The 115343-nt window shown below is 41.2% G+C and carries 118 protein-coding genes, 1 tRNA gene, 4 pseudogenes, 1 CRISPR repeat array and 2 other annotated features (1 of these 126 running past the window's edge); of the genes and pseudogenes, 107 read left to right on the top strand and 16 right to left on the bottom strand.

Annotated features, from left to right (window positions below):
* Nucleotides 1–112 precede the first annotated feature (112 nt).
* From KX728_RS06145 to KX728_RS06130, 4 genes are all read left to right on the top strand, one after another.
* Entirely contained in the window at nt 113–853 is a 741-nt protein-coding gene (locus KX728_RS06145) for a DeoR/GlpR family DNA-binding transcription regulator (protein ID WP_000920660.1), read from the top strand.
* Nucleotides 850–1761, top strand: coding sequence for a 1-phosphofructokinase (pfkB, locus tag KX728_RS06140; protein ID WP_049520746.1), 912 nt, complete (start codon nt 850–852; stop codon nt 1759–1761). Before KX728_RS06145 ends, pfkB begins: the two co-directional genes overlap by 4 nt.
* Nucleotides 1758–3710, top strand: a complete 1953-nt coding sequence (locus KX728_RS06135) for a PTS fructose transporter subunit IIABC (RefSeq protein ID WP_215804526.1) — start codon at nt 1758–1760, stop codon at nt 3708–3710. Before pfkB ends, KX728_RS06135 begins: the two co-directional genes overlap by 4 nt.
* Before the next feature lie 86 nt (nt 3711–3796).
* A complete protein-coding gene (locus tag KX728_RS06130; RefSeq protein WP_215804527.1) occupies nt 3797–6103 on the top strand; it encodes a DNA translocase FtsK in 2307 nt (768 codons plus the stop codon).
* A 44-nt stretch (nt 6104–6147) separates the two neighbouring features.
* Here the strand turns inward: KX728_RS06130 and KX728_RS06125 are convergent, their stop codons facing one another.
* Nucleotides 6148–6573, bottom strand: a complete 426-nt coding sequence (locus KX728_RS06125) for a DUF6556 family protein (protein WP_215804528.1) — start codon at nt 6571–6573, stop codon at nt 6148–6150.
* 137 nt (nt 6574–6710) lie between these two features.
* Between KX728_RS06125 and KX728_RS06120 the strand changes: the two genes are divergently transcribed.
* The 9 genes from KX728_RS06120 to KX728_RS06080 all read left to right on the top strand — a co-directional run bounded on the left by KX728_RS06120 (nt 6711) and on the right by KX728_RS06080 (nt 15686).
* Nucleotides 6711–7853, top strand: coding sequence for a cysteine desulfurase family protein (locus KX728_RS06120; RefSeq protein ID WP_215804529.1), 1143 nt, complete (start codon nt 6711–6713; stop codon nt 7851–7853).
* An 8-nt stretch (nt 7854–7861) separates the two neighbouring features.
* Entirely contained in the window at nt 7862–9076 is a 1215-nt protein-coding gene (thiI, locus tag KX728_RS06115; protein WP_215804530.1) for a tRNA uracil 4-sulfurtransferase ThiI, read from the top strand.
* 136 nt (nt 9077–9212) lie between these two features.
* On the top strand, nt 9213–10037 hold the full coding sequence (locus KX728_RS06110; RefSeq protein ID WP_215804531.1) for an alpha/beta hydrolase: 825 nt from the start codon (nt 9213–9215) through the stop codon (nt 10035–10037).
* Between the two features lie 20 nt (nt 10038–10057).
* Nucleotides 10058–10798, top strand: a complete 741-nt coding sequence (locus tag KX728_RS06105; RefSeq protein WP_215804532.1) for an esterase family protein — start codon at nt 10058–10060, stop codon at nt 10796–10798.
* Nucleotides 10799–10810: 12 nt separating this feature from the next.
* The gene (locus tag KX728_RS06100) at nt 10811–11977 is read left to right on the top strand and encodes an ATP-grasp domain-containing protein (protein WP_215804533.1); all 1167 of its coding nucleotides are present in this window, start codon (nt 10811–10813) and stop codon (nt 11975–11977) included.
* Nucleotides 11978–12134: 157 nt separating this feature from the next.
* On the top strand, nt 12135–13004 hold the full coding sequence (gene gla / locus KX728_RS06095) for an aquaglyceroporin Gla (RefSeq protein WP_000348117.1): 870 nt from the start codon (nt 12135–12137) through the stop codon (nt 13002–13004).
* Nucleotides 13005–13114: 110 nt separating this feature from the next.
* The gene (locus KX728_RS06090) at nt 13115–13840 is read left to right on the top strand and encodes a CppA N-terminal domain-containing protein (RefSeq protein WP_001102077.1); all 726 of its coding nucleotides are present in this window, start codon (nt 13115–13117) and stop codon (nt 13838–13840) included.
* The gene (locus KX728_RS06085; RefSeq protein ID WP_000870774.1) at nt 13837–14772 is read left to right on the top strand and encodes a serine hydrolase domain-containing protein; all 936 of its coding nucleotides are present in this window, start codon (nt 13837–13839) and stop codon (nt 14770–14772) included. Before KX728_RS06090 ends, KX728_RS06085 begins: the two co-directional genes overlap by 4 nt.
* A gap of 8 nt (nt 14773–14780) precedes the next feature.
* Nucleotides 14781–15686: a DMT family transporter gene (locus KX728_RS06080; RefSeq protein ID WP_215804534.1), complete on the top strand. Its 906-nt coding sequence runs from the start codon at nt 14781–14783 to the stop codon at nt 15684–15686.
* Between the two features lie 44 nt (nt 15687–15730).
* Here the strand turns inward: KX728_RS06080 and KX728_RS06075 are convergent, their stop codons facing one another.
* Together KX728_RS06075 and rsmG are read right to left on the bottom strand one after the other, a co-directional pair.
* The gene (locus KX728_RS06075; RefSeq protein ID WP_000808282.1) at nt 15731–17014 is read right to left on the bottom strand and encodes a uracil-xanthine permease family protein; all 1284 of its coding nucleotides are present in this window, start codon (nt 17012–17014) and stop codon (nt 15731–15733) included.
* Nucleotides 17015–17333: 319 nt separating this feature from the next.
* Nucleotides 17334–18047: a 16S rRNA (guanine(527)-N(7))-methyltransferase RsmG gene (gene rsmG / locus KX728_RS06070; protein ID WP_215804535.1), complete on the bottom strand. Its 714-nt coding sequence runs from the start codon at nt 18045–18047 to the stop codon at nt 17334–17336.
* Between the two features lie 93 nt (nt 18048–18140).
* On the opposite strand from rsmG, the gene KX728_RS06065 reads away from it, so the two are divergent.
* From KX728_RS06065 to KX728_RS06055, 3 genes are all read left to right on the top strand, one after another.
* Entirely contained in the window at nt 18141–18701 is a 561-nt protein-coding gene (locus KX728_RS06065) for a LemA family protein (RefSeq protein WP_215804536.1), read from the top strand.
* A 1-nt stretch (nt 18702) separates the two neighbouring features.
* Nucleotides 18703–19602 (top strand): zinc metalloprotease HtpX, encoded by a 900-nt coding sequence (gene htpX / locus KX728_RS06060; RefSeq protein ID WP_000895750.1) that lies wholly within the window; start codon nt 18703–18705, stop codon nt 19600–19602.
* Between the two features lie 108 nt (nt 19603–19710).
* Nucleotides 19711–20310, top strand: a complete 600-nt coding sequence (locus tag KX728_RS06055) for a CPBP family intramembrane glutamic endopeptidase (RefSeq protein WP_257474502.1) — start codon at nt 19711–19713, stop codon at nt 20308–20310.
* Nucleotides 20311–20500: 190 nt separating this feature from the next.
* Here KX728_RS06055 and KX728_RS06050 read toward each other — a convergent pair whose 3' ends face one another.
* Both KX728_RS06050 and KX728_RS06045 read right to left on the bottom strand, forming a co-directional pair.
* Nucleotides 20501–22060, bottom strand: a complete 1560-nt coding sequence (locus KX728_RS06050) for an ATP-binding cassette domain-containing protein (protein WP_139658487.1) — start codon at nt 22058–22060, stop codon at nt 20501–20503.
* A gap of 330 nt (nt 22061–22390) precedes the next feature.
* Nucleotides 22391–22720, bottom strand: coding sequence for a helicase BlpT (locus KX728_RS06045; protein ID WP_139658489.1), 330 nt, complete (start codon nt 22718–22720; stop codon nt 22391–22393).
* A gap of 168 nt (nt 22721–22888) precedes the next feature.
* On the opposite strand from KX728_RS06045, the gene KX728_RS06040 reads away from it, so the two are divergent.
* The 7 genes from KX728_RS06040 to KX728_RS06010 all read left to right on the top strand — a co-directional run bounded on the left by KX728_RS06040 (nt 22889) and on the right by KX728_RS06010 (nt 31899).
* Complete coding sequence (locus KX728_RS06040; protein WP_139658490.1) at nt 22889–23431, top strand: YceD family protein; 543 nt, start codon at nt 22889–22891, stop codon at nt 23429–23431.
* Nucleotides 23432–24061 carry an endonuclease III gene (nth, locus tag KX728_RS06035; protein ID WP_215804538.1) on the top strand — a complete coding sequence of 210 codons (630 nt, stop codon included), beginning with the start codon at nt 23432–23434 and terminating at the stop codon, nt 24059–24061.
* A gap of 209 nt (nt 24062–24270) precedes the next feature.
* On the top strand, nt 24271–24792 hold the full coding sequence (gene pyrR / locus KX728_RS06030; RefSeq protein ID WP_000850018.1) for a bifunctional pyr operon transcriptional regulator/uracil phosphoribosyltransferase PyrR: 522 nt from the start codon (nt 24271–24273) through the stop codon (nt 24790–24792).
* An 18-nt stretch (nt 24793–24810) separates the two neighbouring features.
* Nucleotides 24811–25734 carry an aspartate carbamoyltransferase catalytic subunit gene (locus tag KX728_RS06025; RefSeq protein WP_001293854.1) on the top strand — a complete coding sequence of 308 codons (924 nt, stop codon included), beginning with the start codon at nt 24811–24813 and terminating at the stop codon, nt 25732–25734.
* A gap of 49 nt (nt 25735–25783) precedes the next feature.
* A complete protein-coding gene (locus KX728_RS06020; RefSeq protein WP_000166847.1) occupies nt 25784–26863 on the top strand; it encodes a carbamoyl phosphate synthase small subunit in 1080 nt (359 codons plus the stop codon).
* 311 nt (nt 26864–27174) lie between these two features.
* A complete protein-coding gene (gene carB / locus KX728_RS06015) occupies nt 27175–30351 on the top strand; it encodes a carbamoyl-phosphate synthase large subunit (protein ID WP_215804539.1) in 3177 nt (1058 codons plus the stop codon).
* A 213-nt stretch (nt 30352–30564) separates the two neighbouring features.
* Complete coding sequence (locus KX728_RS06010; RefSeq protein WP_215804540.1) at nt 30565–31899, top strand: Nramp family divalent metal transporter; 1335 nt, start codon at nt 30565–30567, stop codon at nt 31897–31899.
* A 115-nt stretch (nt 31900–32014) separates the two neighbouring features.
* Here the strand turns inward: KX728_RS06010 and KX728_RS06005 are convergent, their stop codons facing one another.
* The 3 genes from KX728_RS06005 to KX728_RS05995 all read right to left on the bottom strand — a co-directional run bounded on the left by KX728_RS06005 (nt 32015) and on the right by KX728_RS05995 (nt 34336).
* Nucleotides 32015–32257, bottom strand: a complete 243-nt coding sequence (locus tag KX728_RS06005; protein ID WP_000710762.1) for a type B 50S ribosomal protein L31 — start codon at nt 32255–32257, stop codon at nt 32015–32017.
* A 163-nt stretch (nt 32258–32420) separates the two neighbouring features.
* A complete protein-coding gene (locus KX728_RS06000; protein ID WP_215804541.1) occupies nt 32421–33284 on the bottom strand; it encodes a Bax inhibitor 1 family protein in 864 nt (287 codons plus the stop codon).
* A gap of 107 nt (nt 33285–33391) precedes the next feature.
* Nucleotides 33392–34336, bottom strand: coding sequence for a DHH family phosphoesterase (locus KX728_RS05995; RefSeq protein WP_215804543.1), 945 nt, complete (start codon nt 34334–34336; stop codon nt 33392–33394).
* A 103-nt stretch (nt 34337–34439) separates the two neighbouring features.
* Between KX728_RS05995 and KX728_RS05990 the strand changes: the two genes are divergently transcribed.
* From KX728_RS05990 to KX728_RS05930, 13 genes are all read left to right on the top strand, one after another.
* The gene (locus KX728_RS05990) at nt 34440–34883 is read left to right on the top strand and encodes a flavodoxin (RefSeq protein ID WP_001162125.1); all 444 of its coding nucleotides are present in this window, start codon (nt 34440–34442) and stop codon (nt 34881–34883) included.
* Between the two features lie 117 nt (nt 34884–35000).
* A complete protein-coding gene (locus KX728_RS05985) occupies nt 35001–35267 on the top strand; it encodes a chorismate mutase (RefSeq protein ID WP_215804544.1) in 267 nt (88 codons plus the stop codon).
* Nucleotides 35264–35638 (top strand): fluoride efflux transporter CrcB, encoded by a 375-nt coding sequence (crcB, locus tag KX728_RS05980; RefSeq protein ID WP_215804546.1) that lies wholly within the window; start codon nt 35264–35266, stop codon nt 35636–35638. Before KX728_RS05985 ends, crcB (KX728_RS05980) begins: the two co-directional genes overlap by 4 nt.
* Nucleotides 35632–35961 (top strand): fluoride efflux transporter CrcB, encoded by a 330-nt coding sequence (gene crcB, locus KX728_RS05975; protein WP_215804547.1) that lies wholly within the window; start codon nt 35632–35634, stop codon nt 35959–35961. Before crcB (KX728_RS05980) ends, crcB (KX728_RS05975) begins: the two co-directional genes overlap by 7 nt.
* Before the next feature lie 118 nt (nt 35962–36079).
* The gene (gene rplS, locus KX728_RS05970; RefSeq protein WP_001068669.1) at nt 36080–36427 is read left to right on the top strand and encodes a 50S ribosomal protein L19; all 348 of its coding nucleotides are present in this window, start codon (nt 36080–36082) and stop codon (nt 36425–36427) included.
* Nucleotides 36428–36469: 42 nt separating this feature from the next.
* A tRNA-Arg gene (locus KX728_RS05965) sits at nt 36470–36541 on the top strand.
* 219 nt (nt 36542–36760) lie between these two features.
* Nucleotides 36761–40129, top strand: coding sequence for a type II CRISPR RNA-guided endonuclease Cas9 (gene cas9, locus KX728_RS05960; RefSeq protein WP_215804548.1), 3369 nt, complete (start codon nt 36761–36763; stop codon nt 40127–40129).
* Between the two features lie 177 nt (nt 40130–40306).
* On the top strand, nt 40307–41215 hold the full coding sequence (gene cas1 / locus KX728_RS05955) for a type II CRISPR-associated endonuclease Cas1 (RefSeq protein ID WP_215804956.1): 909 nt from the start codon (nt 40307–40309) through the stop codon (nt 41213–41215).
* A 4-nt stretch (nt 41216–41219) separates the two neighbouring features.
* Nucleotides 41220–41543, top strand: coding sequence for a CRISPR-associated endonuclease Cas2 (gene cas2, locus KX728_RS05950; RefSeq protein WP_001268300.1), 324 nt, complete (start codon nt 41220–41222; stop codon nt 41541–41543).
* The gene (gene csn2-St, locus KX728_RS05945) at nt 41540–42583 is read left to right on the top strand and encodes a CRISPR-associated protein Csn2-St (RefSeq protein WP_219108611.1); all 1044 of its coding nucleotides are present in this window, start codon (nt 41540–41542) and stop codon (nt 42581–42583) included. Before cas2 ends, csn2-St begins: the two co-directional genes overlap by 4 nt.
* A 70-nt stretch (nt 42584–42653) precedes the next feature.
* Nucleotides 42654–43348: direct repeats of the CRISPR family, unit length 36 nt; unit sequence GTTTTTGTACTCTCAAGATTTAAGTAACTGTACAAC.
* A 123-nt stretch (nt 43349–43471) separates the two neighbouring features.
* Complete coding sequence (locus KX728_RS05940) at nt 43472–43798, top strand: hypothetical protein (protein WP_215804549.1); 327 nt, start codon at nt 43472–43474, stop codon at nt 43796–43798.
* Entirely contained in the window at nt 43799–44350 is a 552-nt protein-coding gene (locus KX728_RS05935; protein WP_223335599.1) for an Imm6 family immunity protein, read from the top strand.
* Nucleotides 44351–44382: 32 nt separating this feature from the next.
* Nucleotides 44383–44856, top strand: coding sequence for an Imm6 family immunity protein (locus tag KX728_RS05930; RefSeq protein ID WP_215804551.1), 474 nt, complete (start codon nt 44383–44385; stop codon nt 44854–44856).
* A 104-nt stretch (nt 44857–44960) separates the two neighbouring features.
* Here KX728_RS05930 and yidA read toward each other — a convergent pair whose 3' ends face one another.
* Together yidA and KX728_RS05920 are read right to left on the bottom strand one after the other, a co-directional pair.
* Entirely contained in the window at nt 44961–45767 is an 807-nt protein-coding gene (yidA, locus tag KX728_RS05925) for a sugar-phosphatase (protein WP_215804552.1), read from the bottom strand.
* Nucleotides 45768–45776: 9 nt separating this feature from the next.
* Complete coding sequence (locus tag KX728_RS05920) at nt 45777–47084, bottom strand: HD domain-containing protein (protein WP_084860082.1); 1308 nt, start codon at nt 47082–47084, stop codon at nt 45777–45779.
* 71 nt (nt 47085–47155) lie between these two features.
* Here KX728_RS05920 and KX728_RS05915 point away from each other — a divergent pair, with 71 nt between their 5' ends.
* Nucleotides 47156–47533 (top strand): YwiB family protein, encoded by a 378-nt coding sequence (locus tag KX728_RS05915; RefSeq protein WP_215804554.1) that lies wholly within the window; start codon nt 47156–47158, stop codon nt 47531–47533.
* 24 nt (nt 47534–47557) lie between these two features.
* Here KX728_RS05915 and KX728_RS05910 read toward each other — a convergent pair whose 3' ends face one another.
* Nucleotides 47558–48640, bottom strand: a complete 1083-nt coding sequence (locus tag KX728_RS05910; RefSeq protein WP_215804556.1) for a DEAD/DEAH box helicase — start codon at nt 48638–48640, stop codon at nt 47558–47560.
* Entirely contained in the window at nt 48637–49614 is a 978-nt protein-coding gene (locus KX728_RS05905) for a Gfo/Idh/MocA family protein (RefSeq protein WP_215804558.1), read from the bottom strand. The genes KX728_RS05910 and KX728_RS05905 overlap by 4 nt, the downstream gene beginning before the upstream one ends.
* 156 nt (nt 49615–49770) lie before the next feature.
* Between KX728_RS05905 and KX728_RS05900 the strand changes: the two genes are divergently transcribed.
* From KX728_RS05900 to rpmA, 4 genes are all read left to right on the top strand, one after another.
* Entirely contained in the window at nt 49771–50451 is a 681-nt protein-coding gene (locus KX728_RS05900) for a YoaK family protein (protein ID WP_215804559.1), read from the top strand.
* Between the two features lie 69 nt (nt 50452–50520).
* Nucleotides 50521–50608 (top strand) — a sequence feature (ribosomal protein L21 leader region).
* Nucleotides 50609–50642: 34 nt separating this feature from the next.
* The gene (gene rplU / locus KX728_RS05895) at nt 50643–50957 is read left to right on the top strand and encodes a 50S ribosomal protein L21 (RefSeq protein ID WP_000109141.1); all 315 of its coding nucleotides are present in this window, start codon (nt 50643–50645) and stop codon (nt 50955–50957) included.
* Between the two features lie 15 nt (nt 50958–50972).
* Nucleotides 50973–51317, top strand: a complete 345-nt coding sequence (locus tag KX728_RS05890; protein WP_000613705.1) for a ribosomal-processing cysteine protease Prp — start codon at nt 50973–50975, stop codon at nt 51315–51317.
* Between the two features lie 16 nt (nt 51318–51333).
* Nucleotides 51334–51627: a 50S ribosomal protein L27 gene (rpmA, locus tag KX728_RS05885; protein ID WP_000916509.1), complete on the top strand. Its 294-nt coding sequence runs from the start codon at nt 51334–51336 to the stop codon at nt 51625–51627.
* Nucleotides 51628–51792: 165 nt separating this feature from the next.
* Here rpmA and KX728_RS09365 read toward each other — a convergent pair.
* Nucleotides 51793–51867, bottom strand: a pseudogene (locus tag KX728_RS09365) (AraC family transcriptional regulator); the annotation flags it as partial.
* Between KX728_RS09365 and KX728_RS05880 the strand changes: the two are divergent.
* The 17 genes from KX728_RS05880 (at nt 51860) to KX728_RS05800 (ending at nt 65944) form a co-directional block, all read left to right on the top strand.
* Nucleotides 51860–52768, top strand: a complete 909-nt coding sequence (locus KX728_RS05880) for a LysR family transcriptional regulator (RefSeq protein WP_215804561.1) — start codon at nt 51860–51862, stop codon at nt 52766–52768. The pseudogene KX728_RS09365 and the gene KX728_RS05880 sit on opposite strands and share 8 nt — an antisense overlap.
* Entirely contained in the window at nt 52765–53232 is a 468-nt protein-coding gene (lspA, locus tag KX728_RS05875) for a signal peptidase II (RefSeq protein WP_049499966.1), read from the top strand. The genes KX728_RS05880 and lspA overlap by 4 nt, the downstream gene beginning before the upstream one ends.
* A complete protein-coding gene (locus tag KX728_RS05870) occupies nt 53216–54115 on the top strand; it encodes an RluA family pseudouridine synthase (protein WP_215804563.1) in 900 nt (299 codons plus the stop codon). Before lspA ends, KX728_RS05870 begins: the two co-directional genes overlap by 17 nt.
* Nucleotides 54116–54216: 101 nt before the next feature.
* Nucleotides 54217–55326, top strand: coding sequence for a glutamate 5-kinase (proB, locus tag KX728_RS05865; RefSeq protein ID WP_219108608.1), 1110 nt, complete (start codon nt 54217–54219; stop codon nt 55324–55326).
* A 9-nt stretch (nt 55327–55335) separates the two neighbouring features.
* Complete coding sequence (locus tag KX728_RS05860) at nt 55336–56598, top strand: glutamate-5-semialdehyde dehydrogenase (RefSeq protein ID WP_215804566.1); 1263 nt, start codon at nt 55336–55338, stop codon at nt 56596–56598.
* A gap of 3 nt (nt 56599–56601) precedes the next feature.
* Nucleotides 56602–57399: a pyrroline-5-carboxylate reductase gene (gene proC / locus KX728_RS05855; RefSeq protein WP_215804568.1), complete on the top strand. Its 798-nt coding sequence runs from the start codon at nt 56602–56604 to the stop codon at nt 57397–57399.
* 120 nt (nt 57400–57519) lie between these two features.
* The gene (gene tmk / locus KX728_RS05850; RefSeq protein ID WP_215804570.1) at nt 57520–58158 is read left to right on the top strand and encodes a dTMP kinase; all 639 of its coding nucleotides are present in this window, start codon (nt 57520–57522) and stop codon (nt 58156–58158) included.
* Nucleotides 58155–59045: a DNA polymerase III subunit delta' gene (locus KX728_RS05845; RefSeq protein WP_215804572.1), complete on the top strand. Its 891-nt coding sequence runs from the start codon at nt 58155–58157 to the stop codon at nt 59043–59045. The genes tmk and KX728_RS05845 overlap by 4 nt, the downstream gene beginning before the upstream one ends.
* 36 nt (nt 59046–59081) lie before the next feature.
* Nucleotides 59082–59399, top strand: a complete 318-nt coding sequence (gene yabA, locus KX728_RS05840; protein ID WP_215804573.1) for a DNA replication initiation control protein YabA — start codon at nt 59082–59084, stop codon at nt 59397–59399.
* A 2-nt stretch (nt 59400–59401) separates the two neighbouring features.
* A complete protein-coding gene (gene rsmI, locus KX728_RS05835) occupies nt 59402–60280 on the top strand; it encodes a 16S rRNA (cytidine(1402)-2'-O)-methyltransferase (RefSeq protein ID WP_215804574.1) in 879 nt (292 codons plus the stop codon).
* A gap of 133 nt (nt 60281–60413) precedes the next feature.
* A complete protein-coding gene (gene trmFO / locus KX728_RS05830; protein ID WP_215804958.1) occupies nt 60414–61748 on the top strand; it encodes a methylenetetrahydrofolate--tRNA-(uracil(54)-C(5))-methyltransferase (FADH(2)-oxidizing) TrmFO in 1335 nt (444 codons plus the stop codon).
* Between the two features lie 83 nt (nt 61749–61831).
* Complete coding sequence (pyrH, locus tag KX728_RS05825) at nt 61832–62569, top strand: UMP kinase (RefSeq protein ID WP_000002996.1); 738 nt, start codon at nt 61832–61834, stop codon at nt 62567–62569.
* A 7-nt stretch (nt 62570–62576) separates the two neighbouring features.
* Nucleotides 62577–63134: a ribosome recycling factor gene (gene frr / locus KX728_RS05820; protein ID WP_001262235.1), complete on the top strand. Its 558-nt coding sequence runs from the start codon at nt 62577–62579 to the stop codon at nt 63132–63134.
* 59 nt (nt 63135–63193) lie between these two features.
* The gene (gene cvfB / locus KX728_RS05815; RefSeq protein ID WP_215804575.1) at nt 63194–64048 is read left to right on the top strand and encodes a CvfB family protein; all 855 of its coding nucleotides are present in this window, start codon (nt 63194–63196) and stop codon (nt 64046–64048) included.
* A gap of 11 nt (nt 64049–64059) precedes the next feature.
* On the top strand, nt 64060–64638 hold the full coding sequence (locus KX728_RS05810; RefSeq protein WP_215804576.1) for a GrpB family protein: 579 nt from the start codon (nt 64060–64062) through the stop codon (nt 64636–64638).
* A gap of 23 nt (nt 64639–64661) precedes the next feature.
* Entirely contained in the window at nt 64662–64877 is a 216-nt protein-coding gene (locus KX728_RS05805; protein ID WP_001232084.1) for a YozE family protein, read from the top strand.
* A gap of 80 nt (nt 64878–64957) precedes the next feature.
* Nucleotides 64958–65944 carry a PhoH family protein gene (locus KX728_RS05800; RefSeq protein WP_084921953.1) on the top strand — a complete coding sequence of 329 codons (987 nt, stop codon included), beginning with the start codon at nt 64958–64960 and terminating at the stop codon, nt 65942–65944.
* 50 nt (nt 65945–65994) lie between these two features.
* Here KX728_RS05800 and ald read toward each other — a convergent pair whose 3' ends face one another.
* On the bottom strand, nt 65995–67107 hold the full coding sequence (gene ald, locus KX728_RS05795; RefSeq protein ID WP_084921952.1) for an alanine dehydrogenase: 1113 nt from the start codon (nt 67105–67107) through the stop codon (nt 65995–65997).
* 176 nt (nt 67108–67283) lie between these two features.
* On the opposite strand from ald, the gene KX728_RS05790 reads away from it, so the two are divergent.
* The 25 genes and pseudogenes from KX728_RS05790 to KX728_RS05675 all read left to right on the top strand — a co-directional run bounded on the left by KX728_RS05790 (nt 67284) and on the right by KX728_RS05675 (nt 93267).
* Nucleotides 67284–67853 (top strand): GNAT family N-acetyltransferase, encoded by a 570-nt coding sequence (locus KX728_RS05790; protein WP_049485310.1) that lies wholly within the window; start codon nt 67284–67286, stop codon nt 67851–67853.
* Nucleotides 67854–67919: 66 nt separating this feature from the next.
* A complete protein-coding gene (locus KX728_RS05785) occupies nt 67920–68570 on the top strand; it encodes a helix-hairpin-helix domain-containing protein (protein WP_042902392.1) in 651 nt (216 codons plus the stop codon).
* Entirely contained in the window at nt 68554–70794 is a 2241-nt protein-coding gene (locus KX728_RS05780) for a DNA internalization-related competence protein ComEC/Rec2 (RefSeq protein WP_215804577.1), read from the top strand. The genes KX728_RS05785 and KX728_RS05780 overlap by 17 nt, the downstream gene beginning before the upstream one ends.
* 157 nt (nt 70795–70951) lie before the next feature.
* Nucleotides 70952–71157 (top strand): annotated as a pseudogene (locus KX728_RS09360) (hypothetical protein).
* 32 nt (nt 71158–71189) lie between these two features.
* Nucleotides 71190–71783 (top strand): ATP-binding cassette domain-containing protein, encoded by a 594-nt coding sequence (locus KX728_RS05775; protein ID WP_042902390.1) that lies wholly within the window; start codon nt 71190–71192, stop codon nt 71781–71783.
* Nucleotides 71780–72964 carry a membrane protein gene (locus KX728_RS05770; RefSeq protein WP_042902389.1) on the top strand — a complete coding sequence of 395 codons (1185 nt, stop codon included), beginning with the start codon at nt 71780–71782 and terminating at the stop codon, nt 72962–72964. The genes KX728_RS05775 and KX728_RS05770 overlap by 4 nt, the downstream gene beginning before the upstream one ends.
* 157 nt (nt 72965–73121) lie before the next feature.
* Nucleotides 73122–73253, top strand: a sequence feature (ribosomal protein L20 leader region).
* Nucleotides 73254–73268: 15 nt separating this feature from the next.
* The gene (gene infC / locus KX728_RS05765; protein WP_000848184.1) at nt 73269–73799 is read left to right on the top strand and encodes a translation initiation factor IF-3; all 531 of its coding nucleotides are present in this window, start codon (nt 73269–73271) and stop codon (nt 73797–73799) included.
* A gap of 32 nt (nt 73800–73831) precedes the next feature.
* Nucleotides 73832–74032 carry a 50S ribosomal protein L35 gene (rpmI, locus tag KX728_RS05760; RefSeq protein ID WP_001125942.1) on the top strand — a complete coding sequence of 67 codons (201 nt, stop codon included), beginning with the start codon at nt 73832–73834 and terminating at the stop codon, nt 74030–74032.
* Nucleotides 74033–74083: 51 nt separating this feature from the next.
* Nucleotides 74084–74443, top strand: coding sequence for a 50S ribosomal protein L20 (rplT, locus tag KX728_RS05755; RefSeq protein WP_000124830.1), 360 nt, complete (start codon nt 74084–74086; stop codon nt 74441–74443).
* Between the two features lie 174 nt (nt 74444–74617).
* A complete protein-coding gene (locus tag KX728_RS05750) occupies nt 74618–76282 on the top strand; it encodes a molecular chaperone HscC (RefSeq protein ID WP_215804578.1) in 1665 nt (554 codons plus the stop codon).
* A gap of 13 nt (nt 76283–76295) precedes the next feature.
* Complete coding sequence (locus KX728_RS05745; protein ID WP_215804579.1) at nt 76296–79067, top strand: J domain-containing protein; 2772 nt, start codon at nt 76296–76298, stop codon at nt 79065–79067.
* Between the two features lie 97 nt (nt 79068–79164).
* Nucleotides 79165–79545 (top strand): lactoylglutathione lyase, encoded by a 381-nt coding sequence (gene gloA, locus KX728_RS05740; protein ID WP_042902591.1) that lies wholly within the window; start codon nt 79165–79167, stop codon nt 79543–79545.
* A 245-nt stretch (nt 79546–79790) separates the two neighbouring features.
* On the top strand, nt 79791–80591 hold the full coding sequence (locus KX728_RS05735) for a dihydroorotate dehydrogenase electron transfer subunit (protein WP_215804580.1): 801 nt from the start codon (nt 79791–79793) through the stop codon (nt 80589–80591).
* Nucleotides 80554–81540, top strand: coding sequence for a dihydroorotate dehydrogenase (locus KX728_RS05730; protein ID WP_215804959.1), 987 nt, complete (start codon nt 80554–80556; stop codon nt 81538–81540). Before KX728_RS05735 ends, KX728_RS05730 begins: the two co-directional genes overlap by 38 nt.
* A 110-nt stretch (nt 81541–81650) precedes the next feature.
* Complete coding sequence (locus tag KX728_RS05725; RefSeq protein WP_215804581.1) at nt 81651–83903, top strand: glucosaminidase domain-containing protein; 2253 nt, start codon at nt 81651–81653, stop codon at nt 83901–83903.
* Nucleotides 83904–84068: 165 nt separating this feature from the next.
* Nucleotides 84069–85103: pseudogene (locus KX728_RS09415) on the top strand (DNA/RNA non-specific endonuclease).
* Nucleotides 85104–85197: 94 nt separating this feature from the next.
* On the top strand, nt 85198–86124 hold the full coding sequence (locus KX728_RS05715; protein WP_001269449.1) for an aldo/keto reductase: 927 nt from the start codon (nt 85198–85200) through the stop codon (nt 86122–86124).
* A 96-nt stretch (nt 86125–86220) separates the two neighbouring features.
* Entirely contained in the window at nt 86221–86457 is a 237-nt protein-coding gene (locus KX728_RS05710) for a DUF2829 domain-containing protein (protein ID WP_033684947.1), read from the top strand.
* Entirely contained in the window at nt 86450–87148 is a 699-nt protein-coding gene (locus KX728_RS05705; protein ID WP_215804583.1) for a 3-oxoacyl-ACP reductase, read from the top strand. The genes KX728_RS05710 and KX728_RS05705 overlap by 8 nt, the downstream gene beginning before the upstream one ends.
* A gap of 10 nt (nt 87149–87158) precedes the next feature.
* On the top strand, nt 87159–87659 hold the full coding sequence (locus KX728_RS05700; RefSeq protein ID WP_215804584.1) for an NUDIX hydrolase: 501 nt from the start codon (nt 87159–87161) through the stop codon (nt 87657–87659).
* Entirely contained in the window at nt 87637–87996 is a 360-nt protein-coding gene (locus tag KX728_RS05695; protein WP_215804585.1) for a hypothetical protein, read from the top strand. Before KX728_RS05700 ends, KX728_RS05695 begins: the two co-directional genes overlap by 23 nt.
* Nucleotides 87997–88050: 54 nt before the next feature.
* A complete protein-coding gene (locus KX728_RS05690; protein ID WP_215804586.1) occupies nt 88051–88491 on the top strand; it encodes an ASCH domain-containing protein in 441 nt (146 codons plus the stop codon).
* Between the two features lie 121 nt (nt 88492–88612).
* Nucleotides 88613–91159: a M1 family metallopeptidase gene (locus KX728_RS05685; RefSeq protein ID WP_215804587.1), complete on the top strand. Its 2547-nt coding sequence runs from the start codon at nt 88613–88615 to the stop codon at nt 91157–91159.
* A 106-nt stretch (nt 91160–91265) separates the two neighbouring features.
* Complete coding sequence (gene ciaR, locus KX728_RS05680; RefSeq protein WP_000590630.1) at nt 91266–91940, top strand: two-component system response regulator CiaR; 675 nt, start codon at nt 91266–91268, stop codon at nt 91938–91940.
* Nucleotides 91930–93267, top strand: coding sequence for a sensor histidine kinase (locus tag KX728_RS05675; protein ID WP_215804588.1), 1338 nt, complete (start codon nt 91930–91932; stop codon nt 93265–93267). Before ciaR ends, KX728_RS05675 begins: the two co-directional genes overlap by 11 nt.
* Nucleotides 93268–93331: 64 nt before the next feature.
* On the opposite strand, the gene KX728_RS05670 is transcribed toward KX728_RS05675, so the two are convergent.
* Entirely contained in the window at nt 93332–93616 is a 285-nt protein-coding gene (locus tag KX728_RS05670; protein WP_061414515.1) for a DUF3270 domain-containing protein, read from the bottom strand.
* A 385-nt stretch (nt 93617–94001) separates the two neighbouring features.
* On the opposite strand from KX728_RS05670, the gene KX728_RS05665 reads away from it, so the two are divergent.
* The 8 genes and pseudogenes from KX728_RS05665 to deoD all read left to right on the top strand — a co-directional run bounded on the left by KX728_RS05665 (nt 94002) and on the right by deoD (nt 101260).
* The gene (locus KX728_RS05665; protein WP_215804589.1) at nt 94002–95057 is read left to right on the top strand and encodes an ABC transporter permease; all 1056 of its coding nucleotides are present in this window, start codon (nt 94002–94004) and stop codon (nt 95055–95057) included.
* Nucleotides 95058–95070: 13 nt separating this feature from the next.
* On the top strand, nt 95071–95751 hold the full coding sequence (locus KX728_RS05660; protein ID WP_215804590.1) for an ABC transporter ATP-binding protein: 681 nt from the start codon (nt 95071–95073) through the stop codon (nt 95749–95751).
* Nucleotides 95752–95875: 124 nt separating this feature from the next.
* Complete coding sequence (locus KX728_RS05655; protein ID WP_084851842.1) at nt 95876–96805, top strand: peptidase U32 family protein; 930 nt, start codon at nt 95876–95878, stop codon at nt 96803–96805.
* Between the two features lie 105 nt (nt 96806–96910).
* Entirely contained in the window at nt 96911–97594 is a 684-nt protein-coding gene (gene rpiA, locus KX728_RS05650) for a ribose-5-phosphate isomerase RpiA (protein WP_061852182.1), read from the top strand.
* A gap of 23 nt (nt 97595–97617) precedes the next feature.
* Nucleotides 97618–98829: a phosphopentomutase gene (locus KX728_RS05645; protein WP_042902369.1), complete on the top strand. Its 1212-nt coding sequence runs from the start codon at nt 97618–97620 to the stop codon at nt 98827–98829.
* Between the two features lies 1 nt (nt 98830).
* Nucleotides 98831–99386, top strand: a pseudogene (locus tag KX728_RS05640) (DUF1697 domain-containing protein); the annotation flags it as partial.
* Complete coding sequence (locus KX728_RS05635) at nt 99387–100196, top strand: purine-nucleoside phosphorylase (protein ID WP_042902367.1); 810 nt, start codon at nt 99387–99389, stop codon at nt 100194–100196.
* 353 nt (nt 100197–100549) lie between these two features.
* Nucleotides 100550–101260 (top strand): purine-nucleoside phosphorylase, encoded by a 711-nt coding sequence (deoD, locus tag KX728_RS05630; RefSeq protein WP_000022092.1) that lies wholly within the window; start codon nt 100550–100552, stop codon nt 101258–101260.
* A 32-nt stretch (nt 101261–101292) separates the two neighbouring features.
* On the opposite strand, the gene pavA is transcribed toward deoD, so the two are convergent.
* On the bottom strand, nt 101293–102948 hold the full coding sequence (gene pavA, locus KX728_RS05625; protein ID WP_215804591.1) for an Rqc2 family fibronectin-binding protein PavA: 1656 nt from the start codon (nt 102946–102948) through the stop codon (nt 101293–101295).
* 104 nt (nt 102949–103052) lie between these two features.
* On the opposite strand from pavA, the gene ybeY reads away from it, so the two are divergent.
* The 16 genes from ybeY to pepF all read left to right on the top strand — a co-directional run.
* Complete coding sequence (ybeY, locus tag KX728_RS05620; RefSeq protein WP_215804592.1) at nt 103053–103550, top strand: rRNA maturation RNase YbeY; 498 nt, start codon at nt 103053–103055, stop codon at nt 103548–103550.
* Nucleotides 103531–103926: a diacylglycerol kinase family protein gene (locus tag KX728_RS05615; protein ID WP_000378180.1), complete on the top strand. Its 396-nt coding sequence runs from the start codon at nt 103531–103533 to the stop codon at nt 103924–103926. Before ybeY ends, KX728_RS05615 begins: the two co-directional genes overlap by 20 nt.
* Nucleotides 103927–103942: 16 nt before the next feature.
* The gene (gene era, locus KX728_RS05610) at nt 103943–104842 is read left to right on the top strand and encodes a GTPase Era (RefSeq protein ID WP_215804593.1); all 900 of its coding nucleotides are present in this window, start codon (nt 103943–103945) and stop codon (nt 104840–104842) included.
* Nucleotides 104843–104890: 48 nt separating this feature from the next.
* Nucleotides 104891–105715: a DNA-formamidopyrimidine glycosylase gene (gene mutM / locus KX728_RS05605; protein WP_215804594.1), complete on the top strand. Its 825-nt coding sequence runs from the start codon at nt 104891–104893 to the stop codon at nt 105713–105715.
* Complete coding sequence (gene coaE / locus KX728_RS05600; RefSeq protein WP_215804595.1) at nt 105715–106320, top strand: dephospho-CoA kinase; 606 nt, start codon at nt 105715–105717, stop codon at nt 106318–106320. Before mutM ends, coaE begins: the two co-directional genes overlap by 1 nt.
* Nucleotides 106307–107506: a multidrug efflux MFS transporter PmrA gene (pmrA, locus tag KX728_RS05595; RefSeq protein ID WP_215804596.1), complete on the top strand. Its 1200-nt coding sequence runs from the start codon at nt 106307–106309 to the stop codon at nt 107504–107506. Before coaE ends, pmrA begins: the two co-directional genes overlap by 14 nt.
* A complete protein-coding gene (gene rpmG, locus KX728_RS05590; protein ID WP_007519517.1) occupies nt 107506–107655 on the top strand; it encodes a 50S ribosomal protein L33 in 150 nt (49 codons plus the stop codon). The genes pmrA and rpmG overlap by 1 nt, the downstream gene beginning before the upstream one ends.
* A gap of 39 nt (nt 107656–107694) precedes the next feature.
* Nucleotides 107695–107928, top strand: a complete 234-nt coding sequence (gene secG, locus KX728_RS05585; RefSeq protein WP_000282517.1) for a preprotein translocase subunit SecG — start codon at nt 107695–107697, stop codon at nt 107926–107928.
* 58 nt (nt 107929–107986) lie between these two features.
* A complete protein-coding gene (locus KX728_RS09350; protein WP_223335604.1) occupies nt 107987–108454 on the top strand; it encodes a hypothetical protein in 468 nt (155 codons plus the stop codon).
* Between the two features lie 135 nt (nt 108455–108589).
* Nucleotides 108590–109216 carry a hypothetical protein gene (locus KX728_RS09345; RefSeq protein ID WP_223335606.1) on the top strand — a complete coding sequence of 209 codons (627 nt, stop codon included), beginning with the start codon at nt 108590–108592 and terminating at the stop codon, nt 109214–109216.
* 35 nt (nt 109217–109251) lie between these two features.
* Nucleotides 109252–111606, top strand: a complete 2355-nt coding sequence (gene rnr / locus KX728_RS05575; RefSeq protein WP_215804597.1) for a ribonuclease R — start codon at nt 109252–109254, stop codon at nt 111604–111606.
* Nucleotides 111569–112036, top strand: a complete 468-nt coding sequence (smpB, locus tag KX728_RS05570) for an SsrA-binding protein SmpB (RefSeq protein WP_001051750.1) — start codon at nt 111569–111571, stop codon at nt 112034–112036. Before rnr ends, smpB begins: the two co-directional genes overlap by 38 nt.
* A gap of 14 nt (nt 112037–112050) precedes the next feature.
* Nucleotides 112051–112911 (top strand): SAM-dependent methyltransferase TehB, encoded by an 861-nt coding sequence (tehB, locus tag KX728_RS05565; protein WP_000413060.1) that lies wholly within the window; start codon nt 112051–112053, stop codon nt 112909–112911.
* Nucleotides 112912–113087: 176 nt separating this feature from the next.
* Entirely contained in the window at nt 113088–114236 is a 1149-nt protein-coding gene (locus KX728_RS05560) for a PDDEXK family nuclease (protein WP_215804598.1), read from the top strand.
* Between the two features lie 75 nt (nt 114237–114311).
* Nucleotides 114312–115268 carry a competence protein CoiA gene (locus KX728_RS05555; RefSeq protein WP_215804599.1) on the top strand — a complete coding sequence of 319 codons (957 nt, stop codon included), beginning with the start codon at nt 114312–114314 and terminating at the stop codon, nt 115266–115268.
* 18 nt (nt 115269–115286) lie between these two features.
* On the top strand, nt 115287–115343 hold the start of the coding sequence (gene pepF, locus KX728_RS05550) for an oligoendopeptidase F (protein ID WP_215804600.1). The gene runs 1746 nt beyond the window's last position; the window shows 57 of its 1803 coding nt (coding positions 1–57); the start codon lies at nt 115287–115289; its stop codon lies off the right edge, out of view.

Here is a 115343-nt window from a genome sequence, read left to right as displayed (position 1 = left end):
ATTTTGGAAATAAGAAAAATGATAGAATTTGAAAGAAAATGATAAAAAATGCTTGACTTCGCCAAAAATTGTGCTAGAATGAATAGTGTAAACGATAACAGGAGGTGATTTGGTGTTAAAAACCGAGCGGAAGCAACTGATTTTAGAGGAGTTAAATCAACATCATGTAGTTTCCTTAGAAAAATTGGTTAGTCTATTAGAAACATCAGAATCGACAGTACGAAGAGATTTGGACGAGTTGGAGGCGGAGAACAAGCTTCGCCGTGTGCATGGTGGAGCAGAATTGCCCCACTCCTTGCAGGAAGAAGAAACCATCCAAGAAAAATCTGTCAAAAACCTTCAAGAGAAGAAGCTACTGGCTCAGAAAGCAGCCTCTCTTATCAAGGAACAAGATGTTATCTTTATCGATGCTGGAACGACAACTGCTTTTTTAATCAAGGAATTGGTTAATAAGAATATTACAGTTGTGACCAACTCCATTCACCATGCGGTTCAGTTGGTTGAAAAACAGATTCCAACAGTCATGGTTGGAGGAAGTGTCAAGATGGCAACAGATGCATGTATCGGTGGTGTTGCTCTTAACCAAATCAATCAATTGCACTTTGACCGTGCCTTTATCGGGATGAATGGTGTGGACGATGGTTATTATACAACTCCTGATATGGAGGAGGGAGCCGTTAAGCGTGCTATTTTAGAGAATGCCAAACAGACTTATGTCTTGGTCGATTCGTCTAAGATTGGTCAAACTTGCTTTGCCAAGGTCGCACCACTTAAACGCGCTATTGTCATCACAAGTCAAGGGCATGAGCTCTTGCAGGCTATTAAGAAGAAAACGGAGGTAATAGAAGTATGATTTATACAGTCACACTTAATCCATCCATAGACTATATCGTGCGCTTGGACCAGGTTCAAGTTGGCAATGTCAATCGTATGGACAGTGATGATAAGTTTGCTGGTGGGAAAGGAATCAATGTTAGCCGTGTTTTGAAGCGCTTGGATATTCCTAATACTGCGACTGGATTTATTGGAGGATTTACTGGTAAATTTATCACAGATACTTTGGCAGAAGAGGAAATTGAGACACGTTTTGTTCAAGTAGCAGAAGATACTCGTATCAATGTTAAAATCAAAGCAGACCAAGAAACAGAAATCAACGGGACTGGTCCTAATGTTGAACCGGCTCAGCTAGAAGAATTGAAAGCTATCTTATCTAGTTTAACAGCAGAAGATACAGTGGTGTTTGCAGGTTCAAGTGCTAAGAATCTAGGTAATGTTATCTACAAAGATTTGATTGCCTTGACACGCCAGACTGGTGCGCAAGTGGTTTGTGACTTTGAAGGACAGACCTTGATTGATAGTTTGGACTACCAGCCACTTTTGGTTAAACCAAACAATCACGAGCTTGGAGCTATCTTTGGAGTGAAACTCGAAAGTTTAGATGAAATCGAGAACTATGCTCGTCAGTTACTGGCCAAAGGTGCTCAAAACGTTATCATCTCTATGGCTGGCGACGGTGCTCTTCTTGTCACATCTGAGGGATCTTACTTCGCCAAACCTATCAAGGGAACAGTCAAAAATTCAGTGGGAGCTGGCGACTCAATGGTTGCTGGATTTACCGGTGAATTTGTCAAATCAAAAGACGCAGTAGAAGCCTTCAAATGGGGAGTGGCTTGTGGAACAGCAACTACCTTCTCGGATGACTTGGCAACAGCGGAATTTATTAAAGAAACATATGAAAAAGTTGAGGTAGAAAAACGATGAAAATTCAAGACCTATTGAGAAAAGATGTCATGTTGCTGGATTTGCAGGCAACTGAAAAAACAGCTGTCATCGAAGAGATGATTAAAAGTTTGGTAGATCACGGTTACGTGACGGATTTTGAAACCTTTAAAGAAGGAATCTTAGCGCGTGAAGCTCTAACTTCCACTGGTTTGGGTGATGGAATCGCTATGCCTCACAGCAAGAACTCTGCAGTTAAAGAAGCTACGGTTCTCTTTGCTAAGTCAAACAAGGGTGTTGACTACGAAAGCTTAGATGGGCAACCAACAGATCTCTTCTTCATGATTGCAGCTCCAGAAGGTGCCAATGATACTCACTTGGCAGCCTTGGCAGAATTGTCTCAATACTTGATGAAAGACGGATTTGCTGACAAACTTCGTCAAGTAACATCTGCAGATCAAGTTATCGAACTCTTTAACCAAGCTTCAGAAAAAGCTGAGGAGCCTGTTCAAGTACCTGCTAATGACTCTGACGACTTTATCGTAGCTGTTACAGCTTGTACGACAGGTATTGCCCACACATACATGGCTCAAGAAGCCCTTCAAAAAGTGGCTGCTGAAATGGGTGTTGGGATTAAGGTTGAAACAAACGGAGCTAGCGGTGTTGGTAACCAACTAACTGTAGAGGACATCCGCAAGGCTAAAGCTGTTATCATCGCTGCTGACAAGGCTGTAGAGATGGATCGCTTTGATGGAAAACCTTTGGTTAACCGTCCAGTTGCAGACGGTATCCGTAAGACAGAAGAGCTGATCAACTTGGCTCTTTCAGGAGATGCTGAAGTTTATCGTGCTGCTAATGGAGCAAAAGCTGCAACAGCATCTAATGAAAAACAAAGTATCGGTGGAGCTTTCTACAAACACTTGATGAGTGGTGTATCTCAAATGTTACCATTCGTTATCGGTGGTGGTATCATGATTGCCCTCGCCTTCTTAATCGACGGAGCTTTTGGTGTGCCACAAGATAGTCTTGGCAACCTCGGATCCTACCATGAACTAGCTTCTATGTTCATGAAAATCGGTGGGGCTGCCTTTGGCTTGATGCTTCCAGTTTTTGCAGGATACGTAGCCTACTCTATCGCTGAAAAACCAGGTTTGGTAGCAGGTTTTGTGGCTGGTGCTATTGCCAAAGAAGGTTTTGCCTTTGGTAAAATCCCTTATGCTGCAGGAGGTGAAGCAACTTCAACCCTTGCAGGTGTCTCATCTGGTTTCCTAGGTGCCCTTGTTGGTGGATTTATCGCAGGTGCTTTGGTTCTTGCTATCAAGAAATACGTTAAAGTTCCTCGTTCACTTGAAGGTGCTAAATCTATCCTTATCCTACCGCTTTTCGGAACAATCTTGACAGGATTTGTTATGTTGGCTGTCAATATTCCAATGGCAGCAATCAACACTGCTATGAATAACTTCTTAGGCGGTCTTGGAGGAGGTTCAGCTGTCCTTCTCGGTATCGTTCTTGGTGGAATGATGGCTGTCGACATGGGTGGGCCTGTCAATAAAGCAGCCTATGTCTTTGGTACAGGTACGCTTGCAGCGACTGTTTCTTCAGGTGGTTCTGTAGCTATGGCAGCAGTTATGGCGGGAGGAATGGTACCTCCACTTGCTATCTTTGTCGCAACCCTTCTTTTCAAAGATAAATTTACCAAAGAAGAACGCAACTCTGGTTTGACAAACATCATCATGGGCTTGTCATTTATCACTGAGGGAGCGATCCCATTTGGTGCCGCTGACCCAGCTCGTGCGATCCCAAGCTTCATTCTTGGTTCAGCAGTAGCAGGTGGACTCGTTGGTCTTGCAGGAATCAAACTTATGGCGCCACACGGAGGAATCTTCGTCATCGCTCTTACTTCAAATGCCCTTCTTTACCTTGCCTTTGTATTGGTTGGCGCAATTGTAAGTGGTGTGGTTTATGGTTACCTACGCAAGCCACAAGCATAAAATGGATTAGAATAGAAAGATTGTTACCATTTGGTGCAATCTTTTTCTCTATTCGAAATGGTTGTGAAATATGGTATAATAGAAGAATGGCAAACAAGAATACTACAAAAACAAGACGGAGACCGTCTAAAGCAGAACTCGAAAGAAAACAGGCTATCCAGAGGATGTTGATTTCCTTAGGAATTGCCTTATTGTTGATTATTGCAGCCCTCAAACTCGGAGCGGCAGGTGTCACTCTTTACAATCTCATTCGACTGGTGGTTGGAAGTTTGGCCTATGTTGCTATAGGTGCCCTCCTCATCTATCTTTTTCTTTTTAAATGGATACGCAAGCAAGAGGGACTTCTGTCAGGATTTCTTTGTATCTTCGCTGGCTTGCTCTTGATTTTTGAGGCCTACTTGGTATGGAAATTTGGCTTGGAGCAGTCAGTCCTAAAAGGGACCCTGTCTCAAGTTATGACGGACCTGACTGGTATGCGGGTGACTAGCTTTGCTGGTGGAGGCCTGCTTGGTGTTGGACTCTATATCCCCATATCCTTTCTTTTCTCCAATATCGGATCGTACTTTATTGGACTTCTCTTGATTCTAGTTGGGGCACTCTTGGTTAGTCCCTGGTCTATTTATGATGTTGCAGCCTTTAGTGGAGCTCAGTTCAGATCCTTCATGGAAAAACAGGAACAGAGAAAACAAGAACGCTTCATCAAGAGAGAAGAAGAGAAGGCTCGTCAAGAAGCTGAAGAAGCAGCCAGAATTCAGAGAGAACAAGAAGAACAGGATGCATTACCGCTTCCTCCTGTAGATCCTGAAACGGGAGAAATCTTATCAGAGGTACCAGACTACGATTTCCCCCCAATTCCTGAGGAAGAGTGGATCGAACCGGAGATTATCCTCCCTCAAACTGATTTTGACGTTCCAGATGTGGAAGAAGATTTTGAGGATGAAGAGGTGCAGGTTGATTTTTCTGCCAAAGAAGCCCTTGAATACAAACTGCCAAGCTTGCAACTCTTTGCGCCAGATAAACCCAAAGATCAGTCCAAGGAAAAGAAGATTGTTCGAGAAAATATCAAAATCCTAGAAGAAACCTTTGCTAGCTTTGGTATCAAGGTGACGGTGGAACGGGCTGAAATTGGGCCATCAGTTACCAAGTATGAAGTCAAGCCAGCAGTTGGTGTACGGGTTAACCGTATTTCCAATCTGGCAGACGACTTAGCGCTAGCTCTGGCGGCTAAGGATGTTCGGATAGAGGCTCCAATCCCTGGTAAATCCTTAGTTGGAATTGAGGTTCCTAACTCTGAGATTGCGACTGTTTCCTTCCGTGAACTCTGGGAACAGTCTCAGACTAAACCAGAAAATCTCCTCGAAATTCCTCTAGGTAAGGCTGTCAATGGAACGGCTCGAACCTTTGATCTTTCCAAGATGCCCCACCTACTTGTTGCAGGTTCGACGGGATCAGGGAAGTCAGTCGCAGTTAACGGTATTATCGCTAGCATTCTCATGAAAGCAAGACCAGATCAGGTCAAGTTTATGATGGTGGATCCAAAGATGGTTGAGTTATCGGTTTACAATGACATTCCTCACCTCTTGATTCCAGTTGTGACAAATCCACGCAAGGCCAGCAAGGCTCTGCAAAAGGTTGTGGATGAGATGGAAAATCGTTACGAACTCTTTGCTAAGGTTGGAGTACGAAATATCGCTGGTTACAATGCCAAGGTAGAGGAATTTAATAGCCAATCTGAGTACAAACAAGTGCCACTTCCTTTGATTGTTGTCATTGTGGATGAGTTGGCAGACCTCATGATGGTGGCTAGCAAGGAAGTAGAAGATGCCATCATTCGTCTCGGACAGAAGGCGCGTGCCGCAGGGATTCACATGATTCTCGCAACGCAACGTCCATCGGTTGATGTCATCTCTGGTCTCATTAAAGCCAATGTCCCATCTCGTGTGGCTTTTGCAGTTTCATCAGGTACAGATTCACGAACCATCTTGGATGAAAATGGAGCAGAGAAACTACTCGGTCGAGGAGATATGCTCTTTAAACCAATTGATGAAAATCACCCAGTCCGTCTACAAGGATCCTTTATCTCAGATGATGATGTCGAACGCATCGTAAACTTCATCAAGGCTCAGGCGGATGCGGACTACGATGAGAGTTTTGACCCAGGAGATGTCCCTGAAAATGAAGGAGATTTCTCTGATGGTGAAGCTGGTGGCGATCCGCTTTTTGAAGAAGCTAAGGCTTTGGTTATTGAAACCCAGAAAGCTAGCGCTTCGATGATTCAGCGTCGTTTGTCTGTTGGATTTAACCGTGCAACCCGCCTGATGGAGGAACTCGAAATGGCAGGTGTCATCGGTCCAGCTGAGGGAACCAAACCACGAAAAGTATTGCAACAATAAAAAAATAACTTCTTTCCAAATTTGGAAAGAAGTTATTTTTTTGATTACTGGTTCGTTTTAGTTTCAGAACTCGTCGTATTTGACTGTGTTCCATTATCGCTTGTTTCTTTATTTGTAGCTGGTGTAGAAGAGTCCTGAGTTGTTGTCTTCTGTTCTTCTTTTTTCTCCTCTTTTTTATTGGATTGAGAAGTTTCTTCTTGCGTGGTATTTTCTTTAGTAGAAGTGTTGTCCCTGTTAGGAGTAGTATTTTCCTGAGGGGCTTCCTTTTGAATTTCCTTGACAACAGTTGTTTGGGTTGTCGTCGGTTCTTTTTTGTTGTTTTTGTTATTATCCATAGCGTTCATGATGGTAATAGTAGCGGTGATGAGGCCAAGGATACTACCGATGGTAGCAATCGTTTTTTGAAAGACAGTAAATCCCTTTTTGATGTGTTCTGTTTTTGGTTTTGAAGTTCTACGATAGTTAGACATGATACTCTCCTTTAATTATGATTTATTATACCTCATTTCTTTAAAAAAATCTTAAAAAAAGAGGAATCCCCCTTCCTTGTCGCAGGTCTCTTTTCGTGATACAATAGAAGAAGTGATTTTAGAAAGCGTGAGAAAACATGATCTACTTTGATAATTCGGCGACAACCAAGCCTTATCCTGAAGCACTTGAAACTTACATGCAGGTCGCTTCAAAAATTGTAGGAAATCCGTCTAGTCTCCATCGTTTGGGAGATCAGGCAACACGAATTTTAGATGCTTCCCGGCAGCAAATTGCAGATTTGATTGGCAAGAAAAGTGATGAAATCTTCTTTACCTCTGGTGGAACAGAAGGAGATAACTGGGTCATCAAGGGTGTGGCCTTTGAAAAAGCCCAGTTTGGCAAGCACATCATTGTGTCAGCTATTGAACATCCAGCAGTCAAGGAATCAGCCCTTTGGCTGAAAAGTCAAGGTTTTGAGATAGATTTTGCTCCAGTTGATGAGAAAGGATTTGTGGATGTTGAGGCTCTAGGAGCATTGATACGACCTGATACGATCCTCGTTTCCATCATGGCAGTTAACAATGAAATCGGCTCTATCCAGCCTATTGAGGCCATCTCAGAACTTTTGGCAGACAAGCCAACTATTTCCTTCCATGTTGATGCAGTTCAGGCACTCGCTAAGATTCCGACTGAAAAATATCTGACAGATCGAGTGGATTTTGCAACCTTTTCGAGTCATAAGTTTCATGGTGTCAGAGGTGTTGGCCTTGTCTATATCAAGTCTGGTAAGAAGATTACGCCTCTTTTAACAGGTGGTGGTCAAGAGGGAGACTATCGTTCGACAACTGAAAATGTGGCAGGTATTGCAGCGACAGCCAAAGCTCTCCGTTTATCTATGGAAAAATTAGCTATCTTTGCTAGTAAGACAGGGCAGATGAAGGCAGTCATTCGTCAAGCCCTTCTGGATTATCCAGATATTTTTGTCTTTTCAGATGAGGAAGACTTTGCCCCTCATATCCTGACTTTTGGGATTAAAGGTGTTCGTGGTGAAGTCATTGTTCACGCTTTTGAAGACTATGACATTTTCATTTCCACAACCTCTGCTTGTTCGTCCAAGGCAGGAAAACCTGCGGGGACCTTGATTGCCATGGGAGTGGACAAGGATAAGGCCCAGTCAGCTGTGCGTCTAAGCCTAGACTTGGAAAATGATATGAGTCAGGTCGAGCAGTTTTTGACCAAGCTAAAATTAATTTACAATCAAACTAGAAAAGTAAGATAGGAGCATTTATGCAGTATTCAGAAATTATGATTCGTTACGGAGAATTATCAACCAAACACAAAAATCGTATGCGTTTCATCAATAAACTTCGTAATAATATTTCGGACGTTTTGTCCATCTATCCCCAAGTTAAGGTAACCGCAGATCGCGACCGTGCCCACGCTTACCTCAATGGAGCTGATTATACAGCAGTTGCAGAATCGCTCAAACAAGTCTTTGGGATTCAAAACTTTTCTCCTGTGTATAAGATTGAAAAGTCAGTGGACGTTCTGAAGTCTGCTGTCCAAGAGATTATGAAGGAAATCTACAAGGAAGGGATGACCTTTAAAATCACTAGCAAGCGTAGCGACCACAACTTTGAACTCGATAGTCGTGAACTGAATCAAACTCTTGGTGGAGCTGTTTTCGAGGCTATTCCAAACGTACAAGCTCAGATGAAAAATCCAGATATTAATCTTCAGGTTGAGATTCGTGAAGATGCTGCCTATCTTTCCTATGAAACCTTTCGTGGAGCAGGAGGATTACCTGTGGGAAGTTCTGGTAAAGGCATGCTCATGTTGTCAGGAGGGATTGACTCACCTGTAGCAGGTTATCTAGCTCTTAAACGTGGGGTAGATATTGAAGCCGTCCACTTTGCTAGCCCGCCATACACAAGTCCTGGTGCCCTCAAGAAAGCCCACGATTTGACTCGAAAATTGACCAAGTTTGGTGGAAATATCCAGTTTATCGAAGTACCTTTCACAGAGATTCAAGAAGAAATCAAGGCTAAGGCGCCAGAAGCCTACCTCATGACCTTGACGCGTCGTTTTATGATGCGCATTACCGACCGTATCCGTGAGGTACGAAATGGTTTAGTTATCATCAATGGGGAAAGTCTTGGCCAAGTAGCTAGCCAGACCTTGGAAAGTATGCAGACTATCAACGCTGTGACCAGCACTCCAGTCATTCGCCCTGTGGTTACTATGGATAAGTTGGAAATCATTGACATCGCTCAGGCAATCGATACCTTTGAAATTTCAATCCAGCCTTTTGAAGACTGCTGTACTATTTTTGCACCTGACCGTCCTAAGACTAATCCTAAGATAGAGAATGCAGAGCAGTATGAAAAACGCATGGATGTTGAAGGCTTGGTTGAGAGAGCCGTGGCAGGTATCATGATTACTGAAATCACTCCCCAGGTTGAAAAAGATGCTGTCGATGAGTTAATTGATAATCTCCTCTAATCAGAAAACCCAGAAGAATTCAGAAAAATAAATGAAAAAAGTTAGTTATTTATCCTTAAAATGGACATTAACTGACTTTTTTTCTATTTTTATGGTATAATAAGATAAAATTTTGAATATAGAGAGTTTTCTGACAATGAATCATTCCTACTTTTACTTAAAAATGAAAGAACACAAACTCAAGGTTCCTTATACTGGAAAAGAGCGTCGTGTGCGTGTTCTTCTGCCTAAGGACTACGAGAAAGACACAGACCGTTTTTATCCTGTTGTTTACTTTCATGATGGACAAAATGTCTTTTACAGCAAGGAGTCTTATATCGGACACTCTTGGAAGATTATTCCAGCTATTAAGCGGAATCCTGATATCAGTCGCATGATTGTCGTTGCCATAGATAATGACGGTATGGGGCGGATGAATGAGTATGCGGCTTGGAAGTTTCAAGAATCTCCTATCCCAGGCCAGCAGTTTGGCGGTAAGGGTGTGGAGTATGCCGAGTTTGTCATGGAGGTGGTCAAGCCTTTTATCGATGAAACCTACCGAACCAAAGCTGATCGCCAGAATACAGCTATGATTGGTTCGTCACTAGGAGGCAATATTACCCAATTTATCGGACTAGAGTACCAAGACCGAATTGGTTGTCTAGGTGTTTTTTCATCTGCCAACTGGCTTCACCAAGAAGCCTTTAACCGCTATATCGAGCGGAAGAAATTGTCGCCTGAACAGCGCATTTTCATCTATGTAGGAACAGAAGAAGCAGACGATACGGACAAGACCTTGATGGCTGGCAATATTAAACAAGCCTATATCGACTCGTCGCTTCGCTATTACCGTGATTTGATTGCAGGTGGAGTAGGCTTGGATAATCTTGTCTTGAAAGTTCAGTCTGGTGCCATCCATAGTGAAATACCTTGGTCGGAAAATTTACCAGACTGTCTCCGATTTTTTGCAGAGAAATGGTAAGTTAAGAAAGGAGAAAGCCAATGCATATTGAAAACCTTAGCCACTGGAGTGGCAATCTCAACCGTGAAATGTACCTCAACCGTTATGGACATGCTGGGATTCCAGTTGTTGTTTTTGCTTCATCTGGTGGCAGTCACAACGAATACTATGATTTTGGCATGATCGACGCCTGTGCTTCCTTTATCGAGGAAGGGCGCGTCCAGTTCTTTACGCTCTCCAGTGTTTACAGTGAGAGCTGGCTGGCTACTTGGAAAAATGGTCATGACCAGGCGGAGATGCATCGTGCCTACGAACGCTATGTGATTGAGGAGGCCATTCCTTTTATCAAGCACAAGACAGGTTGGTTTGATGGCATGATGACGACAGGTTGCTCGATGGGGGCCTATCATGCACTCAATTTCTTTCTCCAGCATCCAGATGTCTTTACCAAGGTGATTGCCCTCAGTGGTGTTTACGACGCACGTTTCTTCGTTGGCGATTACTACAATGATGATGCTATTTACCAAAACTCGCCTGTAGATTATATCTGGAATCAAAACGATGGCTGGTTTATTGATCGTTACCGTCAGGCAGAAATCGTTGTCTGTACGGGCCTTGGTGCCTGGGAACAAGATGGTCTACCATCTTTCTACAAGCTCAAAGAAGCCTTTGACCAGAAACAAATTCCAGCCTGGTTTGCTGAATGGGGACACGATGTCGCCCACAACTGGGAATGGTGGCGTAAACAAATGCCCTATTTTCTTGGACACCTGTATCTATAAAAGGAGTTGCCTATGAATTACCTTGTTATTTCTCCCTACTATCCGCAAAACTTTCAACAGTTTACCATCGAGCTAGCCAATAAAGGCATCACCGTTTTGGGGATTGGTCAAGAACCTTACGAACAACTAGATGAACCTTTGCGAAATAGCCTAACTGAGTATTTCCGTGTGGACAATCTTGAGAACATAGACGAAGTAAAACGTGCTGTTGCCTTTCTGTTCTACAAGCATGGACCAATCGACCGCATCGAGTCCCACAATGAATACTGGCTTGAGCTGGACGCAACACTCAGAGAGCAATTCAATATTTTTGGTGCCAAACCAGAGGATCTCAAAAAGACCAAGTTTAAGTCTGATATGAAGAAACTTTTCAAAAAAGCAGGTGTCCCTGTGGTACCTGGTGCTGTTATCCATACGGAAGCAGATGTGGATAAAGCAGTGACCGAAATCGGTCTACCAATGATTGCCAAACCTGATAATGGAGTGGGAGCGGCAGCAACCTTTAAGCTTGAGACAGAAGACGATGTAAATCACTTTAAGGCTGAATGGGACCATTCAACCGTTTATTTCTTTGAAAAATTTGTCACTTCTAGCGAAATCTGTACTTTTGACGGGCTTGTGGACAAAGATGGCAACATCGTCTTTTCAACGACTTTCGACTACGCCCATACACCACTTGATCTCATGATTTATAAGATGGACAATTCCTACTATGTACTCAAGGATATGGATCCCAAACTGCGCAAGTATGGCGAGGCCATTGTCAAGGAATTTGGTATGAAAGAGCGCTTTTTCCATATCGAGTTTTTCCGTGACGGGGATGACTACATTGCCATTGAGTACAATAACCGTCCTGCAGGTGGCTTTACCATTGATGTTTATAACTTTGCCCACTCCTTGGATCTCTACCGAGGTTATGCAGCTATTGTCGCAGGAGAAGAGTTCCCAGCATCAGAGTTTGAACCTCAATACTGTCTAGCTACATCACGTCGTGCCAATGCAAACTATGTCTATTCAGAAGAAGACTTGCTTGCTAAGTACAGCCAGCAATTCAAGGTCAAAAAAATCATGCCAGCAGCCTTTGCAGAGCTACAAGGGGACTACCTTTATATGTTGACCACTCCGAGTCGCCAAGAGATGGAGCAGATGATTGCAGATTTTGGTCAACGTCAAGAATAACGATTAGGACAAAAGGAGTTTGACTTCTTTTGTCCTTTTCTTAAAGATAAGTTAAATAAAGCGTTTTCCAGAGATTCTTTTAGAAAAGATATTGCTAAAAGGCCTAAAAATTGATAGAATAAGGATTGTCTAAAAAAATTTAAGGAGAATCTATCAAATGGATTTTACATGGGCTATTAAATATGCCACAGAATTCTTGGGAACTGCTATTTTGATCATTCTTGGTAATGGTGCAGTTGCTAACGTTGAACTTAAAGGTACGAAAGGTCACCAAAGTGGCTGGCTCGTTATCGCGGTTGGTTATGGTATGGGGGTTATGATCCCAGCCTTGATGTTTGGTAATGTATCTGGTAACCACATCAACCCAGCTTTCACTCTTGGACTTGCTGTTAGTGGACTTTTCTCTTGGGAGCAAGTACCATATTACATCCTAGCACAAGTTTTGGGAGCAATCTTTGGTCAAGCTTTGGTTGTAGCGACTCACCGTCCTTACTACTTGAAGACAGAAAATCCAAACAATATCTTGGGTACCTTCTCAACGATTTCAAGCATCGACCACGGTACAAAAGAATCACGTTTTGCAGCTACTGTTAACGGTTTCCTCAATGAGTTTGTAGGTTCATTTGTTCTTTTCTTTGCAGCACTTGGTTTGACTAAAAACTTCTTTGGTGCTGAGGTTCTTCAATACATGAAACAAATGGCTACTCAAGCTGGACAAACTGTTGATTTAAGTGAATTGGCAGTGAAAGCTCAAGTAGCTCCACATACAGCTGCTGGGATCTCAGTTGCGCACTTGGCACTTGGTTTCCTAGTAATGGCCTTGGTAACTTCACTCGGTGGACCTACTGGACCTGGTTTGAACCCAGCTCGTGACTTTGGACCACGTCTTCTTCATGAACTCCTTCCAAAATCAGTTCTTGGTCAACACAAGGGTGATTCAAAATGGTGGTATGCATGGGTTCCGGTTGTAGCTCCAATTGCAGCGGGTATTGCAGCAGTAGCACTATTTAAACTACTTTACCTATAAAAAATAAAACTGGGGAATCCCAGTTTTTTTGTTATAAAATTTCTAAATAAAATAGATATGGCTTGTAAAATATTCGAAAATCCTTTAAAATAAAAGAGTTGGAGGAATTTATGAATGTGAATGAGATTGTTCGGATCGTTCCGACTTTGAAAGTTAATAATCGAAAATTAAATGAAAAATTTTACATTGAAACCCTAGGGATGAAACCTTTGCTGGAAGAGTCTGCCTTTCTTTCCTTAGGTGATCAGACAGGTACTGAAAGATTGATTTTAGAAGAGGCTCCAAGCATGCGAACACGCAGAGTTGAAGGGCTTAAGAAGCTAGCTAGACTCTTGATAAAGGTTGAGAATCCTTCTGAAATCGAGGCCCTCCTTTCTCAGATGAAGTCTCTTCCTCGCCTATTTAAAGGAAACCGTGGGTATGCTTTTGAGATTGTTTCTCCTGAAGAGGATGTGATCCTTGTTCATGCAGAAGATGATATAAGAGATTTGGTTCCACTGGAAACTGTTCCTGAATTTTATTCAAATACAAGTATAAAATACGTGAGCCAATTTGAGGTTTCTATGGAGTTGCGTTTACCTGAAGGGACAGAGAGTTTACTTGATCCCGAAGGAGTAGCGCCAGTAATTACCTTTACTAAAGGACAAGGACCAGATTTGGCTGTTGAAAACAATGTCACTTGGGACCTGACGATGTTAAAATTTTTAGTCAAGAATTTTGATCTAACCAGTCTTCGTCAGAAATTTGAAAAGACAGGCTACTTTGTCCCTAAGTCTGAAAAATTCTTCCTCGGTAAAGATACCAATAACATTGAATTGTGGTTTGAAGAAGCATGAAGTGGGAAAAAATTCTAAGAAAAATAGAAAATCAAATTGAGGCAGGGATTTATCCCGGGGCCTCTTTTGCGTATTATAAGGATGGTGAATGGAAAGAGTCTTATCTAGGATTGAGTGATCCAGAAAGAGACTTGAAGACAGAAAGTGGTTTGGTTTATGATCTAGCCAGTGTGAGTAAGGTCGTGGGAGTGGGGACGGTTTTGACCTTCTTGTGGCAGCAGGGCACATTCGATATTGAGCGACCGGTAACGGATTTTTTACCGGAGTGTGATTATCCTGATATCACTATACGGCAGCTTCTGACCCATGCCACAGACTTGGACCCCTTTATTCCCAATCGAGACAAGTTAAGGGCAGAGGAATTAAGAGAAGCCATGTTTCACCTCAACAGACGAAATCAGCCAGCCTTCCTATACTCGGACGTTCACTTTTTACTCTTGGGCTTTCTTTTGGAAAAAATCTTTAACCAAGACTTGGATCAGATTATAAAAAAACAAGTTTTGGAACCATGGGGGATGAAGGAAACGATGTTTGGTCCTGTTGAGCAAGCTGTACCAACAGTGAGAGGGGTGGAGGCCGGAAACATTCACGATCCCAAAGCCCGTCTATTAGGGAAACACGCAGGAAGTGCTGGTTTGTTTTCGACTGTTAAGGATTTGCAGATTTTTCTGGAACATTATTTGAAAGATGATTTTGCAGCAGAATTGAGCCGAAATTTTTCTCCTTTAGATGATAAGGAGCGGTCTCTATCATGGAATCTGGAAGGAGCTTGGCTCGACCATACGGGTTATACAGGTACCTTCATTATGTGGAATCGAGAGAAGCAGGAGGCGGCTATCTTTTTATCCAATCGAACGTATGAGAAGGATGAGCGTGCCCAGTGGATAGTCGATCGAAACCAAGTGATGGAAATGATTCGTCAAGAGGAGTAGGAAGAAGTATGTCAAAAACCGTAAAAGGAACTCTGTATACAGTAGTGGCGGGGATTGCTTGGGGCTTGTCTGAAACCAGTGGCCAATACCTGATGGCACACGGGATTTCTGCTTTAGTCTTGACCAATTTGCGACTTATCATTGCAGGCTTGGCACTGGTGTTCTTATCCTACGTGACTGCAAAGAATAAACTCTATGCTTTTATAAAAGACAGAAAAAGTCTGCTATCTCTGTTGCTATTTGCAGTGTTCGGACTTTTCTTAAACCAGTTTGCCTATCTTTCTGCCATTCAGGAGACCAATGCTGGAACAGCGACAGTTCTCCAGTATGTGTGCCCCGTTGGGATCTTGGTTTATACCTGTATGAAAGATAGGGTAGCACCGACACTGGCTGAGATTATTTCGATTGGATTGGCTATAGGAGGAACTTTTCTGATTGCGACGCACGGGAAAGTTGACCAGTTATCTGTCACACCCCTAGGTCTGTTCTGGGGCCTCTTTTCAGCCTTGACCTATGCCCTCTATATCATCCTTCCTATTGCTTTGATTAAGAAGTGGGGCAGTATTTTGGTGATTGGTGTTGGGATGGTTATTTCTGGTGTAGTGGCTATTCCTTTCACAGGAGTCTTACAGGCCAGCATACCAACCAGCTTAGATTTTCTCTTTGCATTTGCTGGGATTATCATCATCGGAACGGTTTTTGCCTATACAGCTTTCCTAAAAGGAGCTAGTCTGATAGGCCCTGTTAAGTCTAGTTTATTAGCTTCCATAGAACCAATTTCTGCCGTTTTCTTTGCCTTTCTGATTATGAAGGAACAGTTTTATGCGATTGATTTTGTCGGTATGGCTATGATTTTACTAGCCGTGACCATTATTTCTTTGAAAGATTTACTGTTGGAAATAAAGAGTAAGTAATTAAAAAATCCACTCAATCGAGTGGATTTTGTGTATATAGATGATTAGTCTTTGTTTTCGTGTGGCAAGATCAAGTTCAAGATGATTCCTGTCATGGCTGATAAAGCAGTACCTGAAAGTGTAACTGGCCCAAGTTTGAGGATGGCTCCCCCAAGTCCAAGTACTAACATGGCACTAGCAATGATGAGGTTACGCATTTGACTGAAGTCAACGCGTTCCTTAATCAAAACTTTCAAACCGTTGCTGGCGATAACTCCGTAGAGAAGGATGGACATGCCACCAAGCACAGCATTTGGAATGGTTGAAATCAAGGCAGTAAATTTCCCTAGGAAGCTAAGAGCAATGGCGATGAAGGCCGCGTTACGGATAACGGAGACAGAAGCGATACGAGTCATCCCGATAACCCCTGTATTTTCTCCGTAGGTCGTATTAGCTGGTCCACCGAGGAAGGCTGATACAGATGTCGCGATACCATCACCAAGAAGCGTACGGTGAAGTCCTGGTTCTTTCAGGAATTGACGGCCACAGATTTGGCTTAAAACTGTGTGGTCTCCGATGTGTTCTGAAATGGTTACAATAGCGATTGGCAAGATGGCGATTGTTTCAGGACCGAAGTACAAGTTGTACTCTTTAAAGGCTCCACCTGTACTAAATGGCAAGTAGAAACCAGGAATTTCAAACCAATTGGCTTGAAGGACTGGGGTAAAGTCAACCAAACCAAGCATCATAGCGAAGATGTACCCACCGATGATGGCAAAGAGGAAAGGAATGATACGAAGGAAACCTTTTCCTTTTGTATTGATAAAGGCGGCAATCAAGAATGTAACAACGGCTACAAGGGCGTTTTTCCAGTTTCCGTCTGCTACGAGTCCAGCATTCGTTACAGCAGAACCAGCAAGACCAAGACCGATAACGATAATCATAGGTCCGATAATGATTGGGGGCAAGAGTTTATCAATCCATTTCGTACCTGCAAAACGAACACTTGCTGCTACAAGAACATAGACCAAACCAGTCAAGATTACCCCCGTTTGAGCAGCAGATACATCGCCCCCCATTTCTTTCATGGCTAAAGACATAGCCGTGATAAAGGCGAATGAAGAACCTAGGTAAACTGGAACCTTAAAGCCAGTAGAAATCATGTAGATAAGTGTTCCAATACCGGATGCAAAGAGAGCAACCGATACGGGCATTCCCAAAATTAAGGGAACGAGAATGGTTGCGCCAAACATGGCAAATACGTGCTGGAAGCTTAGAAGAATACCTTTACCAGCAGAAGGACGTTGATCAACGTCTAGTAACAAGTCAACAGTTGATTCCTGTTTCATAAAAACCTCACTTTTGGGCACCAAAAAAGAGCCCATTATTTTGCAGCAATAGGCCCTCAGAGTAAGACTTTTTAAAAAATAGCTATCTTTTAAAAATTTATATAAATCTGCGCCTTCGTCACCTCACAGGATGACATTAAAAACCTTTGCTTAGGATAGTATAGCAGAAAAAATTCGTTTTGTAAACGAATTTTTCCCGATCCCAGAAATGTGAGAGTGAGGTCCGTTTTGTAAACGAATTTTTCCCGATCCTAGAAATGTGAGAGCGAAGTTGATTTTGTAAATGGTTTTCTGAATTTTAAACAAGGGGCACCATTGTTTAAAGTGGGCGTTTGTTGGGCATGCCAGCCTTACGTGGATATTTATTTGGGGTTTCTTTTTTCTTTTCGACCACAGTGATGTAGCGCGGATCTCCATTTGGCAGGGCATAGCTGAGGTTGTCCTCTACCTTACTAAAGAGGAGGTTAAGGGCATTCTTGGCTTCTAGCAATTCCTCAGGAGCATTGCTGGCCTTGAGTGCCAATAGTTTGCCGCCAACTTTAAGATAGGGAATGGTCAGCTCAGACAAAACCTGCATACGGGCAACCGCACGAGCCGTCACCATATCAAACTGGGCACGGAAGTTCTTGTCTTGGGCAAAGTCTTCTGCCCGTCCATGGTAGAAGTGAACACCATCCAAATCCAACTCCTGAGCCAAAAGCTGAAGGAAGTTAATGCGCTTATTGAGCGAATCAATGATGGTCACCTCCAACTGAGGATAGAGAATTTTCATGGGCAGACTAGGAAATCCTGCCCCCGCTCCGATATCAAGAAGTTTGATAGTTTCATTTGAAATCAAGCCTTGCAGAATAGGTGCAATCGAATCGTAAAAATGTTTGAGATAAACTTCTTCTTTGTCTGTAATAGCGGTCAGGTTAATCTTTTCATTCCACTCGACCAAGAGCTCAAAATAGCGTTCAAATTGGTTCTTTTGCTGGTCCGAAAGTGAAATATTTTGCTCAGCTAGTAGGCTGTAAAATGTTTCTGGTTTCATAGTAGTTTCCTTCTCTAGTATCATCTTATTTTACCATATTCATTAAAAATTTGATATACTGGTAGTAATCTAAAAGCAGAAAGGAATAAGATTATGACTTGGATTATTCTTGGAGTTTTGGCTCTGATTGTTATTTTTGTGATTGTTAGCTATAACGATTTGGTTAAAAATCGTATGCAGACCAAGGAGGCTTGGAGCCAGATCGATGTTCAGTTGAAGCGTCGTAATGATCTCCTCCCAAACTTGATTGAAACAGTCAAAGGCTATGCCAAATATGAAGGTTCTACCTTGGAAAAAGTGACAGAACTTCGTAGACAAGTAGCCGCAGCAACTTCACCGGCAGAAGCTATGAAGGCCAGTGATGCCCTTACCCGCCAGATTTCTGGTATCTTTGCAGTAGCAGAGAATTACCCAGACTTGAAAGCTAGTGCTAACTTTATCAAATTGCAAGAAGAGTTGACCAATACAGAAAATAAAATTTCTTACTCACGCCAACTTTACAACAGTGTTGTCAGCAACTACAATGTAAAACTTGAAAGTTTCCCAAGCAACATCATCGCAGGACTATTTGGCTTTAAAGCTGCAGACTTCCTTCAAACACCTGAAGAGGAAAAGGCAGTTCCTAAAGTTGACTTTAGCGGTTTAGGTGACTAAGATGTTGTTTGATCAAATTGCGAGCAATAAACGAAAAACCTGGATTTTGTTGCTGGTTTTCTTCCTACTCTTGGCCTTGGTTGGTTATGCGGTTGGCTATCTCTTCATGCGCTCAGGTCTTGGGGGTATGATTATAGCCCTAATCATCGGTTTTGTCTATGCATTAACTATGATCTTTCAATCGACAGAGATTGTCATGTCCATGAATGGGGCGCGTGAGGTTGATGAGCAAACAGCGCCAGACCTCTACCATGTAGTAGAAGATATGGCCATGGTTGCTCAGATTCCTATGCCGCGTGTTTTCATTATTGAGGATTCTTCTTTAAATGCCTTTGCAACAGGTTCGAATCCGCAGAATGCAGCTGTCGCAGCCACTTCGGGTCTTCTGGCTATCATGAATCGTGAGGAGCTAGAAGCTGTTATGGGGCATGAAGTCAGTCATATCCGAAACTACGATATCCGCATTTCGACCATTGCTGTTGCCCTTGCAAGTGCCATTACCCTTCTGTCTAGTATGGCAGGACGGATGATGTGGTGGGGAGGCGCTGATCGCAGACGGAGTGATAATGATCGCGATGGAAATGGTTTGGAGATTATCATGCTTGTTATCTCTCTCTTAGCCATTGTTCTAGCACCTCTCGCAGCAACCTTGGTGCAACTTGCCATTTCCCGTCAGAGGGAATTTCTAGCGGATGCATCCAGTGTGGAGCTGACTCGTAATCCTCAAGGGATGATCAATGCCTTGCGTAAGTTGGAGGATAGCGAGCCGATGCATCACCATGTTGACGATGCCAGCAGCGCTCTTTATATCAATGATCCCAAGAAAGGTGGGGGACTTCAAAAACTCTTTTATACCCACCCACCTATCTCAGAACGAATCGAACGCTTGAAACAGATGTAAGAAAATCCAGAGAAATCTCTCTGGATTTTTGCTTTTAGTGTTTCGCTTTTAACTTGTTATCTCACCAAAAAATAGTATAATATATGTAATTCAATATAATTGAGGTGAATGATGTATAAGCGCTGGATGACGTTTTTCTTGATTTTGATTTTTATGCCAATTCATTTGAGTATAGCAGAGATAATTATGCGAATAAATTCATTACCGCTATCCATCCTTTTTACGCTTGTTGAACTTGCAATATTTTTATATGTAGGAAAAAAGTATGACTTGTTTCACATTCGGAAAATCTACCTAAAAGATATTCTTAAATGTTTTCTTTCATACGCCTTGCTTTTCCTCTTTTATATTTTGGTCAATTTTTTAGGCCCTACCCAATCAGACACAACTCAAACTGTGCAAAGTTTATCACTTTCATGGTCTGTACTTTTTGTGGATCTCTGTGTTTTGGCACCTGTCACGGAAGAAATCTTTATGCGAGGTATGTTACAGGGGATAGTATTTAAGAATACATATTTTGGCTTGTTTGCCACGTCGCTTCTTTTTGCTTATCTGCATGGTCCCTATACTATTCCTAGCTTTATCAGCTATTTAGGTATGGGATTTGCATTTGGGGTAAGGTATAAGACTTCTGACAACCTATGGAATTCCATTCTTTTGCATGTCCTCAATAATCTGGTTGCATTTTGCTTTTTGTATATGAGATAATGATGCATTAGAATGCTTTGAGCTGTAAAATAGTAAAAAATGATTTCTAGCTTATATAATTTAAACAAAAGTCAGAGCATAATCTGTCACGTAAAAGACGCCAGAAGCGCTCTTTATATCAATGATCCCAAGAAAGACGTGTGTAAACAAAATCCAGAGATCGTCTCTGGATTTTTGCTATGTTCAACATTTATAAATCTTGTAAATCAACAACTTCCAAACCACGATCTGTCAAACGATAGATACTCGTACAGACCTCTTTTAAGAAGCGTCTGTCATGCGAAACAGTGATCAGACCGCCAGGATAAGAGGCAAATAGTTTTCTGATTTCAGGTTGAGAAGTGGGAGAAAAATTACGTGTAGGCTCATCCAGAAGGAGAAAGTTTGGTTTGCGCAACACTAAATCCAAAAGTAGGAGTTTACCTTGTTGACCGCCAGATAGGGAGCGGATTTGATGGTGCATCTCTGGATAGTTGAAATTGAGACTGGCTAGGTGAGATTGGATTTTCTGTAGTTCCTCTTTTTCCCCAGTTTGGCTGAGATAGGCTACTGGAGATAAATCCAATTGCAGTTTTTTATGGTAATCTTGTGGCATAAAACCAAGCGATATTTCTCTTTTAGCGCTGAGCAGTTGTTGCAATTTGGTTAACAGTGTTGATTTTCCAACACCATTTGGCCCGATGATACCGATTTTATCTTGGCCACGAACAGTTAGTTGTAACTCCTGAGCTAAAATGCGCTTGCCAATGGATAAATTTTCTTTTTCCAGTTGGATTAAGACTTTAGAAGATGGTAATGGTTGGATGTCTGAGAAGAAAAGTTGGATTTGTTCCTCTTCAAGTGGCATTTGGGTCATGGACTGAGCTTCCTTTTCAAAGCGTTTTTCTTGAGAGAGAGCAGTTTTCATCTTTTTAGCCAATAGGCGACCGGCAGTACTGTCTTTGGTAGCTCGAAGTGCAGTTTCCACATTTTGCTTGACGCGGCGATGTTTTTCCATGGTTTTGTCATAGGCTCTCTGGTCGTTAGCAGCTTGCTGGCTTTGTCTTGCAAAATTAGCCTTTCTCTGCTCACTATAGCGATCATAGTCTAAATGCTCGACTAGCGTTTCCGCTTCTTTCCGATGCTTGACCAGTCGCAAGTGGACAATAGTATCAGCCGTTTGAGAAAGAAAGTCTTCATCATGGGAAATGAAAATAACAGTTTGCCTAATCTTTCGAATCTGACCTTTTAGCCAATCAACCGTCTCAAGGTCTAGGTCATTTGAAGGTTCATCCAAAAATAGAATCTCAAAGGGTTTGGCTAACTCGTGGATGAGCTGAATTTTCAAAGATTCGCCCCCCGAGAGGCTACCAATTTCTTGGTCGCTAGCAAAACGGTCGCTATCAAAGTGCAACTCCTCCGCCAAACGATAAAGAATGCTGTAGTCTAAATCAGCAGAATCCAAAAAGAAGTAGTCGTGTAGAGTCCTATTTTTCAGGATTTCAGGGAGTTTTTGAGGAATGTAGGCCAGTGATTGAAGATCAGACTGGATGTCGCCCTTGATAGTAAAATCAGGTAATGCTTCCCCCATTAAAGCTCGTAGTAAAGTCGATTTACCATTTCCTTCTTCACCAATAATAGCAACCTTTTCCCCGTCTTGGATAGTCGTGGTTAGGTCAGATACAAGATCTCGTAGATCTTTGTTTTGCGTGATGGTTAGATGATTGATTTTTATCATATTCTTGCCCTTTCTAGAATGTCGATATTGCATAACAAAAAGCTCTACTTTATCTAGTAGAGCCCAAAGTCACTGTCAAAAACTCTATTATCCTCGTTGAAAAACTCGTCAAACTAGCTTGGAGCTGCCTAACCCAACTCAAGAGGAGCATAGCTTTCTAGTTTTTCGATTTTCAATGAGGACAAGATACTAGAAAATCTAGTATAAAAAGAGCACACAAAAAGAGACAAAAACAAGATCTACTAAATAAAGTTCTTTATTTGATAGATTAGTTGTTCATGTCTCCCATACCTCCGAGTATTAGTATCTCTATCCTATACCTTTAAGGAAATTTTGTCAATAGAAAATCCAAAATTCTAAACTCTAAAATCCAAAAACAGGTCCATAGAGAGTCAGTACGTGTTTGACGTGCTCGTAATGGAACTTGTCATAGTTTCGCCAAGCGGTGCGTGCTTGATCATTTAGTTTTAGGCTACCCAGTCCAATCAGAAGACTGGTGCGTTGGTAAAATTTCTCAAGGTCGATTAAGATACTGTTGTCCAGCTTTTCTGCTGTTTTTAGTTCCTTAAGAGTGGTGTTCAGCAGCTCTTGCAGTCGAAGATCATCAGCTGTTCCTTGTTTACAGCTTTGGTAGCTTTTATTTAACTCGGAAAGGAGTCGATAAGCTTCAGTGATGAGTGCTTTGTCTTCCATATGAGCATTCTCCTTGCTCTGATGTATTCTTGCCTATAGTATAGCACTAATAGGAAAGTTTGTCATAGTAAATATGTTAAAAAATGAGATTTTAATCTCAAAGTTTGGGAGGCTGACTTATAGCCTTTTCATGGTATAATCAAGTGAGTACATCTTTATGGAGGAAATATGAAGTTAAACATTCAAGAAATTCGTAAGCAACCTGAAGGCCTACATTTTGAACAAGCTTTAGACCTGGCAGCAGACTTGTGTAAACGAAATCAAGAGATTTTAGATGTCAAAGATATCCTTGCAGTGGGGAAGGTGCAGTACGAAGACCGTCTGTATTTCTTGGACTATCAGTTGTCATATACCATTGTCCTTGCTTCCAGCCGCAGTATGGAGCCAGTTGAGTTGGCTGAGTCTTATCCAGTCACAGAAGTTTTCATGGAAGGAGCGACCAACCAACTAGACCAGGAAGTTCTAGATGATGATTTGGTCTTGCCTATCGAAAATGGGGAAATCGACCTTGCTGAGAGCGTAGCAGATAATATTCTGCTCAATATCCCTATCAAGGTCTTGACGGCAGAAGAAGAGGCGGGCCAAGGTTTTGTGTCAGGAAATGACTGGCAAATCATGACTGAAGATGAATACCAAGCCCAACAAGCAGTCAAGAAAGAAGAAAACAGTCCATTTGCTGGCTTGCAAGGACTGTTTGATGGAGACGAGTAGATGGTTTTATCTAAGAAACGTGCCCGTCATGTCATAGAGGAAATTATTGCCCTCTTTCCAGATGCTAAGCCTAGTCTTGATTTTACCAATCATTTTGAACTACTGGTTGCGGTGATGCTGTCAGCCCAGACCACAGATGCAGCGGTAAATAAGGCCACACCAGGGCTCTTTGCTGCTTTTCCAACGCCGCAAGCCATGTCTGTAGCGACAGAGAGTGAAATTGCTTCACACATTTCTCATCTGGGACTGTATCGAAATAAGGCTAAATTCCTTAAAAAATGTGCCCAACAGTTACTAGATGATTTTGATGGTCAAGTCCCTCAGACACGTGAAGAATTAGAAAATCTAGCAGGTGTTGGTCGTAAGACAGCCAATGTTGTCATGAGTGTGGGCTATGGAATCCCAGCCTTCGCAGTCGATACTCATGTGGAGCGTATTTGCAAACATCACGATATCGTTAAAAAATCAGCTACGCCACTTGAAGTAGAGAAACGTGTTATGGATGTCTTGCCACCAGAAGAATGGTTAGCAGCTCACCAGGCCATGATTTACTTTGGACGAGCTATCTGTCATCCCAAAAATCCAGAATGTGACCACTATCCCCAGTTATATGATTTTAGCAATGTTTAAGGGGACTCTGAAAAAGTTTTTGCTTGATTTTAAGGGTGCTTTGTGCTATAGTAAATGGTAACTAAATAGTCCTTTAAACCTGTCCCGTGAGGCAGGCAAGGAGCGCGATAAAGTAGAAGGGTAAGTCTATACTGTATACAGTAGGGCTCGCTTGGCTATACATTTCAAGTCTCCTTGTGTAAGGAGACTTTTCTTTTTGGAGGTTTGTCATGAAGACAAAAGAAGTTGTAGACGAATTGACTGTCAAACGAGCGATTACGCGAATTACTTATGAGATTATCGAGCGCAATAAGGATTTGAATAAAATTATCCTAGCTGGGATAAAAACGCGTGGTGTTTTCATCGCTCATCGTATCAAAGAACGCTTGGAGCAGTTGGAAAATATCACTGTTCCTGTTGTGGAACTGGACACCAAGCCTTTCCGTGATGATGTTAAAAGCGGAGAAGATACTTCTTTGATTTCTGTTGATGTGACAGACCGTGAAGTTATCTTGGTGGATGATGTACTCTATACAGGCCGTACCATCCGCGCCGCTATTGATAACATTGTCGGCCATGGTCGTCCTGCGCGCGTGAGTCTTGCGGTGCTAGTTGACCGTGGACATAGAGAATTGCCTATCCGTCCAGATTACGTTGGGAAAAATATCCCAACTAGCCGTTCTGAAGAAATCATCGTAGAGATGACAGAACTTGATGGCCAAGACAGAGTTCTGATTACTGAAGAAGCTTAGAAAGCTGAAGGAGTAGCCATGTCAGAAAATCAACAAGCACTGAACCATGTGGTTTCCATGGAAGACCTCACTGTCGATCAAGTGATGAAATTGATCAAACGAGGAATCGAGTTTAAAAACGGAGCCCAACTTCCCTACGAGAACAAACCTATCGTATCGAATCTCTTCTTTGAAGATTCTACACGGACACATAAGTCCTTTGAAGTGGCAGAGATTAAGCTGGGGCTGGAACGACTTGACTTTGATGTGAAGACTAGTTCGGTCAATAAGGGTGAGACATTGTATGATACCATCTTGACCCTATCTGCTCTAGGAGTGGATGTCTGTGTGATTCGCCACCCAGAGGTCGACTATTACAGAGAGTTGATTGCGAGTCCGTCGATTACAACTTCTATTATCAATGGTGGTGATGGCTCGGGACAACATCCTAGCCAGAGCTTGCTTGATTTGATGACTATTTATGAGGAATTTGGGCACTTTGAGGGTCTTAAGGTTGCTATTGCAGGCGACTTGGACCACTCACGCGTTGCCAAATCAAATATGCAGATTTTGAAACGCTTGGGAGCTGAACTGTTCTTTGCAGGACCTGAGGAATGGAGAAGTCAAGAGTTTGCGGACTATGGACAGTTTGTAACTATTGATGAGATTGTTGATCAGGTGGATGTTTTGATGTTACTCCGAGTTCAACATGAACGCCATGAAAGTGGAGCGGTCTTTTCAAAAGAAGACTACCATGCTCAACACGGTTTGAACCAAGAACGCTATAATCGCTTAAAAGAAACAGCAATCATTATGCATCCGGCCCCAGTGAATCGAGATGTGGAAATTGCTGACCACTTGGTTGAAGCGCCAAAATCACGCATTGTCCAACAAATGACCAATGGTGTCTTTGTTCGGATGGCAATCTTAGAATCCGTATTGGCGAGTAGAAACGCCAACTAAAACACAAGACGTTAAAAGACGCCAGAGAGCGTCCACGAGAGGTGAAAATATGACAAAAAGACTTCTAGTATTAGAAGATGGCACAGTTTTTGAAGGCAAGGCCTTCGGAGCAGACATTGATGTAACAGGCGAAATCGTCTTTAACACAGGGATGACTGGTTACCAAGAATCCATTACAGATCAGTCTTATAATGGACAAATCTTGACCTTCACTTATCCTTTGGTGGGAAATTATGGAATTAACCGTGATGATTACGAATCCATCATTCCAACTTGTAAGGGAGTCGTTGTTTTTGAAGAGGCACGTAGAGCTAGCAACTGGCGGAATCAAATGACCTTAGATGAATTTTTGAAAGCTAAGAAAATTCCAGGTATTTCAGGGATTGATACGCGTGCCCTTACCAAGATTATCCGTAAGCACGGTACTATGCGTGCAACCTTGACTCACGTTGGGGACAGCATGGACCATGTGACGGATCAGCTCCAAGCAACAGTCTTGCCGACAGACAATATCAAGCAGGTTTCTACTAAAACTTCCTACCCAGCTCCTGGAGTTGGTTTGAGTGTGGTCTTAGTAGACTTTGGGCTCAAGCACTCAATCCTACGTGAACTTTCTAAGCGCAACTGTAACGTTACGGTTGTTCCTTATTCAACAACAGCAGAAGAAATTCTCCACCTCAATCCTGATGGAGTTATGTTGTCAAATGGCCCAGGTAACCCAGAAGACGTTCCAGAAGCACTGGACATGATTCGTGGTGTGCAAGGAAAAATTCCAATCTTCGGAATTTGTATGGGACACCAACTCTTTGCCATGGCAAACGGGGCTAAGACATATAAGATGAAGTTTGGTCACCGTGGATTTAACCACGCGGTACGTGAGATTGCAACAGGACGCGTAGACTTTACCAGCCAAAACCATGGTTATGCAGTCAGCCGTGAGGACTTGCCAGAGCATTTGATCATTACCCACGAAGAAATCAATGACAAGTCAGTTGAAGGAGTTCGCCACAGATACCAACCAGGTTTTTCTGTACAATTCCACCCAGATGCAGCTCCTGGTCCACACGACGCAAGTTACCTATTTGATGAATTTATCGAGATGATGGAAGCTTTTAAACAAGCAAACTAAGAACGAGTAAAAGCTCGTCGGAGAATTTATGTAACTGAACACGGACGGAAAGCTCGGAATTTAGAGAAACCAACTTGGATTGTCAATCCTTCCTTGGTTTCCTAAAATTCAATCGCTTTCTATTCGTCCTTTGTATCTTATTTAATGTCGCTCTGTGAGGCGACGAATAGAAAGGAGAAGATACATTGTTCGCGGAAGTGAACACGCCCTAAGAACTGTGTGAAAAAGAAAAACATCGTCTTGACGCTAAAGGCGTCTGCACCGAGTTTCCTATTTTCACTGTGTTCTTTACGGGCTTTGTATCATAAACTATGCCTAAACGTACTGATATTCAAAAAATTATGGTGATTGGTTCTGGTCCGATTATTATTGGTCAGGCTGCTGAGTTTGACTACGCTGGGACCCAGGCCTGTTTGTCTTTGAAAGAGGAAGGTTATGAAGTTGTCTTAGTGAACTCAAATCCTGCAACCATCATGACGGATAAGGAAATTGCTGACAAGGTTTATATTGAACCGATTACACTTGAGTTTGTGACACGTATTCTCCGTAAGGAACGTCCAGATGCTTTGCTTCCAACTCTTGGTGGGCAAACAGGACTCAATATGGCCATGGAGTTGTCTAAAAATGGTATTCTAGATGAATTGGGTGTCGAACTTCTGGGTACTAAATTATCTGCCATCGACCAAGCGGAGGACCGTGACCTCTTTAAACAATTGATGGAAGAGCTTGAGCAGCCGATCCCTGAATCTGAAATTGTCAACACAGTAGAAGAAGCAGTTTCCTTTGCGGCATCAATCGGCTACCCAGTTATCGTTCGTCCAGCTTTCACACTTGGTGGTACTGGTGGTGGTATGTGTGCCAACGAGGAAGAACTTCGTGAAATCGCTGAAAATGGGTTGAAACTGTCACCTGTTACCCAATGTTTGATTGAACGTTCAATCGCAGGTTTCAAGGAAATCGAGTACGAAGTCATGCGCGATTCAGCTGATAATGCTTTGGTTGTTTGTAACATGGAAAACTTTGACCCAGTTGGGATTCACACAGGGGATTCCATTGTATTTGCCCCTGCGCAAACCATGTCCGACTATGAAAACCAAATGCTACGTGATGCGAGCTTGAGCATCATTCGTGCCCTCAAAATTGAAGGTGGATGTAACGTTCAGCTGGCCCTTGATCCGCATAGCTTCAAGTACTATGTTATCGAAGTAAACCCTCGTGTATCGCGTTCGTCAGCCCTTGCTTCTAAGGCGACGGGTTATCCGATTGCCAAATTGGCTGCCAAGATTGCCGTTGGTTTGACTCTGGATGAGGTCATTAACCCAGTTACAGGTTCAACTTATGCCATGTTTGAGCCAGCTCTTGACTACGTGGTTGCTAAGATTCCACGTTTCCCATTTGACAAGTTTGAAAAAGGTGAGCGTCGTCTTGGGACCCAAATGAAGGCGACTGGAGAAGTCATGGCTATTGGTCGTAACATTGAGGAGTCACTTCTCAAGGCATGTCGCTCTCTTGAAATTGGAGTTCACCACAATGAAATGCCTGAACTGGCAACTGTTTCAGATGATGCCTTGATTGAAAAGGTTGTGAAAGCCCAAGATGACCGTCTCTTCTACGTATCAGAGGCCATTCGCCGTGGTTATACACCAGAAGAAATTGCTGAATTGACTAAGATTGATATCTTCTATCTGGATAAACTCTTGCACATCTTTGAAATTGAGCAAGAATTAGGTGCCCATCCACAAGATCTAGAAGTCTTGAAAACAGCCAAACTCAATGGCTTCTCAGATCGTAAGATTGCGGAACTCTGGAAAACGACAGCTGACCAAGTTCGCCAACTTCGCTTGGAAAACAAGATTGTTCCAGTCTATAAGATGGTCGATACCTGTGCGGCGGAGTTTGACTCTGAAACACCATATTTCTATTCAACCTATGGATGGGAAAATGAGTCTATCAAGTCTGATAAGGAATCCGTCCTAGTCCTAGGTTCAGGTCCAATCCGTATCGGTCAAGGGGTTGAATTCGACTATGCAACTGTTCACTCTGTTAAGGCTATCCAAGCAGCTGGCTATGAAGCTATCATCATGAACTCAAATCCAGAGACCGTTTCAACCGACTTCTCGGTATCAGACAAACTTTACTTTGAGCCATTAACATTCGAAGATGTCATGAATGTTATCGATTTGGAGCAACCAAAAGGCGTTATCGTTCAGTTCGGTGGTCAAACAGCTATCAACCTTGCCGAGCCCTTGGCAAAAGCAGGTGTGACAATTCTGGGAACGCAAGTCGCTGACTTGGACCGAGCTGAAGACCGCGACCTCTTTGAGCAAGCCCTTAAAGACTTGGATATTCCACAGCCGCCAGGACAAACGGCTACAAATGAAGAAGAAGCGGTGCTTGCAGCTCGCAAAATTGGTTTCCCAGTTCTCGTTCGCCCATCTTATGTCTTGGGGGGACGTGCTATGGAAATCGTAGAAAACGAAGAAGACCTTCGTTCTTACATGCGTACCGCTGTTAAGGCTAGTCCAGACCACCCAGTTCTTGTTGACTCTTACATCGTTGGGCAAGAGTGCGAAGTTGATGCTATCTCAGATGGAGTAAATGTCCTCATCCCTGGTATCATGGAGCATATCGAACGTGCCGGTGTCCACTCAGGTGACTCAATGGCCGTTTACCCACCACAAACCTTGTCGCAAAAGGTTCAGGAGACCATCGCAGACTACACCAAACGCCTAGCAATCGGCCTTAACTGTCTTGGTATGATGAACATCCAGTTTGTCATCAAGGATGAAAAAGTCTATGTTATTGAGGTTAATCCACGTGCCAGCCGTACGGTTCCATTCCTTTCAAAAGTAACCAATATTCCTATGGCTCAAGTAGCGACCAAGCTCATTCTTGGTCAAAGTCTTGAAGAACTGGGTTACCAAGATGGACTTTATCCAGAAAGCACTCGCGTTCATATCAAGGCGCCTGTCTTCTCCTTTACGAAACTAGCTAAGGTAGACAGCTTGCTCGGTCCTGAAATGAAGTCAACAGGGGAAGTTATGGGTTCTGATACTACTCTTGAAAAAGCTTTGTACAAGGCCTTTGAAGCTTCTTACCTGCACTTGCCAACTTTTGGAAATGTGGTCTTTACCATCGCTGATGATGCCAAAGATGAAGCCTTGGACTTGGCTCGTCGTTTCCAAAATATCGGTTACGGTATCCTCGCGACAGAAGGGACAGCAGCCTTCTTTGCTAGTCATGGACTGCATGCTCAACCTGTTGGTAAGATCGGTGATGATGAGAAGGATATCCCAAGTTTTGTCCGCAAAGGAAAAATCCAAGCAATCATCAACACTGTCGGAACCAAACGAACTGCTGATGAAGATGGTGAGCAAATTCGCCGTTCAGCTATTGAACACGGTGTGCCACTCTTTACAGCCCTAGATACAGCTAATGCCATGCTCAAGGTGCTAGAAAGCCGTAGTTTTGTCACAGAAGCAATCTAATTGAAAAAATATTTTCACAGTTTTAAAGCAAGCGTCAGAAAACGCTGGCTTTTGCAATACTGATATTGCCTATTTCAACTATCATGCTTTCCTTAAGAATCATTCTAAATTGTGATATAATAAGGATGAATTGGAAATGGGAAATTATTTTCATTATATTTTCAAAAATTCCATTAAAAAAAGTAAAGACAGATTAGAAAGTGTAAAATTCCGATGTCTTCTTACAAAAAAGTCTCTCTTTCTGAGATCAATCAATCTATTGAAACTCCGAATAACAATCATTTTTGGCAAAATCTAAAAGCATTTTTAGGACCTGGAGCTCTTGTAGCAGTTGGTTATATGGATCCTGGGAACTGGATTACAAGTGTAGTTGGTGGTGCTTCTTACAAATATAGTCTCTTATTTGTTATTTTGATTTCTTCCATCATTGCCATGCAGCTACAACAGATGGCTGGAAAGCTCGGTATCGTAACTAAGATGGACCTAGCACAGGCAACTGCACATCATGCTCCCAAATGGCTTCGCTATAGTCTTTGGGTGATTTTAGAATTAGCTTTAATGGCGACAGATTTAGCCGAGGTTTTAGGCTCAGCGATTGCCTTAAATCTTTTATTTAAAATACCGATTATGGTCGCTATCCTCTTAACCGTTTTAGATGTATTTCTTTTGTTGTTGTTGATGAAATTTGGCTTCAAAAAAATTGAAGCCATTGTTACGACCCTTATTTTAACCATATTAGCCATCTTTACCTATCTGGTGGCCTTATCCAATCCAAGTATTCAGGGTATCTTTGGTGGTTATTTACCGACTCAGACATTATTTGAAACACCATTGCCAGGTCATGAAAGCCAATTGACCTTGGCTCTAGGAATTGTAGGAGCGACAGTCATGCCCCATAATCTCTATCTTCATTCCTCTCTATCCCAAACAAGGAAAATCAATCACAAAGATAAGAAGGATGTTCGAAAAGCCGTGCGTTTTATGACCTGGGATTCAAATCTTCAGTTGTCTCTAGCTTTTATTGTCAATTCCTTGCTTCTTATTTTAGGAGCATCTCTCTTTTTTGGTCATGCATCTGAAATTTCAGCATTCTCCCAAATGTACAATGCTTTACAGGATTCGACGATAGCAGGAGCGATAGCTAGCTCAACTCTGTCAACTTTGTTTGCTTTAGCCCTTTTAGCAAGTGGTCAAAATTCGACCATTACAGGTACTTTGACAGGACAGATTGTCATGGAAGGATTTTTGCATCTGAAATTGCCTCAGTGGATTATCCGTATCGGTACCCGTATTTTTGCCTTACTACCTGTGATCATTGTTGCCGTTTTGTTTGGACATCAAGAAAAAACCTTGGATCAGTTATTGGTCTATTCACAGGTCTTTCTGTCAATCGCTCTTCCGTTTTCAATCTTCCCCTTAATTTATCTGACCTCTAAGAAGTCACTGATGGGAGAATTCACCAATGCCAAGTGGAACACAATTCTAGGTTACGCTGTTTCAATCATCTTGACCATTCTAAATATCAAGCTTCTTTTCGATATTTTTTAACCTCTTTTGAAATCAATTATAGTGTCAGCGTGAAGGTTAACAAATAGAAAGTAGTAGTGATTGGTTCATAAAAAGAAGTACAAAAAAAGAACAGTCGAAGCTGTTCTTTTTATTCTTATTTGAGACCGTATTTTTTGTTGAAACGATCCACGCGTCCATCTGCTTGAGTGAACTTTTGACGTCCAGTGTAGAATGGGTGTGAGTCTGATGAAATTTCCACACGGATCAATGGGTAAGTTTCGCCTTCGAACTCAACAGTTTCGTTAGAGCGTTTTGTTGAACCGCTAAGGAATTTGTAACCAGTAGTTGTGTCCATGAAGACAACTGGGCGATATTCTGGATGGATATCTTTTTTCATTTTGCAATATTTCCTTTCTGCCATGGTCTCTTTGCGAGCCATAGATTGTTACCCTACTAGTCTATCAGATTCTGATAAGTTTGGCAAGTCTTTTCCCTGATTTTATTAAAAATCTTGATAAAAAATCACTCCAGTGTTTACTGGAGTGACGGTAGAAGAATGATTAGTTCTCTTGTTTTGGAGCTTTTTCTTCTTGTTGATTTTTTACTTCTGGTTCTTTTACTGGTTCTACGTTTTCTGATGCTGATTCAGTTTCTTTTTCAGATTCAGTAGGTTCTGTTTCTTTTGATTCTGTTACAGTTTCAGCTTCAGCCTCAGCCTCTGTTTCTGTTGGTTCGGCTACTGGCTCAGCTTCTGTTTTTGTTTCAGATTCTGTAGTTTCTTCTTTAACAGGTTCTTTGTTTTCTGTTTCAGCTTCGACATGAGCTGGTTCCTTAGCTTCTTCTTTTTGCTCGGTTTCCTCTTTAGCTGTCTCTGTTTTTTCAGCAGTAGTTTCTTCTTTTTTACGTTCTTGAGATTCTTTTTTGATTTCTTCGACCGCAGTTTTAACGGTAGAGCTTGTTACACGTCCGACAGTTTGAGCAAAATCTTTACCAGACTCAGCTAATTCAGTAAATGACTCTTTTGTAATTTTACCACCTGACATTGCCAAGAGACCAGTTACAACTAGTGCAATGCTAGCAAGAATAGCCAAAATCAAACCAAAGCCGATTGAAATGCCATATCCACCAAAGTTAGACATGTATTTATTTACATTAAAGAGACTATTTAGTGTGACGAGAGTTGCAATTGCACCCGCAACAATGACACCAATTGAGAACCCTTTAGACATTGCTTTATTCATATTATTCAAGCATGCAAGAACAATAGACACAATAGCCGCGATAATGACAAACCAACCATCACCTTGGTAACCATTCACGCTATAGGACCCAAAAGAACCTGCATTTAAACTAGCCCATGGCAAGAGTGAACCAAGAATAGCTACTCCAGCAGAAATGAGAATATACAAACGATTTTTTTCCATTATTAAGTCTCCTTTTATTCAGTTTGATTTATTATACCATAAACTGAGGTACAAAGAAACCGTATATTTTAAGAATCTAGCATATAAAAGGCCAAGAAAATTCTTTCTTAGCCTTGGTGAATCTGTAGAGCCTCTTTCAGTTCTTTATATATTTGTTCGTTTTCTTCTAGACTATAGGAATTGGCGCCACTAGCTAATGGATGTCCTCCTCCGTCGTGTTCTTTGGCAATTTCATTGATAGGGGTGATTTTGCTGCGCATTCGAACACGGAAGTGGCCATCAGCTTGCTCAACAAAGATAGCCCAAGCTTTAACAGTATCAATTCGACCAGGTGCCCCAACAATCGCTGCTGTTTCAGCATCCGTAACCTTATATTTTTCCAAGATGTCTTGAGTAAGCAGAACGCGTGCAGCCCCATTCTCATCAACTTCTAAGTGATCATAAACATACCCTTGCAATTTTGCAATCTTGAAGCTCATGGTATCCATTTGACGAGACAATCCAGCAAAGTCAAAATCAATTTCTCGGAGCTGGCCAGCTATTCTAAAGGTACGGGCACTAGTTGACGGGTAGAGAAAACGCCCTGTGTCCCCGACAATTCCTGCATAGAGAAGTCGTGCCGCTTCACTAGACAAAGCTAGCTGATTTTCTTGAGCAAATAATGCAATCATCTCACTGGCACTGCTTGAACTTGTATCCACCCATGATAGGTCACCATAGATATCATCATTTGGATGATGATCGATTTTGATGGTAAAAGCAGCTTGTTCGTAGCGTTTATCATCGATACGAGGGCGATTCGCTGTATCACAAATAATAGCAAGAGCTCCTTTGTAGTCACTGTCTTGGACAGTATCCATTTCCGCCATCCAGGTTAGAGTTGGTTCGTTAAAACCGACGACTTTGATGGTCTTTTCTGGAAAATGGTGTGTAAGAAGAGCTTTCAAGCCCACTTGACTCCCTAAGGCATCAGGATCTGGTTTCATATGACGGTGAATGATAATGGTATCGTATTCTTTGATTTTCTCTAAAATTTGCTGGCAAATTTCCATAAATAACCTCAATTCTTTCTCATTTCATTGTAGCACAAGAATTTTTATTTTTAAAATGAAAAAGATATGATATAATGGAGAAAGATAAATTGAGGAGGACGATATGGCATTAGCAAAAATTGTATTTGCCAGTATGACCGGTAATACCGAAGAAATTGCAGATATTGTAGCAGACAAATTGCGTGACTTGGGCTTGGATGTCGATGTGGATGAATGTACGACTGTTGACGCTTCAGACTTCTTGGAGGCAGATATTGCAATCGTTGCGACTTATACTTATGGAGACGGAGAATTGCCAGATGAGATGATGGACTTCTACGAAGACCTAGCAGATCTCAACTTGAATGGCAAAATCTACGGAGTGGTCGGTTCAGGAGACACCTTCTACGACGAATTCTGTAAGGCTGTTGATGACTTTGATCGCGTTTTTGTAGCGACAGGAGCAGAAAAAGGTTCGGAGTGTGTTAAAGTAGACCTTTCTGCCGAAGAAGAAGACATCGAACGTTTGGAACAATTCGCAGAAGAATTGGCTGCAAAAGTAGGATAAGAATCAAACTGCGCTGACTGGAAGGAGTCAGTGCGTTTTTTTATTAATTTTTTTGTGATTTTACTAGCCTATTTGGTGGCTTTTTGATACAATAATTCAAATAAAGGAGGAGATACTATGGATTTAGATATTATTCGGCAAGAAATTGATCAAATCGACAATCAAATCGTCAAGCTCCTAGAAGAACGGATGCATTTGGTTGAGGGGGTTGTCGCTTATAAGAAATCCTCAGGGAAACCTATTTTAGATACTAAGAGAGAAGAAGTTATTTTTGAGAAAGTCAAAAATCGAGTAGAAGATAAGCGCTATCAGGAGACCATTGTTGCAACTTTTTCAGACATACTCAAACGTTCGCGTGATTATCAGGATCAAAACATTAAATGAAAAAAGAACAATTTTATCCGCTAGGGATTTTTCTGGCTGCAATGTTGGGTGGCCTTGTCCGCTACTTTGTATCTAGTCAGTTGCCAGCCAGTCCTGAATTTCCTTGGGGAACCCTTCTCGTCAATTACCTGGGAATATTCTGCCTGGTCTATCTGGTAAAAGGCTATCTGGCCCATAAGGGAACTAGTAAAGGCTTGGTTTTGGCGCTGGGGACGGGTTTTTGCGGAGGTTTAACAACCTTTTCTAGTCTACTCTTGGATGCTATGAAATTGCTCGATACTGGGCGTTATCTTAGCTTAGTCATCTATCTGCTTTTGAGTATTGGAGGAGGTCTGCTCTTGGCTTATGTTCTAGGGAGGAAGAAATGGTAATCGTTTATCTTGCAATCGCCTGCGGGTTTGGAGCCTTGGTTCGTTATTTCTTTTCCCACTATAATCAAGCTTCTAAATTGCCTTTAGGAACTCTCATAGCCAATCTTCTCGGTTGTTTTTTGATTGGCTTGCTCTACAACCATGTGGAGTCCAAGGAAGTTTATACTATCCTAGCGACAGGTTTCTGTGGCGGGTTGACTACCTTTTCAACTCTGAATGATGAGCTGCAAAAACTGTTAAGTGACAAGAAGGTATTTTATAGTTATTTCCTCTTAACTTACTTAGGCGGGTTTCTAGCGATTTTTTTAGGAATTCTGCTATAAATTTCTTTACTTTTAGGTGGAAATTTGGTAAACTGTATCTTGTGTGTAATGGACGCACAAAAATACAGTTTATCCGCTGAGGAAGGTTCCTCAAGATTGATAAAGATAGGAGAATAAAATGAATCCATTAATCCAAAGCTTGACTGAAGGTCAACTTCGTACAGATATCCCATCATTCCGTCCTGGTGACACTGTTCGTGTACATGCGAAAGTTGTCGAAGGTAACCGTGAACGTATCCAGATTTTTGAAGGTGTTGTTATCGCACGTAAAGGTGCTGGCATCTCAGAAAACTACACAGTTCGTAAAATCTCTAACGGTGTAGGTGTTGAGCGTATCTTCCCAATCCACACTCCACGTGTTGAAAAGATCGAAGTTGTTCGTTACGGTAAAGTACGTCGTGCGAAATTGTACTACTTGCGTGCTCTTCAAGGTAAAGCAGCTCGTATCAAAGAAATCCGTCGTTAATTCGACTAAAAAACTCTGCTCACCCAGCAGGGTTTTTCTCTAGCTCCCTTAGTTCAATGGATATAACAACTCCCTCCTAAGGAGTAGTTGCAGGTTCGATTCCTGCAGGGGGCAGTAAACTAGTAATTTTCATGTAGAAATCACTCAAGTTAAAATAGAACTCCAAAAGCGTGAGATCACGCTTTTTTGTTTTTTATCAATGATGAAAACGGGAGAATTTGCATATAATTATAAAAAGACAGGATATTTTAGTTAATTTCATATAATGATTTGATTTTTTAGGAAGTAAGGAGTAAAATTTAATTAATATGATGATTAGTTAGGAGTATAATTATGAATGGTTTAGTTTTAGGATTGGATATTGGTATTGCATCCGTAGGAGTGGGAATTCTAGAAAAAAATTCTGGAAAGATTATCCATGCGAATTCTCGTCTTTTTCCAGCTGCAACAGCTGATAATAATGTTGAAAGAAGAAAAAATAGACAGGTTCGACGATTACATCGTAGGAAAAAACACCGTGGTGTTCGCCTTAAGGATTTATTTGAAGACTATGGTTTTTTAACTGATTTTTCTAAGGTATCCATTAATCTTAATCCATATCGACTTCGTGTAGATGGCTTGAATCAGCAACTAACGAATGAAGAGCTGTTCATAGCTTTAAAGAACATTGTTAAGAGACGTGGTATTAGCTATTTAGATGATGCTTCTGAGGATGGGGGTACAGTATCGTCTGATTATGGTAAGGCAGTTGAAGAAAATAGAAAATTACTTGCTGAACAAACACCTAGTCAAATCCAACTAGAACGTTTCGAAAAATATGGTCAGGTAAGAGGAGATTTCACTGTTGTGGAAAATGGTCAGAAATGCCGATTGATCAATGTTTTTTCAACATCTGCTTATAGAAAAGAAGCTGAAAGAATTCTTAGAAAACAGCAGGAATTCAATAGTAAAATTACAGATGAATTTATAGAGGATTGTCTAAAAATCCTTACAGGGAAAAGAAAATATTATCATGGACCAGGTAATGAAAAATCTCGGACGGATTATGGACGTTTCAGAACAGACGGTACGACGTTAGATAATATTTTTGGTATTTTAATTGGAAAATGTACATTTTATCCGGATGAATACAGAGCTTCAAAAGCTTCCTATACTGCTCAAGAGTTTAACTTACTAAATGATTTAAATAATTTAACAGTTCCTACAGAAACAAAGAAACTTAGTGAGGAACAAAAGAAAACAATCATTGAATATGCGAAATTAGCGAAAACATTAGGAGCATCAACCTTATTGAAGTACATTGCTAAAATGATTGATGCTTCAGTAGATCAGATACGTGGTTATCGTGTTGATGTAAACAATAAACCTGAAATGCATACTTTTGAAGTCTATCGAAAAATGCAATCGCTAGAAACAATTTCAGTTGGGGAATTGTCTAGAAATGTTCTAGATGAGCTTGCCCATATTTTAACTCTAAATACTGAACGAGAAGGTATAGAAGAAGCGATAAACACAAAGTTAAAGGATTCTTTTAGTCAAGACCAAGTACTTGAATTGGTTCAATTTAGAAAAAATAATAGCAGTCTATTTAGTAAGGGATGGCATAATTTTTCTCTTAAACTCATGATGGAATTGATACCAGAACTCTATGAAACTTCAGAAGAGCAAATGACAATTCTCACACGATTGGGGAAACAAAAATCTAAAGAAACATCAAAAAGAACAAAGTATATTGATGAAAAAGAATTAGCAGAAGAAATTTATAACCCTGTAGTAGCAAAATCTGTCAGACAGGCCATAAAGATAATCAACGAAGCAACTAAAAAACATGGTATCTTTGATAATATCGTTATCGAAATGGCGCGTGAAAATAACGAAGAAGACGCTAAGAAAGATTATATAAAACGTCAAAAGGCAAACCAAGATGAGAAAAATGCAGCTATGGAAAAGGCTGCATTCCAATACAATGGGAAAAAAGAGTTACCAGATAGTATTTTTCATGGGTATAAGGAATTGGCTACTAAGATTCGTTTATGGCACCAGCAGGGAGAGAAGTGTCTCTATACTGGGAAGAACATTCCAATTTCAGATTTAATTCACAATCAGTACAAGTACGAAATTGACCATATTTTACCTCTTTCTTTATCGTTTGATGATAGTCTATCTAATAAAGTATTGGTTCTAGCTACAGCAAACCAGGAGAAGGGACAGCGAACACCGTTTCAGGCTTTAGATAGTATGGATGATGGTTGGTCCTACCGTGAGTTTAAATCTTATGTAAAAGAGTCTAAATTATTAGGTAATAAAAAGAAAGAGTACCTTTTAACGGAAGAAGATATTAGTAAAATTGAAGTGAAGCAGAAATTCATCGAACGGAATTTAGTTGACACTCGATATTCTTCTCGAGTTGTTTTAAATGCTCTACAAGATTTTTATAAAGCGCATAAATTCGATACAACTATTTCGGTGGTACGTGGACAATTTACCTCTCAGCTAAGAAGAAAGTGGGGACTTGAAAAATCTCGTGAAACCTATCACCACCATGCTGTGGATGCCTTAATTATTGCTGCTTCGAGTCAATTAAGATTATGGAAAAAACAGAATAATCCTTTGATTTCTTATAAAGAAGGACAATTCGTTGATTCAGAGACAGGAGAAATTATTTCGTTAACTGATGATGAATATAAAGAGTTAGTGTTTAAAGCGCCATATGATCATTTTGTTGATACATTGCGTAGCAAGACATTTGAGGATAGTATTCTATTTTCTTATCAAGTAGATTCAAAATTTAATCGAAAAATTTCAGATGCTACGATTTATGCAACAAGAAAAGCGAAATTGGATAAAGAGAAGTCTGAAGAAACTTATGTTTTAGGTAAGATTAAAGATATTTATAGTCAAGCAGGATATGATGCTTTCATTAAAATTTATAATAAAGATAAGAGTAAATTCTTGATGTATCACAAAGATCCACAAACATTTGAAAAAGTGATTGAAGAAATTTTAAGAACCTATCCTTCTAAAGAATTGAACGATAAAAATAAAGAGATCCCTTGCAATCCTTTTGAGAAATATAGACAAGAAAATGGGCCTATTCGAAAGTACAGTAAAAAAAGTAATGGTCCAGAAATTAAAAGTCTTAAATACTATGATAATAAACTAGGTAATCACATTGATATCACACCAGAAAGTAGTGATAATCAAGTGGTTCTTCAGTCACTTAAGCCTTGGAGGACAGATGTTTATTTTAATCATCAGACTAAAAAATATGAATTGATGGGTTTGAAATATTCTGATTTATATTTTGAAAAAGGAACTGGAAAATATAAGATTTCAAAAGAAAAATATGATAATATTAAAAAAATAGAGGGTGTTGTTGAAACATCTGAATTTAAGTTCACTTTATATAAAAATAATTTGATTTTAATAAAGGATGTTGAAAAAGGTCAAGAACAATTGTTTAGATTTTTATCTAGAAATAATAAAGGAAAACATCAAGTTCAATTAAAACCAATGAATAAATCAGATTTTGAAAAAGGTGAAAAATTGATTGATATTTTTGGCACAGTACCAAACAGTACAACACAATGTGTAAAGGGATTAAATAAATCAAATATTTCTATTTTTAAAGTCAAAACTGATGTTTTGGGAAAAAAACATATCATTAAAAAAGAGGGTGACGAACCAAAACTCAAATTTTAAAATATTTTTAAAAAAGAGTTGCAAACGCTTGTACAATGTATTATAATGGTAATTGCAAGGGACGCCTTGCACAGTTACTTAAATCTTGCAGAAGCTACAAAGATAAGGCTTCATGCCGAATTCAACACCCTGTCATTTATGGCGGGGTGTTTTCGTTTTGTGAAAGAGGAAAATACGATGACTTGGAGAATTGTGCATGTCTGTCAGAGTGAAAAAATGCAATTGAAGTTGGATAGCCTTTTAATTAAGAAAATGGGTCAAGACTATGTCGTCCCACTGAGTGATATTTCGATAATTGTAGCAGAAGGAGGGGAGACTGTTGTAACTTTAAGGTTATTAAGTGCTTTAAGTAAGTATAATATTGCCTTAATTGTCTGTGATAATGAGCACTTGCCTACAGGAATTTATCATTCTCAAAACGGCCATTTTAGAGCCTATAAAAAATTACAGGAGCAATTATTGTGGACGCAGGAGCAAAAAGATAAATTATGGCAAATAGTAACCTATTTCAAAATAAACAATCAGCAAGATGTTCTTGCAATGTTTGAGAAAAATATTGATTGTATCCAATTATTAGCAGACTATAAAGATCATATTGAATATGGAGATAAAACCAATCGTGAAGGCCATGATGCCAAAGTTTATTTTAATGAATTGTTTGGTAAGAAATTTGTACGACTTACTCAACATGAAACAGATGTCATCAATGCTGGTCTAAATTATGGTTATGCAATCATGAGAGCGCAGATGGCACGTATTATTTCTGGGTATGGGTTAAATCCCTTAATAGGAATTTTCCATAAGAATGAATATAACCAATTTAACCTGGTTGATGATCTAATGGAACCTTTTCGGCAGATTATCGATGTCTGGGTCTATCAAAATTTACGAGATGAAGAGTATTTGAAATATGAATTTCGTCTTGCGTTGACGGATACACTAAATGCGAAGATTCGTTATGGGAAAGAAACGTGTTCTGTAACGGTAGCAATGGATAAATATGTCAAGGGTTTTCTAAAATGTATCTCTGATAAGGATACCAGTAAATTTTACTGTCCAATGGTGTCGAGTGTAGAATGGAGCTAAAGAAATGAGGTATGAAGCATTGAGATTATTGTGTTTTTTTGATCTACCAATGGAAACAAATCAAGAAAAAAGAGTCTATCGTAATTTTCGGAAAGATTTAATTGCAAATGGTTTTGAAATGTTACAGTTTTCTGTTTATTATAGAACCTGTCCGAACCGAAGTTTTGCTAGTAAATTCTATAAAAAATTAAGTCAGAGTAATCTGCCAAGTGGGAATGTCCGTTTGCTAGCAGTGACTGAGAAACAATTTTCTGAAATGGTTTTAATCATTGGTGGAAAAACAAAGCAAGAAGAAGTAGTCAGTGATAATAAGTTGGTAGTTATATGAAAATGAACATTAGTCATCCATACAAGGATAAAATTTCATTAAGTTTTGGTCAATTTACTCAAATTGTAGGTCAAGATCAGCAATTAAAATACTATATTTGGCAGATACTATTATGGTATTTTGGAGGAAAAAAATATAGTGAGGAAGATTTAGTTCTATTTGAACAAAATGAGCCTAAAATACTAATAGACGATACAATGGTTTCCCGATCAGAATTCAGTGTTGTTCAAGTGTCCAATATCAATGATTTAATTGAACAAATGGAATATAAAAAAGGAACAGTAGCCTATGATTATATAAAGAAAAAGATTAATTCTATAGAGATAATGGAGCAAATTGAAAATATCAATGACAATCTAGATAGGATTTCACTTCTATTGAATCAGAAGTTGAATCTTCAATTAGGTGATATTATCTATCATACCGAAGCAAAATATTTTAATACGGATCAATTGATTCAAAAGAATTTTTTACCATATTTTGGAACAAATGATAAAAATATATCCTTTGAGTTTGTAGATAATAAGATAAAGTTTTTATTATTTCTTTCTATGTTAGAAGTTATGGCGACAAACAGTTCTGAAAAGTTTTTGCTTGTCTTACGAAATTTGGACGATTTTCTATCCTATAATGATTTTGTTGAATGTTGTGAGAAAATGGAGTTTCTGACTAATCATAGCGATTCATTATATATTGTTTTATTTCCTTCCAATGAAGGTTATCTTCATGTCACGAAAGAAGTTTTAGAGGAAATCAATATTGTTTCCGATTATGTTTATCATTTTTATTCGCTAGAATTTATGTATAATCGCTTTACCAATCAGTATCCAATAAATCAAATACCTGATGAACAAGAATTTTTAACTTCTTTAAGAAAAATTGGATCATATTTATTTAGCTCGGACATTCTCCACATGAGTTTATCTGTAGAAGATCAAGTAGCATTAAGAATTTTGAATAATTTGTATCAGTACAAAATGAAAACAAAATTCCGTATTGAATCAGTCAATCCAATGTTATTGAAATATTTGGAAGAATAGTATTGACGAGTGAGATTTAAGGCTTTATAATGTTTTTGAGGGAACAAAAATCAAAATTGACGAATTTGAGGTTTTTGTACTCTCAAGATTTAAGTAACTGTACAACTTGTCTTGAATGCCCTTGATATATTCAAGGTTTTTGTACTCTCAAGATTTAAGTAACTGTACAACAGGTAGTCCGGTGAGTGGATAAATTAACCCGTTTTTGTACTCTCAAGATTTAAGTAACTGTACAACTTCTCCTGTCTCTGGGTTTACGTCTTCATAGTTTTTGTACTCTCAAGATTTAAGTAACTGTACAACATTTGGCTGGGTCTATAAGTATTTTACTGGGTTTTTGTACTCTCAAGATTTAAGTAACTGTACAACCCGCAAGGATTGAACCTTACGAGATTAAGAGTTTTTGTACTCTCAAGATTTAAGTAACTGTACAACGGATTTCCGTGCCAGGCTTTCTCGATTGCAGTTTTTGTACTCTCAAGATTTAAGTAACTGTACAACACAAGACCTAATCGATTGGGACATGGATCCGTTTTTGTACTCTCAAGATTTAAGTAACTGTACAACACTATCAAGCTGCCCACCAACTGCGTCACCGTTTTTGTACTCTCAAGATTTAAGTAACTGTACAACATCAAAAATATTCATTATAACCCTCACATAGTTTTTGTACTCTCAAGATTTAAGTAACTGTACAACAGCTACAAGCGATATGAAGCGCTGTTGCGTGTTTTTGTACTCTCAAGATTTAAGTAACTGTACAACGGTCTGAATTAGATCTAACTCAGCAATCGGAACGGAAACGCCCTCTTTAGCTTCTTAAGAATAAGCTCACCAGTATGGTATAATGTCATATAGTAGCGATCAGAGAGGAAAGGAGCGGAAACGATGCTAGCTATTGTTATTGATTCTGTAGGTGACAAGTCAGGGACCTATAAGTTGTTAAGAAACCATTCATCCTTGCCTTTTTCTTTAATCCAATCCAGAATCAAAGATCATGACGCGGTGATAGAAGTATACATGTTAGATTTGGATGGATTGAGAAAGGTTCGAGAACTCATCCATGAGTTGAATACCATTGGAACCAAGGTTACGATAAGAGATTCGACTGGTATTATCACCTTAGAAATAGTAAATAATCTTATTTCTACTTTTGAAGAGATTGCGGCAGAGAGAGAAGAACTGGATGCTCTGATGTTTGAAGAGGAAGAGTGAGTGCCACGTTTTTCAGTGGATCACCAAGTTAGTTTTTTAGTAATAGAAGGAAAATCAATGAATGATAATAGAAATTTATTGCGCTACCTACAGGAGTTGATATACGGTCTTGTAGATCGTATCAGTGAGAAAGAATATCAGGAGTTTGTCCTTGATTCCTTAAAACTTTCCAAACAGGAGCTTGATAAAGAGAGTGATTTTTGTCCAGATATTTTATACAATCGACTGGAAAATATGGACGATCTGGATATCTTGACATTTCAGGTGTTGGATAAGAAAACCAATCCACTAGTATGGAACTGTATCGCTAATTTCTTTGTCCTAGTTTGTCACTATTCTTATATTGCTTCGGAAGAAATCTACCTACCACAAACGATTGAAAGTGCCGATGAGGACATACTTGAGGTTCTTTCCTTAAGTTACAAACAAATCCTAGCTGAAAATAGGGAACTTATTTCACAAATAACTGGGCCAGAAATAGAAGGATATTTAAAAGATGAGCTCGTTAAAAACTACTTTGGACCACTATTCTTATCTGATGAGAACGAATAGGCTACTCGTTCAAGTATAGATCAGGAGAGGATATGCTTACGAGTTATTTTATGTTGATTTTTGCTGAGGCAATTGCGAATCGTATGGAAACAGAATATACTTCACATATTCGAACCGCCTTGGATGCATGTTGGAGTTTTTTGGAGAATAGAAATAAAAGGGGAGAGGAACTTTATCGCCTTTTAGATGATGGGACAGACTTCAGTGGAATATTTATCTACATGCAATTAGATGAAAATGAAGCGAATGGTCTCTTGTGGGACAACATTAGTTATGCAATAGGTGTGACTGCTAAAGAAGCTTTTGAGTTTGAAAATAAGAAGGAGTTTCCTTCTCCCTTAGAGAACATTGAACCAGATCTACTTGATGTCTTTATTGATAATTTAAAAAAAATCAGCATGGATCTTTATCATCACGTCGAAACAGTAAAACGTTTCATCAATGGAAATCCATACCCATCAAGAGAATCTGCCCTAAAAGCACTAGATAAGATGGGCTTACTATGATAGCCAGATTGGAAGATTTGGCGAAAATTCAAAAAGAACACCCCGGAACTTAGAGTGTCATCTCTACCTTTTGGGGTGTTGTTTATTTTCTATATTTAATTATTCTACAGTACCCATGTACGGATGGCATGGGCAACGCCGGATTCGTCGTTTGTTTTGGTGATGTATTTGGCGATTTTTTTGAGTTCTGGATTTCCATTTTCCATGACAACGGGATTTCCAACGACTTCGAGCATGGCGCGGTCATTTTCTTCGTCACCGATCGCCATGGTTTCATCTTTGGTCAATCCGAGTTTTTCAGCTAGGTGAGTGATGGCTGAACCCTTATCTACATTCTTTTTAAGGAGTTCGAGGTAGAAAGGAGCAGATTTGTTGATGGAGTAGCGTTCGTAAAATTCTGCTGGTATCTTTTCAATAGCCGCATCTAGGATTTCAGGTTCATCGATAAACATACACTTGACGATTTCCTTGCCAGCCATTTCTTCAGGTGTGCGGTAAAAGATGGGCATGCTGACGAGGGTTGATTCGTGCACCGTGTATTTTCCAATATTGCGATTGGCAGTATAGATACCGTCCTTGGTAATAGCGTGCATGTGAACACCGAGCTTGCGACTGAGAAATTCCATATCTAGATAATCCTCATAGGTCAAGGATTCGCTGATAATCTCATGTCCAGTAGCAGTCTCTTGGACAAGGGCACCGTTGAAGGTTACCACATAGTCACCTTGGTCTCTTAACTGCAAGTTGTCCAGAAGTTTGGCAACGCCTGCGATAGGACGACCCGTTGCAATCACGACTTTGACACCAGCTTCTTTGGCATCTTGGATGGCAGAAAAGACTTCAGGAGTGATTTCCTTTTTACTGTTAACTAGGGTACCATCGATATCGACGGCGATTAGTTTAATACTCATAAATTTCCTCTATTCGTTCTTATTTGGGGTAAAATGATCGTTCTCAATCAAGTGTAAAAATTGCTGGGTAACGCTTGCGAAGATGCTGTTTTGATCTAACATTTCTTTTGGAAAATAGAAACGATTATCTCCGTGGCGGCTGCCAGCAAGGGATTGGACGATAGGAGACAGGCTAGAGAGTTCAGCCAGTTCACCATTTTTCTGTAGAATCTCAATCTGTGTCCGTGGATTTTCAGATTCGGGACGATAGATATCATAAGGGAGGTCAAAATTCTTATGAATAGCAGTATAGTAGTCGGGATCAAACCCGATTTCTTCAACCAGTTGTCTCATGGTTGCGAGTTGGTCTTGGTCTTTTTCTGAAAAAGTAATGGATTTAAAGACCTTGCGGTTGACAAAACGTTGCGACAAGTCGGCTAGTATCTTGTCAGGACTGGTCATCCAGAGTTGGAAGTAGGTATTCATCACGCCGTCATCAAGTGCCAGATAGTCAGATAGAGTAACTTTCTTTTCAAAAAAAGGTAGTAAATGAGGAGAAGTGCGTGCAAAGAAGTCCTTGTCTTCAGGATAGAGTTCCTTGGCGCGTTTGAGGAGATTTTGTAGGAGAACCTCCATGGCGCGTGTTGCTGGGTGGAAATAAACCTGCATATACATCTGGTAGCGACTGAGAACATAGTCTTCGATGGCGTGCATGCCATTGCGCTGAAAGGCGATGCCATTTTCGACAGGACGAATGACTCGGAGAATGCGAGTCAGGTCAAATTCTCCATAGGAAGCTCCTGTAAAATAGGAGTCGCGCAAGAGATAGTCCATACGGTCCGCATCAATCTGACTGGAAATGAGCTGTACGACCTGTTTGTTAGGGTAGGTATGGTCGATGACACTAGCCACTTTTTCAGGAAAGTCTGGCGCTACTTGTAGCAGGACTTGGTGAATCTCTGTCTCAGGACTTTGGATAATTTCCTGAGTGATGGCTTCGTGGTCTGTATCAAAGAGATGTTCAAAAGTATGCGAGTAGGCACCATGCCCAAGGTCGTGTAGGAGAGCAGCGGTCATGGTCAAGAGAGACTCAGCAGGATCCCATTCTTCAGGATATTTTTCTTCAAAAATCTCTGTGATACGGCGAGCAATCTCATAGACCCCCAAACAGTGGGAAAAGCGACTGTGCTCGCCACCATGGAAGGTATAGCTGGAAGTCCCTAGTTGTTTGATACGGCGCAGACGTTGAAATTCTTTTGTATTGATCAAGTCGTAGATGACTTGATTATTGACATGGATGTAGTTGTGAACTGGATCACGGAATACTTTTTCGTTCATATGACCATTATAGCAAAATCCTGCTCTTTTTGGTAAAATAGTAGGACAAGAGACAAGAAAGAGGATTTGATGTGAAGATTCGGATACGAAATAGGATTCAGTTTGATGAACAGTTGGAAGTCATTGACCAGCTTTATGACGTTGAAGTGCGTGAAAAAGGGGATTTTAGCTATCTGCTTTTTTATAATGAGGAAAAAGAAAAAGTAGTTATTAAATTCCATGGTCAAGAACTGGTGATGACCCGTTTCTCCAATCCGAAGACCATTATGCGTTTTCTCAGGGATAGTGGTAGTTTAGCCTATATTCCGACTCCCATGGGTATGCAGGAGTTTATCATTCAAACGAATCACTACAAACTGGATGGGCAAAAGATTGAGCTAGCCTATCAACTGAAAAATCAAGAGGGACATCCTTTTGCCAGCTATCAATTAGAAATTACTTGGGGATAAGAAAAAGGTTGGCGAATGCCAACCTTATTTGATATAGAGTTCTTGATTTTTTAGCACAATTTCACGAACACTTGCGAATTTCTTGAGTTTTTTAAGTTCTTCAGGATGGGTTACGAGAGTAATAACATAGCCTTCTTTTCCCATGCGACCTGTGCGGCCAGCGCGGTGAGTGTAGGTTTCCATATCTCTAGGAATATCAAAGTTTACGACGCATTCTAGGCTATCAATATCAATTCCACGAGCCAGAAGGTCTGTTGCAAGGAGCAGGGTTAGCTGCTTGTCCTTAAACTTTTCTAAGATAACTTTTCTAAACTTAACATTGACATCACTAGCAAGAGAAACAGCCAAGACATCTCGATACTGTAGTTTTTCTTCTGCACTTCCAAGGTCTGACAAACTATTAAAGAAGACCAGACCACGAAAATCCTCTACATGAGCCAGTTTTCGTAGCATATCCACACGATGACGTTGGTCCACCTGCATGTAGAAGTGTTGGATGTTGTCCAACTTTTGGTCAGAAAGATCAATGGTACGTGTGTTTGGTGCAATCTTTTCTTGGTCAAACTTAGTCGTCGCACTCATGTAGATGAGTTGGTGGTCACGAGGTGCGTAGTGAGTGATTTTCTCAACAAAGTGAATCTGAGAATCATCGAGCAATTGGTCAAATTCATCCAGGATGATGCTTTCCACATTCATCATCTTGATTTTTTTCAATTTAATCAACTCAAAGATACGGCCAGGAGTTCCAATCAGAATTTCTGGTCCTTTTTTGAGGCGTTCAATCTGGCGTTTTTGACTGGAACCTGATAAGAAGAGCTGAGCAGTCAAACCGATGGCTTCTGCCCACGTTTTACACACGTCAAAAATCTGTCCAGCTAGTTCTGTATTTGGTGCTAGAATCAAGAGTTGTTGGGCTTTTTTCTTTTGTAGTCTGAGAAGGCTTGGTAGGAGGTAAGCGAGGGTCTTACCAGTTCCTGTTGGGCTCACTCCTAGGAGGTTTTCTCCAGCAAGTATAGGTTCAAATAGTTGAGTTTGAATGGGGGTAAATTCTTGGAAACTGAGTTGGTCACTCAATTCCTGCCATTCAGTCGGTAGTTTGGTTTTCATTTTTCTGCCTCAAATCTAATGCCAGCAGTCTGGCGCATGGTATAGAGTAAATCATGAACAGAACCTGCATCATCCAGCCAGTTCTGGTAGAGCGTCTGGTCTGGTTGCTGGATCATGTGTGCAAATGCAGCAACTTCCTCAGTCATCGTATGAGGAGTCTGTTGGATAGGGAGCTGAACTTGATTTCCTTGGTGGTTGGTAAAAATAGCTGAGCGGACATGTTCAATCGTGTTAAGGGTCAAGGTTCCATCTGCTGTGTAAATCTCACAAGGAAGATTGGAAGTGATGTTTTTCCCAGCCTTGATATGAACTTGAAATTCTGGGTAGAAGAGGATACCATCACCATTTAAGTCAATGCTATTGTTAAGCTGTTTAGCCTGATAAGTCGCGTCCTGAGCCTTTCTAAAGAGGCGAATAGCAGCATAGAGAGGATAAATCCCCAAATCCATAAGGGCTCCACCAGCAAAACGATCTGAAAAGACATTTGGCGTCTGTCCAGCCAATAAGTCAGGCATCTTGGAAGAATACTTGGCATAGTTGAAATCAGCTCCCAACACTTGCTTGTCTGATAGAAAGTTTTTGATAGTAGTAAAAGCTTCCTCGTGATAATTACGAGCTGCTTCAAAGATAAAACTGTGATTCTTCTCAGCTGTCTGTCTCAAATCCAGCCACTCTTGTGGCTGAGTGACAGCTGGCTTTTCAAGAATGACATGCTTGCCAAAAGACAAGGCAGCCTTGGCTTGAACAAAATGCAAGGAGTTTGGACTGGCGATATAGACCACATCAAAGGAAGACTTAAAGAAGTCTTCTAATTGATCAAAGAGTTGGATATTTTCATAGCGAGAAGCAAAGGTTGCTGCTGTTTCTATTTTTCTAGAGTAGACAGCGACCAGCTGGTATTGGCCACTTACATGGGCTGCTTCTATGAAATGATGGCTGATAGCCCCTGTTCCGATAACACCTAATTTAAGCATAAATACTCCTTTTCCGACTTCAAATCCTTCCTTCATTATAACATAGAAAAGAAGGACTATCCAACAGATGGTAAAAATTTTCAAATGGGCTACGAATTTCTTGGAGAAAGTGGTACAATATTTAGATAAGTAGATGAAATGAGAAGGGGGGAGAAAATGAGATTATTACCAATAAGGAAAATATCACGTCAGTCTAAGAGACTAGCGCTTTTTTTGACTTTTTGTGCAGGATATGTCGATGCTTATACTTTTATCGTGCGAGGGAATACCCTTGTCGCTGGACAGACTGGGAATGTCGTTTTTCTTTCTGTAGGACTCATTCAACAAAATGTATCGGATGCCAGTGCTAAAGTAATGACCTTGTTGTCCTTTATGATGGGCGTCTTTTTTCTGACATTGTATAAGGAAAAACTACGAATTGTTAAAAAGCCGATTTTGTCCTTGATTCCTCTTGCAGTCCTGTCCCTAATTATAGGCTTTGTGCCGCAAACGGTTGATAATATCTATCTCGTACCGCCCTTAGCCTTCTGTATGGGGCTGGTGACAACTGCTTTTGGAGAAGTGTCAGGTATTGCCTATAATAATGCTTTTATGACAGGGAATATTAAACGTACCATGTTGGCTTTTGGAGATTATTTCCGGACTAAGCATACGCCTTTCCTACGAGAGGGCTTGATTTTTGTTAGCTTGCTTAGCAGTTTTGTCTTCGGAGTTGTTTTTTCAGCTTATTTGACGATTTATTATCAGGAGAAGACAATTCTAGGAGTTCCTCTTATGATGAGTATCTTTTACTTCAGTATGCTTTTTGCTTCTTGGAGAAAAAAAGGAAAGAAATAGCTTAATTTTAATTGATTTTACTTGTAAGAAAAAAGAAGATATGCTATACTTGAAGAGTTGACTATGCACAGTCCTGTGCAACCGCACGAACATCGTTGCTCACATAGTGAGTATAAAGTGGTTCGTCCCACGATGCTAGGCGAGTCTTCACAAAAATACGGGGAAACCCTAAAAATCATAGGAGGTGCATAATGAGCACATACGCAATTATCAAAACTGGCGGAAAACAAGTTAAAGTTGAAGTTGGTCAAGCAGTTTACGTTGAAAAATTGAACGTCGAAGCTGGTCAAGAAGTTACTTTTAACGAAGTTGTTCTTGTTGGTGGTGAAAACACTGTTGTCGGAACTCCACTTGTTGCTGGAGCTACTGTAGTTGGAACTGTTGAAAAACAAGGAAAACAAAAGAAAGTTGTTACTTACAAGTACAAACCTAAAAAAGGTAGCCACCGTAAACAAGGTCACCGTCAACCATATACAAAAGTTGTCATCAACGCGATCAACGCTTAATTTTAAGGAGAACACATGATACAAGCAGTCTTTGAGAGAGCCGAAGATGGCGAGCTGAGGAGTGCGGAAATTACTGGACACGCCGAAAGTGGCGAATACGGCTTAGATGTCGTGTGTGCATCGGTTTCTACGCTTGCCATTAACTTTGTCAATTCCATTGAGAAATTTGCAGGCTACGAACCAATCTTAGAATTAAACGAAGATGAAGGTGGTTATCTAAAGGTTGAAATACCAGCGGATCTTCCTTCACACCAGAGAGAAATGACCCAGTTATTCTTCGAATCATTTTTCTTAGGTATGGCAAACTTATCGGAGAACTCTTCTGAGTTCGTCCAAACCAGAGTTATCACAGAAAACTAACACGGAGGAAAACATTATGTTAAAAATGACTCTTAACAACTTGCAACTTTTCGCCCACAAAAAAGGTGGAGGTTCTACATCAAACGGACGCGATTCACAAGCAAAACGTCTTGGAGCTAAAGCAGCTGACGGACAAACTGTAACAGGTGGATCAATCCTTTACCGTCAACGTGGTACACACATCTACCCAGGTGTAAACGTTGGACGTGGTGGGGACGATACTTTGTTCGCTAAAGTTGAAGGCGTAGTACGCTTTGAACGTAAAGGTCGCGATAAGAAACAAGTTTCTGTTTACCCAATCGCAAAATAAAAAGGTCCAGTGAACCTTTTTATCCCGAGCCTTGATATTTTAAGGCGAGGAAGCTAGAAGTAGCATAGAATAAGGCTTTCCGAGTTTTCGGAGAGCCTATTTTTTTGTTTTGATATCTATATTTAATTTAATAGAGAGTAGTTAGCCCTGGGTTTGTGATGGATATCTTTTCCTTTTTGGAAAAATTCTGAAATATGGTATAATGAACAGATAGAGAAGTTGGGGGTAAAAGATGAACATTCAACAATTACGCTATGTTGTGGCCATTGCCAATAGTGGTACTTTCCGTGAAGCTGCAGAAAAGATGTATGTCAGTCAGCCCAGTCTGTCTATTTCTGTGCGCGATTTGGAAAAAGAGCTGGGGTTTAAGATTTTCCGTCGGACGAGTTCGGGGACTTTCTTGACCCGTCGTGGTATGGAATTTTACGAGAAAGCACAAGAGTTAGTCAAAGGCTTCGATGTTTTTCAAAATCAGTATGCCAATCCTGAGGAAGAAAAGGATGAATTTTCCATTGCCAGCCAGCACTATGACTTCTTGCTACCAACGATTACGGCTTTTTCAGAACGTTATCCTGATTATAAGAACTTTCGTATTTTTGAGTCTACTACAGTTCAAATCTTAGATGAAGTGGCCCAAGGACACAGTGAGATTGGGATTATCTACCTCAACAACCAAAATAAAAAGGGCATCATGCAACGGGTTGAAAAGCTTGGTTTAGAAGTTATTGAACTAATTCCTTTCCAGACTCACATTTATCTTCGTGAAGGGCATCCTTTAGCACAGAAAGAGGAATTGGTCATGGAGGATCTAGCGGATCTGCCAACGGTTCGTTTCACTCAGGAAAAGGATGAGTATCTTTACTATTCAGAGAACTTTGTCGACACCAGCGCGAGCTCCCAGATGTTCAATGTGACCGACCGTGCCACTTTGAATGGTATTTTGGAGCGGACAGATGCCTATGCGACTGGATCTGGATTTTTAGATAGTGACAGTGTTAATGGGATTACAGTCATTCGTCTCAAGGACAATCTAGATAACCGCATGGTCTATGTCAAACGGGAAGAAGTGGAGCTTAGCCAAGCTGGTACTCTTTTCGTAGAAGTCATGCAAGAATATTTTGATCAGAAGAGGAAATCATGAAAAAAAGAGGAATAGTAGCAGTCATTGTACTGCTTTTGATTGGGCTGGATCAGTGGGTTAAAGCCTATGTTGTCCAGCAGATTCCACTGGGTGAAGTTCGTTCGTGGATACCCAATCTCGTTAGCTTGACCTATCTGCAAAATAGAGGAGCAGCCTTCTCTATGCTGCAAGATCAGCAGTGGTTATTTGCTGTCATTACACTGGTCGTCATGGTAGGTGCCATTTGGTATTTACATAAACACATGGAGGATTCTCTCTGGTTAGTTTTTGGACTGATTTTGATCATCGCGGGAGGTCTGGGCAACTTTATCGACAGAATGAGTCAAGGTTTTGTGGTGGATATGTTTCACCTAGACTTTATCAACTTTGCGATTTTCAATGTTGCTGACAGCTATTTGACAGTTGGTGTCATTGTTTTATTGATTGCAATGCTTAAAGAGGAAGTAAATGGAAATAAAAATTGAAACTGGTGGGCAACGTCTAGACAAGGCTCTGTCTGATCTGACAGAATTGTCACGCAGTCTCGCGAATGAACAAATCAAGGCTGGACAAGTCTTGGTGAATGGGCAAGCCAAGAAAGCAAAATACACTGTCCAAGAGGGGGATATCATCACCTATCATGTGCCAGAACCGGAGGTTTTAGAGTATGTGGCTGAGAATCTGCCGCTCGAGATTATCTACCAAGATGAGGATGTAGCCGTTGTTAACAAACCTCAGGGGATGGTGGTTCATCCCAGTGCTGGTCATACTAGCGGAACCTTGGTCAATGCCCTCATGTACCATATCAAGGACTTGTCAGGTATCAATGGTTTTCTCCGGCCGGGTATCGTTCACCGCATTGACAAGGACACATCTGGTCTCCTCATGATTGCTAAGAATGATGAGGCCCACTTAGCACTCGCGCAAGAACTCAAGGACAAGAAGTCTCTCCGTAAATACTGGGCAATTGTTCATGGCAATCTACCCAATGATCGTGGTGTGATTGAAGCTCCGATTGGTCGTAGTGAAAAAGATCGTAAGAAACAGGCAGTGACTGCTAAAGGGAAGCCAGCAGTGACTCGTTTTCAAGTCTTGGAACGCTTTGGAGATTATAGTTTGCTAGAGTTGCAACTGGAAACAGGGCGTACTCACCAAATCCGTGTTCATATGGCTTATATTGGCCATCCAGTCGCTGGTGATGAAGTCTATGGTCCTCGTAAGACACTGAAGGGACATGGGCAATTTCTCCATGCTAAGACTCTAGGCTTTACTCATCCGAGAACAGGTGAAACCTTGGAGTTCACAGCAGATATTCCAGAGATTTTTAAAGAAACGCTGGAAAGATTGCGTAAAACTGAGAATAGATAAAAGAGTTGAGATGCCTTGTCTCAACCTTTTTCATTTCAAGTCTTTTCCATTTTAAAGTATTCATGTTATAATGGATAAATATGAAGAATCGGAGTGAGAATATGAAGTACAAACGAATCGTCTTTAAGGTAGGGACTTCCTCCTTGACAAATGAAGACGGGAGTTTATCAAGGAGTAAAGTAAAGGCAATTACCCAGCAATTGGCTATGCTACATGAAGCTGGACATGAGTTGATTTTAGTGTCATCTGGGGCAGTTGCCGCTGGATTTGGAGCTTTGGGTTTTAAAAAACGTCCGACCAAGATTGCAGATAAACAAGCTTCGGCTGCAGTTGGTCAGGGACTTTTGTTGGAGGAATATACAACCAACCTCCTCATGCGCCGGATCGTTTCTGCGCAAATTTTACTGACACAGGATGATTTTGTAGATAAACGTCGCTATAAGAATGCTCACCAGGCCTTGTCTGTATTGCTTCATCGTGGTGCAATCCCCATCATCAACGAGAATGACAGTGTCGTTATTGATGAGCTCAAGGTGGGTGATAATGACACCCTGAGTGCCCAGGTAGCGGCGATGGTCCAAGCGGACCTTTTAGTTCTCTTGACGGATGTGGACGGCCTCTATACTGGAAATCCCAACTCAGATCCAACAGCCAAACGTTTGGAGAAAATCGAGACTATCAATCGTGAGATTATTGATATGGCTGGTGGAGCAGGTTCGTCAAACGGTACTGGTGGCATGCTAACAAAAATCAAGGCTGCAACTATTGCGACGGAATCAGGTGTGCCAGTCTATATTTGCTCCTCCTTGAAATCAGATGCCCTGATTGAGGCAGCGGAGGAGACCAAGGATGGTTCCTTCTTTGTTGCGCAAGAGAAGGGACTTCGTACCCAGAAACAATGGCTGGCCTTCTATGCTCAAAGTCAGGGAACGATTTGGGTAGATGGTGGAGCTGCAGAGGCACTTTCAAAAAACGGGAAAAGTCTCCTTTTATCAGGCGTGGTAGAAGTGGAAGGAAACTTCTCTTACCACGATATTGTCACAGTAGCAGATAAAGAAACAGGTCAATCTCTTGGAAAGGGACGTGTCCAATTTGGCGTCTCAGCCCTAGAAGATATGCTCCGTTCTCAAAAAGCTAAGGGAGTCTTGATTCACCGTGATGACTGGATTTCCATCACTCCTGAAATCCAGCTGCTCTTTACAGAATTTTAGAGGTGAACGATGGTAAGTACACAAGAACAATTTGAACAGGTACAGGCTGTTAAGAAATCAATCAATACTGCCAGCGAAGCAGTGAAAAACCAAGCCTTGCTAGCTATGGCTGATCATTTATTGGCGGCTACTGAGGAGATTTTAGTGGCAAATGCCCTCGATATGGCAGCGGCCAAGGGGAAAATCTCAGATGTTATGCTAGACCGTCTTTATTTGGATGCGGGACGTATAGAAGCGATGGCAAGAGGAATTCGTGAAGTGGTTGCTTTATCAGATCCAATCGGTGAAGTTTTAGAAACCAATCATCTTGAAAATGGTTTGCTTATTACCAAGAAACGTGTGGCCATGGGGGTTATTGGGATTATCTACGAAAGTCGTCCAAATGTGACGTCGGATGCGGCTGCTTTGGCTCTCAAAAGTGGAAATGCGGTCGTTCTTCGTAGTGGTAAGGATGCCTACCAAACTGCTCATGCTATTGTCACAGCCTTAAAGAAGGGATTGGAGACGACCACAATCCATCCAGATGTGATTCAACTGGTGGAAGATACTAGCCGTGAAAGTAGCTATGCTATGATGAAGGCCAAGGGCTATCTAGACCTTCTCATTCCTCGTGGAGGCGCTGGCTTGATCAATGCTGTTGTTGAAAATGCTATCGTGCCCGTTATCGAGACAGGAACTGGAATTGTCCATGTCTATGTGGATAAGGATGCCGATGAAGACAAGGCTCTGTCTATCATCAACAATGCTAAAACCAGTCGTCCTTCTGTCTGCAATGCCATGGAGGTCTTGCTAGTTCATGAAGACAAGACAGCAAGCTTCCTTCCTCGCTTGGAACAAGTGCTGGTTGCAGAGCGTAAGGAAGCTGGACTAGAACCAATTCAATTTCGTTTGGATAGCACAGCAAGTCAGTTTCTTTCAGGTCGAGCAGCTGAGGCACAAGACTTTGACACCGAGTTTTTAGACTATATCCTAGCGATTAAGGTTGTGAGCAGTCTAGAAGAAGCGGTTGCGCATATTGAAGCTCACAGTACCCATCATTCGGATGCCATTGTGACGGAAAATGCTGAAGCTGCAGCTTACTTTACAGATCAAGTGGACTCAGCAGCGGTTTATGTCAATGCCTCAACGCGTTTCACTGATGGTGGGCAATTTGGTCTTGGATGTGAAATGGGGATTTCTACTCAGAAACTGCATGCGCGTGGGCCTATGGGCTTGAAAGAGTTGACCAGTTACAAGTATGTGGTTACTGGTGATGGACAGATAAGGGAGTAAGAGATGAAGATTGGATTTATCGGTTTGGGGAATATGGGTTCTAGCTTGGCGAAAGCTGTCTTGCAGGCCAAGACGGGTGCTCAGATTCTCCTTGCCAATCGCAGTCAAGTTAAGGTGGATGCTTTCATTACTGACTTTGGCGGTCAAGCTTCTAGTAATGACGAAATCTTCGCAGAAGCAGATGTGATTTTTCTAGGTGTTAAGCCAGCCCAGTTCTCAGACTTGCTTTCTCAATATCAGACCATTCTTGAAAAGAGAGAGAGTCTTCTTTTGATTTCTATGGCGGCTGGATTGACTTTGGAAAAACTGGCAAGTCTTATCCCAAGTCACCACCGAATCATTCGCATCATGCCCAATACACCAGTGGCTATCGGCCAAGGAGTGATTAGTTATGCCATGTCAGCAAACTGTCGTGCTGAGTACAGGGAACTCTTTTGTCAATTATTGGCCAAGGCCGGTCTTTTGGTTGAGCTGGGAGATGGCTTAATCGATGCTGCGACAGGTCTTGCAGGTTGTGGACCAGCCTTTGTCTATCTCTTTATCGAGGCTTTGGCAGATGCAGGTGTGCAGACAGGATTGTCAAGAGAAAGGGCCTTGAAAATGGCAGCCCAAACAGTAGTCGGCGCTGGACAAATGGTTCTCGAAAGCCAGCAACATCCTGGAGTTTTGAAAGACCAAGTTTGCAGTCCAGGAGGTTCGACTATTGCTGGTGTAGCAAGTCTGGAAGAACATGCCTTTAGAGGCACAGTCATGGACGCAGTTCAGCAAGCCTATAAACGAACACAAGAACTAGGTAAATAAGAGGTTGGATGACTCCCAGCCTCTTTTATGGTCGATTGAATGGAGAAGACACAAAAAGATTGTCACAAAAACCTATTTTTTTGATAGAATAGAAGGTAGAAAAAAAGAAATGAGTTAGACATGTCAAAAGGATTTTTAGTCTCTCTTGAGGGACCAGAGGGAGCAGGGAAGACTAGCGTTTTAGAGGCTCTACTCCCAATTTTAGAGGAAAAAGGGGTAGAGGTGTTGACGACCCGTGAACCTGGCGGAGTCTTGATCGGGGAGAAGATTCGGGAAGTGATTTTGGATCCAAGTCACACTCAGATGGATCCTAAAACAGAACTCCTTCTCTATATCGCCAGTCGTAGACAGCACTTGGTGGAAAAAGTTCTCCCTGCTCTTGGAGATGGTAAGTTGGTCATTATGGACCGCTTCATCGATAGTTCTGTTGCTTATCAGGGATTTGGCCGTGGCTTGGATATTGATGCCATTGATTGGCTCAATCAGTTTGCGACAGATGGCCTTAAACCCGATTTGACCCTCTATTTTGACATTGAGGTGGAAGAAGGACTGGCTCGCATTGCTGCTAATAGTGACCGCGAGGTCAATCGTTTGGACATGGAAGGTTTAGACTTGCACAAGAAAGTTCGTCAAGGCTACCTTTCTCTTCTGGACAAAGAAGGAAATCGCATTGTCAAGATTGATGCGAGTCTTCCTTTGGAGCAAGTTGTGGAAACTACCAAGGCTGTCTTGTTTGAGAGAATGGGATTGGCAAAATGAAACAAGATCAACTAAAGGCTTGGCAGCCAGACCAGTTTGACCGTTTTGTCCGTATCCTAGAACAAGACCAGCTCAATCACGCCTATCTCTTTTCAGGTTTCTTTGGAAGCTTGGAAATGGCGCAATTTTTGGCTAAAAGTCTTTTCTGTACGGATAAAGTAGGCGTTTTGCCATGTGAGAAATGCCGAAACTGTAAGCTGATTGAGCAGGAAGAATTTCCCGATGTTACTTTAATCAAGCCAGTCAATCAGGTCATCAAGACAGAACGCATTAGGGAATTGGTGGGTCAGTTTTCTCAAGCAGGGATTGAAAGTCAACAGCAGGTCTTTATTATTGAGCAGGCGGAGAAAATGCATCCTAACGCGGCTAATTCTCTGCTCAAGGTCATCGAAGAACCCCAGAGTGAAGTTTACATTTTCTTCTTGACCAGCGATGAGGAAAAAATCTTGCCAACAATCCGTAGTCGGACCCAGATTTTCCATTTTAAAAAGCAAGAAGAAAAGCTCATCCATCAATTAGAACAAGCAGGTCTGGTCAAGAAAAAAGCAACTCTCTTAGCCCAGTTTTGTCAATCACGTGCTGAAGCTGAAAAGTTGGTCAATCAGGCTAGTTTTTGGACCTTGGTGGATGAGAGCGAACGCCTACTGACCTGGTTATTAGCTAAGAAAAAAGAAAGTTATCTCCAAGTTGCGAAACTAGCCAGCTTGGCAGATGACAAGGAAAAGCAGGATCAGGTCTTGCGAATCCTCGAAGTTCTCTGTGGACAGGACCTCTTGCAAGCAAGGATTCGACAGATTTTACAAGATTTGGTAGAAGCCAGAAAAATGTGGCAAGCTAATGTAAGCTTTCAAAATGCCATGGAATATCTGGTCTTGAAAGAAATATAAACTCAATGAAGGATAAAGAAAGGAAAGGGCTGGTTTATGGATAAAAAAGAATTATTTGACGCGCTGGACGATTTTTCTCAACAGTTATTGGTGACCTTGGCCGATGTGGAAGCCATTAAGAAAAATCTCAAGAGCCTGGTAGAGGAAAATACAGCTCTTCGATTGGAAAATAGTAAGTTGCGCGAACGCTTAGGCGAGGTGGAAGCAGATACACCCGTTAAGGCCAAGCATGTTCGTGAAAGCGTCCGCCGAATCTATAAGGACGGGTTTCACGTATGTAATGATTTTTATGGACAACGCCGAGATCAGGACGAAGAATGTATGTTCTGTGACGAGTTGTTGTACAGGGAGTAGGCATGCAGATTCAAAAAAGTTTTAAGGGGCAAACTCCCTATGGCAAGCTTTACCTAGTAGCAACGCCGATTGGCAATCTAGATGACATGACCTTTCGTGCCATCCAGACTCTAAAAGAAGTGGACTGGATTGCTGCTGAGGACACGCGCAATACAGGACTTTTGCTCAAACATTTTGACATTTCCACCAAGCAGATTAGTTTTCATGAGCATAATGCCAAGGAAAAGATTCCTGATTTGATTGGTTTTCTGAAAGCAGGGCAAAGTATTGCTCAGGTATCCGATGCGGGTCTGCCTAGTATCTCGGACCCTGGTCATGATTTGGTCAAGGCAGCTATTGAGGAAGAAATCGCAGTTGTTACCGTTCCGGGTGCCTCTGCTGGAATTTCTGCCTTGATTGCCAGTGGCCTAGCACCACAACCACATATCTTTTACGGTTTCTTACCGAGAAAATCAGGCCAACAAAAGCAATTTTTCGACTCAAAAAAAGATTATCCTGAAACTCAGATTTTCTACGAATCGCCCCATCGTGTGGCAGATACATTGGAAAATATGCTAGCAGTCTACGGCGACCGCTCGGTGGTCTTGGTTAGAGAATTAACCAAAATCTATGAAGAATACCAACGAGGAAAGATTTCAGAGCTACTAGAAAGTATTGCTGAAACGCCACTCAAGGGTGAATGCCTTCTCATCGTTGAAGGCGCCAGTCAGGATGTGGAAGAAAAGGACGAGGAGGACTTGTTTTCAGAAATCCAATCTCGTATCCAGCAAGGCATGAAGAAAAATCAAGCCATAAAGGAAGTTGCAAAACTCTACCAGTGGAATAAGAGTCAGCTCTACGCTGCCTACCACGATTGGGAAGAAGATCAAGAAAATGACTAAACAGGGAAGTTTTCCTTCTTCCCTTTTTTTGTTATACTAGTAGAAGAAAAATTAGAAAGATTTGTGGGTGTCAAATAGTCTAGTAGCTTGTTTTTATTTGGACTTGGTTTCCACCCAAAGAGGTATTAGTGTCGTGTCTCAATCTTATATCAATGTTATCGGAGCAGGTTTGGCAGGGTCTGAAGCTGCTTATCAAATCGCAGAACGTGGTATTCCAGTTAAACTTTATGAAATGCGTGGGGTCAAGTCAACACCTCAGCACAAAACAGACAATTTTGCTGAATTGGTTTGTTCCAATTCCTTACGTGGGGATGCTTTGACAAATGCCGTTGGGCTTCTCAAGGAAGAAATGCGTCGCTTGGGTTCTGTTATCTTGGAATCTGCTGAAGCTACACGTGTTCCTGCGGGCGGTGCCCTTGCGGTGGACCGTGACGGCTTCTCCCAAATGGTGACCGAAAAAGTAGCCAACCACCCCTTGATTGAGGTGGTTCGTGATGAAATTACAGAATTGCCAACGGATGTTATTACAGTTGTCGCTACTGGTCCTTTGACTAGTGATGCCTTAGCTGAAAAGATTCATGCCCTTAATGATGGGGATGGATTCTATTTCTACGATGCGGCGGCGCCGATTATCGATGTCAACACCATTGATATGAGCAAGGTCTATCTCAAGTCTCGTTATGACAAGGGAGAGGCGGCCTACCTCAATGCTCCAATGACCAAGCAAGAGTTTATGGATTTCCATGAAGCCTTGGTCAATGCGGAAGAAGCACCGCTCAATTCGTTTGAAAAAGAAAAGTACTTTGAAGGTTGTATGCCAATCGAAGTCATGGCTAAGCGTGGCATTAAAACCATGCTTTATGGTCCCATGAAACCAGTCGGTCTGGAGTACCCAGACGACTATACGGGGCCTCGTGATGGCGAATTCAAAACCCCTTATGCAGTTGTCCAGCTTCGTCAGGATAATGCGGCTGGTAGCCTCTACAATATCGTCGGTTTCCAGACCCACCTCAAATGGGGAGAACAAAAGCGTGTCTTCCAAATGATTCCAGGTCTTGAAAATGCGGAGTTTGTTCGCTATGGGGTCATGCACCGCAATTCTTACATGGATTCACCAAATCTTCTCGAGCAAACCTATCGTTCTAAGAAACAACCCAACCTTTTCTTTGCTGGTCAAATGACGGGTGTGGAAGGCTATGTTGAGTCAGCAGCCTCAGGCTTGGTTGCAGGTATTAACGCGGCTCGTCTCTTCAAGGGTGAAAGTGAAGCTATCTTCCCAGAGACCACAGCGATTGGAAGTCTGGCTCATTACATCACTCACGCTGATAGCAAACATTTCCAACCAATTAATGTCAATTTTGGGATTATTAAGGAGTTAGAAGGTGAGCGTATCCGTGATAAGAAGGCTCGTTATGAAAAAATTGCAGAGCGTGCTCTTGCCGACTTAGAGGAATTTTTAACTGTCTAATTTTTTTGAAAGAATTGCTCATGATACTATAAAAATCTTAGAAATTGTGATAAAATAGGTAGGATAAAAAAAGGAGAGTAAAAATGGCGAATCCCAAGTATAAACGTATTTTAATCAAGTTATCAGGTGAAGCCCTTGCCGGTGAACGTGGCGTAGGGATTGATATCCAGACAGTTCAAACAATCGCAAAAGAGATTCAAGAAGTTCATAGCTTAGGTATCGAAATTGCCCTTGTTATTGGTGGAGGAAATCTCTGGCGTGGGGAACCTGCTGCAGAAGCTGGAATGGACCGTGTTCAGGCAGATTACACTGGAATGCTTGGGACCGTGATGAATGCTCTTGTGATGGCAGATTCATTGCAACAAGTTGGTGTCGATACGCGTGTGCAAACTGCCATTGCGATGCAACAAGTGGCAGAACCTTATGTACGTGGACGTGCCCTTCGCCACCTTGAAAAGGGTCGTATCGTTATCTTTGGTGCTGGGATTGGTTCACCTTACTTCTCAACAGATACAACAGCAGCCCTTCGTGCAGCTGAAATCGAAGCGGATGCCATCCTTATGGCTAAAAATGGTGTAGACGGTGTTTACAATGCCGATCCTAAGAAAGACAAAACTGCCGTTAAGTTTGAAGAATTGACCCACCGTGATGTTATCAATAAAGGTCTTCGTATCATGGACTCAACTGCTTCAACCCTCTCTATGGACAACGACATTGACTTGGTTGTCTTCAATATGAACCAACCAGGCAACATCAAACGTGTCGTATTTGGTGAAAATATCGGAACAACAGTTTCAAACAATATCGAAGAAAAGGAATAAGAAAATTATGGCTAATGCAATTGTAGAAAAAGCAAAAGAGAGAATGACCCAGTCTCATCAATCACTTGCTCGTGAATTTGGTGGTATCCGTGCCGGTCGTGCCAACGCAAGCTTGCTAGACCGTATCCATGTAGAATACTATGGAGTCGAAACTCCTCTTAACCAAATCGCTTCAATTACTATTCCAGAAGCGCGTGTTTTGTTGGTAACACCATTTGACAAGTCTTCATTGAAAGACATCGAACGTGCCTTGAACGCTTCTGATCTTGGTATTACACCAGCTAATGACGGTTCTGTGATCCGTTTGGTTATCCCTGCTCTTACAGAAGAGACTCGTCGTGACCTTGCCAAAGAAGTGAAGAAGGTCGGTGAAAATGCTAAAGTGGCTGTCCGCAATATCCGTCGCGACGCTATGGATGAAGCTAAAAAGCAAGAAAAAGCAAAAGAAATCACTGAAGACGAATTGAAGACTCTTGAAAAAGATATTCAAAAAGTAACAGACGATGCTGTGAAACACATCGACGACATGACTGCTAATAAAGAAAAAGAAATCTTGGAAGTCTAAAAATAAACAGAAAAACTCAGTTGGCATTGCTGGCTGAGTTTTATTCGAAAGAAGGAAATATGAATACAAATCTTGCAAGTTTTATCGTTGGACTCATCATCGATGAAAATGACCGTTTTTACTTTGTGCAAAAGGATGGTCAGACCTATGCTCTTGCCAAGGAAGAAGGCCAACATACAGTAGGGGATACGGTCAAAGGTTTTGCCTACACGGATATGAAGCAAAAACTCCGCTTGACCACTCTAGAAGTGACTGCCACTCAGGACCAATTTGGCTGGGGAACCGTAACAGAAGTTCGTAAGGATTTGGGTGTCTTTGTCGATACCGGTCTACCTGATAAGGAAATCGTTGTGTCACTCGATATCCTCCCTGAGCTCAAGGAACTCTGGCCTAAGAAAGGTGATAAACTTTACATCCGTCTTGAAGTGGACAAGAAAGACCGAATCTGGGGACTTTTGGCGTATCAGGAAGACTTCCAACGTCTGGCTCGTCCTGCTTACAACAACATGCAGAACCAAAACTGGCCAGCCATTGTTTACCGTCTCAAGCTGTCAGGAACATTTGTTTACCTACCAGAGAATAACATGCTTGGTTTCATTCACCCAAGTGAACGTTACGCAGAGCCACGTTTGGGGCAAGTGCTAGATGCGCGTGTCATCGGTTTCCGTGAAGTGGACCGTACCTTGAACCTATCCCTCAAACCACGTTCTTTTGAGATGTTGGAAAGTGATGCTCAGATGATTTTGACCTACTTGGAAAGCAATGGCGGTTTCATGACCTTGAATGATAAGTCTTCTCCTGAGGACATCAAGGCAACCTTTGGTATCTCTAAAGGTCAGTTCAAGAAAGCACTCGGTGGCTTGATGAAGGCTGGTAAAATCAAGCAAGACCAGTTTGGTACAGAGTTGATTTAAACCTTATAGACATGATAAAGAAACTTGAAGAAATGAGTTTAGAGGAACTCTGGCAACTTTTTCCTATTTTTCTAGTAGAGCACAAGTCAGAGTGGAAAGACTGGTATGAATCGGAAAAAACAAGTCTGAAAAAAATATTGGGTGCAAATGTTATTAAAAGAATAGAACATATCGGTAGCACTGCTATCCCTAATATTTGGGCCAAAAATATCGTTGACATTCTGTTAGAAGTAGGTAAAATAGAGGATTTAGCAAGAGTTAGGGATTTATTGGTGAAGAATGGTTGGCTAGTGATGTCGGAGAGTCCTAACAGGATTTCGCTAAATAAAGGATATACAGAGCAGGGATTTGCTGAGAAAGTTTTTCATTTACATTTGCGAATGACAGGAGATCATAACGAGATTTATTTTAGAGATTATCTCTGCCAGCATCCTGATATCGCCCAAGCGTATCAGGAATTAAAACTCAGTTTGTGGAAGAAATTTGAACACAACCGAGACGCCTATACTGATGCGAAAACGGATTTTATAAACCACTACGTTTCAGAGGCTAAGTCCAGTAATTTTCAAGAATCAGAAAAGTGTCATTAAAAAACTCTTGATAGGAGAAAGAATTGAGAAAATCATTTTACACTTGGCTCATGACCGAGCGCAATCCTAAAAGTAATAGTCCCAAAGCCATTTTGGCAGATCTCGCTTTTGAGGAGTCAGCTTTTCCAAAACACACAGATGATTTTGATGAGGTGAGTCGCTTTTTGGAGGAGCATGCCAGCTTCTCTTTTAACCTAGGAGACTTTGACGCCATCTGGCAAGAATACTTAGAACACTAGAGACAATGAGATGAGGCTAGTATTTTATTGTTCTCTTTGCTATAATAAAAAGAAATAAACGGATTAGAGAGGTTCTTTATTTGAAGGAACATTCAATAGACATTCAACTGAGTCATCCAGATGACTTGTTCCATCTTTTTGGATCCAACGAGCGCCATCTTCGTTTGATGGAAGAAGAGCTCGATGTGGTGATTCATGCCCGTACGGAGATTGTCCAGGTTTTGGGCGAAGAGACTGCCTGTGAGGAAGCCCGTCAGGTTATTCAGGCTTTGATGGTCTTGGTGAATCGGGGGATGACCGTTGGCACGCCAGATGTGGTGACTGCGATTAGCATGGTCAAAAACGATGAAATCGACAAGTTTGTCGCCCTTTACGAAGAAGAAATTATCAAAGACAATACTGGGAAACCGATCCGTGTCAAAACCTTGGGTCAAAAGCTTTATGTGGACAGTGTCAAACAGCATGATGTGACCTTTGGAATCGGACCTGCAGGGACAGGGAAGACCTTTCTTGCAGTGACCTTGGCAGTGACAGCTCTTAAACGTGGGCAAGTCAAGCGGATTATCCTTACTCGTCCAGCAGTGGAAGCAGGTGAGAGTCTAGGATTTCTTCCGGGTGATCTTAAGGAGAAGGTGGATCCTTATCTTCGACCAGTTTATGATGCCTTGTATCAGATTCTCGGCAAAGACCAAACGACTCGTCTTATGGAGCGTGAAATTATCGAAATAGCGCCTCTTGCCTACATGCGTGGGCGGACCTTGGATGATGCCTTTGTCATTCTCGATGAAGCACAAAATACGACCATCATGCAGATGAAGATGTTCTTGACTCGTTTAGGATTTAATTCGAAGATGATTGTCAATGGAGATATCAGTCAGATTGACCTGCCACGTAACGTCAAGTCCGGTTTGATTGATGCCCAAGAAAAGCTCAAGAACATTCACCAAATCGACTTTGTTCATTTTTCAGCCAAGGATGTGGTTCGCCATCCAGTTGTCGCTCAGATTATCCGAGCTTATGAACCAGCTTCAGTTAAAAATGAAGAAAAGAAGGAAGAAACAGAATAGCAAAAAAGCAGTTCAGATGTGAACTGCTTTTTTTTAATGAGTGTCTAGCTTTAAACAAGTTCGTCGATAGACGTGTGCTCTTTAGCGAGGCCTTGAGCAACTGGGAGGCTAGTTAAGTAACCTTTATAAGTGGTCACACCTTGACGCAAGCCTTCATCTTCAGCAATTGCTTGTGTGAATCCTTTGCCAGCCAATGCCTCGATATAAGGAAGAGTGACATTGGTTAGGGCGATAGTAGAAGTACGGGCGACCGCACCAGGGATATTGGCAACGGCATAGTGGAGAACACCGTATTTTTCATAGACAGGTTCATCGTGTGTTGTCACACGGTCAGCTGTCTCGATAACGCCACCTTGGTCAACGGCAACGTCAACAATGACAGAGCCTGGACGCATTTGTTTGACCATCTCATCTGTCACCAATTTCGGTGCTTTGGCACCAGGGATGAGAACTGCACCAATCACCACATCAGCATCTCTCACACTTGCTTCGATGTTGAATGAATTAGACATAAGAGTTTGGATTTGGTTTCCAAAGACTTCTTCTAGAACTGAGAGACGCTTAGCGCTGATATCTAAAATAGTCACTTGAGCACCAAGACCAAGGGCAATGCGGGCAGCATGTGTACCGACGACACCACCACCGATGATGGTTACTTTTCCTTTTGGAACACCTGGTACACCACCTAGTAGGACACCAGAACCACCAGCTTGCTTAGTAAGGAAGTGAGCTCCGATTTGAACAGCCATACGACCTGCAACCTCACTCATAGGAACGAGGAGCGGTAGTTGTCCTTGATTGTCACGAACAGTTTCATAGGCAATTCCTGTTGTTTTGGCTGCTAACATAGCTTCTGCTAATTCTGGCGCAGCGGCCATGTGCAAGTAGGTGAAGAGAAGAAGATCGTCGCGCAGATAACCATATTCAGAAGCTAGTGGCTCTTTTACTTTCACGACTAACTCGGCAGCCCAGGCTTCAGCAGCAGTAGCGACAATCTCAGCTCCTTGCTTTTGATAGTCCGAATCAGTAAATCCTGAACCGAGACCAGCATTTGTTTCGATGAGGACGCGATGTCCACGGCTGACTAAACTGTGGACGCCAGCAGGAGTGAGGGCAACGCGGTTTTCGTTATTTTTAATTTCTTTTGGAATTCCGATTAACATAGAGATAACCTACCTTTCAATTGACGGGATTGTTTTAGTTGTCACATTCCAGTTCATAAATCAAAAATGTGATGGTTTTATTGTATATGAAACCGCTTCAAAAATCAAGAAAAACTTGTCATCCAAATTTATTTATGCTAGACTAGTGAGAATCAAACTCTAATGGAGGGAAAAGTATGGAATCAATATTTGTGAAATTTGCCCAGTATCCATCAATAGAAACGGAGCGTTTGTTGCTCCGACCTGTAACCTTGGACGATGCAGAAGCTATGTTTGAGTATGCCTCAGACAGAGAAAATACACGCTACACTTTTCCAACAAATCAAAGCCTAGAAGAAACCAAGAACAACATCGCTCAGTTTTACTTGGCTAGTCCCTTGGGCCGTTGGGGAATCGAATTAAAAAGCAATGGTCAGTTTATTGGTACCATTGACTTGCACAAGATCGACCCCCTTCTCAAAAAAGCAGCTATTGGTTACATTATCAACCAAAAGTATTGGAATCAGGGATTGATGACAGAAGCCAATCGTGCCGTGATTGAACTGGCTTTTGAGAAGATTGGAATGAACAAGTTGACCGCTCTTCACGATAAAGACAATCCCGCATCAGGAAAGGTCATGGAGAAATCAGGTATGCGTTTTTCCCACGAAGAACCCTATGCCAGAATGGATAATAAAGAACCAGGTCGAATGATCACAAGGGTTCATTATGTCTTGACTAAGGAAGACTATTTTGCAAATAAATAAGCAGGTGAAAAGATTTTTCAGCTGTTTTTTTCTTTCTCTTGCGAATAACTTAAGAGAGGAGAAAATATGGAAGCAATTATCGAGAAAATCAAAGAGTATAAAATCATTGTCATCTGTGCTGGTTTGGGTTTGGCCTTGGGCGGATTTTTCTTGCTAAAACCATCTACACAAAAACCCGTCACAGAAACAAATTTGCAGGCTGAAGTTGCAGCTGTTTCAAAGGATTCATCATCTGAAAAGGAAATCAAGAAGGAAGAAAAGGAAGAATCTGCTGAACAAGATCTAATCACGGTAGATGTCAAAGGTGCTGTTAAATCGCCAGGGATTTATGATTTGCCAGTAGGAAGTCGAGTTCATGATGCCGTTCAGAAGGCAGGTGGCTTGACAGATGAGGCAGATAGCAAGTCGCTCAATCTAGCACAGAAAGTCAGTGACGAGGCTCTTGTCTATGTTCCAACTAAGGGAGAAGAAGCGGCTAGTCAGCAGGCTGCCTCAGGAACGACTCCTTCGACAAGTAAAGATAAGAAGGTCAACCTCAATAAAGCTAGTCTGGAAGAACTCAAGCAGGTCAAAGGCTTGGGAAGAAAGCGAGCACAGGATATTATCGACCATCGTGAGGCAAATGGCAAATTCAAGTCGGTAGATGAATTAAAGAAAGTCTCTGGTATTGGCGCTAAGACCATAGAAAAGCTAAAAGATTATGTCACAGTGGATTAAGAATTTCCCTATCCCCCTAATCTATCTGAGTTTTCTGTTACTCTGGCCTTACTATGCCATTTTCTCAGTATCTTATCTTGCTTTACTAGGCTTTGTTTTTCTACTCATCTGTCTCTTTTTTCAATTTCCTTGGAAATCGGCCGGTAGAGTTCTAGCGATTTGTGGAGTTTTTGGAATTTGGTTTTTGTTTCAAAATTGGCAACAGACACAAGCAAGTCAAAACCTAGCGGATTCTGTTGAGAGGGTACGGATTTTACCAGATACCATCAAAGTCAATGGAGACAGTCTGTCCTTTCGGGGCAAGGCTGAGGGCCGCACCTTCCAAGTTTATTATAAGCTACAGTCCGAGGAAGAGAAAGAGCTCTTTCAGGCCTTAACAGACCTTCATGAGATAGAGATAGAAGGAAAACTTTCAGAGCCTGAAGTTCAGAGGAATTTTGGTGGCTTTAACTACCAAGCCTATCTGAAGACTCAAGGAATTTACCAAATTTTGACTATCAAGAGTATCCAGTCAATGAAACAGGTTAGAAGTTGGGATATAGGAGAAAATCTGTCTGGTTTACGTCGGAAGGCTGTAGTTTGGATCAAGATGCGCTTTCCAGATCCTATGCGCAATTATATGACAGGTCTTCTTTTAGGACATTTGGACACGGACTTTGAGGAGATGAATGAGCTCTATTCCAGTCTTGGAATTATCCATCTCTTTGCCTTGTCGGGTATGCAGGTAGGCTTTTTCATGGATGCCTTTAAGAAACTCCTCTTGCGATTGGGCTTAACTCAAGAAAAGTTGAAGTGGCTAACTTATCCCTTTTCTCTTATCTATGCAGGTCTGACAGGATTTTCAGCATCTGTTATTCGCAGTCTCTTGCAAAAGTTACTGGCCCAACATGGTGTTAAGGGTTTGGATAATTTTGCCTTGACGATCCTTGGCCTCTTTATCATCATGCCCAACTTTTTCTTGACAGCAGGAGGAGTCTTGTCCTGCGCATACGCTTTTATCTTGACCATGACTAGTAAAGAAGGGGAGGGACTCAAGGCTGTTGCTAGAGAAAGTCTGGTCATTTCCTTGGGAATATTGCCTATTCTATCCTTCTATTTTGCAGAATTTCAGCCTTGGTCTATCCTTTTGACCTTTGTATTTTCCTTTCTGTTTGATGTGGTCTTTTTGCCACTTTTGTCCATCTTATTTATTCTGTCTTTTGTTTACCCAGTCACTCAGTTTAACTTTGTCTTTGAGTGGTTGGAGAACATCATTCGCTTGGTATCGCAGCTGGCAAGCAGGCCTCTGGTCTTTGGTCAACCCAATGCATGGCTGTTGATTCTACTGTTAGTTTCATTAGCCTTGGTCTATGACATGAGGAAAAACATCAAAAGACTAGCAGGATTTAGTCTCTTTATTGTGGGTCTCTTTTTCCTGACCAAGCATCCACTTGAAAATGAAATCATCATGTTGGATGTGGGGCAAGGTGAAAGTATTTTCCTACGGGATGTAACTGGTAAAACCATTCTCATAGATGTGGGTGGTAAGGCAGAATCTGACAAGAAAATCCAAGCTTGGCAAGAAAAGGCGACAACCAACAATGCCCAGAGAACCTTGATTCCCTATCTTAAAAGTCGAGGAGTAGACAAGATTGACCAGCTGATTTTGACAAATACAGATAAGGAGCATATTGGCGATTTGCTGGAGGTAACCAAGGCTTTTCATGTCGGAGAGATTTTAGTATCAAAAGGAAGTCTGACACAGAAGGAATTTGTAGCGGAACTAGAAGCAAGTCAAAACAAGGTACGTAGTGTGGTAGCTGGGGAGAATTTCCCGATTTTTGGCAGTTTCTTAGAAGTCCTATCTCCAAGGAAGATTGGAGATGGGAATCGTGATGATTCTCTGGTTCTTTATGGAAAACTTTTGGATAAGCACTTTCTCTTCACAGGAAATTTGAAAGAGAAGGGAGAGAAGGATCTTCTAAAGCAATACCCTGGCTTAGAGGTGGATGTCCTGAAAGCAGGCCAACATGGTGCTAAAACCTCATCAAATCCAGCTTTCCTAGAAAAAATCAAACCAGAAATTACTCTCATTTCAGTCGGAAAGAGCAATCGTGCGAAACTCCCCCATCAGGAAACCTTGACACGACTGGAAAGTATCAAGAGTAATATCTACCGAACTGACCAGCAAGGGGCTATCCGCTTTACAGGGTGGAATAGTTGGAGAATTGAAACGGTTCGTTAGAAAGAAAAGATGTTATATATTAGTAAAATAAACAAATAATCTGTTGCATAATATAGGGAAAAACGATATAATGAAAGCGTCTCCAATAGTAAAGATATAAATGCAATGAAAACATGAAAAATCAGTAAAACCCGTTTTATTAGCTAGTTTATACTCTATTGGTCTTTTTCAATCCATTGCATCTGCTGTAACAGTCACTAAAAAATATTGGTATGATTGGAATACTATGTGGGAATATAGTACTAACTATCACAACCATCAATACATTTCTAGCCCGTTATGGTCTATTCTGAGTATAAAATTGGCGGAGGATGGAATTACAATCGTTATGAGGTCATAAACTACTACAGCGGAGGCTATTAATCGATAAAGAGTGAGAAAAAGGAGGGCTGTATATGATAAATCTTACTCATGTTACCTTAAAAACGCGACAAGTCATCTTGCAAGATGTTGATTTCACCTTTAAAAAGGGTAGGATTTATGGCCTTCTTGCTATCAATGGCTCGGGAAAGACGACACTATTCCGAGCTATGAGCAAGTTGCTTCCCCTTAGTAGTGGACACATCGCAGTTCCTCCTTCTTTGTTTTATTATGAGAGCGTTGAATGGCTGGATGGAAACTTAAGTGGGATGGACTACCTTCGTCTCATAAAAAACATCTGGAAGTCAGACCTAAACTTGAGGGATGAAATTGATTACTGGGAAATGTCTGACTATATCAACCTTCCCATCCGCAAGTATTCCTTAGGGATGAAGCAACGCTTGGTGATTGCTATGTATTTCCTCAGTCAGGCGAAATGCTGGCTCATGGATGAGATAACAAATGGCTTAGATGAGTATTATCGACAGAAGTTTTTTGATAGGCTGGCACAAATCGATAGAAAAGAACAGCTGGTTCTTTTGAGTTCCCACTACAAAGAGGAGTTAATGGAGATTTGCGATAGCATCGTAACCATTCGTCAGGGGCAGATAGAAGAGGTTCCGTTATGAAAGATATTAGCCTATTTTTATTAAAGAAAGTTTTCAAAAGTCGTTTAAACTGGATTATCTTACTTTTATTTGCATCTGTACTCGGTGTTACCTTTTATTTAAATAGTCAGACTGCAAACTCACACAGCTTGGAGAGCGAGTTGGAAACCCGTCTTGTAAAAGATGAGAGAATCGTCAATGAAAATGAAGTGAAGCTTTCCCAAATGTCTGACACCAGCTCGGAGGAATACCAGATTGTTAAAAGTAATTTAGACTCGCAAAAAAATCTTTTGACTCAAAAGAAAGAAATTCTGGCTTTGTTAAAAGAAGGACGCTGGAAAGAAGCCTATTATTTGCAGTGGCAAGATGAAGAGAAGAATTATGAAGTTATGTCAAATCAACCGACTTCTAGCTCTGAATTAAAAATGGCGAGCGACCGCCAACGGAAGATTTACCAAGCCCTGTATCCCTTGAATATAAAAGCCCACAATTTAGAATATCCGACCCACGGGATTGATCAGATTGTCTGGATTTTAGAGGCTATCATCCCAAGCTTGTTTGTGATTGGTATTATTTTTATGCTTACACAACTGTTCGCAGAAAGATATCAAAATCATCTCGATACAGCTCAGTTATATCCTTTTTCAAAAGCGACATTTGCCATGTCCTCTCTTGGAGTTGGGGTGAGCTATGTAACCGTGCTGTTTATTGGAATCTGTGGATTTTCTTTTCTAGTGGGAAGTCTGATAAGTGGTTTTGGACAGTTAGATTATCCATACCCGTTCTATAGCTTAACCAATCAAGAGGTAACTATTGGAAAAATACAAGATGTGTTATTTCCTAGCTTGCTCTTAGCTTTCTTAGCCTTTATCGTCATTGTGGAAGTCGTCTACTTGATTGCTTACTTTTTCAAGCAAAAAATGCCTGTTCTCTTTCTTTCACTCATTGGGATTGTTGGCTTGTTGTTTGGTATCCAAACGATCCAGCCTCTTCAGAGTATTGCACATCTGATTCCCTTTACTTACTTGCGTTCAGTAGAGATTTTATCTGGAAGATTACCTAAGCAAATTGATAATATCAATCTAAATTGGAGCATGGGGATGGTCTTACTTCCTTGCCTGATTATCCTTTTGTTAGTGGGGATTCTATTTATCGAAAGATGGGGAAGTTCACGTAAAAAGGAAGTTTTTAATAGGTCTTAGCGTTCCTATACGGAGGATGAGGAAAAAACTAACACAGAGAGGGAACCGGAATGGTTCTCTCTTTTTGATGCGGACATCAAGAAGAAAACAGAAAGTTTTTTGAAAAAATAACTTTTTATCTTGACAAGGAATAGAAAACTTGGTATCATATAAAAGTTGAGAAAAGCAGAAGTGAGAGCTTCTCGCCTTGTGACATCAAGTTGCCTGGCCCTACGGATGAAAAGTTTCTAAGAAACGCTATCATAACGTGCGGGCTTGTATCATTACGAGTCCGCTATTGTTTTTCTCTAATAATAAAAAAGAGGTGAAAACCATAGCAAAGCAAGACTTATTCATCAATGATGAAATTCGTGTACGTGAAGTTCGCTTGATCGGTCTTGAGGGAGAACAGCTAGGCATCAAGCCACTCAGTGAAGCGCAAGCATTAGCTGATAGTGCAAATGTTGACTTAGTATTGATTCAACCCCAAGCAAAACCACCTGTTGCTAAAATTATGGACTACGGTAAGTTCAAATTTGAGTACCAGAAAAAGCAAAAAGAACAACGTAAAAAACAAAGTGTTGTTACTGTGAAAGAAGTTCGTCTGAGTCCAACTATTGACAAGGGTGACTTTGACACAAAACTTCGCAATGCACGCAAGTTCCTTGAAAAAGGAAATAAAGTTAAGGTATCCATTCGCTTTAAAGGGCGTATGATCACCCATAAAGAGATTGGTGCAAAAGTTTTAGCCGAGTTTGCTGAAGCAACACAAGATATTGCAATCATCGAACAACGAGCTAAGATGGATGGACGCCAAATGTTCATGCAGTTGGCGCCAGCAACTGACAAAAAATAATTGTCAGAAAGTTAAATAAAGGAGAAAAAATCATGCCAAAACAAAAAACACACCGCGCATCAGCTAAACGTTTCAAACGTACAGGTTCTGGTGGACTTAAACGTTTCCGTGCTTACACTTCTCACCGTTTCCACGGAAAAACTAAGAAACAACGTCGTCATCTTCGTAAAGCATCTATGGTGCATTCAGGAGATTTCAAACGTATCAAAGCAATGCTTACTCGCTTGAAATAATAGCCTAACAGTAAGTAAACAATTCTAGGAAATATTTGGAGGAAATAAAACATGGCACGTGTTAAAGGTGGCGTTGTATCACGCAAACGTCGTAAACGTATTCTTAAATTAGCAAAAGGTTACTATGGAGCTAAACACATCTTGTTCCGTACTGCAAAAGAACAAGTAATGAACTCTTACTACTATGCATACCGTGACCGTCGTCAGAAAAAACGTGACTTCCGTAAATTGTGGATCACTCGTATCAATGCGGCAGCTCGTTTGAACGGACTTTCATACTCACAATTGATGCATGGTTTGAAATTGGCTGAAATCGAAGTTAACCGTAAAATGCTTGCTGACTTGGCTGTTAACGATGCAGCAGCTTTCACAGCTCTTGCAGATGCAGCTAAAGCAAAACTTGGTAAATAATGACAACTGTTTCATTCTTACTCTCGTGGTTTTTACCGCAAGAGTAGGGTGAAACTTTTTTATTTTCCTTAAACGATTTTCTATTTTAGAGAGTAAATAACAGATTTTTTCAAAGAAAATAGGATATTTCTTGTATAATAGGAATATCTAAAAAAGATTTGGAGTTAGAAGAAGATGATAGTAGGTATTGATTTAGGAACGACTAATTCTTTAGTAGGGGTTTATCAAGATGGCCAGGTCAAGCTGATTCCCAATGCTTTTGGTGAGTATTTGACTCCTTCTGTTGTGGCTTTAGATGACAATGATGAGATTATAGTTGGAAAAATTGCCAAGGAACGCTTGGTAACCCACCCAGATAAGACGGTTTCTCAGTTCAAGCGTTTTATGGGGACTAAGCATGAGTTGACGTTAGGAAATCGAGCATATAAGGCTGAAGAATTAAGCTCCTTTATCATTCGAAAGTTGGTAGATGATGCAGAGACCTATCTTGGAGAAAAGGTTGAGGAAGTGATTGTTAGCGTTCCAGCCTATTTCAATGATGCTCAACGCTATGCGACCAAACTAGCAGGGAAATTTGCAGGCGTTCAGATTGATCGGATTATCAATGAACCTTCCGCAGCGGCTCTAGCTAAAAGATCTATGGTAAACCAAGAAGATCAATCTTTTATTGTAGTCGATTTTGGTGGTGGGACTCTTGACATTTCAGTTGTAGAGCTTTTTGATAATATTGTCGAAATCGTGTCGATTGCAGGGGACAATCGTTTGGGAGGAGAAGATTTTACTGCGGCTATTGCTGAGGAATTTTTAGTCTCCAATCAATTAACCAAGGATACGATTTCCCGAGAATTTTATAGCAAAATTCTGGTACAGGCTGAAAAGACTAAGCTAGAACTCAATAGTAAAGAAGAAGTGAAGATGACAGTTCTGGACCAAGATCAGGAATACACTCTAGACTTGAGCTACCAGCGTTTTTATGAGCTTTGTCAACCTCTGCTAGCCCGTGTTAAGGCCGTTTTGGACCGTGCCTTGATGGATGCACGTTATAGCTATGTATCATCTGATAACTTTGTTCTTGTTGGTGGGACTTCGAAACTCCGCTTGGTTCAGGACTTTTTATCCTACTGTATCAATCAAATGGTTCAGGTATCTGATGATCCCGATCGGATGATTGCGAGAGGTTGTGCCCTTTTAGCAGGAATAAAAGAACGGCAGGGTGAGATACGAGATTTATTACTGTCTGATATTTGCCCTTTTACACTGGGGATTGAGATAGTTGGAGACCGTTTTTCGCCGATTATTGAGCGAAATTCAACCCTACCTGCTTCACGCATTGAGCAGTATTATACAGCTGAATTGGGACAGAGCCAAGTCAAGATAAAGGTCTATCAAGGTGAGATGATGAAGGCATCACAAAACCTGTTTCTAGGAGAATTAGAAGTTCCCGTCCCTGTGAATACTCGAGTAAATGAAAGTTTCACAGTTCGGTTTACCTATGATTTAAATGGAATTTTGGATGTCGAAGTGAAAATTGATTCCACACAGGAAGTCTTTAGTCATGTTATTCTCCAAGATAGTGTTACTCTGACAGAAAAGGAAATCAAGGCTAAGCAAGCAGAGTTGACTCGCTATAAGATCAATGCTCAAGAAACAGAGGTTTATCGTTTCTTGATTGAAAAAGCGAATCGTGTGTACAGTATGCTCTTGGGGAGAAGAAGAGATGAGCTAATGGCTGAAACTAGACGATTTGAAGAAGAGGTCAGTCAAGCATCTGTTTATCATTTGCCAAAACTCTATCAATCATTTTCAAACTATTTAGACTTCCTAGAGCGAGGACTGTAAAAGAGGAGACCTTATGAATATATGGGAAACTTTAGGGATAGAGCCAACGACTGACGTCAAGCTTATTAGAAGGCGTTATGCTGAACTGGTTCGGCTCTATCACCCAGAAGACCAACCAGAAATTTACCAAGAAATTGTTGAAGCTTACCAAAAAGCCTTGACTTATGCGAGGTCTAGAAACACAAGACCAGAAAATAGCCTAAGAAAAGCGAGTGACTCTCAAGAAGCTACTGAACTTGAAGAAGAGGCGAATGAAAAGCCTAACTCTAGTCTCAACTTTGAAAACTTGACTGAAGAAACGAAGACTGAGAACGAAGAGTCTGAAAGATCTAGTCTTGATTTCAGTGATTATCAGCAATCAACTGATAAAACAAGCAATTCCTTTAACTTTGAAACCTTTAAAGCAGAAGAGGATGAGCAAAAGTCCACCCTTGACTTTAGTGACTATGATGAGGAAGTTCAGCTAAATGGAGATTCTGAAGAAAGAGCTACGAATCCCCTCAATTTTGAAACGTTTGGTGATGAAGAGAACCGTGGGCAAGAAGGAATAACAAGGTCTACTCTTGACTTTAGTGGTTATAATGAAGAAACTTATCTGATTCGAAATGCGATTGAAAGTATTGTTGGAAATGACGGTTATAACCAAGAGGAACAAGAGCATCTATGGCGTCAGTTCTTTCATCAGTATCAGTATGATATGGACATTGTTCAATCCGTTTTAGAGGAAATGGATGTTTATATTTTTAATAAACCAGAGCAATTCTCTATCCTCATTCCCTTGCTGGAAGATTATATACCTGACTTCCGACACTGGGGCTATTACTATAAATTGAAGTATTGGAAAGTTAAAAGAGCTATAGCAGAAGAGGAAGGCAGTTCGCTTGAAAGCGCACATGAAGCCACTGAAGAATTCTATTATTCTTATCAACTTTGCCAAGAAATTCTCCAAGATTTTAACAAAGCAAATCAATTGAGCTCCTGGATAGAGTTTTTCAAGCACCCTTATTTGGCCTTTATGGTCTTAGATCAAGTAAATCAGAATCGTCAAATAATCAAGAGTGTGCCCGTTTTAACCTATATCCTGGGAAAAAACCGACAAGTCATATTTGAAGAGGATTATCCACTCTTGAACGACTTGGCTGATTACTTAGAGGAAGTAAAAGAGGAGCTGGGAGAAAACGTTGACTTTAGTCATTACACTCTAGATAATCCGGATGAAGTTGAGGCAGCCTTCTATGAGTTGCTCCATGCTCACTATGAAGACGAGTATAAACTGTTACGTGATTGGCAATACCTTTTTGAATCAGTCAAAGATCACACGCTCCTACTTGATTTGTTAGAAAAGGTGGACGTCTATCCTTTAACCAATGCGAAAGTGTTAGCCCTTGTTTTCCAATTTGTGGAGCGTTATAGTGATGAGGAATCAAATCCTTACCTGAAGAAACTTCATTTCTGGAAGAGTATCCATTCTTATCCTTCAGTGGTAGAGGAGTACGCACTAGATAAAAAAGAAAATTTTGATTACTGGTACAATGAAGGTTATCTCTATATGGATAAGCTCACCAAGAGCGATGAAGATATCAATGATTGGGAGAAGTGGAGAAGCTACTTTAAAGGAAGACCACGCATTCTAACGATTTTACTCCAACAGATCTATAAGGAGTACCATCGGTTTACAGACGGCGAGCTCCTGATATATGTTTTAGCTCCTTTTCCTACTTCTAAAATGGCTCCCCAAATGATGACGGAGGAGACAGACCAGAAACTAGAAGAGATGACGACTTATGCCTATGAACTTAGTCATCCAAAGGCCAAGCTCTCTTATTTGGATTGGAAAAAAAGACAGGTCTTAAAAAATAAGTTTCTTCAGATTTTCTCTGGTCTCTTTACGATTGTAAGTTTGCTACTTAGTGTTCTAGAGCGACCGGGTTATAATTCATGGGTTCATGCGGGTATGTTTTCTCTCTTTTACGTCTATATGCTAAAATTAAGGAAAACACCGATTGAGGAGGGAGTGACTGCTAGAGGAGAAAAACGGAAATTCTACTACAGCTCCCATCCATGGTTCCTACTAATCTTGCTATTGACCCTCGTCATTCCATCCTTACCGTTTGGTCTCATTGGTGCCCTTATGTTCATTACATTTTTCAGCTTCATCGATGGTTTCCAAGTGAGTCAGGGGCTGAAATGGGATTATTCTTTGGAGAAGCTGATTCCTGTTGGTATCTTTCTTTCTGCTGGTTTTCTTTCTGCTTTGGTAAATCGAAGCCAGACTATTTCAGGAGTTGCCATAGCTTACTTCCATATTTTTGCAATCCTTGTGATTTGCTTGTCTTTTACAAGATTTAGTCCTGGATTTCCACCATCTCTGAAGAAAATTCTCCTTCCAGCAATCTTGGGAATCTTACTCTTTCAAACGTTGCCTTACATTCACAGCCGTTTAGACATCTTTGATCCAACTATTCTACGAAATGAAACGCTGGCTATAACCGTTATCCTCTTGTTAAATGGAATTGTCTTGTCTTATTTTACAAAGGAACAAGGCTTCATGATTGGTGTGAAGAAGGTCTTTATGATTTATGGATTGCAGATCTTTATTTTCCTAAGAAGACTGTTCCGGATCCTATTCGCACCAAATTCAGTTTTCGGTAATAACTATCATTACAAAGACTTACTACTCATGAATAGTGAATTTACGTTCTACTTCCTCGAGGGACTTTTTGTCCTTATCATGCTTTTCCTTATTCGCAATATACGCAAGGAAAATCGTAAAAGTGCTGCTTAGAATGAAAGCGTAGAGAAGAGGACTCTAGTTCAAGTTTCTAGTAAATTTTCCTGAATAAAGGTATAATGGAACTATTAAAATGAAAGAGGTAATGAAGATGGCTTCAAAAATGCTACACACTTGCTTGCGAGTAGAAAACCTTGAAAAATCAATTGCATTCTATCAAGATGCTTTTGGTTTTAAAGAATTGCGTCGCAAGGATTTCCCAGATTATGCCTTCACCATTGTCTATCTAGGACTTGACGGTGATGACTACGAGTTGGAATTGACCTATAACTATGACCACGGCCCTTATGTGGTAGGAGACGGCTTTGCTCATATCGCCCTCAGTACACCTGACCTTGAGGCACTTCATCAAGAACATAGCAACAAAGGCTATGAGGTTACAGAGCCAAAAGGCCTACCTGGAAACCCACCAAACTATTACTTTGTCAAGGATCCTGATGGCTACAAGGTTGAAGTGATTCGTGAAAAATAATCCTGTACAGTCAAGTAGAATGTTCGTTTTCTACTTGACTTTTTTTCTTTGAAAGAGTATACTAATACAAATTTAACCTTTAAGGGGAGTCCAGAGAGACTCACAAGGTGTCAGATAAAAGGGATAGGGGACTCTCTGTGGAGACTTTTTAAGTGTGCGCATGAGTTCTAGCCTAACCTAACTGAGGCCTTGCATTAGCAAGGCCTTTTCTTTATCTGATCCCCTTAAATTTAAGGAGGAAAATCATGAATCCCACATGTAAGAAGCGTTTGGGTGCCATTCGTTTGGAAACCATGAAGGTGGTTGAACAGGAGGAAATTGCGCCAGCAATCTTTGAATTAGTCCTAGAAGGAGAAATGGTTGAAGCTATGCGAGCAGGCCAATTTCTCCATCTACGTGTGCCTGATGATGCCCATCTCTTGCGCCGTCCTATTTCAATTTCGTTTATTGACAAGGCTAAGAGACAGTGTCGCCTTATTTATCGGATTGAAGGTGCTGGGACCGCTATTTTTTCAACATTAAGTCAGGGTGATACACTTGATGTGATGGGACCTCAGGGAAATGGTTTTGACTTGTCTGACCTTGATGATCAGAGCAAAGTTCTCCTCGTTGGTGGTGGAATTGGTGTTCCACCCTTGCTCGAGGTAGCCAAGGAATTGCATGCGCGGGGGGTGAAACTAGTAACAGTTCTTGGTTTTGCTAATAAAGATGCTGTCATACTCGAAAAGGAATTGGCCCAATATGGTCAGGTTTTTGTTACGACAGATGATGGTTCTTATGGTATCAAGGGAAATGTGTCTGTTGTCATCAATGATTTAGACAGTAAACTTGATGCTGTTTACTCATGTGGGGCGCCTGGGATGATGAAGTACATCAATCAAAGATTTTATGATCATCCAAGAGCCTATCTATCTCTGGAATCTCGTATGGCTTGTGGGATGGGGGCTTGCTATGCCTGCGTCCTAAAAGTTCCAGATAGTGAGACTGTCAGTCAACGTGTCTGTGAAGATGGCCCTGTTTTTCGCACAGGAACAGTTGTATTATAAGGAGAAAATCATGACTAAAAATCGTTTACAAGTTTCTCTACCAGGCTTGGATTTGAAAAATCCGATTATTCCAGCATCAGGCTGTTTTGGTTTCGGCCAAGAGTATGCCAAGTACTATGATTTAGACCTTTTAGGCTCTATTATGATTAAGGCGACGACACTTGAACCCCGTTTTGGCAATCCAACTCCTAGGGTGGCAGAAACGCCTGCAGGTATGCTCAATGCAATCGGCTTGCAAAATCCGGGTTTAGAAGCTGTTTTAGCTGAAAAGTTGCCTTGGCTGGAAAGAGAGTATCCTAGGCTTCCTATCATCGCAAATGTTGCAGGCTTTTCAAAACAAGAGTACGCTGCTGTTTCTCGAGGAATTTCCAAGGCTGCAAATGTAAAAGCTATCGAGCTCAATATCTCTTGTCCGAATGTGGATCATGGCAATCATGGACTTTTGATTGGGCAAGATCCTGACTTGGCTTATGAAGTTGTAAAGGCAGCTGTGGAAGCTTCTGATGTACCGGTTTATGTTAAGTTAACCCCTAGTGTAACGGATGTTGTCACCATCGCCAAAGCCGCAGAAGATGCAGGGGCAAGTGGCTTAACCATGATCAATACTCTAGTCGGTATGCGCTTTGACCTCAAAACTAGAAAACCAATCCTAGCCAATGAAACAGGTGGAATGTCTGGACCAGCAGTCTTTCCAGTAGCCCTCAAACTCATCCGACAAGTAGCCCAAACAACTGAACTTCCTATCATTGGAATGGGAGGAGTGGACTCTGCTGAAGCAGCGCTAGAAATGTATCTGGCTGGTGCCTCTGCCATCGGAGTTGGAACAGCCAACTTTACAAATCCTTACGCTTGTCCTGATATCATCGAACATCTACCAAAAGTCATGGATAAATATGGCATTAGCAGTTTGGAAGATCTTCGTCAGGAAGTCAAAGCCAATCTGAGATAAGCTAGGTCTTCCTTATCGTCAACAAGACATAGAATCTTCATCAATTTGTAATATTTCCGTCGGTTAACTATGTTACAATAGGGATTAGAAAACGTTATTGGAGCATTTAAATGAAACGATGGAAAGTGGCCCTAGTAAGTGCTGGCTTATTGGGGTGTTTTTTTACTGTAGTGGAGACAGCAAAAGCAGAAGAGGGAACTTGGCAAGGAAAGACCTACCTCAAAGCAGACGGGAAACCAGCAACCAACCAATGGATCTATGATCAAACGCAACAGGCCTGGTTTTATTTAACAGCTGATGGAAATCGTGCTGAGAACGGCTGGTTGACTGTTGCTGGTAAGGATTACTATTTTAACGAAGCTGGAAAATTAGCTACGAAAACGTGGGTTGGCCAGTACTATGTGACTGAAAGTGGTGCTAAAGCCAAGGAACAGTGGGTATTTAATCAGGAACAAGAATCCTGGTATTATCTCAAGTCTGATGGTCAGAAAGCTCAAAAAGAATGGATTCAACAAGGTCAGGAAAAATATTACCTTAAAGAAGACGGGAAAATGGCCAAAGATGAGTGGATCACTCAAGGGGAGAACCAATACTACATCAATTCACAAGGTAAAATGCTGAAAAATGCTTGGCTTGGTAAAAGCTATATATCAGAAAATGGTCATAAGGTTAAACAAGCCTGGATTTATGATGACAACTATAGCAGTTGGTTCTACCTTCAACAAGACGGTACCTATGCTGAAAATGGCTGGTTAACCATAGATGGGAAGGACTACCATTTTAAATCAGGCGGTTATCTTTCTACTGAACGTTGGATTGATCGCTTCTATGTTGCCAAGAGTGGAGCTAAATTGAAATCGGAATGGCTCTTTGACAAGAATTATGATGCTTGGTTTTACTTGAAAGCTGACGGAACCTATGCCGAAAAAGGCTGGGAAACGATCAAAGAAAAAGATTACCATTTCAAATCAGGCGGTTATCTTTCTACCGAGCGCTGGATTGACCGCTTCTATGTTGCTAAAAGTGGAGCTAAATTGAAATCGGAATGGCTCTTTGACAAGAATTATAACTCTTGGTTTTACTTGAAAGCTGACGGAACCTATGCTGAAAAAGGTTGGCAAACTATCAAAGGTAAGGATTACCATTTCAAATCAGGCGGCTACCTCTCTACGGAAACTTGGATTGACCGCAGTTATGTGACGAGCAGTGGAGCAAAAGCTGGCAAAGGGTGGCTCTTTGACAAGAATTATAACTCTTGGTTCTATATCAACTCTGATGGAAATTATGCCAATAAAGAATGGCTCTGGGATAATGGTTACTACTATCTCAAATCTGGTGGTTATATGGCTGCGAGTGAGTGGGTATGGTACAAGAACAATTGGTTCTACCTCAAGTCAAATGGAAAGATGGCTGAAAAAGAATTAATCTACGATTCATCCGACCAATCATGGTATTACCTTAAATCCGGCGGTTATATGGCAAAAAATGAAACTGTGGATGGTCATACCTTGGATGCTTCTGGTAGATGGCATGTTGCGGATAAAACCAAATATTACAAAGTTAAACCAATCACAGCCTATGTCTATAGTGCATCTGGAGAAATCTTGAGTTACATTAACCAAGGAAGCATTGTTTCACTGGATAGCTCGACGCGAAAAGGTGGCCGACTTGCAGTTTCGATTTCTGGCTTGTCTGGCTATATGAATCAAAGTGATTTGACAGCAGTAGATGAAGGTAGCGAGTTTATCCCTCATTATACCAGTGATGGGAAATTCCTCTACCATGAACTCTCTCCTTACACGAGTATCAAAGTAGCTCCACACACTTCTGCTATGGTTATTGGTAAGAAGTACTACTCGACTGATGGTGAGCATTTCGATGGCTTTACCATTAAAAATCCTTTCCTCTATAAGAACTTGAGAGAGCCAAGTAATTATAGTGCAGCTGAGTTGAATAAAATTTACTCCATGATGAACTTGCAGGATAGTCCACTAGCGGGTAAAGGAGCGACTTTCAAAGAGGCTGAAGAACGTTATGGCGTCAATGCCCTTTACTTAATGGCCCATAGTGCCCTTGAAAGTGCTTGGGGTCGCAGTCAAATTGCCAGAGATAAGAACAACTTCTTTGGTATTGCCGCTTATGATACGAGCCCATATCTCTCAGCCAAGAGATTTGATAATGTGGATAAAGGGATTCTAGGAGCTGCCAAGTGGATTCGTGAGAATTACATCGACTACGGCAGAGACCATCTTGGAAACAAGGCAACTGGAATGAATGTTCGCTATGCTTCCGATCCTTACTGGGGTGAGAAAATAGCCAGCATCATGATGACTATCAATAGCAAACTTGGTGGAAGAGACTAATCAAAAAATCAACGGTAACTACTGAAAAAGTGGTTATCGTTTTTGTTTTAAACATTGGAGTAGAAAGAGTATAATAACAGCATCTTTATTCTTGAACAATTAACAAAATGATAGTAAAATGTAATAGTATATATTAATCTAATCACTATATAAAAGGAGACTTTTATGAAAAAGCTACTATCCTTCTCAATTGCCTTGCTTTCCATCACAACACTAGTTGCTTGTTCTGGACATAAGGCGGAATCAAAGATCCCAGAAGAAAAAATTGAACAAAAGCAAACCAAGTTCGATGAAAAGTTATTTAAAGAAGCTGGACTCTTGCCTTTTAAAAATGAGAAACAGTTAGAACTTGGGGAATTGGATTCTAAATCACGCGCAACGGGTGCTCATATTCAACTTAAGGACAGCGATGAGCCAACTGAGAAGAGAGAGTCCAAGTTGACTTATAATCCAGTTGGATGGCACAACTATAATTTTTATTATGGAGATGGCTCTAAAAAGGCTTGGTTGATGAATCGTGGTCATTTGATTGGGTACCAGTTTAGTGGATTAAACGATGAAAAGAAAAACTTGGTCCCTATGACTAACTGGCTAAATGCTGGAAATTATTCTGGAACAGATGACCAAAACCAAAGTAGCATGCTTTACTATGAAAATCGATTGGACTCTTGGTTGGCCAATCACCCAAACTATTATCTTGACTACAAGGTGACCCCAATCTATCAAAAGGACGAATTGATCCCTAGACAGATTGAGTTACAGTATGTGGGAATAGATGAAAACGGCAAACTCTTGGAAATCAAGGTAGGTGGTAGTAAGGAAAAGGTTAATCAGTATTCTGTGACACATGTTATTCTAGACAATGTTTCAGCTAATGCTGAAATCAATTATTTGGATGGTACTGCTAAGAATACAGTTGAAGATGCAAAGATAAAAGAAGAAAAAGAAAAGGCTAAGAAGGAAGCTGAGGAAAAAGCCAAGAAAGAGGCAGAAGAAAAAGAAGCAGCTGAAAAGAAAGCAAAAGAAGAAGAACAGGAAAAAGCTCGCCAAGCCGCACAAGAACAGGAAGAAAGCTAGGAATCAAACTCGCAATCAACAAATTCAGGTGGCTACTTTAGAGATAAAAACGGAAGATGGCACAGACCGAATGGTAAATTCGCTTCTAAGAAAGAAATTAGAGAAGCTGGATTACAGTGGTAGGAAGAATTTAGTAGATATACAGTCAAAAAGCCGTTGGAAAACGGTTTTTTGTTATAATTAAATGAAGAATGTAGAATTGAAGGAGAAAAATTTGATGAGATACATAACTCTTGGTCAAGATGACAAAGAATTATCAGAAATTGTTCTCGGAATGATGAGAATAAAAGATAAGTCTGTAAAAGAAGTTGAAGAGCTTGTAGAAACAGCACTTTCTGTTGGAATCAATGCTTTTGACTTGGCTGATATTTATGGTCGTGGTCGTTGTGAAGAACTGTTAGGTATTGTCCTAAAAAATCGTCCAGATTTAAGAGAAAAGATGTGGATTCAGTCCAAATGTGGCATTCGCATTGAAGAATTTACCTATTTTGATTTTTCTAAGGACTATATTATAAAATCAGTCGACGGAATTTTGCAAAGATTGAAGATTGATCATCTAGATAGCTTGCTTCTTCATCGACCAGATGCTTTGATGGAATCTGACCAAGTAGCAGAAGCCTTTGATCTTCTTTATAAACAAGGTAAGGTCCGAGATTTTGGAGTTTCTAATCAAAATCCTATGATGATGGAGTTGCTTAAAAAAGATGTCAAGCAGCCGTTAGCTGTTAATCAGCTACAATTGAGTGCGGCTTTTACTCCAGGATTCGAATCAGGTTTTCATGTTAATATGGAAGATAGTCAAGCAACTATGCGAGATGGCAGCGTTTTTGAATATTGCAAATTACACGATGTGGTCATTCAAGCATGGTCTGTCTTACAATTCGGGTATTTTAAAGGGAACTTTGTTGGTAATGAGAAATTTCAAGCTTTGAATCAAGTACTTGATCGTCTAGCTTTTAAATATGGAGTAACCCCTTCAACTATTGCCATTTCTTGGATATTGCGTTATCCAGCAAAAATGCAGGCAGTCGTAGGTACAACAAATCCTAAGCATTTGAGAGAAGTTAGCCAAGCGGCAAACTTTAGCTTAACAAGAAAAGAATGGTATGAAATTTATCTTGCAGCAGGGAATAATTTACCGTAAGTAGAAGCAGATTTAAATAAATCACAGTCAAAAAGCCGTTGGAAAACGGTTTCTTGTTATAATTAAATGAAGAATGTAGCATTAAAGGAGAACAACATGACTTTTGAAGAAATCCTGCCTGGGTTAAAAGCCAAGAAAAAATATGTACGCACTGGTTGGGGAGGGGCTGAAAACTATGTCCAACTCTTTGACACTATCGAACAAAACGGGGTTGCACTTGAAGTGACGCCCTATTTCCTAATCAACGTGTCTGGAGAAGGGGAAGGTTTTTCCATGTGGAGCCCGACACCTTGTGATGTTTTGGCGACGGATTGGGTAGAAGTGTATGACTAGACGTGTATTGATTACGGGAGTAAGTTCAGGGATTGGTCTGGCTCAAGCACGACTCTTTTTAGAGAATGGCTATCAAGTTTATGGAGTTGACCAAGGTGAAAATCCACTCTTAGAGCGTGATTTTCACTTTTTACAGAGAGATTTGACCTTGGACTTGGAGCCAATTTTTGACTGGTGTCCTCAGGTGGATGTCTTGTGCAATACTGCTGGAGTTTTGGATAATTACAAACCCCTTTTGGATCAAACAGCGCAGGAAATTCAAGAGATTTTTGAAATCAACTATATGACTCCTGTTGAGTTGACTCGGCATTATTTGACACAAATGTTGGAAAATAAAAAAGGAATCATCATCAATATGTGTTCGATTGCTTCAAGTCTAGCTGGCGGAGGTGGTCACGCCTATACCTCGTCTAAGCACGCCTTAGCTGGCTTTACCAAGCAGTTGGCTCTAGACTATGCTGAGGCTGGTATTCAGGTCTTTGGGATTGCTCCAGGGGCAGTCAAGACAGCCATGACTGCTGCCGACTTTGAGCCAGGTGGATTGGCAGACTGGGTGGCTAGTGAAACGCCAATCAAGCGCTGGATCGAGCCAGAGGAAGTAGCAGAGATTAGCCTTTTCTTAGCAAGTGGAAAGGCGAGCGCCATGCAAGGACAAATCCTTACCATTGATGGTGGCTGGTCTTTGAAGTAGGAGGAGTTAGATGGAAATCAAAAAATACTTTGGAGTCTATGCTGTTTGCTTTGAAAATGGGAAGTTACTCTGCATTGAAAAAACGAGAGGCCCTTATCAACATCGTTATGATCTACCCGGTGGTAGTCAGCAACTTGGTGAAGGATTGACAGAAACGCTGATTAGAGAAGTTATGGAAGAGACAGGATTTACTGTTAGAAGCTACTCCAATCCTCGAATCTACGATGTTTTTGTCAGGGAAGAGTTAACAAATTTTATGGTTCATCATATCATGGCATTTTATGATATTGAGATAAACGAGAAGGAAGCTCAAGTTACGATTTCGGATGCTGTGTCTGATGGTGCGAATGATTCACTCGGATATGTTTGGATGGATATTCAGAAAATCACAGAAGAAAATGCCTCACCCTTAGTATTGAAGGCTAAGACAGAGTTACTAGGATTTCCAGAACTGAACAAGACTTTCTACATGAATTGGAAGGTGAGAGATGAAAAATTATTCAATGGATGAAAGGATATTCCAGTATCCTGAATCGTTTAAAAAATTGATCGAACTCAATTTAGTTGATTTTAATTGTTGGTATCTATTGGATTCAGAATGGGCCCTATCTTTGTATGAGGGATTGCAGGAAAGGTACCCAAGCAGAAAGTTGATTCCATTTGCTAAAAGAGGAGATTGTGATGATACAGCTTGTTTTGAAATAGGAAAGGGCAATAAGGTTCAACTCATTCATGATTTTGCTGCCGAAGGATGGAAGCAACGAAAAGAATTTAACGATTTTTGGGAATGGGTAGAATATGCTGTAAAATGCATGATAGAGTATAACAAAGAGGATGGAATTGAGTAATCGCAAGCTCTTTTTTAGGGACGAAGTAACAGAATTACAAGATAAGGAGAACAAATGACACCGCAAGAAATGTGGAATGACTACAAGCTAATCAACCCCTCTATCGGAGATGAGATAGATGCCTGGGCTTTTGGAGTGGAAGCAGATCTCTTGGCAGATTTGGTTTTAAAAGGCGAAAAGACAGCAACAGCCTCAGCCTATGACCTCTACTCACTAGAAGACGAACCTCTTCCAAAAGAGGGAACCTTTGACGTCATTTTAGACAGTCAAGATCAGGCTGTCTGCATTGTCGAAATTACCAAGGTTTCCGTTCAGCCCTTTCATCAAGTTTCTGCTGACCATGCCTACAAGGAAGGTGAGGGAGACAAATCTTTAGCCTATTGGCGTCAGGTTCATGAGGACTTTTTCACCGAGTGGATGAGGGAAGCCGGACTGACTTTTACACCTGACAGCAAGGTCGTTTTGGAAGAATTTCGCAAGGTCTATCCTCTGTAGACAGATAGAAGGAAGAAAGTTTTGGAAATCGCCGTCCAATCCTTTTTTCTTAATCAAAACATGATATAATAAGTTTGTTTGAAGAAGAGTAAAACTCTTAAACTTAGAATAGGAGAAAACTATGCAAGCAGTTGAACATTTTATTACCCAATTTGTTCCTGAACACTATGATTTATTTTTAGACTTGAGTCGTGAGACCAAGGCCTTTTCTGGGAAGGTGACCATTACTGGTCAAGCACAGAGTGACCGTATTTCCCTTCACCAAAAAGACTTGGAAATCACTTCTGTAGAAGTTGCGGGTCAAGCTCGTCCATTTACAGTTGATCATGACAATGAAGCCCTTCATATCGAATTAGCTGAGGCTGGCAAAGTTGAAGTGGTTCTTGACTTTTCTGGTAAAATCACAGACAACATGACAGGGATTTACCCTTCTTATTACACAGTTGATGGTGTCAAGAAGGAGGTCTTGTCTACCCAGTTCGAGAGTCATTTCGCGCGCGAAGCCTTCCCATGTGTGGATGAGCCTGAAGCCAAAGCAACTTTTGACCTTTCTCTACGTTTTGACCAAGCAGAAGGTGAAATGGCCTTGTCAAACATGCCAGAAATTGATGTTGAAAACCGTAAGGAAACAGCCATCTGGAAGTTTGAGACAACACCTCGCATGTCTTCTTACTTGTTGGCCTTTGTTGCTGGTGACTTGCAAGGTGTGACCGCCAAAACTAAAAATGGTACCCTCGTAGGTGTCTACTCAACCAAAGCTCACCCACTATCTAACCTTGATTTCTCACTAGACATCGCCGTCCGCTCAATCGAGTTTTACGAAGATTACTATGGAGTTAAGTATCCAATCCCTCAATCACTTCACATCGCCCTTCCTGACTTCTCAGCTGGTGCTATGGAAAACTGGGGTCTTGTGACCTACCGTGAAGTGTACTTAGTTGTGGATGAGAACTCAACCTTTGCTAGCCGTCAACAAGTTGCCCTAGTTGTAGCACATGAGTTGGCTCACCAATGGTTTGGAAACCTCGTGACTATGAAATGGTGGGATGACCTCTGGCTCAATGAAAGCTTCGCTAACATGATGGAATACGTCTGTGTGGATGCCATCGAGCCAAGTTGGAATATCTTTGAAGACTTCCAAACAGGTGGTGTTCCAGCTGCGCTTAAACGCGATGCGACGGATGGTGTTCAGTCTGTCCATGTTGAAGTCAAACACCCAGATGAAATTAATACGCTCTTTGACGGCGCTATCGTCTATGCTAAAGGAAGCCGTCTCATGCACATGCTTCGCCGTTGGCTCGGTGATGCGGATTTTGCTAAAGGCTTGCATGCTTACTTTGAAAAGCACCAGTACAGTAATACCATCGGTCGTGACCTTTGGAATGCCCTTGGTCAAGCATCAGGACGTGATGTTGCAGCCTTCATGGATTCTTGGTTGGAACAGCCTGGTTATCCAGTTCTCACTGTCAAAGTTGAAAATGATGTTTTGAAGATTTCACAAAAACAATTCTTCATCGGTGAGCACGAAGACAAGAACCGTCTCTGGGTTGTCCCACTCAACAGCAACTGGAAAGGCTTACCAGACACACTTGAAACTGAAAGTATCGAAATTCCTGGCTACGCAGCCCTTCTTGCTGAAAATAAAGGAGCCCTTCGTCTCAATACTGAAAATACAGCCCACTACATTACAGACTATCAAGGAGACTTGTTAGAATCTGTTCTTTCTGAGTTAGAGTCACTTGATAACACAAGTAAACTGCAAATCGTTCAAGAACGTCGTCTGCTTGCTGAAGCAGGACACATTTCTTATGCGGACTTGCTCCCAGTCCTTGATAAACTTGCTAAGGAAGAATCTTACCTTGTTGTTTCAGCTATTTCTCAAGTGATTTCTGCCCTTGAGCGCTTTATCGATGAAGGAACGGATGCTGAAACAGCCTTCAAATCACTAGTTGCTAAATTGGCTCGTCATAACTATGACCGTCTTGGTTTTGAAGCTAAAGACGGAGAATCAGATGAGGATGAATTGGTTCGTCAGTTGGCCGTTTCTATGATGATTCGCTCCAATGATGCAGAAGCTAGTCAAGTCGCTAGCCAAATCTTTGCAGCTCACAAGGAGAACCTTGCAGGACTTCCAGCAGCCATCCGTGCACAAGTTCTTATCAATGAAATGAAACACCATGAGACCAAGGACTTGGTCGCAACTTATCTGGACCTCTACACTCATGCCACAGATGCTGTTTTCAAACGCCAGTTAGCAGCTGCTCTAGCCTACAGTACAGATGCTGACAATATCCAAACCTTGATTCGTTCATGGAAGGACAAATTTGTGGTGAAACCACAAGACCTTTCTTCATGGTACCTTCAATTCCTCGGACACCAAGCAACTCAAGAGACTGTTTGGGTATGGGCACGTGAAAACTGGGATTGGATCAAGGCAGCTCTTGGTGGGGATATGAGCTTTGATAGCTTTGTCATCTTCCCATCACACATCTTTAAAACAGAGCAACGCTTGGCAGAGTACAAGGAATTCTTTGAGCCACAGCTCTCTGACCTTGCTCTTAGCCGTAATATCCGCATGGGGATCAAGGATATCGCAGCGCGTGTTGACTTGATTAAGCGTGAGAAAGCAGCAGTCGAAGCTGTTGTAGCCCAATATGCTAAAGCTTAATTCGTTTATGTAAACAAAAACTCAACTTTCTATCTGAAAAGAAGAGAGAGTTGAGTTTTTTTTAAGGCAATTTTGGTATAATAATCATAACAAGGAGGAGTTTCTGATGATAAAAATCTTATTAGTAGAAGATGACCTGGGTCTGTCAAACTCAGTATTTGACTTTTTAGATGATTTTGCAGATGTCATGCAGGTTTTTGATGGAGAAGAAGGTCTCTACGAAGCTGAAAGTGGCGTCTATGACTTGATTTTGCTTGACTTGATGTTGCCGGAAAAAAATGGTTTCCAAGTCTTGAAAGAGTTGCGCGAAAAAGGAATTACGACACCAGTCCTTATCATGACTGCCAAAGAGAGTTTGGATGACAAGGGACACGGTTTTGAGCTTGGAGCGGATGACTACCTCACCAAACCTTTCTACCTTGAAGAACTCAAAATGCGGATCCAAGCCCTTCTCAAACGTTCAGGCAAGTTTAATGAAAACACCTTGACCTATGGAGATATTGTCGTCAACCTTTCAACGAATGAAGTGAAAGTGGAAGATACTCCTGTGGAACTACTCGGAAAAGAGTTTGAGTTATTGGTTTACTTCCTTCAAAATCAAAATGTTATTCTTCCCAAGACGCAAATTTTTGACCGTCTATGGGGATTTGATAGCGATACGACGATTTCCGTTGTAGAAGTCTATGTCTCAAAAGTTCGTAAGAAATTGAAGGGAACAGCCTTTGCTGAAAATCTTCAAACCTTGCGTAGTGTCGGGTATATTTTAAAAGATGTTCAATAAACTAAAAAAAACATGGTATGCAGATGATTTCAGCTATTTCATTCGAAACTTTGGAGTGTTCACCCTGATCTTCTCTGCGATGACCTTGATTATCCTCCAGGTCATGCACTCGAGTCTCTACACTTCTGTAGATGAAAAACTCCAAGCCCTTAGTAGCAGTCCCCAAGCGGTTATCCAGTTAGCCTTGAATCGGGCAACTGAAGAGGTCAAGGATATTCAACCCGCAACTGCGGATGCCAGCAAGGTTGAAATCAAACCCAATGTCAGCTCCAATACGGAAGTCTTACTCTTTGACAAGGATTTTAACCAACTCTTACTGGGGAATCGTTTTTCAGGTTTGGACAAGATCAAGTTGGACAAGAAAGAGTTGAATCACATTCGCCAAATCCAAGTTGTCAATAGCTATGGTCAGGAAGAAACCTATCGGATGATTTTGATGGAAACCAACTCATCTTCCGTCTCAAGTAACGTCAAATATGCTGCGGTTTTAATCAATACCAGCCAGCTCGAGCAAATCAGCCAAAACCACGAGCATTTAATTGTTGTAGTCATGGCTAGTTTCTGGCTCCTGTCTTTAATTGCCAGTGTTTATTTGGCACGTGTCAGTGTCAAACCCTTGCTGGAAAGTATGCAAAAGCAGAAGTCCTTTGTCGAAAATGCCAGTCACGAACTGAGAACGCCTTTGGCCGTTTTACAAAATCGTTTAGAAAATCTCTTTCGAAAACCAGAGGCAACGATTATGGAATCCAGCGAAAGTATTGCTTCGAGCCTTGAAGAAGTTCGCAACATGCGCTTTCTCACAACCAATCTTCTCAACCTTGCACGTCGCGATGATGGAATCAAACCAGAAATAGCAGAAGTATCACCACAGTTCTTTAAGACTACCTTTGCTAACTTTGAGTTGATTGCTTCTGAAAATGATCGTATTTTTGAGTATGAAAATCGGATTTATCGTCCCTTCATGACCGATCAGTTGCTCCTAAAACAGCTCATGACCATCTTATTTGACAATGCCATCAAGTATACTGAAGAAGATGGAAAAATTGAGTTTGTAGTTCATGCTACAGATCGTCATCTCTATCTAACAGTAACGGATAATGGAATTGGAATTTCAGCTCCTGACAAGAAGAAAATCTTTGACCGTTTTTACCGTGTAGACAAGGCGAGAACCCGTCAGAAAGGTGGCTTTGGTCTTGGACTATCTTTGGCCAAGCAGATCGTAGATGCCTTACGAGGAACGATTAGCGTCAAAGATAACAAACCTAGAGGAACAATTTTTGAAGTTAAAATCGCTATTCAATCTCCTTCAAAACGTAAGAATAAATAAAAAAGACAGTTAGATAACTGTCTTTTTTGATAACTAGAAAAGAGGCTGGTAGTAGTACCAACCTTTATTTTGAAAATTTTCGTTTCATTATCTTTCGTTGAAGTTGTAAAAGGGCGAAACTAAGACCCATTGCAGCGATAAAGGATAAAGCTGTATTTAATTTTATAGCTAAAAAGATAAAACTAAAAAGTGCCATAAAAATACAGAAACAAGCGATATTTACAAAAAATAAAATCTCTTTTAGGTTAGGGCCAACTGGGGCTTCTGGTGTGTAGTCTTGGTAAAGCGGAGTTTGTTTTGATTCGGGAGCTTGTTCAAACTCATAAGCTTCTAGTTTTCTTGCGGACATGATTCTCTCCTTAACAGTACATAACTATTTTATCATTTTTTATGCAGAGAATTATTACAGAATTGTTACAAAACTACTAAAGTCTCTTATCAACTTCTAAGTCTCTCTTCTTGACACCCACTAGGGAAAATGATAGCATGGATGTTACACTTAAAACAGATGACCTGACCTTCTCTTTTATAAATATACTGAGAAAGGAAAGGATAACTTATATAAATTGATAGCAAGCTGAGGCTTTTTCCTAAGATGATTTGTTAAGTTGATACCTGATTTATTTTAAAAAGTATAGGTAGGAGTTGTTTTGAATGGATGGAAGGACAGAGATTCTGTCTATTGGACTGGGTGGCATTCTTGCTACCTCTGGGAAAAGTAAAAGGAGATAAGCATGTATCTTGCTATCAAAGAGATATTACGAAATAAACTTCGATATAGTTTGATTCTAACTACCATTTTTCTTATCGCTTTTATGGTCTTTTTTATGACCAGTCTAGCTCTCGGTCTTGTGCGAAACAACCGAGCAGCTATTGATAATTGGCAAGCGACGGGTGTCGTTTTATCCGACTACGCAAATGATAATTTGACGGCATCCTTTATCCCTGAAAAGGACTACAAGGATAAGAGTTCTGAAGAGGCCGCTCCATTGGGCTATATGTTCGCTGTAACCAATCTAGTCGATGGTAGTGAAAAGGTCAATGTTTCCATTTTTGCTCAAGACTGGGACTCTTTTATCTCTCCTAGTTTGACGGAGGGACGTTATCCTGAAAGAGATGATGAGGTTGTCGTGGATCAGTCTTTTGAGAACTATGGGATGAAGCTAGGTGATGCCATTCAGCTCAATGGAAGCGAGGCAAGTTACAAGATTGTAGGCCTGACTCAAGGAAATAAATTTTTCACCGAGCCTGTTGTTTTTACGAGTCTGACAACTTATTGGACCTTACAAGGAACCTTGAAAGCCAATCGTTCCATCTCTGCCTTGGTATTGAAAAATAACATAGAAGTGGTCGGGAATGGACTGAAACAGATTTCCATTCCAAAAATGATATCGAAAATTCCTGGTTACACACCTCAGGTGAATGTATTTTCAGGAATGATTCTTGCTATGATTGTTATCACAGGCTTGATTGTGGGAATTTTTGTTTATATCATTACCATCCAAAAACTAGGTCTTTATGGAATAATGCGGGCTCAGGGGATACAGATCAAAACCATTGTATGGTCTCTGTTCTGTCAAATCTTCCTCCTAGCTGGTATGGGGATTGCGTTAGCCTTGCTGGCAATCGGAGGAGTGATTTTAGTCTTACCAGCTACCTTCTTTTTCTATCCAAGTTGGATAGCCTACTCTGTCCTAAGTTTGGTAATTTCCTTGATGGCCCTTCTAGGTGGTGTCATTTCACTTCCACGCTTGCTAAAGGTGGACCCGATTACTGCGATTGCAGAGTGATAAGGAGAATAGTATGACAACATTGATAGAAATGAATCAAGTGACAAAAACTTACGGGGAAGGAAAGATGAAAGTCGTAGCCCTGCATGAGACGAATTTTCAGCTAAATGCAGGAGAGTTCGTAGCTATCGTTGGACCTTCAGGTTCCGGAAAGACGACCTTTCTAACAACTCTAGGACAACTACAGGAAGCATCGAGTGGAAAGATTCTAGTCAAAGGGAAGGAAACAGGCAGTTTGACGGAGAAGGAAAAAACAGATCTCCGTTTTAGAGAGTTTGGCTTCATTCTTCAGGCTTCAAACTTAATTCCTTTTCTAACGGTCAAGGAACAGCTGGATTTGATTGACAGACTGGATAAGGGAAAAAATAGTAAAAGTGATCGAAAAGAGCTTTTTGACCTGTTGGATTTGGAAAAAGTACAATATCAGTATCCCAAGGCTTTATCAGGTGGCGAACGTCAACGTGCTGCGATTGCTAGAGCGCTCTATAACAATCCAAGCATTGTGCTTGCAGATGAGCCGACAGCCAGTCTAGACACCGAGCGTGCTTACCAAGTAACGGAGATGTTGGCTGCCATTGCTCATGAACAAGGTAGAGGAGTTGTTATGATTACGCATGATACTCGTCTTCTTGATAAGGTTGATCGAATTTATGTCATGAATGATGGCCACCTAGTTGAAGAAACACATGTATAAAATAGAGTGAATGGTACAAGTTACTGTTCACTTTTTGATTGGGAAAGATAGAAATAAGTTTAACTTTTTATGAAACTCTCAGTACCCATAGCTGATTTTTGAGAATTGTGGTATAATTTTTCTTATGGAAAAGATTATCATTACAGCAACTGCTGAAAGTATTGAACAAGTTGAACAGTTACTCGAAGCTGGCGTAGATCGTATCTATGTCGGTGAGAAAGATTTTGGTCTTCGTCTGCCAACAACTTTTAGTTATGAAGACTTACGCACCATCGCTAAGTTGGTTCATGAAGCAGGCAAAGAATTGATTGTCGCAGTTAATGCCCTCATGCACCAAGATATGATGGACCGTATCAAGCCTTTCCTAGACTTCTTGGAAGAAATCAAGACAGACTATATCACTGTTGGGGATGCAGGTGTCTTTTACGTGGTCAACCGTGATGGTTATTCCTTTAAGACCATTTATGATGCTTCAACCATGGTAACAAGCAGTCGTCAGATTAACTTCTGGGGTCAAAAGGCAGGGGCCTCTGAGGCGGTTTTGGCGCGTGAAATTCCATCTGCCGAGCTCTTCAAGATGCCCGAGATTTTGGAAATTCCTGCTGAAGTGTTGGTTTACGGAGCTAGTGTCATCCACCATTCTAAGCGCCCGCTCTTGCAAAACTACTATAACTTTACACATATCGATGATGAAAAGACACGCAAACGTGACCTCTTCTTGGCAGAACCGAGTGACCCAGAAAGCCATTATTCTATCTTTGAAGATAATCATGGTACCCACATCTTTGCAAATAACGACCTTGATTTGATGACCAAATTGACAGAACTAGTGGAGCATGGCTTTACTCACTGGAAACTCGAAGGGCTTTACACACCAGGTCAGAACTTTGTTGAGATTGCTAAACTCTTTATTCAAGCGCGTGGCTTGATCCAAGAGGGGAATTTCAGCCATGACCAAGCTTTCTTGTTAGATGAGGAAGTGCGCAAGTTACACCCTAAAAACCGTTTCCTCGACACAGGATTCTATGATTACGATCCTGATATGGTTAAATAGGACACCAAAACCCGAAATAAAAATGTTCGGGTTTTTCAAGTGTATTCATGAAATAAAAACGGATACATGTTATAATAAAAGTAGCTCTTTAATGGAGGTGTTTAAGTGGAGAATCTGAAAAAGATGGCAGGTATCAAGGCTGCTGAGTTTGTCAAGGATGGTATGGTTGTTGGACTCGGTACTGGATCAACTGCCTACTATTTCGTAGAAGAAGTAGGTCGTCGGATCAAGGAAGAAGGTTTGCAGATTACTGCTGTGACAACTTCCAGTGTGACCAGTAAACAGGCTGAAGGACTAAACATCCCACTCAAGTCGATTGATCAAGTAGACTTTGTCGATGTGACAGTTGACGGGGCGGATGAAGTAGATAGCCAGTTCAACGGGATCAAAGGCGGTGGTGGTGCCCTTCTCATGGAGAAGGTTGTCGCAACGCCCTCAAAAGAATACATCTGGGTGGTTGACGAAAGCAAACTGGTAGAGAAACTAGGTGCTTTTAAATTGCCTGTAGAAGTGGTTCAGTATGGTGCAGAACAGGTCTTTCGTCGGTTTGAGCGAGCTGGCTACAAACCAAGTTTCCGTGAAAAAGACGGCCAACGTTTTGTGACCGATATGCAGAACTTTATCATTGATCTAGCCTTGGATGTCATTGAAGATCCGATTACTTTCGGACAAGAATTGGATCATGTCGTTGGTGTCGTTGAGCATGGCTTGTTCAACCAAATGGTGGATAAGGTCATCGTTGCTGGACGAGACGGGGTTCAGATTTTAACTTCAACAAAAGCAAACTAATCAACATAATAAGGAGATACACTATGTCAAAATTTAATCGTATTCACTTGGTGGTACTGGATTCTGTAGGAATCGGTGCTGCACCAGATGCCAATAACTTTGTCAATGCAGGAGTTCCAGATGGAGCTTCCGACACACTGGGACATATCTCAAAAGCTGTTGGTTTGAATGTGCCAAACATGGCTAAAATCGGTCTAGGAAATATTCCTCGTGAAACGCCTCTGAAGACTGTACCAGCTGAAAACAACCCAACAGGTTATGCAACAAAATTGGAAGAAGTTTCCCTTGGTAAGGATACCATGACTGGACACTGGGAAATCATGGGACTCAATATTACCGAGCCTTTCGATACTTTCTGGAACGGATTCCCAGAAGAAATCTTAACAAAGATCGAAGAATTTTCAGGACGTAAGGTCATTCGTGAAGCCAACAAACCTTACTCAGGAACAGCTGTTATTGACGATTTTGGGCCACGTCAAATGGAAACTGGGGAGTTGATTATCTATACTTCAGCTGACCCTGTTTTGCAAATTGCTGCCCACGAAGACATCATTCCTTTGGATGAACTCTACCGTATCTGTGAATATGCTCGTTCGATTACTCTTGAGCGCCCTGCTCTTCTAGGTCGTATCATTGCTCGTCCTTATGTGGGTGAGCCAGGTAACTTCACTCGTACAGCAAATCGTCGTGACTTGGCAGTATCTCCATTTGCACCGACTGTTTTGGATAAATTGAACGAAGCTGGAATCGATACTTACGCTGTTGGAAAAATCAACGATATCTTTAACGGAGCTGGTATCAATCATGACATGGGCCACAACAAGTCAAACAGCCACGGAATTGATACACTATTGAAGACTATGGGACTTGCTGAGTTTGAAAAAGGATTCTCCTTCACAAACTTAGTTGACTTTGATGCCCTTTACGGCCACCGCCGCAATGCTCATGGTTACCGTGATTGCTTGCATGAGTTCGATGAACGCTTGCCTGAAATTATCGCAGCCATGAGAGAGAACGACCTTCTCTTGATTACTGCGGACCATGGAAATGACCCAACCTATGCAGGAACAGACCACACTCGTGAATATATTCCATTGTTGGCCTATAGCCCTTCCTTTAAAGGAAATGGTCTCATTCCTGTCGGACATTTTGCAGATATCTCAGCGACAGTTGCGGATAACTTTGGTGTTGAAACTGCCATGATTGGGGAAAGTTTCTTAGATAAATTGGTATAAGATGACGCGATATGCTTTACTTGTTCGGGGAATTAATGTCGGTGGGAAAAATAAGGTTGTCATGGCGCAACTTCGTCAAGAACTGACAGAGTTGGGACTGGAAAAGGTTGAGACCTACATCAACAGTGGCAATATTTTCTTTACTTCGACAGACCCCAAAGCCCGATTGGTTGAAAAGTTAGAGGCTTTCTTTGAAATCCATTATCCATTTATTCAGAGCTTTTCTTTGTTGAGTCTTGAGGACTTTGAAGCGGAACTTGAAAATCTGCCTGAATGGTGGACCAAAGATTTGGCACGAAGAGATGTCCTCTTCTACACGGAGGGATTGGATGTGGCTCAAGTCATCGAGAAAGTGAACAGTTTGGAACTGGAAGATGAAGTCGTTCATTTTGGAAGACTTGGAATTTTCTGGGGGAAATTCTCTGAGGAATCCTACTATGCAACTGCCTATCACAAATACTTACTCAAGATGCCTTTCTACCGCCAAATCACCATTCGTAATGCTAAAACTTTTGACAAAATCGGTCAAATGATAAAAAAATAATAAAGGAGACACAATGACATTTTTAGATAAAATCAATGAAACAGCTGCCTTCCTGAAAGACAAGGGAATCCTAGCGCCTGAGTTCGGTCTAATCCTTGGATCAGGTCTGGGAGAATTGGCAGAAGAAATCGAAAATCCAGTTGTAGTAGACTATACAGATATTCCAAACTGGGGCCGTTCGACAGTAGTCGGTCACGCTGGTAAATTGGTATATGGAGAACTTGCAGGTCGCAAGGTCTTGGCCCTTCAAGGTCGTTTCCATTTCTACGAAGGAAATCCTCTTGAAGTCGTGACTTTCCCAGTTCGTGTTATGAAAGTTCTTGGATGCGAAGGTGTCATTGTAACCAATGCTGCAGGAGGTATCGGCTACGGTCCTGGTACCTTGATGGCTATCTCAGACCATATCAATATGACGGGGCAAAACCCATTGATGGGTGAAAACTTGGATGATTTTGGTCCACGTTTCCCAGATATGTCTAAAGCCTACACTCCAGAATATCGTGCTACTGCCCATGAAGTGGCTAAAAAACTTGATATCAAGCTTGATGAAGGTGTCTATATTGGTGTAACAGGTCCGACATATGAAACCCCAGCAGAGATTCGTGCCTATAAGACATTGGGAGCAGATGCAGTTGGTATGTCTACTGTTCCTGAAGTTATTGTTGCAGCTCACTCAGGTTTGAAAGTTCTCGGTATTTCATGTATTACTAACCATGCTGCTGGTTTCCAAGAAGAACTCAACCACGAAGAAGTTGTAGAAGTGACTGAACGTGTTAAAGGTGACTTCAAAGGCTTGCTTAAAGCGATTCTTGCTGAATTGTAATGAATACTTATCATAGAAAGGTAGAGTGAAGTGTTCTGATTTGAACACGAGCGGAAAATCTTTCATAACAATAAAAGAAAGGATGGGTAAACCGTATTTGTTGAACTGAATACGGGCGGAGAACTGTGTAAAAAAGATAAACTGTCTAACATCTGCGATGTGTCGTCAGTTTCCTATTTTTCCTTTGTTCTCTGTAGCTATCCTAAATATACAAAAAGAAAGGTAGAGCGAAGTGTTCTAATTTGAACACTAGCGGAAAACTCGGAAAATAGATAATCTGACTGAGAAATCAGGATTTCTCGTCAAATTCCTAATTTTCAGTCGTTTTCTTCTCGCTCTTTGTATCATAAACTATGTCTATCCATATTGCTGCTCAGCAGGGTGAAATTGCTGATAAAATTCTTCTTCCTGGGGATCCTCTTCGTGCGAAATTTATTGCGGAAAACTTCCTTGAAGATGCTGTTTGTTTTAACGAAGTGCGTAACATGTTTGGTTACACTGGTACTTACAAGGGTCACCGTGTATCGGTCATGGGAACTGGGATGGGGATGCCATCCATTTCGATTTATGCGCGTGAGTTGATTGTGGACTACGGTGTAAAGAAATTGATCCGTGTGGGAACTGCGGGTTCGTTAAACGAGGATGTTCATGTCCGTGAATTGGTTTTGGCGCAAGCAGCTGCAACCAACTCAAACATCATCCGCAACGACTGGCCACAGTATGATTTCCCACAAATCGCTAGTTTTGACTTGCTAGACAAGGCCTACCATATCGCCAAAGAACTAGGTATGACCACCCACGTTGGGAACGTTTTGTCATCAGATGTCTTTTACTCAAACTACTTTAAAAAGAACATCGAGCTTGGTAAATGGGGAGTCAAGGCTGTGGAAATGGAAGCAGCAGCTCTTTACTATCTTGCTGCCCAACACCACGTCGATGCACTTGCTATCATGACCATTTCTGATAGCTTGGTCAATCCAGATGAAGACACTACGGCAGAAGAACGCCAAAATACCTTCACCGATATGATGAAGGTTGGTTTGGAAACCTTGATTGCAGAGTAAATTGTAAACGAAAATCCTGATTTCAAGTGGAATCAGGATTTTTTCATAGATGCGATTTTTTCTGGATCTGGTGTGACACGGAGGGTCTTTTGTCCTGTGTAGGTTACAAATCCGGGTTTTCCTCCTGTTGGTTTGTTGAGTTTCTTGACTTCAATCATATCCACTTGCACGAGATTTGACAAACGCCCTTTGGAGAAGTAGGCAGCTAGTTCGGCTGCATCTGTCTTGACTTCGTCAGAAGGATTGAGATTTCCTGAGATGACGACATGACTTCCAGGAATGTCCTTGGCATGGAACCAGAGTTCCTCCTTGCGGGCCATTTTAAAGGTCAATTCCTCATTTTGAAGGTTGTTTCGACCGACATAGATAATGGTTTTGCCATCGCTCGCCAGATACTGTTCTGGTTTTTTGCGTTTCTGAATTTTCTCGCGTTGGCGTCTTCTGATGAAGCCAGTTTGAATCAATTCTTCACGTATTTCAGCGATTTCTTCTAGTCCAGCTTGGTTGAGCACAGTCTCCACACTTTCTAGATAAAGAATGGTTGCCTTGGTTTCCTCAATCAGATCAGTAAGGTATTTGACAGCTTCTTTGAGTTTCTGGTAACGCTTAAAATAGCGTTGAGCATTCTGGCTGGGAGTCAAGGCCTTATCAAGCGCAATGGTGATAGGCTGATTGGTGTAGTAGTTGTCTAGGATAACCTGGTCTTGGTCATTAGGTACTTGATGAAGGAAGGTTGTCAACAATTCCCCTTTTTGGCGAAATTCCTCAGCATTGTCTGTCGCTAGTAACTCTTTTTCTTGTTTTTTAAGCTTATGTCGATTTTTCTGAAGTTCATTTTCAACACGACGAATGAGCTCACTGGCTTGCTGTTTGACGCGGTCGCGCTCAGCTTTATCCTTATAATAGGTATCTAAGAGATCCGAAAGGCTGGCAAAAGGCTCTCCTACACGATTCGCAAAAGGAACTGGGCTGAAAGAAGTCTCCGTTAGGAAAGGCTTGGTTTCTTGCCCGAAGAAGTTTCGGAAAGTAGACAGTTTATCACTGACAAGAATGTTTTCCAATTCATTTGCCGTATCACGTCCCAGACCTTGAAAGAGACTTTGAAGATTTTTTGCTGTTAGTTCCTGTGTTTGCAAGATTTCAAAGAGCTTTTCATCCTTGACAGTAAAAGGATTGAGAGACTCGGTGCTTGGCGGAGCGATATAGGTCGATCCGGGAAGTAAGGTGCGGTAGCTATTTTGTGAAAAGCCGACGTGTTTGATGACTTCGAGGATTTTATGGCTACTTTTATCCACGAGGAGAATATTGCTGTGTTTACCCATGATTTCGATAATCAAGGTAGCCTGGATATGGTCTCCAATCTCGTTTTTATTAGAAACGGTAATTTCCACGATACGGTCATTTTCGACTTGCTCAATCGACTCAATCAGAGCACCCTGCAAATACTTTCTCAAAACCATGATAAAAGTCGAAGGTTGGGCTGGATTTTCAAAGGTTGTTTGGGTCAGCTGGATGCGACCAAAAACGGGATGGGCAGAAAGGAGCAGGCGATGGCTTTGGCGATTGCTGCGGATTTGCAAGACCAACTCTTGTTCAAAAGGTTGATTGATTTTCTGGATGCGACCATTGACTAACTCGCTTTTCAATTCCTCAACCATGTGATGTAAAAAAAATCCGTCAAATGACATCGTTCTCTCCTTGTGATTGTATTCCATAGTATTATATCAAAAAGGTAGAATAAAATCATGGAAATATGGTATAATAAAGCCAAGTAAAGAGAATCGAGAAGTACATGTATATTGAAATGGTAGATGAAACTGGTCAAGTTTCACAAGAAATCTTGCAACAAACCCAAGAAATTTTGGAATTTGCAGCCAAAAAAATAGGAAAAGAAGACAAGGAGATGGCAGTCACTTTTGTGACCAACGAGCGTAGCCATGAACTCAATCTGGAGTATCGTGACACGGACCGTCCGACAGATGTTATCAGCCTTGAATATAAGCCAGAGTTGGAAATTGCCTTTGACGAAGAGGATTTGCTTGAAAATCCTGAATTAGCAGAGATGATGTCTGAGTTTGATGCCTATATTGGGGAATTGTTCATCTCTATCGATAAGGCTCATGAGCAGGCTGAGGAATACGGTCACAGCTTTGAGCGTGAAATGGGCTTCTTGGCAGTACACGGCTTTTTACATATCAACGGCTATGATCACTACACTCCGGAAGAAGAAGCGGAGATGTTCGGTTTACAAGAAGAAATATTAACAGCCTATGGACTCACAAGACAATAAACGAAAATGGAAAAATCGTGACCTGGTATCCAGTTTAGAATTTGCCCTTACAGGAATTCTGACTGCTTTCAAGGAAGAACGCAATATGCGAAAACATGCAGTGACGGCTCTAGTAGTCATCCTTGCAGGTTTTGTTTTTCAGGTGTCACGAATTGAATGGCTCTTTCTCCTAATGAGCATTTTCTTGGTAGTAGCCTTTGAGATTATTAACTCTGCTATTGAAAATGTGGTGGATCTAGCCAGTCACTATCACTTTTCTATGTTGGCAAAGAAAGCCAAGGACATGGCAGCAGGAGCCGTGCTAGTTGTCTCTCTTTTTGCTGCAGTGACAGGTGCACTTATCTTTATCCCACGCATTTGGGATATACTATTCTAAACTATAAGAGGAAATTATGACATTTAAATCAGGCTTTGTAGCCATTTTAGGGCGTCCCAATGTTGGGAAGTCAACCTTTTTAAATCACGTCATGGGGCAAAAGATTGCCATTATGAGTGACAAAGCGCAAACAACGCGCAATAAAATCATGGGGATTTACACCACGGATAAGGAGCAAATCGTCTTTATTGACACACCAGGGATTCACAAGCCTAAAACAGCCCTTGGCGATTTCATGGTGGAATCTGCCTACAGTACTCTTCGTGAAGTGGATACTGTTCTATTCATGGTGCCAGCTGATGAGCCACGTGGTAAGGGCGACGACATGATTATCGAGCGTCTGAAAGCTACCAAGGTTCCTGTAATTCTGGTGATGAATAAGATTGACAAGGTTCATCCAGACCAGCTTTTGTCTCAGATTGATGACTTCCGTAACCAGATGGACTTTAAGGAAATTGTTCCAATCTCAGCCCTTCAGGGAAATAACGTTTCTCGACTAATCGATATTTTGAGTGAAAATCTAGAGGAAGGTTTCCAGTATTTCCCAGCTGATCAAATCACAGATCATCCTGAGCGTTTCTTGGTTTCTGAGATGATTCGTGAGAAAGTCTTGCACCTAACTCGAGAAGAGATTCCTCACTCAGTTGCAGTGGTAGTTGACTCCATGAAGCGTGATGAAGAGACAGACAAGGTTCATATCCGTGCAACCATCATGGTGGAGCGTGATAGCCAAAAAGGCATTATCATCGGAAAAGGTGGCGCTATGCTCAAAAAAATAGGGACCATGGCCCGTCGTGATATCGAACTCATGCTAGGGGACAAGGTTTTCCTAGAAACTTGGGTCAAGGTCAAGAAAAACTGGCGTGATAAAAAGCTAGATTTGGCTGACTTTGGCTATAATGAAAAAGAATACTAAGTAGAGGTGGGCTCATGCCTGCTTCTTGTTTTTACAGAAGGAGGATTTATGCCTGAATTACCTGAGGTCGAAACCGTTCGTCGTGGCTTAGAGAAATTAATTTTGGGAAAGAAAATTTCGAGTATAGAGGTTCGTTATCCTAAGATGATCAAGACAGATTTGGACGAGTTTCAAAAGGAAGTGCCTGGCCAAGTAATTGAGTCCATGGGACGCCGTGGCAAGTATCTGCTTTTCTACCTGACAGACAAGGTCCTGATTTCCCATTTGCGGATGGAGGGCAAGTATTTTTACTATCCAGACCAGATTCCTGAACGCAATCACGCCCATGTCTTCTTCCAGTTTGAAGATGGAGGCACGCTAGTTTATGAAGATGTACGCAAGTTTGGTACCATGGAACTGATGGCGCCTGACCTTTTGGATACCTACTTTATTTCTAAGAAACTAGGTCCTGAACCAAGAGAGCAGGACTTTGATTTGCAGGTCTTTCAAGCTGCCCTAGCCAAATCTAAAAAGCCTATCAAATCCCACCTTCTAGAACAAACCTTGGTAGCTGGTCTTGGCAATATCTATGTGGATGAGGTTCTCTGGCGAGCTCAGGTCCATCCAGCAAGACATTCCCAAACTTTGACAGCAGAAGAAGCGACAGCTATTCATAACCAGACCATTGCTGTTTTGGGTCAGGCTGTTGAAAACGGGGGCTCAACTATTCGAACCTATACCAATGCCTTTGGGGAAGATGGAACCATGCAGGATTTTCATCAGGTCTATGATAAGACTGGTCAAGCATGTTCACGCTGTGGCACCATCATTGAGAAATTCCAGCTCGGTGGACGAGGAACTCATTTTTGTCCTCAGTGTCAAAGGAGAGGCTGATGGGAAAAATTATCGGAATCACAGGAGGAATTGCCTCTGGTAAGTCAACTGTGACAAATTTTCTAAGAGAAAAAGGCTTTCAAGTGGTGGATGCTGACGCAGTCGTCCATCAGCTACAAAAACCTGGTGGACGTCTTTATCAGGTCTTAGTCCAGCATTTTGGTCAGAAAATTATCTTAGAAAATGGAGAACTCAATCGTCCTCTCCTAGCTAGTCTCATATTTTCAAATCCTGAAGAGCGGGAATGGTCTAAGCGAACCCAAGGAGAGATTATTCGTGAGGAACTGGCAGCATTGCGAGACCAGTTAGCCCGGACAGAAGCAATTTTTTTCATGGATATTCCCCTGCTTTTTGAACAGGGATATGCCAACTGGTTTGATGAGACGTGGCTGGTCTATGTGGACCGAGATGTTCAGGTGGAACGTTTCATGAAACGGGATCATCTTTCTAAGGAAGTAGCAGAGTCCCGTTTGGCCGCCCAATGGTCTTTAGAGAAAAAGAAAGATTTTGCCAGTCATGTTCTAGACAACAATGGCAGTCGTGATCAGCTTGTGACTCAAGTAGTGAAGTTACTTGAAGGAGGCGATAGCTGTGCAAGAGATTAGTTGGAAAGAGAATCTTCGTGTCGCCTGGTTCGGTAGTTTTCTAACGGGCGCCAGCATTTCCTTGGTCGTTCCTTTCATGCCTATCTTTGTGGAGCAGTTGGGAATTGAAGGAGAGCAAGTTGCTTTTTATGCTGGATTAGCCATCTCAGTTTCGGCTGTTTCAGCAGCTCTAGTTTCTCCTATCTGGGGTATTCTTGCTGACAAGTACGGTCGAAAGCCCATGATGATTCGAGCTGGGCTTGCCATGACCATCACTATGGGAGGTTTGGCCTTCGTGCCAAATATCTATTGGCTACTCTTTTTGCGCTTGCTCAATGGTGTATTTACTGGTTTTGTCCCCAATGCAACAGCCTTGATTGCTAGTCAGGTACCTAAAGATAAGTCTGGAGCGGCTCTGGGGACTCTATCTACAGGTGTAGTTGCGGGAACACTGACGGGTCCCTTTGTTGGAGGCTTTATTGCTGAAATTTTTGGCATTCGTAATGTTTTTTTATTGGTAGGCGCTTTCTTATTTTTAGCTGCAATCCTAACCATTTTCTTTATCAAGGAAGATTTTCAGCCAGTGGCTAAGGAGAAGGCTATCCCAACGAAAGAAGTATTTTCTGCTTTCAAGTATCCTAGGCTCTTAGTAAACCTATTTTTGACGAGCTTTGTCATTCAATTTTCAGCTCAATCAATTGGCCCCATTCTGGCTCTCTATGTGCGGGACTTAGGGCAGACTGAGAATCTCCTCTTTGTATCAGGATTGATTGTATCCAGCATGGGATTTTCTAGCATGATGAGTGCTGGAGTGATGGGAAAGCTTGGTGATAAGCTAGGGAATCATCGACTTCTGATAGTGGCACAGATGTATTCCGTCATCATTTACCTTCTTTGTGCCCATGCAACCAGCCCCCTTCAACTTGGCTTGTATCGTTTTCTCTTTGGTCTGGGAACGGGCGCTCTCATACCGGGAGTTAATGCCCTTCTTAGCAAAATGACTCCGAAATCAGGTATTTCAAGGATTTTCGCCTTCAACCAAGTCTTTTTTTACCTCGGTGGAGTGATTGGACCTATGGCGGGATCCGCAGTTGCAGGATATTTGGGCTACCATGTTGTCTTTTATGCGACAGCTGCCTGTGTAGCTTTCAGTTGTTTATGTAACTTAGTGCAATTTAGATCATTATTAAAAGTAAAGGAAATCTAGTGCGAGTAAAAATCAATCTCAAGTGCTCCTCTTGTGGCAGCATGAATTATCTAACCAGTAAGAACTCCAAAACCCATCCAGACAAGATTGAGGTGTTAAAATATTGTCCAAAGGAAAGAAAAGTAACTTTACATCTTGAATCTAAGTAGAATTTATGGTAAAATAATAGGGATTTTAAGGAGTTTGATATGTATAACCTATTATTAACCATTTTATTAGTATTATCTGTTGTGATTGTGATTGCGATTTTCATGCAACCAACTAAGAACCAATCCAGCAATGTATTTGATGCCAGCTCAGGTGATTTGTTTGAACGTAGTAAAGCGCGTGGTTTTGAAGCTGTGATGCAACGTTTGACAGGTATTTTAGTCTTTTTCTGGCTAGCCATTGCCTTAGCATTGACAGTATTATCAAGTAGATAAGAAATGGGCGAGACTAGGTCTTAGCCTATTTTTATTTTGAATGAGAAGGAGCTTTAAAATGCATCTATCTGGGGAGTCTATTCAATTAGTTAAAGATTATTTTGAGAGTTACTTAACTGGCTACTCTATTGAGGTATTAGATTTTGACCATTATTCAAAAATATACATACTTAATGACTCCTTAATCTTACTATTTGAAGTTAACAGAAACAAGGTAGATTATGTAAATAATAAAGGTTTATGTAAGGAAGATTTAACAAATAATAGGTATATAGAGCCAGGTATATATGGAAATCACTATTATTCTTTTCGGATTGTTGAATTAACAAATAATGAAATAGGATGGAAATATAATAATGAGGAGTTTAAGAGAAAAGTAATTGCTTATATTGGAGAAGAGTTGATATTTGTACCTATTGAGTATGTAAAGTTTAAAGGCTGGTCTAGATATTATTGGTCTATGGATATTCCTTCTAAAATTGAATATATTGATAAAGAAGTACCTCAATTAAGATTAAAAGAATGATACGAAAAATGGGACGGATTTCGATATTACTTTATTTTTATAGAATTTAAGAAACCAAATAATACTTATGCAAAAGCTGTAGCATACTCCGTAAGTTCTCCTCGAGTCTATATTAATACACTTTGTAAAAATACGGTGAAAACAGGTAAATTATATAGAGATACTATGAGAGGAGGTAATTATGGTTGGATGACCCCATTGGAAAAAGCATTCAATTTGTGGAAAGGAGTCAAGCGTGTTAAGAGATTAGAAGAAAATTTAACATACTTTTTCATAGAAGAATACCACAAAGAAAAAAGTTTGGTTTGTAAAAGAGCAGACGAGCTTGCGAATGAATTTAATGAGAATAGTTGTAAATTTGATAAATTAGAGAGAAGTAGCTGGTTACAACCTAATAATAAATGGATTTCAGAAGAACTTGTTTATCGTTTAACAAAAATAATGTTTAAAGATTACAAGGTAGTATATCAAATGAGACCTTTTTTTCTTCGCAGTAAGACTACCGGAGCACAATTATCCTATGACATTTTTATATCAGGATTAAATGTTGCAATTGAATATCAGGGGATTCAGCATTTTCAACCGGTAGAATTTTTTGGTGGGGAAAAAAATTTCGAGCGCCAATTAATTAGAGATAGAGAAAAGTATGAATTGAGCAAAGAAAATAATGTTTATCTAGTTTATATAAAATACGATGAAGAAATATCTGAGGAGTTAATAAAAAATAAGGTAAATATTATTTTAAATACTAATAAGGACTGAAAACATAGTTGCTATAGAATTACTAGAAAGAAAACATGAAAGATAAAATTAAAGAATATTTGCAAGAGAAGGGGCGAGTGACGGTAAATGACCTGGCTCAGGCTCTCGGAAAGGATGGGTCCAAGGATTTCCGTGAGTTGATTAAAACCCTGTCTCTGATGGAAAGAAAGCACCAGATTCGTTTTGAAGATGATGGTAGCTTATGTCTGGACCAAAAGAAGAAACATGAAATTACCCTCAAAGGGATTTTTCATGCCCATAAAAACGGCTTTGGCTTTGTCAGTCTAGAAGGCGAAGAGGACGACCTTTTTGTAGGAAAAAACGATGTCAACTATGCCATTGATGGTGATACCGTTGAGGTTGTGATTAAGAAAGTCGCTGACCGTAACAAGGGAACTGCTGCAGAAGCCAAAATTATTGATATCTTAGAACACAGCCTGACAACCGTTGTCGGGCAAATCGTTCTGGATCAGGAAAAGCCCAAGTATGCGGGCTACATTCGTTCAAAGAATCAGAAAATCAGCCAGCCAATCTATGTGAAGAAACCAGCTATCAAGTTGGAAGGTACTGAAGTTCTCAAGGTCTTTATCGACAAATACCCAAGTAAGAAACATGATTTCTTTGTCGCTAGTGTGCTGGACGTGGTGGGACACTCGACTGATGCCGGGATTGACGTTCTTGAAGTCTTGGAATCCATGGATATTGTTTCAGAATTTCCAGAAGCTGTTCTCAAGGAGGCAGAAAGTGTACCAGAAGCTCCGTCTCAAAAGGATATGGAAGGTCGTCTGGACCTGAGAGATGAAATCACCTTTACCATTGACGGCGCGGATGCCAAGGACTTGGACGACGCAGTTCACATTAAGCCTTTGAAAAATGGCAATATCGAACTCGGTGTTCACATCGCGGATGTTTCCTACTATGTGACAGAGGGTTCTGCACTCGATAAGGAAGCCCTTAACCGCGCGACTTCTGTCTATGTAACAGACCGAGTGGTCCCAATGCTTCCAGAACGTTTGTCAAATGGCATCTGCTCTCTCAATCCTCAAGTCGATCGCTTGACCCAGTCTGCCATTATGGAAATTGATAAACATGGTCGTGTGGTTAATTACACTATTACCCAAACAGTTATCAAGACTAGCTTCCGTATGACCTATAGCGCTGTCAATGACATCCTAGCTGGCGATGAGGAAAAGAGACAAGAGTTTAAGAAAATTGTTCCTAGTATCGAACTCATGGCTAAGCTTCATGAAAGGCTAGAAAGCATGCGTGAGAAACGTGGAGCTCTCAATTTTGATACCAGCGAAGCTAAGATTTTAGTAGATAAAAAAGGCAAGCCAGTTGATATCGTTCTTCGTCAGCGTGGTGTTGCTGAGCGGATGATTGAGTCCTTCATGTTGATTGCCAATGAAACGGCTGCCGAGCACTTTAGTAAACTGGACCTACCTTTCATTTATCGGATTCATGAGGAGCCTAAGGCAGAAAAAGTTCAGAAGTTTATTGATTACGCTTCGAGCTTTGGCTTGCGAATTTATGGAACTGCCAGTGAGATTAGCCAGGAGGCGCTTCAAGACATCATGCGTGCGGTTGAGGGAGAGCCCTATGCGGATGTATTATCCATGATGCTTCTCCGTTCTATGCAACAGGCTCGCTATTCTGAGCACAATCACGGTCACTATGGACTAGCTGCTAACTATTATACTCACTTCACCAGTCCTATTCGCCGTTATCCAGACCTTCTAGTCCATCGAATGATTCGGGATTACGGCCGTTCTAAGGAAATAGCAGAGCATTTTGAACAAGTGATTCCAGAGATTGCAACCCAGTCTTCCAATCGTGAACGTCGTGCCATTGAGGCGGAGCGTGAAGTCGAAGCTATGAAAAAAGCTGAGTACATGGAAGAATACGTGGGAGAAGAGTACGATGCAGTTGTATCCAGCATTGTCAAGTTCGGTCTTTTTGTCGAATTGCCAAATACAGTTGAAGGCTTGATTCACATTACCAATCTACCTGAATTTTATCATTTCAACGAACGGGATTTGACTCTCCGTGGGGAGAAATCGGGCATAACTTTCCGTGTAGGTCAGCAGATTCGCATTCGAGTTGAAAGAGCCGATAAGATGACAGGTGAAATTGACTTCTCTTATATCCCAAGTGAGTTTGATGTCATCGAAAAAGGTTTGAAACAAGCTGGGCGCAAAGATAGAGGTCGTGGCTCAAGTCGTCGTTCAGATAAGAAGGAAGACAAGAGAAAATCAGGACGCTCAAATGATAAGCGCAAGCATTCACAAAAAGACAAGAAGAAAAAAGGTAAGAAACCTTTTTACAAGGAAGTAGCTAAGAAAGGAGCCAAGCATGGCAAAGGGCGAGGGAAAGGTCGTCGCACAAAATAAAAAGGCGCGCCACGACTATACAATCGTAGATACGCTAGAGGCAGGGATGGTCCTGACTGGAACTGAAATCAAGAGTGTACGAGCTGCTCGAATCAATCTCAAGGATGGCTTTGCCCAAGTAAAAAATGGGGAAGTCTGGCTGAGCAATGTTCATATTGCCCCTTACGAAGAGGGAAATATCTGGAACCAGGAACCTGAACGTCGTCGTAAACTCCTGCTCCATAAGAAACAAATCCAAAAATTAGAACAAGAGACTAAAGGAACAGGAATGACGCTGGTTCCTCTTAAAGTCTATATCAAAGATGGTTATGCTAAACTCCTTTTAGGACTTGCTAAAGGGAAACATGACTATGATAAACGGGAGTCAATCAAACGTCGTGAGCAGAATCGCGATATTGCGCGTGTGATGAAAGCTGTCAACCAGCGTTAAGAAGAGGAAGTAAAATGGAAAAACTAATTGCCTATAAACGGATGCCCTTGTGGAATAAACAGACCATGCCTGAAGCAGTTCAGCAAAAGCACAATACTAAAGTCGGCACTTGGGGAAAAATTACTGTCTTGAAAGGGGCTCTCAAGTTTATTGAGTTGACTGAAGATGGTGAGGTTCTAGCTGAGCACCTCTTTGAAGCAGGAGCAGACAACCCTATGGCACAACCACAAGCTTGGCACCGAGTGGAAGCTGCCACTGATGATGTAGAATGGTACTTGGAATTTTATTGTAAACCTGAGGATTATTTCCCTAAGAAATACCAGACCAATCCAGTCCATTCAGAGGTCCTAGAGGCTATGCAGACAGTGAAACCTGGAAGAGCCTTGGATTTGGGTTGTGGTCAAGGACGTAACTCTCTCTTTCTTGCACAGAATGGTTTTGATGTGACAGCTGTGGATCAAAATGAATTGTCGCTTGAGATCTTGCAAAGCATCGTAGAGCAAGAGGATCTAGACATGCCTGTCGGACTTTATGATATCAATTCAGCCAGCATTAGCCAAGACTATGATTTCATCGTATCGACAGTTGTTCTGATGTTCCTACAAGCGGACCGCATTCCAGCTATTATCCAAAATATGCAGGAGCACACCACGGTCGGTGGTTACAATCTTATCGTCTGTGCCATGGATACAGAGGATTATCCTTGCTCAGTCAACTTCCCATTCACCTTTAAAGAAGGGGAACTGGCGGACTACTACAAGGATTGGGAATTGGTCAAATATAATGAAAATCCAGGACATCTGCACCGTCGTGATGAAAATGGTAATCGCATTCAACTACGCTTTGCGACTATGTTAGCCAAAAAAATCAAGTAAATTAAACATCTACAAGCGAATAGTAACCGATTTGCAAGGTTTCTATTCGTTTTTGTTTGCGTTGGTTGATTGGGACGAGCAGATTTTATGCTATACTAGAAGTAGGAAATAAGAGCAGTAGAATTATATTGCTGACACTCTCAGCGAAAGAAAGTCTTTATGATGGAGGTGGTCGAATGACGAGTCTTTTGGTGGAGCTGTATGATCGGCATGTATTGGAAAAGAATGTCTACCAAGCCTTTATCAGTGATTGTGACGAGATTCTTTTTCTATCTTTGACGAAAATAAGCAATGAAGAGAAACTCTCTCTCCGTCAGTTTATCATGGATGAGGTGCCTCATATCCAACGAGTGACCTTTCGTCAGTTATCCTTAGAACAACTAACGGACCAGTTAGATTATTGCCTTGCAGTCTATGACCAAGTCCTTCTCGATGTTTTTGGTGGGGATTCGCTACTAGCCTTATCTCTCTATCAATATGGCTTGGATCGCCACCTCCCCATCGTTGCCATGGATGTTGAACGAGGAAAACAATACAAGTGGGTAGCCGGTCAGTTAGAAAAAGAATATTTGAACATTCCAACCCTAAGCATCCAACAGTTGATAGCCTTGCGTGGTGGAAAAATGCTCAAATCCAAACACCCTATCCACTCAGCACAGCAAATTGTAGCCATCAAAAAACTAGCCAGTTTGGCTATTGCCAATCCTGCCCATTGGTACCAAGTGACCCAATTTTTCTCTCTAGCTAAGACCAATGACCTTCATGCTGAGACCGAAAAGATACTGGAAAACAACGGCAAGTATTATCACTATCCAGAAGTCCTTATCCCCTTACTAGTGGAAGCGGGGATGCTTTGTATTGAAAGCGAAGACAAGAAGCGAGTAGCATACAGCTTTCCAAGTCAAGAAGCTCAAGTCTTTTGCCGCAACAAGGGACATATTTTAGAGGTATATCTCTATCTCTTGGCACTTGAATCTCAGCTGTTTGATGAGTGCATGATAGGTGGTGAGATTGATTGGAATGGCATCTTTCCAGAGGCAGACAATGTTCAAAATGAGATTGATGTTATTCTGAGAAAGGGCCGCTCGATTACCTTTATCTCCTGCAAGATGACAGATTTATCAGTCGAAGCCATCAACGAACTAGAAGTCTATGCCAATCATTTTGCTGGGGAGAGTTGCCTCAAGTTAATTGTCTGTACGGGGAAAATCAATCCCGTTTATGCCAATCGTTGTCAGGAATACGGGGTGCTGGTCATTAGAAGTGAGCAGATTCCTAATCTCATTCCCATGCTGAAAAAATACTCTAAGAGACAAAAGAGATAAGAAATAATATCATGAAAGGCTGGATTCCAGTCTTTTTTACTTCTTTTTCGAATAGAAAAGAAAAGGAGGTAGACCATGTTTGTAGCCAGAGATGCCAAGGGAAATTTGATAAACGCTCTCGAAAAAGATGTGACCAAGCAAGCTTATACTTGTCCAGCCTGTGGTGGTGGACTACGATTGCGCCAAGGACAGAGTATTCGGACGCATTTTGCCCATGAATCTTTAAGAGATTGTATGGCTATTCTTGAAAATGAAAGTCCAGAACACTTGGGCAACAAAGAGGCTCTCTATCACTGGGCCAAGAAGGACAATCAGGTCGCCTTAGAATATAGTCTGCCTGCGATTCAGCAGATAGCGGATGTTCTTGTCAATGAGAAACTAGCTCTGGAGGTTCAGTGCAGCCCCTTGTCTCAAAAGCTTTTAGGTGATAGAAGCCAAGGATACCGTAGCCAAGGCTATCAGGTTATCTGGCTACTGGGAGAAAAACTCTGGTTAAAGGAGCGATTAACACAATTGCAAAGGGGATTTCTCTATTTTAGTCAAAATATGGGTTTCTATGTTTGGGAACTAGATTTCAAAAAACAAGTTTTGAGACTCAAATATCTTTTGCATCAGGACCTACGTGGCAAGCTTCATTTTCAGGTCAAAGAATTTCCCTATGGAAAAGGAAATCTCTTGGAAATCCTACGATTTCCTTATCAAAAACAAAAGCTAGCTAGTTTTTCAGTTGAGCAAGATTCCACTATCTGTCACTACATTCGCCAACAGTTGTACTACCAAACGCCTTACTGGATGAAGAAGCAAGAAGAGGCCTATCATCAAGGAGACAATCTATTAAACTATCAACTGGACGACTGGTATCCCCAGGTCAGACCGATAGAGTCAGGTGATTTTTTGCAGATTGAAACGGATTTGGCTAGCTATTATAGAAATTTTCAGGCTTACTATCAAAAAAATCCGAAAAATAATCGCCAAAAGCTCTATCCACCAGCCTTTTATCACTTATATTTCTCAAAAAATGTGGTAAAATAGAAAGGATGGAGGAATCTTATGGTATTACAACGACATGAAATAAATGAAAAAGATACATGGGATCTTTCGACAATC

It is taken from the genome of Streptococcus oralis (assembly GCF_019334565.1).
Lineage (GTDB): Bacteria > Bacillota > Bacilli > Lactobacillales > Streptococcaceae > Streptococcus > Streptococcus oralis_CR.
The sequence above is the reverse complement of the archived record's forward strand: the minus strand, read 5'-3'. Positions and strand labels throughout refer to the sequence as shown.

Excerpts from the sequence above, each read along its gene's own strand:
- csn2-St (WP_219108611.1), top strand. The coding sequence starts at position 41,540 with ATGAAAATGAACATTAGTCATCCATACAAGGATAAAATTTCATTAAGT.
- gla (WP_000348117.1), top strand. The coding sequence starts at position 12,135 with ATGGATTTTACATGGGCTATTAAATATGCCACAGAATTCTTGGGAACT.
- carB (WP_215804539.1), top strand. The coding sequence starts at position 27,175 with ATGCCTAAACGTACTGATATTCAAAAAATTATGGTGATTGGTTCTGGT.
- rsmI (WP_215804574.1), top strand. The coding sequence starts at position 59,402 with ATGCAGATTCAAAAAAGTTTTAAGGGGCAAACTCCCTATGGCAAGCTT.
- yabA (WP_215804573.1), top strand. The coding sequence starts at position 59,082 with ATGGATAAAAAAGAATTATTTGACGCGCTGGACGATTTTTCTCAACAG.
- yidA (WP_215804552.1), bottom strand. The coding sequence starts at position 45,767 with ATGAGTATTAAACTAATCGCCGTCGATATCGATGGTACCCTAGTTAAC.
- KX728_RS06085 (WP_000870774.1), top strand. The coding sequence starts at position 13,837 with ATGAAGTGGGAAAAAATTCTAAGAAAAATAGAAAATCAAATTGAGGCA.
- lspA (WP_049499966.1), top strand. The coding sequence starts at position 52,765 with ATGAAAAAAAGAGGAATAGTAGCAGTCATTGTACTGCTTTTGATTGGG.
- KX728_RS05660 (WP_215804590.1), top strand. The coding sequence starts at position 95,071 with ATGACAACATTGATAGAAATGAATCAAGTGACAAAAACTTACGGGGAA.
- KX728_RS05790 (WP_049485310.1), top strand. The coding sequence starts at position 67,284 with ATGGAATCAATATTTGTGAAATTTGCCCAGTATCCATCAATAGAAACG.
- KX728_RS05990 (WP_001162125.1), top strand. The coding sequence starts at position 34,440 with ATGGCATTAGCAAAAATTGTATTTGCCAGTATGACCGGTAATACCGAA.
- KX728_RS05810 (WP_215804576.1), top strand. The coding sequence starts at position 64,060 with ATGATAAAGAAACTTGAAGAAATGAGTTTAGAGGAACTCTGGCAACTT.
- pfkB (WP_049520746.1), top strand. The coding sequence starts at position 850 with ATGATTTATACAGTCACACTTAATCCATCCATAGACTATATCGTGCGC.
- KX728_RS05985 (WP_215804544.1), top strand. The coding sequence starts at position 35,001 with ATGGATTTAGATATTATTCGGCAAGAAATTGATCAAATCGACAATCAA.
- KX728_RS06010 (WP_215804540.1), top strand. The coding sequence starts at position 30,565 with ATGTCTTCTTACAAAAAAGTCTCTCTTTCTGAGATCAATCAATCTATT.
- tehB (WP_000413060.1), top strand. The coding sequence starts at position 112,051 with ATGGAAAAACTAATTGCCTATAAACGGATGCCCTTGTGGAATAAACAG.
- KX728_RS06040 (WP_139658490.1), top strand. The coding sequence starts at position 22,889 with ATGAAGTTAAACATTCAAGAAATTCGTAAGCAACCTGAAGGCCTACAT.
- KX728_RS05685 (WP_215804587.1), top strand. The coding sequence starts at position 88,613 with ATGCAAGCAGTTGAACATTTTATTACCCAATTTGTTCCTGAACACTAT.
- proB (WP_219108608.1), top strand. The coding sequence starts at position 54,217 with ATGAAGTACAAACGAATCGTCTTTAAGGTAGGGACTTCCTCCTTGACA.
- cas1 (WP_215804956.1), top strand. The coding sequence starts at position 40,307 with ATGACTTGGAGAATTGTGCATGTCTGTCAGAGTGAAAAAATGCAATTG.
- KX728_RS05780 (WP_215804577.1), top strand. The coding sequence starts at position 68,554 with ATGTCACAGTGGATTAAGAATTTCCCTATCCCCCTAATCTATCTGAGT.
- nth (WP_215804538.1), top strand. The coding sequence starts at position 23,432 with ATGGTTTTATCTAAGAAACGTGCCCGTCATGTCATAGAGGAAATTATT.
- KX728_RS05785 (WP_042902392.1), top strand. The coding sequence starts at position 67,920 with ATGGAAGCAATTATCGAGAAAATCAAAGAGTATAAAATCATTGTCATC.
- KX728_RS06080 (WP_215804534.1), top strand. The coding sequence starts at position 14,781 with ATGTCAAAAACCGTAAAAGGAACTCTGTATACAGTAGTGGCGGGGATT.
- coaE (WP_215804595.1), top strand. The coding sequence starts at position 105,715 with ATGGGAAAAATTATCGGAATCACAGGAGGAATTGCCTCTGGTAAGTCA.
- KX728_RS05775 (WP_042902390.1), top strand. The coding sequence starts at position 71,190 with ATGATAAATCTTACTCATGTTACCTTAAAAACGCGACAAGTCATCTTG.
- era (WP_215804593.1), top strand. The coding sequence starts at position 103,943 with ATGACATTTAAATCAGGCTTTGTAGCCATTTTAGGGCGTCCCAATGTT.
- KX728_RS09350 (WP_223335604.1), top strand. The coding sequence starts at position 107,987 with ATGCATCTATCTGGGGAGTCTATTCAATTAGTTAAAGATTATTTTGAG.
- KX728_RS05615 (WP_000378180.1), top strand. The coding sequence starts at position 103,531 with ATGGACTCACAAGACAATAAACGAAAATGGAAAAATCGTGACCTGGTA.
- ybeY (WP_215804592.1), top strand. The coding sequence starts at position 103,053 with ATGTATATTGAAATGGTAGATGAAACTGGTCAAGTTTCACAAGAAATC.
- frr (WP_001262235.1), top strand. The coding sequence starts at position 62,577 with ATGGCTAATGCAATTGTAGAAAAAGCAAAAGAGAGAATGACCCAGTCT.
- KX728_RS05770 (WP_042902389.1), top strand. The coding sequence starts at position 71,780 with ATGAAAGATATTAGCCTATTTTTATTAAAGAAAGTTTTCAAAAGTCGT.
- htpX (WP_000895750.1), top strand. The coding sequence starts at position 18,703 with ATGTTGTTTGATCAAATTGCGAGCAATAAACGAAAAACCTGGATTTTG.
- KX728_RS05690 (WP_215804586.1), top strand. The coding sequence starts at position 88,051 with ATGACACCGCAAGAAATGTGGAATGACTACAAGCTAATCAACCCCTCT.
- rplS (WP_001068669.1), top strand. The coding sequence starts at position 36,080 with ATGAATCCATTAATCCAAAGCTTGACTGAAGGTCAACTTCGTACAGAT.
- pyrH (WP_000002996.1), top strand. The coding sequence starts at position 61,832 with ATGGCGAATCCCAAGTATAAACGTATTTTAATCAAGTTATCAGGTGAA.
- KX728_RS06105 (WP_215804532.1), top strand. The coding sequence starts at position 10,058 with ATGCATATTGAAAACCTTAGCCACTGGAGTGGCAATCTCAACCGTGAA.
- KX728_RS05645 (WP_042902369.1), top strand. The coding sequence starts at position 97,618 with ATGTCAAAATTTAATCGTATTCACTTGGTGGTACTGGATTCTGTAGGA.
- rnr (WP_215804597.1), top strand. The coding sequence starts at position 109,252 with ATGAAAGATAAAATTAAAGAATATTTGCAAGAGAAGGGGCGAGTGACG.
- KX728_RS06120 (WP_215804529.1), top strand. The coding sequence starts at position 6,711 with ATGATCTACTTTGATAATTCGGCGACAACCAAGCCTTATCCTGAAGCA.
- smpB (WP_001051750.1), top strand. The coding sequence starts at position 111,569 with ATGGCAAAGGGCGAGGGAAAGGTCGTCGCACAAAATAAAAAGGCGCGC.
- KX728_RS06110 (WP_215804531.1), top strand. The coding sequence starts at position 9,213 with ATGAATCATTCCTACTTTTACTTAAAAATGAAAGAACACAAACTCAAG.
- KX728_RS06045 (WP_139658489.1), bottom strand. The coding sequence starts at position 22,720 with ATGGAAGACAAAGCACTCATCACTGAAGCTTATCGACTCCTTTCCGAG.
- KX728_RS05715 (WP_001269449.1), top strand. The coding sequence starts at position 85,198 with ATGAGATACATAACTCTTGGTCAAGATGACAAAGAATTATCAGAAATT.
- mutM (WP_215804594.1), top strand. The coding sequence starts at position 104,891 with ATGCCTGAATTACCTGAGGTCGAAACCGTTCGTCGTGGCTTAGAGAAA.
- KX728_RS05940 (WP_215804549.1), top strand. The coding sequence starts at position 43,472 with ATGCTAGCTATTGTTATTGATTCTGTAGGTGACAAGTCAGGGACCTAT.
- KX728_RS05670 (WP_061414515.1), bottom strand. The coding sequence starts at position 93,616 with ATGTCCGCAAGAAAACTAGAAGCTTATGAGTTTGAACAAGCTCCCGAA.
- proC (WP_215804568.1), top strand. The coding sequence starts at position 56,602 with ATGAAGATTGGATTTATCGGTTTGGGGAATATGGGTTCTAGCTTGGCG.
- KX728_RS06075 (WP_000808282.1), bottom strand. The coding sequence starts at position 17,014 with ATGAAACAGGAATCAACTGTTGACTTGTTACTAGACGTTGATCAACGT.
- KX728_RS05735 (WP_215804580.1), top strand. The coding sequence starts at position 79,791 with ATGAATCCCACATGTAAGAAGCGTTTGGGTGCCATTCGTTTGGAAACC.
- KX728_RS06025 (WP_001293854.1), top strand. The coding sequence starts at position 24,811 with ATGTCAGAAAATCAACAAGCACTGAACCATGTGGTTTCCATGGAAGAC.
- KX728_RS05880 (WP_215804561.1), top strand. The coding sequence starts at position 51,860 with ATGAACATTCAACAATTACGCTATGTTGTGGCCATTGCCAATAGTGGT.
- tmk (WP_215804570.1), top strand. The coding sequence starts at position 57,520 with ATGTCAAAAGGATTTTTAGTCTCTCTTGAGGGACCAGAGGGAGCAGGG.
- KX728_RS05860 (WP_215804566.1), top strand. The coding sequence starts at position 55,336 with ATGGTAAGTACACAAGAACAATTTGAACAGGTACAGGCTGTTAAGAAA.
- KX728_RS05725 (WP_215804581.1), top strand. The coding sequence starts at position 81,651 with ATGAAACGATGGAAAGTGGCCCTAGTAAGTGCTGGCTTATTGGGGTGT.
- KX728_RS05695 (WP_215804585.1), top strand. The coding sequence starts at position 87,637 with ATGAAAAATTATTCAATGGATGAAAGGATATTCCAGTATCCTGAATCG.
- KX728_RS05930 (WP_215804551.1), top strand. The coding sequence starts at position 44,383 with ATGCTTACGAGTTATTTTATGTTGATTTTTGCTGAGGCAATTGCGAAT.
- KX728_RS05560 (WP_215804598.1), top strand. The coding sequence starts at position 113,088 with ATGACGAGTCTTTTGGTGGAGCTGTATGATCGGCATGTATTGGAAAAG.
- KX728_RS06055 (WP_257474502.1), top strand. The coding sequence starts at position 19,711 with ATGATGTATAAGCGCTGGATGACGTTTTTCTTGATTTTGATTTTTATG.
- cas2 (WP_001268300.1), top strand. The coding sequence starts at position 41,220 with ATGAGGTATGAAGCATTGAGATTATTGTGTTTTTTTGATCTACCAATG.
- KX728_RS05700 (WP_215804584.1), top strand. The coding sequence starts at position 87,159 with ATGGAAATCAAAAAATACTTTGGAGTCTATGCTGTTTGCTTTGAAAAT.
- KX728_RS05730 (WP_215804959.1), top strand. The coding sequence starts at position 80,554 with ATGGCCCTGTTTTTCGCACAGGAACAGTTGTATTATAAGGAGAAAATC.
- KX728_RS05900 (WP_215804559.1), top strand. The coding sequence starts at position 49,771 with ATGAGATTATTACCAATAAGGAAAATATCACGTCAGTCTAAGAGACTA.
- KX728_RS06065 (WP_215804536.1), top strand. The coding sequence starts at position 18,141 with ATGACTTGGATTATTCTTGGAGTTTTGGCTCTGATTGTTATTTTTGTG.
- KX728_RS05705 (WP_215804583.1), top strand. The coding sequence starts at position 86,450 with ATGACTAGACGTGTATTGATTACGGGAGTAAGTTCAGGGATTGGTCTG.
- KX728_RS05910 (WP_215804556.1), bottom strand. The coding sequence starts at position 48,640 with ATGAAAACCAAACTACCGACTGAATGGCAGGAATTGAGTGACCAACTC.
- KX728_RS05710 (WP_033684947.1), top strand. The coding sequence starts at position 86,221 with ATGACTTTTGAAGAAATCCTGCCTGGGTTAAAAGCCAAGAAAAAATAT.
- KX728_RS06005 (WP_000710762.1), bottom strand. The coding sequence starts at position 32,257 with ATGAAAAAAGATATCCATCCAGAATATCGCCCAGTTGTCTTCATGGAC.
- rplT (WP_000124830.1), top strand. The coding sequence starts at position 74,084 with ATGGCACGTGTTAAAGGTGGCGTTGTATCACGCAAACGTCGTAAACGT.
- ciaR (WP_000590630.1), top strand. The coding sequence starts at position 91,266 with ATGATAAAAATCTTATTAGTAGAAGATGACCTGGGTCTGTCAAACTCA.
- KX728_RS05750 (WP_215804578.1), top strand. The coding sequence starts at position 74,618 with ATGATAGTAGGTATTGATTTAGGAACGACTAATTCTTTAGTAGGGGTT.
- crcB (WP_215804547.1), top strand. The coding sequence starts at position 35,632 with ATGGTAATCGTTTATCTTGCAATCGCCTGCGGGTTTGGAGCCTTGGTT.
- rpmI (WP_001125942.1), top strand. The coding sequence starts at position 73,832 with ATGCCAAAACAAAAAACACACCGCGCATCAGCTAAACGTTTCAAACGT.
- KX728_RS05905 (WP_215804558.1), bottom strand. The coding sequence starts at position 49,614 with ATGCTTAAATTAGGTGTTATCGGAACAGGGGCTATCAGCCATCATTTC.
- KX728_RS05555 (WP_215804599.1), top strand. The coding sequence starts at position 114,312 with ATGTTTGTAGCCAGAGATGCCAAGGGAAATTTGATAAACGCTCTCGAA.
- deoD (WP_000022092.1), top strand. The coding sequence starts at position 100,550 with ATGTCTATCCATATTGCTGCTCAGCAGGGTGAAATTGCTGATAAAATT.
- rsmG (WP_215804535.1), bottom strand. The coding sequence starts at position 18,047 with ATGAAACCAGAAACATTTTACAGCCTACTAGCTGAGCAAAATATTTCA.
- pavA (WP_215804591.1), bottom strand. The coding sequence starts at position 102,948 with ATGTCATTTGACGGATTTTTTTTACATCACATGGTTGAGGAATTGAAA.
- KX728_RS05870 (WP_215804563.1), top strand. The coding sequence starts at position 53,216 with ATGGAAATAAAAATTGAAACTGGTGGGCAACGTCTAGACAAGGCTCTG.
- rpmA (WP_000916509.1), top strand. The coding sequence starts at position 51,334 with ATGTTAAAAATGACTCTTAACAACTTGCAACTTTTCGCCCACAAAAAA.
- KX728_RS05655 (WP_084851842.1), top strand. The coding sequence starts at position 95,876 with ATGGAAAAGATTATCATTACAGCAACTGCTGAAAGTATTGAACAAGTT.
- gloA (WP_042902591.1), top strand. The coding sequence starts at position 79,165 with ATGGCTTCAAAAATGCTACACACTTGCTTGCGAGTAGAAAACCTTGAA.
- KX728_RS05845 (WP_215804572.1), top strand. The coding sequence starts at position 58,155 with ATGAAACAAGATCAACTAAAGGCTTGGCAGCCAGACCAGTTTGACCGT.
- KX728_RS05920 (WP_084860082.1), bottom strand. The coding sequence starts at position 47,084 with ATGAACGAAAAAGTATTCCGTGATCCAGTTCACAACTACATCCATGTC.
- KX728_RS05745 (WP_215804579.1), top strand. The coding sequence starts at position 76,296 with ATGAATATATGGGAAACTTTAGGGATAGAGCCAACGACTGACGTCAAG.
- KX728_RS06050 (WP_139658487.1), bottom strand. The coding sequence starts at position 22,060 with ATGCAATATCGACATTCTAGAAAGGGCAAGAATATGATAAAAATCAAT.
- KX728_RS06020 (WP_000166847.1), top strand. The coding sequence starts at position 25,784 with ATGACAAAAAGACTTCTAGTATTAGAAGATGGCACAGTTTTTGAAGGC.
- cvfB (WP_215804575.1), top strand. The coding sequence starts at position 63,194 with ATGAATACAAATCTTGCAAGTTTTATCGTTGGACTCATCATCGATGAA.
- KX728_RS06125 (WP_215804528.1), bottom strand. The coding sequence starts at position 6,573 with ATGTCTAACTATCGTAGAACTTCAAAACCAAAAACAGAACACATCAAA.
- KX728_RS05995 (WP_215804543.1), bottom strand. The coding sequence starts at position 34,336 with ATGGAAATTTGCCAGCAAATTTTAGAGAAAATCAAAGAATACGATACC.
- rplU (WP_000109141.1), top strand. The coding sequence starts at position 50,643 with ATGAGCACATACGCAATTATCAAAACTGGCGGAAAACAAGTTAAAGTT.
- cas9 (WP_215804548.1), top strand. The coding sequence starts at position 36,761 with ATGAATGGTTTAGTTTTAGGATTGGATATTGGTATTGCATCCGTAGGA.
- KX728_RS06135 (WP_215804526.1), top strand. The coding sequence starts at position 1,758 with ATGAAAATTCAAGACCTATTGAGAAAAGATGTCATGTTGCTGGATTTG.
- KX728_RS05890 (WP_000613705.1), top strand. The coding sequence starts at position 50,973 with ATGATACAAGCAGTCTTTGAGAGAGCCGAAGATGGCGAGCTGAGGAGT.
- KX728_RS05665 (WP_215804589.1), top strand. The coding sequence starts at position 94,002 with ATGTATCTTGCTATCAAAGAGATATTACGAAATAAACTTCGATATAGT.
- KX728_RS06000 (WP_215804541.1), bottom strand. The coding sequence starts at position 33,284 with ATGGAAAAAAATCGTTTGTATATTCTCATTTCTGCTGGAGTAGCTATT.
- KX728_RS06090 (WP_001102077.1), top strand. The coding sequence starts at position 13,115 with ATGAATGTGAATGAGATTGTTCGGATCGTTCCGACTTTGAAAGTTAAT.
- KX728_RS06100 (WP_215804533.1), top strand. The coding sequence starts at position 10,811 with ATGAATTACCTTGTTATTTCTCCCTACTATCCGCAAAACTTTCAACAG.
- crcB (WP_215804546.1), top strand. The coding sequence starts at position 35,264 with ATGAAAAAAGAACAATTTTATCCGCTAGGGATTTTTCTGGCTGCAATG.
- KX728_RS06130 (WP_215804527.1), top strand. The coding sequence starts at position 3,797 with ATGGCAAACAAGAATACTACAAAAACAAGACGGAGACCGTCTAAAGCA.
- secG (WP_000282517.1), top strand. The coding sequence starts at position 107,695 with ATGTATAACCTATTATTAACCATTTTATTAGTATTATCTGTTGTGATT.
- thiI (WP_215804530.1), top strand. The coding sequence starts at position 7,862 with ATGCAGTATTCAGAAATTATGATTCGTTACGGAGAATTATCAACCAAA.
- ald (WP_084921952.1), bottom strand. The coding sequence starts at position 67,107 with ATGTTAATCGGAATTCCAAAAGAAATTAAAAATAACGAAAACCGCGTT.
- KX728_RS05635 (WP_042902367.1), top strand. The coding sequence starts at position 99,387 with ATGACATTTTTAGATAAAATCAATGAAACAGCTGCCTTCCTGAAAGAC.
- KX728_RS05675 (WP_215804588.1), top strand. The coding sequence starts at position 91,930 with ATGTTCAATAAACTAAAAAAAACATGGTATGCAGATGATTTCAGCTAT.
- pyrR (WP_000850018.1), top strand. The coding sequence starts at position 24,271 with ATGAAGACAAAAGAAGTTGTAGACGAATTGACTGTCAAACGAGCGATT.